Here is a 115,343-nt window from a genome sequence, read left to right on the forward strand (position 1 = left end):
CATAAGGAACAATATTATAAAACCCGGGTTTTACCACTGTGAAAAGTCCTGTTGCTGAGTTATAAGTTAAATAAGCTGTATCAAGCTTATTGCTCACATTGAAGACGTAGGTTTGTGAATAACTTTCATGAATGGTGATTGGAGTAGAGTGTGTTCCTGTATAACTGCCGCTGGATGGGCTGATATCTGTTTTGTTCCCTACATACACAACTTTTAAGAAATTTTCAGATTCAATTGTTTTCCATACCGGAGTATTTCCGGCTCCGTTTGACATTAGGACCTCACCTTTGTTTCCTGAATTACCTTTAGTTCTGTCATCGCCGCCTACATTCAGGTCTTTAACAACCTGTAGTGAACCGTTGACATGTAAAGTATGTTGAGGTGTTGATGTTTTAATCCCTATCTGTGCATTTAAATGTATAAACAGGGTAAATAATGCCATATACAATAGCTTCTTTTTCATCATTTGTTGATTTTTTTATTGCTACAAATATAAAATGTTTTTAAAATGTCTGTTTTTTAAAGAATTGATAAACATATAAAGCTATGTGTGGTGTTGACCTATATAGCTGAAAATATGGCTTTTATTTAAAAGCCATATTTGTTTTATTAATGAAAAATGTAAGCTGAAAATTAGGATTATTAAATTTAATTAAAATTGGATTTTTTTTGAATATTCAACTGTAATTAGTTTTAATAGGTTTTAAAGAATGTTTTGTATCTGTCTTAAAATTGTAATACTGATGATGAAAATTTGATTATTTAAAATTTCATTCCTATCCCTGCGGAAAGTCTTCCACCATCTGAACCATAGAAATAATTCAGTCTTGCAGACATCATTTCTACAATGCTCAGCCATACACCGGCACCGGCAGATTGGTGCCATTTTCTGGAATTTTCACTGTCATTCCATACACGGCCGATATCATATCCGATAAGAATTCCCATATTCGCAGGAATAATATTGTTTCTTACTCTCCCGAAATCCCATCGTATCTCTGAATTATTGGTAAAATATGATCTTCCTGAGAATCTTTCGTTTCTGAAAGCCCTCATCCCATTGTTACCTCCAATTGCAGCCGCCTGATAGAATTCAAAATTGTTATTATTGATCCACATTACGTTACTGGAATTGGCAAAAACAAATTTTCCTTTCTTATCAATTCTATGATCAATGGCAAGCTTTCCTTTTACAGTCAGGAAGTTTTTATTAAAGTCGGAAAGAGTTGCTTTCCAATCGGCATTAAGCATAAATTCCAGTCCAAGAGTAGGGAATGCTGTATTATCTGCATTTTTATAGCCAAATGTATAATTGGCTCCTACAAACTGTTGGCTGTTAAATACACCTGGTCTTACGTCCGGTGACTGGTTGATGAAGCGGTCAGCCTTTCTCTGGACTTTATTATCTTCAAAGGTTAATTGAAACTGATGACTCAGATTCATCCAGCTTTTCTGAGAGATAGAAGGTGCAAAGTTGAATTTTGAAATTCTGGCTCTGTTGTATTCTCTTTCTGTATCTTCCTTATCATATTCACTTTCATTGGAAAGGCCAAAGAAATTTTGAGAAAACCTTGGAGTCGTATAAAATGCATCCAGATTGAAATCCCAACCTGAGATAGCCTTTTTAAATACTCCTTTATAGGTAAGGCTGAATCCTGCAGTAGCAGTATAAAAATTAGCTTTTAAGCTATGTCTTTGGGTATAAGGATCACGGATGAAGTTATTGACTGTATAATTGGCCAGAACGCCTACAATGACACCGTCATCCGGGTTATAGTCCAGGTTTGGATATCCTGCAAAGGAATTGTATTTCGGGTGTTTATAATTATAGCTGTTGATGTCATAATCATCAGTGATGTTTTTGGTTGCATTGCCAGCGTTATAAGTATTCTTCTGAGATTTAAAATCATAAATCTTCACTTTTCTTCCATCAGCAACATTATAAGTATCATGATTATATCCACCAATCAGCCGGATGTTCATTTTAGGGTTTCCGGTTCCTGCCACTTCATAGATATCATCATCTTCAAGTCCGTAGATCCACAATTCTTTTGTTTTTGAATCATGATAGGTCTTTTCAAAAACCAGTTCATTCTGATCTTTGTTCTTGCCCAGTTTATATTGCTGTACAAGTACTGAATGTCCGTTTTTGGTGATGACAAACTTATCAGGATTTACAGTTCCTGCCAGAGATACTTTTTTCTGTAATACATCATAATACTGAGCAGCGTAGCTCTGAAGTTTTGTTTTTCTTACTTTCAGCTTTCTCTGAATTTCAGCAATGGTATTATCCTGTACCTCTTTCGGAAGATTATGGAAAGCATCATCAATATCCGCATCAGTAAGATGTTCCTGAATATATTTTGCCTGAGTCTCCCATTCTGTCTGATCAGCTCCTTTTAAAAAGACCAGATCCATCGGGTAGGGTTCCATAGCAAGCCACTTGACACTGCTGATATCTTCTGTAAAGGTTTTCATATGGCGAATTGCCGGAACATTCATAATAAGCTTAAATGCAGCTCCGTCATATTTGCTGAATGCCTGATCTCTGTCTTTAGGGATAGGCTTATACACTACTTTGTCACCCGCTTCATATTCTGCCCATTTCCACTGATCCGAGTGTCTGTCCCAGTCACCAATAAGCATGTCAAATAATCTGGCTCTGATGTAAGATTCTCGGTCGACAGAATATTTATTGCTTTTGCTGAGGTTCTTCAATACATCATCCGTGGAAACGATATCTTTTGCATTACCGAGATAAGCCAATGTTTTAGGGTCAGAAGAAAAACGTTCTTCAATCATGTACATTTCATCTCCATAATTCTCGTTATATCTCCCTAAAGCTTGTTGTTTAGGAATATAATAGAGTTTTGGATTACTGTGCAAAATATTCAGTTTCTCTGACATATTTCCAATCGTAAACGGAGTAAATGGGTGATTGGTCGTATAAAAATCCAACAAGAATTTTTCAGGGAAAGTATCGGTGAGCTCTTCACCCAATGTACTTTTTGTGAAAGCCATATTGTTGAGAAAACGGATGGCGCTTTTTTTCACTCCACGCATCACAAATTCCTGTCCGTCCGCTGATTTCAGTCGCAAGCTGTTGGACTGGTTTCCTCCACCTTCTCTGAAAGGGATATATCCGCCGTTTAATTCTGAAAGATTGGCAGTTGGAGCTTCAATCGGAATTCCATAATAATATCTGTAATGATCTCCCCAAAGCCAGCGGTAAAATTTTCTTTTTTGAGTAAGCTGTACCGGGTAGATGGTTGAGGAAAATGTCTGCGGAAAAGAATTGGGAAAATTATTGATAAATACATCCGGCTTGGAAATTACTGAAATATGAGTCAGTTTTTGAAGCTGTGCATCTTTTGTAGAAAAATATTCAACATCTGTACTTTCATCTTTTCTGAAATTTAAAACAGCAAAACCACTTCCTCCGTAAGAAAAATCAGTTTTTTCTATAATGGTAGACGGGTCTGTTTTGGAACCTGCTCCACTGATGATTTGTCTAAGGTTTCCGTCTTCGTGGTACTGTAGATTATGATCATGCCCGGAAACGAAAATAATATTTTCCTTATCCTGAACGATGCTTTTCAATCTGTTGGCCAGATCAGCATAATGCTGGTTATTGATATCTTCAGGACTGGCTCCTGAAGAACTTCTTAAAATATTGATTATACTTGCAACACCGGGAACAGGAATCTTACTTTTTAAAGGAAAAAGATGGGATTTTACAGAATTAAAACCTGCATGGGTCCCACTGCTGATAATGGGGTGGTGTAAAGCAACAATGATTTTTTTACCCTGATTTTTAATGATCAGATCTTTAAATTCTGTGAAAAAATCCTCGCGGGTTTTGATATTACAGTTTTTATTGATTCCCGGGTAATTGTCCCAGTTGGCAATAACCCATTCTGTATCAACAGCTATGAGCTTAATGTCTTTAGAAACGTTGATATCATCAATAGGACATCCGTTTTTAGGCAGAAAAGCTTTTTTGTCGTCGAGGTATTTTTTTACCAGTCCTTCCTGAGCGTTCAATCCTTCCAGTCCGTTATACCAATCGTGATTTCCGGGAATTACCAATGTTTTACCTTTGAAATTCTTCGTTATGGCAAGTTGATTTTCCAGTTTATCTTTAGCTGAAGCATATTCTTTATCTGTTTCTTTAGGCATCCCGTTAGGATAGATATTATCTCCCAAAAAGATCAGCATAGAGTTGCTGTCGGCAGAATCCAGTTTGCTTTTCAGTAAACTCAGTGTTTTTTGTGCATGAGGTTCATCTGCGTTTCCTGCATCTCCAATCAGAAAAAGTTTAAAATCATTCTCGGATTTTATCTCAGAATCTTTTACTTCAAATAAGTTTTTGCCCTTTTGTACGTTATATGTAGCACAGGAATAAAGGGCTCCTGCGGACATTACAGTTCGAAGAACAATAGAAGTATTTTTTAGATGAGTTTTAAAGGATAAATTCATAAATTTACATTAACAAAATTTCAGGAATGAGCATTCTACAAAAAGCTAAAAATTATGTTGAAATCTTATTCAAAGATAAGTTATCTTCAGTATATTTTTATCATAATTTTATCCATACTGCCTATACGGTAAATAAGGCTGAGGAAATCATGAAAAATACTCCTGTCTCTCAAGAGGATCAGGAGAAAGTACTCGTAGCATTATGGTTTCATGATACCGGGTATATAGAATGTGCACTGAACCATGAAGAAAGGAGTGTGGAGGTAATGAAAGCTTTTTTACAGGAGGAAAATTATCCAGAAAATTATATCGCGGATGTTGAAAAACTGATTCTGGCTACGAAAATACATTATGAACCTCAGAATTTACTGGAAAAAATTGTAAAAGATGCGGATTTCAGTCATTTTGCAGGTCATGATTATAACGATATTTCTGATGCTTTGAGAAAAGAATGGGAGCTGACGAATGTAAGATGTTTCTCTAATGAAGAATGGAATGCCGGAAATCTGGATATGCTGAAAAATAAGCATACTTTTTATACAGATTATGCAAAAGAAAACTGGGAACCTCTAAAAAAGAAGAACATTAAAAAGATCGAAAAGAAGCTGGAAAAAGAAGAAGAGAAGAAAGAGGAAAAAAAGGAGAAGGAAAATTCAGAAGGTAAAAAGGATAAAGAAAAATCTGACAGAAGTGTAGATACGTTGTTCAGAGTAACGCTTAACAACCATACAAGACTGAGTGATATTGCAGACAGCAAAGCCAATATCCTTTTATCTGTAAATGCCGTGATTATTTCGGTTTGTCTTTCTGTACTGGTTCCCAAGCTGGATACCCCAAAGAATGCCCATCTGATCCTTCCGAGTTTCATTTTGTTGCTATCTAGTGTGCTAACGATTGTTTTTGCGATATTATCTACCAAACCTAATGTTACCAAAACAACCTTCACTGCTAACGATATTATCAATAGAAAAGTAAATCTGCTTTTCTTTGGAAATTTTCACCAAATGCAATTTGATGATTACCACAATGCCATGAAAGATTTGATCAAAGACAGAGATTATATTTATGATTCTATGGTAAAAGACCTGTATTATCTTGGAAAGGTTCTTGATCGGAAATATAAGCTTTTATCTATCACTTATAAGGTCTTTATGGCGGGGATTATTATTTCTGTTCTGTCTTTTGGAGTAGCATTTCTTAGTCTTTAATTAAACAACAAATACACAAATGATAGTAAGACAGCGTACAAATTGGCTGAAAATGTTATTTATATGGAGAGGCTCTGTATTAAAGAAAATTGTTGTTCAGCTAAGCATTATCACGCTGTTTTCTCTGGCTATCTATATTTTCAAAGGAAGAATCTTTGATTATAAAGTACATCTGAATCCTACGATTTTTACATTGATAGGGCTGGCTCTTGCTATATTTATGGGGTTCTGTAATTCTGCGAGCTATGATCGTTTCTGGGAAGGGCGGAAGCTTTGGGGACTTCTTGTTATTGAAACCAGATCTTTGACGAGACAGATTTTATCGTTATTGAACGACTCTTCTCCCGAAGCTAAAGAAGAAAAAGAGAAAATCATTAAGCTTATCTCCGCATTTTCCTGGTCGCTGAATTTTCAACTGAGAGATAAATCCGGAACAGAACATCTTGAAAGGCTTCTTTCTCCTGAGCAACTGGAAGAGGTGAAGGATAAAAAATTTATTCCAAGTATTATTCTGGGATTTATTGCAGACTGGCTGAACGAACAGAATAAAAAAGGAAATATTGATACCATTGTAATGACTGCCATGGATCATCAGTTGAATCAGTTTTCTAATATTTCCGGTGGTTGTGAGAGAATTTACAATACTCCGTTACCCTTTGCTTACAGTGTTCTTCTGCATCGTACTGTATATCTGTACTGCTTCTGGCTTCCTTTCGGACTGGTAGATTCCCTGGGGTGGATGATGCCTATGATTGTTCTGTTAATCAGTTATACCTTTATTGCTCTTGATGCCATTATTCAGGAGATTGGTGAGCCTTTTGGTGAGGAAGAAAATGACCTTGCGCTGAACAGTATCTGCCGTACGATTGAATTTTCTATTTTTGAACAGGCGGGAATTCCTCAAGGTGAATTGAAGAAGCCGGATACTTACTTTATAGATTAAATAACTTCTATTCCTGTGGAAGTGTAAAAGAAACTCTCAGTGCCAGCAATCCTGTAATTCCCTGAAGATCTTCAACCCTTAAGAATTCTATATCATTTTGTAGTACTCCTTTCTTCTGGAGTTTGGAAATGTAGTCGAGGTATTCTTTCTGATTTTCCATTCCGAAATAGACGATGGTGATCTTTCCAGGAGCGGTGATGCGTTCTGAAGAATCTTTTACATGGGCTTTATCCAAGCGTTTTTTGATAATTTCGTAATAGGAATTGTAAGCTCCGTCTACATCAAAACGTTTTTCATCCATTCTGAAACGGATGTCTATTTTTTCATTATAGACAAAGATCAGTGAGGCGATATCCAGCTGTACGGGAAGATATTTTTTGAATGAGTGAAATTCAAGTTCCATTTTACAGATAGTTTTCAGCTGCCAGTATCTCAGTTTGTGAACAACTTTTGAAGTATAATGAAGCTCAGGTGCGATGGTGGTGCCAATGTAAAGGTTATGCTCTACACCATCAGACTTAAATCTTTCATAGTAGTGTGGGAAAATTTCCTGTGCTTTTATCTGAGTTTCGTCCAGCATATCTGCCAGTTTTCGGTTCACCAGAGTGATAGAATCATCCAGATTTTTTCTGTGGTGATAAAAAAGGTCAGTTGGCGTAAAGATGTGTGAAAAATAGTCTTTGATCTTCGCCTTTATTTCCCTTGAGGTTCTTATTTCCAGCTTCCCTTGTAAAAAAGGATGAATTTCTTCCCTTAATAATCGTTGAAAGCGTTGTTCTGTATCAGCTTTGATCTCATTGTTGAGTTCATTTTCAAATACATCCAGTGCCAGCAAAAATTTTTCTGAATCGGAATTGGTGAGTATAAAAATCTCATTCAACCATTCAATCTGCTGATTAAGATCCTGAAGCATCAGGTTATAACGCTTTTCCGAAGAAGAACGGATATCCGAAACACCAAACAGCGGAGTAAGGTTTTTGAAAGCAATCTGCTTTAAGGTATATATTTTCTTACCGAGCGATGCGGTGAAATATTTTTCGGCTTCATTTCTGAATTTCCACACCACACTGTCGTGGATGGTTGTATATTCACGCTGGATAATAGCTTCTATCTGATAGTTTTTCTCAAAGTAGAATCTGTTCAGAGAGAAAAGAACCATATCAGTGAAAAACTCCAGTTTTTTAAGTTTTAAACCATTAAAACTTCCGGCAATAGGAGAGGTAAACTCCATAATCGCAAGGAGTTCACCGTCTTTCATGATAGGAATTACCATGAAACTGTTGACATTATTGTCCTTTAAAATACTGAAGGAAGGGAGTTGTTTTACACTTTCCTCCAGGTTGTTTACATTGGAAACAACTACAGGCTTTGAATTATGATTTAAATTATTAAACGTACTCTTACGGGTATCTTCATCAAAAGCATTAATCCAGAAATCCAGAATATGATTTGTAAGAAGACTCTCATAAATTGGGAGTTTATCCAGTTTCTGTTCTTTTTTATTAAAAGTCATCAGCCCGAAACTCAATTCCGAAACATCAAAATAGGATTTGAAAATTTCAGTCAGATTTTCATTAGGATTCAAATTTTCAGGATCAATCTCTATCATGCTTGATTTCAGATCAGAAAGTGCCACTTCCGAGGTACAGTCTACTAATGAAATGATAGTGAAACCTTTTAATATCCATGATTCTGAAGGGAAATACTTTTTCCACAACTTAAAATCATCCAGGTTTTCCAAAAGCATATCCAGCACATCATCAGATGGGATTTTAGCATCTTCTGTGGGGATAATTTCGGTAAAATCTGAATTTACCGTAATCTTATAATGTTTCATAATTCCCTGTTTATTGGGAATATCATAATAGAACGGAATAGTGCTTTTAATATCTTTTTTGAAGTAGCTCTGAAGAATCAGGCAGCAGCAGAATACATAGAACTCATTGTCTGTAATGTTTCTGAGCTCTATTTCAAAGTCTTGTCCGGCATCTCTAAGAATATCTTTAAACCTTTCGGTATAATTGAATGTGATATTGGAAAGAGGAATACTCGCTGCTTTTATTTCATTTCTGGTAAGACCTGTTGGGAAAAGATCTGCAAGAAGCAGTCTGATGAGGTCTTCATGCTGTTCGAGAAAAGCGGTGTCCTGAAAACCTTCTCTAAGCTCTTTATAATTTCTGGTGCTCTCGATCAATGATTCTGCATAGTTGACTCTATACTCTAATCTGTCATTATACCGGATATGTTCCAGAACATCCAAATATTTTTTGAATGATATATAAACCTGAAAAGGAGAGTCTTTTTTATAGAGATTAGCCAAGAGCTGAAATTTAAAGTAAAGTTATGAAAAAAACACTATTTACAAATGTGTTTTGAATGGGTATAAATGATGATTCCCTTCTTTTTTGTTTAGGTTTCTGTAAATGTTTTTATTTTGAGTCATTTAGAAAGCGCAGATAGATGTTTTTTTAGAATTTGAAAAAAGTTGTCCTAATTATTCAGGACAACTTTAGTATTTAAAAATATATGAATGTTAGAATTTAATATTATATCCCATTATAAACTGTGTTCCAAAAATGCTGAAATGCTGGGCATCATAGCTGGACTGCTGATATCTTCCGTTGAAGGTAACGGTATTATAAACTTCATCATACGCTGTATTTGCCGGTAGATTCCGCAGTTCCCATTTAGGCAGAACATTAAAGACATTCAGAATACCGAAGTTAATGGTATTTTTGCTGTTGATATTGTAGTTGATGGTAATATCCGTAGTAATTCTTGGTCTGAATCCCAGATAGGATTGTGATTCGGCATTAGGATCATTCCAGGCCAGATTAGCTCCCGGCATACCGCTGTTCGCATAAGTAGCTTTTCCAAACAAAGTATTGTTGAGTGATATATTCCATTTTTGAATGGTATAATCTATACCGAGAATAGCTTTTAAAGCTGGTCTGGAAGTGGTGGCTAATGCTTCCTCGGTTCTGTTAAAAGGAGCAGAAAGGTTAAGCCCGTTCAGCTTGTCTGAATTCTCCGTTATTTTAGAATGATTCATATTCAGGGCAAGATTAAAGGCAAGTTTGCCTTTGGCCAGATCTATATTTCTATAATTGGCGACAAGGTCCAGACCTATAGTTCTTGTGTCTACACCATTGATGAAAAAACTTGCGGCGTTCACATTGGTAATTCCTATATTGTTTAAAGGATCTAAAATTGTAGTTTTATCACTCATTCTGGAGCTTAGTAAGATTCTGTCATACACATTGATCAGATATCCGTCGATGGTAATAGAAAAATTTTTATTGGGCTGGATTCCCAGTCCTAAGGTAAAATTAAGGGATTTTTCAGCATCTAAATTGGGGATTCCTACTGCTTTAGCTTCTTTACCTACATTATTAAACAGACCCTCTGTAACGATATTACCGTTAGCAAAAACATTCTGAATAGTAGAAAGATATACCTGTTGAAGAGTAGGAGCGCGGAACCCTGTAGAAACAGATCCTCTGGCGATCAGTTTTTTTCCCATGATGTTTTGTCTTGCACTGAGTTTCCAAACCAATGAGTTTCCAAAATCGCTGTAATTTTCAAAACGTGCAGTGGCATTAAATGTTGTGGCCTCGGAAATATCAAAGGCTGCATCTGCATAGACGCCAATATTATACCTTGAAAAAATTCCGGAATTTTCTGGTGATGATCCCGGAAAAGAAATGGATCCTGTTTGATAATAAGAAGCAGGATCTCCAGTGTAGATTTCATATTCCTCTTTTCTTGCTTCAGAACCGAATGCCAATGCAATATGTTCTGATAATCTTTTGGAAACATCAATATTCCCGATAATATTATTAAATCTGAAACCACCGGGCCTAAAATTAATAGGACTGGATGCTCCTAATGCTGCATTAAAGGTATTTCCTACTGTATATAAAATTTTATTTCCCCCAAAAGTTGCGCTCAGGTCTATATTCCATTCGCTTTCTGTTTTGGTTTTGTATCCCAGTGTGGCTCCGTAATCGGTAAGGTCTCCAATAAATGTAGGCGTAAAGCCGTCGGGTGAATTCAGAACATTGGCGGGATTTACCCAATAAGGTGTTCTGTGATTGGCAAAACTGCTTACCTTTTTGGTGGCAAATGAAGCATTTGCATACAGGCTGGAGCGGTCAGATACCGGTATGGAAGTATTTATCAAAAAACTTATGCTGTTCTTTTTGGGGTATGCATTTTTATTTTGAGCGTCAGGATATTTGGCTAAATAAGCATCCACATCACTTTGACTGGCTCCAAATGTTTGTGCATCCCAGTAAGCATTTACCTTTCCGTTTCTGTAGGCATAATCATTATTCTGGAGATTGGTGGAAAATGTAAGAAAGCCTCCGTTCTTAAATGTAGAGCCAGTGATCAAATTAAAATTTTGAGAAAAGCCGTCTCCTTTTGAGTACAGCCCCAGATTTGCACTGGCTTCTGTAAAGTTTATTTTATCTTTTAATATGATATTGATAACTCCGGCAATTGCGTCAGAACCATATTGGGCAGAAGCTCCGTCTCTCAGGATTTCTATTTTTTTGATGGCAATAGACGGAATAGATGATAAATCAGCTCCCGTTTCTCCTTTTCCAATTGTATTCTGAGTGAAGATGAGAGAAGACTGATTCTTTCTTTTTCCATTAATCAAAACTAATGTTCTTGATGATCCCATATTCCTGATTTCAAAAGGATCCAGCAATGAAGTAGCATCCTGCACTGCGGCGCTGGTAGAATTAAAGGATGGAATCCTGTACTGTAGTGCTTGTCCTACAGAACTATGGCCGGACGATTGAATGATAGCTGCATCTATATTATCAATAGGTAGAGGAGTGGAGATACTCGATCTTGGAGTAGTTCTGGTGCCAACCATCACTACTTCGTCCAGCTTTTTCGCGGTTACTGAATCTTTTTCCTGTGCTTGTGCCAAGCCTATTGAGCATAATAGAAATGCGGCAGCGGCATTGTTGTTGATCTTCATCATTTCAAGTTTTTTAATTGTATTTTGTTGTAAATTCAAAACAAATGTATTGATTGTAGTATTGTTTTTTATGTTTTATTTTAACTTTTTTTAATACAATATTTTTATTGAAATTTAATAATTGTTATTTTATTTTAAATATAAATGAAATAAAAATATATAATTGATAATTTTATATTTTTAGTATTCATTGCTTAATTTTTTTTATAATGCATAGCATAGTAATTTTTTGAAATATATTGAAATAGTTAATGTATTGGATAGTTAAAATGCATGTTTTGCATACAATAAAGATATAGGTACCAAATAAATAAAACCTTCCAGAGTCAGCTGGAAGGTTTTATATTGATTCCTTATAATATTGTTTACAATCCGAACATATTCGCAAAGAAATCAGGGAAGATTTCCAGAATGATAATCAAAGCAATGACAACTACTGTAATGACGTCGTAAGTAAGGGTTACCTCTTCTCATAATTTATATTACCTATTAATAAACGTTATAGCTTTTTGAATAAGAGGATCATCTCCTTTACGGATCGACTGTAAGGTTGGTTTGACCTGAATATCAATAGAAATACCTGTTCTCTGGGTACCTTTTCCATTCGGGTAATATATTCCCAATCCACTTATGGCGGTCATTATTCCGCCTGGAAGAGGTATCTCACAAAGATCTCCGTCTGTGCCGGCTGTTTGTGAACCAATTACAGCAGATTTGAGAGCTGTTCGTAAAACCAACGTAAGAAATTCTGATGCACTTTGTATGGTTTCATCCACTAAAATAGCTATTTTACCTTTGTAATAATTGCTGTTTGCTTTTCCAATTTTTGCGTTTCCGCTCATCTCAAATTTTCCCAGATGCTGCAATGATGTTGCTGTAAATTTTGCAAATTCTTTGGAGGTAGGAAAAAAATAATCAGAAATTATGGAGGTTGAAAATTCTTTAGGATAGCATCGGAGATCAATGATAATTCCTTTTTTATTCATAAATTTTTTCATGACCGTCTGGATCTCATCTTTCGTGATAACAGCAGGATAAATATAACCGATATTCTGATCAAATTCTTTATAAATAGGAAGTTCATCCTTGGTATGGACTAGCTTTGGAATATAGTTTTTTAAAACACTGTCCCAATTCTTTCCTATGATGTCTTTGTAGGGGAAAAAGTAATTGATACTTCTGAACTGTGATACTTCAGATATCCCCAGTTTTTTCCAAGCTGATACAGATTATTGATTTGTTGGTTATTGAGACTGTCTATTCTGAACTGAGAATCCAGAAAGAATTCATCAGGTGATTGGGAGAGATTCTGGGAGGATAAGTCTCAAACATTTTTTCCATCTATATAAAGTTTAAAACTGTCAAACCAGACTTTTCCTTTCCCTTTAAGGAATCCTCCAATTATAATTTTATCTGTGTCTTTAGGAATTACAACGTTGATTGTATATTTTTTCCAATCTGCTGCCCCTTGAATGTTTTCTGTTTTTACGTTTTTAGATTCAAGTTGAATTTCCTGTTGATCTTCAAAAGTTATAAACAAGCCTGCAGAGTTTTCCACATTTTCTGTTTTGATATAGCCTGCCAGCGTTACTTCTTTTCCTCGGTAGCTGTTGACAAGAATGTATGCGATTCCTCCTGTACGTTCTGTCGTGTCAGATTGAACGCTTACAGATTTTTCCCTGAATGAGATAGGATTGATTCTATTTTTACCTTGTTGTTTCCCCTGCTGAACCAGCCGTCGGGTAACGGATTATTTCCTGTTCTTGATTCAAATCCGAAATTATAATCTTTACTATTTTGAGAGTAACCGCTGATTGATAATAGCGCAAAAAATATGATGCAAAAAATGTTTTTCATATTCAATTAAAAGAGGGAGGATAAATTTGACAGAGGTAAAAGTTAAAAGTATGCGGAGTTTCCTGGTTTTGTTTTTTCAAATATAAGCTTTTGTTTTTATCCGGATATGACCACTGTTTTATAATAAAAAAGCACAACTGAATAGCTGTGCTTTTTTATATTGTATAATTCAGATTTTATAATCCGAACATTCTTGCAAATAGATCCGGGAAAACCCCAAGGATAATAATTAAAACAATTATTATTACTGCAATGATATTGTAAGTAAGTGTTACTTTTTCTGATGATTTGAATGTAGATTCTTTAAAGAAGAACATTGCGATGATCAGCCTTAAATAGTAAGCAATAGACAAGGCAGAACCCAATACCGCTACCAATACTAAGAAAGCTGCACCGTTCATAGCCTGGGAGAATAAAGCAAATTTACCCATAAACCCAGCTGTTAACGGAACCCCTGCCATTGAAAGCATAGAGATTGCTGCTGCTGTTGCTAATAAAGGTTCTGTTTTCGCCAATCCTTTAAATGCTCCGAAAGAAGTTTCTCTTTTTAATTTCTCTACCCAGATCAGACACATGAAAACTCCTACTGTAGATAAAGAATAAGCAAATAAATAGAATGCTAAGTTATAAGTAGAAAGGCTTGTCATTCCGAAGAATACCAATCCGATATATCCTGCATGAGATACTGAAGAGTATGCCAGCATTCTTTTTGCATTTGTCTGAGCAAGACCCATAACGTTTGCTAAAAGTAATGTAATGATTAAGAATACTCCTAAAACGTTGATCCACTCATGAGTCACTCCAGTGAAACCAAGCGTCATCAATCTGAATAGGGCAAAGAATCCTGAGATTTTTACCACACTCGCCATGAAAGCTGTGATCAGTGAAGGAGAGCCTGCATATACATCAGGACTCCACATGTGGAAAGGTGCTAAAGCTACCTTGAATGCCAATGCACAAAGAATAAGTAATACTCCTAGGATAAACATTACATTCCCTGAATTAGCTACTCCAAAATCATGAATCTTGTACAGATCAAAACTTCCTGCACTTCCATAGATGAACGCAATCCCGAACAGTAAGAAACCTGTTGCAAATGCACCCATAAGGAAATATTTAATAGAAGCTTCATTGGATCTAAGATCAGTTTTGTTAGCTCCAGCCATTACATATAATGGAATAGAAAGGATCTCAATTCCTAAGAACATCGTTACCAGGTTCTGGTATCCGAAAAGGATGATCCCTCCACATAATGCAAATAGCATCAATGCATATAATTCTGACTGGTGGCTTCTATGGTTGCTGAACGCAAAACCTCCCAGAAAGAATAATAATAATGTTGTTACGATTGATATTTTAGTGAATAATGCGGTATTGCCACTGTACTCATACATATGCTTGTAATGGTCGAAGAACGAACATTCCGGCATAAAACTTACGTACAATGCGATGATTAATCCCAAAATCCCAATGTATCTTGCGAATTTTCCTTGTTCAAAAACTCCTGAAAATAACGCAATAACTGCTGTTAGGAAAACAATAATTAAAACACTCATAATATAGATTTGAGGTGCGAGATCTGAAGTTTAAAGTTTAAGGTTTTGAGTTTAAAGTTCCGGGTTCAAAAGTTCCCATCCCTAATCTCTTCGTCTTTTATCTTTATGCTCTCTAATCTCTTAATTTTTTAATTTTTAAATCTTTTAATTTTTTAGTTAGCCATCGCCATGTAGATAAACTTCACTGAACTACTCACCATGTCGATTACCGGTTGTGGGAAAATACCTAGTAAGATCACAAAAACCGCTAAACTTGCCAATACAGAAAATTCTACTCCTGACAAATCTTTTGCTGTACTTAAAACGGCTTCATCTCCTTCTCCAAACATTGCTTTTCCGTAGAATCTCAATAAATACACCGCACAAAGAATTACCGTAAGACCAGCAATTACTGCTGCTGTCCCATTAAAATCATAAACAGATTTCAACAAAATAAATTCTCCAATGAATCCATTAGTTAATGGAACTCCCATTGAACCTAATATAATGATCAAGAACAATACAGCAAACTTAGGCGCTACTTTAGCTAAACCACCCATTTGTCTGATGTCTCTTGATTTAAATCTCTTGTATAAAATATCACAACAGTAGAATAATCCTACCACGTTGATACCGTGAGCGAAAGTCTGTACCAATGCTCCTTCAGCTCCTTCTACATTGAAAGTTCCTCTTAGCGTAACTACTGCAGAAGCGAAGATTCCTGCCACCATCAATCCTACGTGAGAGAAAGATGAATACGCAATGATTCTCTTCATGTCCGTCTGGATAATAGCAATCAATGCTCCGTGAACAATACCTACAATTGCAAGAATGATCACAATCTGCCCTGAAATTCCTGCTATCGGAAGCGGAGTGATTGGAAGTAAATAACGCAATACACCATATACTGCCATTTTAAGCATGATCCCTGATAACAACATTGATCCTTGAGTAGGAGAGTAGGTATAGGTATCAGGCTGCCATGTATGGAAAGGGAATACCGGTAATTTCACTGCAAATGCAAAGAAAATAAACCAGAATACCACAGTCTGTTGTACTTCGTTCAGTTGTGCATTGTATAGATCTGTTAAAGCGAATGATGCTGAGTGGTTGTACACATATATCAATCCGGCTAACATAAATAATGATCCAACGAATGTATATACGAAGAATTTCGTAGTGAATTCGAACCTCTTATTCTCTTGTCCCCAAAGTCCGGCAATGAACCAAATTGGAATCAAAGTTACTTCCCAGAAAATGTAGAACAGCAATCCGTCTAAAGAAGTGAATACTCCTACAAGCCCGAACTGCATCAGCAGAATCAATCCGTAGAATGTATTTCTGTAGTTTACATTTTCGTTGAAAGATGATAAAATAATAATTGGAGCCAGAATGTTGGTCAATAATAAAAGAAGCATACTCATCCCATCGATACCGAAGTGAAGAGAACTCTTCATAAATTGTGACCAAGGATAATTGATCTCATGCTGCAATACACTATCTACCGTCGGAGTAAAATCGAAATCCGAAAGTATATAAAATGTAAGAAGCATTTGTACCAATGCAATTCCCAGTGCCAAATATTTGCTGGAATTACTCTTCCACGCAAAAACTAATCCCGAACCTACTAGAGGTAATAGTAATAATGTTAATAATAAACAAGACATTATTATTGTAATAAAAAGTTAACAATTAATATAATTCCCACAGCTAAAGACATGATAAGAATATACGTCTCTACATTTCCGTTTTGAACACGCTTCATAGCTTTTCCGCTGTCTTCAGCACCATCACCTACAAAGTTTACAAAACGGTCTAAGATACCCTTATCAAACATCTTTCCTCCGCGTCCTAATCCTTCAACAGTTTTTACAATCAATGCGTTGTAAAGTTCGTCAACGTATAATTTTTTAGCAGAAAGCTTTTCCCATCCGGTATAGCTTTCTTCTGCAACAGCCATTTTTTTCTTCTTCACGTAGGTGTTTCTAACGATAAACCATACAGAGAAGAACATAAGGATTGTTGCTGCTAATAAGATCATTTCAGTATTGAAATCTACTCCTGAAAGAGTAGCTTCCATCTGGCTGTAGCTTTGTTCCGTAAGAACTGGCTTTAACCATTCCATCAGTTTGGCATAATGTCCGTGACCGATGAAGTGTGGCAGATTGATGAAACCTCCGATTACAGAAAGAATAGCCAATACGATCAATGGTAATGTCATATTTGACGGGCTTTCATGTAAGTGGTGTTTCTGCTCTTCAGTACCTCTGAACTCTCCGTGGAATGTCAAATAATACAGTCTGAACATATAGGTTGCAGTCATTGCCGCTAATGCAAATAATATTACCCAGTAAACAGGGTTTTTAGCGAAAGCTGCGACTAAAATTTCGTCTTTAGAGATCATCCCTGATAGTAAAGGGAAACCTGAGATGGCTAATGTTCCGATAAGGAATGTAGCGTGGGTAAGAGGAATATATTTTTTAAGACCTCCCATGAAACGCATATCCTGTTCGTTGCTCATTGCATGGATTACAGAACCTGCACCCAGGAATAATAAAGCCTTAAAGAATGCGTGTGTCATTACGTGGAACATCGCTGTTGTATACGCTCCTAGACCTAAAGCAATGAACATAAATCCAAGCTGTGAAACGGTAGAGTAAGCTAATACTTTTTTGATGTCGTTCTGACGAAGTGCATAGAATCCTGCCAAAGCAGCCGTTAAGAATCCGATGAATAAAATTCCTCCCTGTACTGTAGGTGCCAAAGTAAATAAGAAGTTTGATCTTACTACCAAATAGATCCCTGCCGTTACCATCGTTGCCGCGTGGATCAACGCTGATACAGGAGTAGGCCCGGCCATCGCATCCGGTAACCATGTATATAATGGAACCTGAGCAGATTTACCGGTAGCACCGATAAATAAACTCGCTGTGATAAAGATAATCACTGTTCCGTCCAATTCAAATTTTGAAGCGTTTTCTGCTACAGAAAGATAATCTACAGCATTGGTCTGAGAAGCAATCATGAAAATACCGATCAATAACGCAAGGTCACCAATTCTGTTCATAATGAAAGCTTTTCTTGCTGCTTTACCGTATTCTTCGTTAGTGTACCAGAATCCGATCAACAGGTAAGAACAAAGACCTACACCTTCCCATCCGATGAATAAGATAAGGTAGTTGCTTCCCATTACCAAAAGTAACATAGAAAAGATGAAAAGGTTCAGATAAGTAAAGAACTTATAGAATCCTTTGTCATGACTCATATATCCGATAGAGTATAAGTGGATCAGTGAACCGATACCCGTAATGATCATCACCATCATTAAAGAAAGCTGATCAATCTGGAATCCAAAATTGATTTGAACTCCATTGACTCTAAACCATTCAAAAGCTTTTACGATTACAGGCTGGCTTTCAGAATTGAAATTCATAAAAAGACTTACAGCGATACAGAATGATCCGAAAACCATTGCCGTAGCCAAAGATCCAACCAATATTTTTGGAAGATTTTTCCCGAATAAACCGTTAATAAGAAACCCTAAAAGTGGTAAAAGTACTATTGCATATACTAGATTCTCCATTCTTATCCTCTTAATTTATTAAATATACTCACATCTACAGAACGGGTATTTCTATACAGCATAGCAATAATTGCCAGACCTACTGCTACTTCAGCAGCAGCCACAACCATAATGAAGAAAACTAAAAGCTGTCCGTCGCCGTTGCCTTTATACGCTGAAAAAGCTGCCAATAAAAGGTTTACAGAATTCAGCATAAGCTCTACACAGCCCAGAATCACAATAGCATTTTTTCTAAGCAATACTCCCATTACTCCCAAACAGAACAATACTGATGAAAGAATGATGAAGTAGTCCAAAGGGATGCTTTGTATAAATGTATTTACTTCTCCCATAATTTTATAAATCTTTTTTACCGATTAATACCGCGCCTACAATACCTGCCAAAATTAGGATGGAAGCAAGCTCAAACGGTAAAACATATTCATTAAACAAAAGTCTACCCAGATTTTTTGTAAGACCAATACCTCTGTCTACATTTTCAACAACAATGTGTTTGTCCTGTACACCTCTGAAAACTCCTAGTACACCTACTAAAAGAAGACCTGCTGTAAAAACTCCAACAAACTTTAAAGTATTGTTCTTCTTACTTTCGTCTCCTTTATTAAGATTAAGCATCATCAGGATGTAAAGGAAAAGTACCATGATGGCACCTGCGTACACTATAATCTGGATAATTGCCAGGAACTGTGCATTTAAAAGAATGTACATTCCTGCAATTGAAAACATTGTAACAATCAATGACAAAATAGCATAGAGAGGATTTCTTGCAAATACAAAATAAACTGCACTTGCCACTGCTAAAAACGCCACCAAGAAAAATAAAAACTGATCCATTATTTTACCGCATTTTTTTGTTTCTCGGATTGTCTTGTCGTGATATCAATCCTTTCATTTATTTTTTCAACTAGTTTATCTTTTCCGTAAATGAAAGAACCTCTGTTCGTTTCCACATCTACTAGTCTATCAGTAAGATAGATGGCAGATTTAGGACAGGCTTCTTCACACATTCCGCAGAAAATACATCTTAGCATATTAATTTCATATACTGAAGCGTACTTTTCTTCTCTGTAAAGACCTTTTTCCTCTTTTGTTCTTTCAGCAGCAGTCATCGTAATGGCTTCTGCAGGACAAGCTACCGCACAAAGTCCGCAAGCTGTACATCTTTCTCTGCCTTCTTCGTCTCTTTTCAGAACGTGCTGGCCTCTCCAGATGGTTGTTCTTGGCTTCTGTACTTCCGGATACGAATATACTGCGGGAGCACCCTTTATCACGGTTCTTACAGCATGCTTAAATGTAATCCCCATCCCTGTAAAGATAGCAGGAAGGTAGATTTTTTCAGCAAGGGTCATTTCTTTATTGGAAACAACTTTTGATCTGTTTGTAAGTTTCATTTAATTATAGATATTAGATGTTAGACACCAGATTTTAGACTAATCTTGTCTGTTATCTTAATTATTTAATATTGATTATTGAATATGATAGGCTAAAGATAAAGCTTTGATTTCATAATCAAATTTTCAAATCAGCTCATTTTCAAATTTTCTTAGTTTGCAAATGCTAAAATTACAGCTCCTGTAATTAATAGGTTTACCAATGCCATCGGGATTAATGTTTTCCATCCCAAGTGCATTAACTGGTCGTATCTGAATCTTGGAAGTGTCCATCTGATCCACATGAAGATCAGAATTCCGATTACAGTCTTCGTTAAGAATGCTACGATACTTAAGATTCCTGCAGTGTTCTCACCCCAGTTCTGAGTTACCCATTCAATACCAGGATAGTTGTAACCTCCGAAGAAAAGAACTACCATGAAAGCGTTAGAGATAAACATGTTCACATATTCCCCGAACATATATAAACCTAATTTCATGGAAGAGTATTCTGTAGAGTATCCTGTTACCAATTCAGATTCACACTCAGGTAAATCGAATGGGTGTCTGTTGGTTTCAGCCAATGCTGCTACGAAGAAAACAAGGAAAGCGATCGGCTGGTAGAAAATATTCCAGTTCAACCCGGAAACCCAAGGAATTACACCCCATAATTTCCCAGCAGTCTGGCTTTCTGTGATTTCTTTTAAGTCTAAACTTCCTGTCATCATAATGATAGAAAGAAGTGCTAATCCCATTGCCAATTCGTAAGAAATCATCTGAGAAGAAGCACGGATAGCACCTAGTAATGAATATTTGTTGTTTGAAGCCCAACCTCCGATCATAATTCCGTAAACCCCAATTGAAGCCATTCCGATGATGAAAAGTACACCAACATCAATGTTAGCTACCTGAAGATCAAAAGAAGTACCTGCAATATTTAAACTTTTACCCCAAGGAATAACAGCTCCTGTAATCAATGAAATAAACATTACCAAAGCAGGTCCTAATACGAAAAGGAATCTTTCTGCATTGGCCGGCGTAAAGTCTTCTTTGAAGAAAAACTTTCCACCATCAGCAAGAGGCTGCAGTAATCCGAAAGGTCCGGCTCTGTTGGGACCAATTCTATCCTGCATGATAGAGGCTACTTTTCTTTCTGCCCAGGTAGAGTAGGCTGCAATCGTCAGTGATAGCAGGAAAAGTGCTAGTACAAGTATAAGTTTAAATGTAAGTAAATCCATTTTTTATTTTAAATGTTTGAAGATGGGAGCTGGAAGCTGGAAGTTTATCACCTCGCGGCATCAACTCTTCATCACATTACCAAATTTTTTTATATTTTTTAAAACGATTGAAGTTAAAAGTGGATTGTAGGTTTATTATTAAAACTTCCAGCTTCCGGCTTCTAGCATCCAACTATTTTATTTTTCGTCTTTTTCACTGATTTCTTTAGCCATAGGATTGTCTAAAACTCTTAGCTCATCCTTAGGTTTTTCGTAGTGGTTCAATGAAATTACAGAGTGTCTGTCGATATGTCTAGGACCTTCGATGTTCCAGTCTGATAATGCTTTTCTTTCGAAACGGCATGTATCACAGATGAATTCTTCTACTTCACCCCATTGGTCTTTTCTTGCAGTTACTCTTACGATTTCGTCACCTTTCATCCATACTACAGCTTTTCCTGAACACTTATCACATTTACAAGAAGCGTTCATTGGTTTTGTAAACCATACTCTGCTTGCAAAACGAGCTGTTCTGTCTGTTAATGCTCCTACCGGACAAACGTCGATAACATTTCCGATGAAGTCATTGTCTAAAGCTTTATTTAAATAGGTTGAAATTTCAGCGTGATCTCCTCTGAAAAGAATACCGTGTTCTCTTGTTTCTGTAAGCTGGTTTGCTGTCAATACACATCTTGCACAAAGAATACAACGGTTCATATTCAATTTGATGTTCGGTCCAAGATCATCAGCTTCGTAAGTATTTCTTTCAAATTCTGTTCTTGTACTGTCTACACCATGCTCATATCCTAAGTCCTGAAGATGACATTCTCCTGCCTGGTCACAGATAGGGCAGTCCAGCGGGTGGTTTACCAATAAGAACTCTGTAACCGCTTTTCTTCCCTCCTGAGCTTTCTCAGAAGTAAGGTTTTTTACTTCCATCCCATCCATTACATTCGTTCTGCAGCTTGCTACCAATTTCGGCATAGGACGAGGATCTGCTTCAGACCCTTTAGAAACTTCTACAAGACATGTTCTACATCTCCCTCCACTGGTCTCTAGCTTGCTGTAGTAGCACATAGCGGGAGGTACAGATTTTCCACCGATTTGTCTTGCTGCTTCCAGAATGGAAGTACCAGGCATCACTTCAGTAGTCTGTCCGTCTATAGTTATTTTGAATTTTTTAACTTCTTCGCTCATATGATATGCTTTAAGCTTTATGCGTTAAGCAATAGGCTTTGTTATTTATATTTCTTAGTATTAAATGTATATCCAATTCCTCCTAGAACCTGTCCGAAAACAAAGTCCTGGCGTGCTTTATCAGGTTTGTTATTCAATGTAGTTTTAATATCCCACATATTAATATAACCTGCTTTTCCTTCTAGTCTCAGCATCCAGTTTTTCCAGAAAACTAAGTTAAGACTGGATCTGATATCGGTTCCCATACCTGCAACGTGAAAACGGTCACTTCTTTCATTTCCAAAAAGTTTTACATTACTTTTCGGAAACATAAATCCGATTCCAGCTCCATAAGACCATACTAAATCTATATTCTTCTTATGAACAAGGTTTTTGTATTTCTCAAGACCTAAGTTTTCATAATTAAGTCCATCTGTATGTTCGAAAGTAAGGAACTTCTCATCTGCAAGATTTACCTGTCCGTTTTGAACCATTGCTGCATATTCAGGATCTGAAATATGTCCTTTGAAGCCCACAGTCTGGTTCTGGTCCATTACATATTTCATATGGTCTATCCCAAGTACCAGCGCTAAATTGTCTTTAATAAAATATCCTATTCTGAAATTATACTGTGTTACAGTAAACCAGCTTGGATCAAAATAGACAATTCCAAATTTTGTAGGTCTGTCTTGTGCCCTTACATTATTCAGTTGAAAATCGTATCCGTTTCCGGTAAAATGAATATCAGAATTGCTATAAGCCGCTCTGTTCCATCCATAAAATACGAAAACCTGACCTTTTTTGCTTAATGGTAATGGCTTTTCTTTTTTTTCAGCTTTAATTTGCTGTTTCTCACTCGCTACATATGACAAATCCTCTTCAACGGATCTGTTATAACTTGCAGTATCTGTTTTCTTATTCTGTGCAAATACAAAATTCGACATCATTAAGCCGACAACCAATAATTTTTTCATTTTACCTATGCATTCTTTTCAACAGCCGGAATAGGATCTGCATAATGTGCTAATCCATAATTTTGTGTCTGAGACAATTCTGGGTTTTTCACATGCCACTCAAATTCATCTCTGAAATGACGGATTGCTGCTGCAACCGGCCAAGCTGCTGCATCACCCAATGGGCAAATCGTGTTTCCTTCGATTTTTCTCTGGATATCCCAAAGTAGATCGATATCCTCCATCTTTCCTTCTCCTTTCTCGATTTTCTTTAAAATCTTGTACATCCATCCCGTTCCTTCACGGCAAGGAGTACATTGTCCGCAGCTTTCGTGATTGTAGAATCTTGCTAAAGTCATCGTGTGGTCTACAATACACTGGTCTTCATCCAATACGATGAAACCTCCTGAACCCATCATTGTTCCGGTAGCGAAACCACCATCTGCCAATGATTCATAGTTCATATATCTTGGCTCTCCATTCACTGTTCTCAGCAACAAATTAGCAGGAACGATAGGAACAGAACTTCCGCCGGGAATACAAGCCTTTAATTTTTTTCCGTCTTTAATACCGCCGCAATATTCATCAGAATAGATGAATTCTTCTACGGTAATAGTCATATCGATTTCGTATACCCCCGGTTTGTTGATGTTTCCACAAGCAGAAATTAATTTCGTACCTGTAGATCTTCCCACTCCGATTTTAGCATACTCAGCACCTGTTATATCAATGATTGGAACAATTGCTGCAATAGATTCAACGTTATTTACTACTGTTGGTCTTTCCCAAAGTCCTTTTACAGCCGGGAATGGCGGTTTTAATCTTGGGTTACCTCTTTTTCCTTCAAGGGATTCAAGCAATGCAGTTTCTTCACCACAGATGTATGCTCCACCACCTCTCTGAACATAAATTTCACAATCGAAACCTGTTCCCAGGATGTTTTTACCTAAAAATCCTGCTGCTTTGGCTTCTTCAATAGCTTCTTCAAGGATATCAGGAATCCATGAATATTCTCCACGGATGTAGATATAAGAAACATTAGAACCTAAACAGTAAGAAGAAATTAGCATTCCCTCGATCAATAAATGAGGAAGGAACTCCATCAGATATCTGTCCTTGAATGTTCCAGGCTCAGATTCATCCGCATTGACAACAAGGTGTCTTGGAACGCCTTCAGGCTTTGCCAAAAAGCTCCATTTCATTCCTGTTGGGAATCCAGCTCCACCACGTCCTCTTAATCCTGAAGCTTTTACTTCTTCAAGAATTTCGTCAGGAGTCATCTTCAAGGCTTTTTCAGCTGCTGTATAACCTCCCTGTTTACGGTACGTTTCAAAGTAGCGAATACCTTCTATATGTGCGTCTTTAAGTAAAAGTTTTTTACTCATTGTTTATTATGCTTTTAGCTATTGGTTTGTGGCCGTTAGCTTTTTATAATTATTTTAAAAATTAACTGATTTTAAATCCGGGATTCAAAATCTTTATTAGTCTAAAGCAAGTTGTCCCTGTCTGCAAAGTTCAAGGATTTCGTCTACTTTCTCTATTGTTAAATTTTCATGAAAGAATTTTCCTAACTGCAGCATTGGTGCATATCCGCATGCTCCAAGACATTCAGCAGGCTTTAATGTAAACATGCCGTCTTCAGTAGTTTCTCCATCCTTAATATTCAGTTTTGTTCTGATATGGTCAAGGATTTTTTCACTTCCACAAACCATACAAGGCCCTGTTCTGCAAACTTCCAAAACATATTTACCTACCGGCTTCATATTAAACATGGTATAGAAAGTAGCCACCTCATATACTTCAATCGGCTGGATACTTAATAGTTCGGCAACATAATCCATCACAGGAACATCTAACCATCCTCCGAATTCTTTCTGTGCTAAGTGAAGTACAGGAAGAAGAGCTGATTTTTGTCTTCCTTCAGGATATCTTGCGATAATTTTATGTACCTGTGCTAAACTTTCCGGTTTAAAAGCTATTGTTTCGCTCATTTTTGAAATTTTAGATTTTAGATTTTAAATTCTAAATGAATAACGGTCTAAAATCAATTTATAATTTATAATTCAAAATTTATAATTCCAGTTATGCGTCTAATTCTCCCGCAATAATATTCATACTACACATCGTTACAATGGCATCTGAAATTACAGAACCTGTAATCATTTCAGGATATGCCTGATAGTAGATGAAACATGGTCTTCTGAAGTGAAGTCTGTAAGGGCTTCTTCCTCCATCACTTACAAGATAAAATCCTAATTCTCCGTTTCCACCTTCTACAGCGTGGTAAACTTCTCCTTTCGGTACATCAGTTTCTCCCATTACAATTTTAAAATGGTAGATCAATGCTTCCATTTTCTGATATACATCTGCCTTTTCAGGAAGATAGAAGTCAGGAACATCCGCGTGGAATGGTCCTTCCGGAAGATTTTCGTATGCTTGTTTGATGATTTTTAATGATTCCCAGATTTCCTGTTGACGAACCATGAAACGGTCGTAAGTATCTCCTGAAGTTCCTACAGGAATAATGAAGTCGAAATCTTCATAGGAAGAATAAGGCTGTGCAACTCTTACATCATAATCTACTCCTGCTGCACGTAAATTTGGACCTGTGAAACCATAGCTTAATGCTCTTTCGGCAGAAATAGCTCCTGTACCGATGGTTCTGTCCATAAAAATTCTGTTTCTTTCTAATAAAGTACCGAATTCTTTGAATCTTGCCGGGAAAGTCTTTAAGAAATCCTGTAATAACTCATGAAACTTAGGAGTGAAATCTCTTTCAAAACCTCCGATTCTTCCCATATTGGTTGTCATCCTTGCTCCACAGATCTGCTCGTACATATCATAAATACGCTCTCTTTCGATGAACATGTAAGTAAGCCCTGTAATCGCTCCTGAGTCCATTCCGGTTACTCCGTTACAGATCAGGTGGTCACCGATTCTTGCTAATTCCATTAAGATAACACGCATATAGTCTACACGTTTTGGAACTTCAACGCCAATCAGTTTCTCTACTGTCATGTGCCAACCTAAGTTGTTGATGGGTGCAGAACAGTAATTCATACGGTCAGTAAGGGTAGTGATCTGAGAGTAGTTTCTTCTTTCAGAAATTTTCTCAAATGCTCTGTGGATGTATCCTACCGTTTGCTCAGCGTGAAGAATTCTCTCCCCGTCCATCGTTAAGATATTCTGGAAAATCCCGTGAGTAGCAGGGTGGGTAGGTCCTAAATTGAGGGTATACAATTGTCCGTCAATCTGTTCCTTACTTTCGTACTGGTTTAGTATATTAGATAATGAGTTATCTTTCATAATATATAATTGATAATTGATAAAGGATAATTGATAATGAATCAACCATCAGTAATCATTTATATTTTTTATCTTCCGAACATATTATCGTCCTTATCGGTTCTCGTACCGTCTTCAAGGCGATATTCTTTCAACATTGGGTGGTATCCAAGATCTTCCATATTCAAAATAGGTCTAAGATCCGGGTGTCCTTTAAATTTAATCCCATAGAAATCATACGTTTCTCTTTCCATCCAGTTAGCTCCGGCATAGAGCTCAGTAAGAGAATCTACTTCGATATTTTCTCTGGACATGAATATTTTCAGACGTAATCTGAAATTGGCCATCATATTATGCAAATGGTATACAACGCCTATTTCCTTTTCAGGGAATTCAGGGTAATGAATACCACAGATATCCGTAAGGAAATTAAATTCCAAAGACGAATCTTTAAGGTAGTGAATGATTTTCTTACTATCTTCTTTCTTCACCTCAATCGTCAGCATTCCGTAAGGTTCTGAGCTTGAAATGACAGATTCCGGAAATTCTCTTGTGATTGCTTCTAATACAAATTCGTTCGTCATTTCCGTTTAGTTGCTTATGTTGTAAGAATCTAATAATTTCTGATATTCAGGCATATCTCTTCTTCTGATGCTTTCACTTTCTGCAAGAGCCTGTACCTGCATTACTCCTTCAATGATCTGTTCAGGTCTTGGAGGGCACCCAGGAACATAAACATCCACCGGAATAATCTTATCGATCCCCTGAAGTACAGAATATGTATCAAAAATACCACCGCTGGAAGCACAAGCTCCAACTGCTACTACCCATTTCGGCTCTGCCATCTGGGTATAAACTTCTTTCAGGACTGGTCCTAATTTCTTTGATATAGTTCCACAAACCATCAGCATATCTGCTTGTCTTGGAGAGAAAGAGTTTCTTTCCATACCAAATCTTGACGCATCATACGTTGGGTTTAGGGTAGCCATAAACTCAATACCGCAACAAGAGGTAGCAAAAGGTAACGGCCAAAGTGAAAACTTTCTTGCCATCCCGATTACACTGCTCAGTTTTGTTGCGAAAAACCCTTCTCCTTCATATCCTTCGGGAGCAGGTGCATCTGTTCTTATTACTGGTTTTTTATCTGACATTTTTAGTAAATATTTAAAGATTAAAATATTTAAAGATTAAAAAATAAGACCTTCACAATCTTTAAATTACTTAAATAAATTCAATCTTTTAATGTTAAAATTTATTTATCCCAATCCAGCGCACCGCGTTTCCAAACATAGAAAAACGCTACGAAGAATATCGCAACGAACGTAAGTACAGCAAGGAATCCCTCCATGCCGAATTCTCTAAAGTTTACTGCGTAAGGATAAAAGAATACGATTTCAATATCGAATAGTACGAACAATACCGCGGTCAGGAAGTACTTGATAGAAAACGGTGTTCTAGCATTTCCTTCTGCAGGAACTCCACATTCCCAGCTTTGGTTTTTTACAGAGTTTCCTTTTTTCTGCTGTGGTCCCAAGAAATGTGCCCCAAGCAAAGAAACAGCTACAAATCCTACTGCTACACCAGCCTGGATAAGGATTGGAATATAACTTTCAGGTAAATTCATTTTTGCATTATTATCTCAATTTGCAAATTTAGCGAATAAACAAGAAAGCATGAAATTTATCAGCTTAAATGTCGTATGAAAATGAGTTAAATCGGTAATTTAGAATCAATAAAAATTAGCTTTTGGTGATTGTTTTTCTTAATGTGTTTTTCCCCTTTTTTTGTAGCAGCTCCCCAAAAATATAGCTCATCCTACGTATTGGATATATTTTAACTGAATGAAATGCAGATTTAATAAAAATTGGCTTTATATTTTATTTCTTCATTTTTCTTAGAACAGAATATGCCATAAAAGAGATGTATCCAAAAAGAATACTGGCAAAAAGGATATTGATGACGGTATTCGTCCTATCATCCTGCGATTGAAAAAAGAAGTTATAACTGATAAATCCGGCAATTAAAATAGCGAAAATGATAAGTTGTGGTTTCATAAAGTTCAAAGTTTAGAGTTTAAAGTACTTTTTACATTCTATAAATACAGTATCATTTATTCACTTCCATTGAATAGGTTCTTCTTCTCTTATGGTTTACCGGATTATAATCCTGCCATAGGAGCTGCACACTTTTATTTTCTTCAAGTTCAGGATTAGTTTCTGCGAAATTGATTCCCATACTGGTAAATCGTACAAAAATTTCTTTGAAGATAATTGCCGTTACGCCACGTCTTTGATATTCAGGGTGAATCCCGATAAGGTAAAAATTGGCTCTGTCATTCTTTTTGCCTGCTTGTAGGAAATGCCACCATCCGAAAGGAAATAATTTTCCTTTTGACTTTTGTAAAGCTTTAGAATAAGAAGGCATCGTAATTGCGAAAGAAACCAGCTGCTGATTTTCATCCACTACGCAGATCACATAATTTTTATCAATGAACGGGAAATATTTCTCTTTGTATGTTTTGATCTGTTCCTCAGAAATTGGAGTATAAGTAGAAAGATGCTTATAAGTTTCATCCAGCAGCTTAAACATAGGTTCTACATACGGGAGGATTTCTTCCTTTGATTTGAATTTAAGAACGCTGAGTTTGTATTTCTGAGCAATCAGTCCACTGAATTTTTCTACTTTTTCAGGAAGTATTTTCGGGAAATTCATCTCATATTCTACCCATTCTTTTTCTTTGGTTAATCCAAGATTTTCAAGATGTTTAGGGTAATAGGCATGATTGTAAATTCCAATCATTGTTGCCAGTTTATCAAATCCCATTGTCAGCATACCGGCTTTGTCAAGATTGGTGAATCCCATAGGCCCTTCAATCTTATTGATGTTATGTTCTTTGGCATAATCAATGGCAGTCTGAATCAATGCTTTAGAAACCTCAATGTCATCGATGAAATCTATCCAGCCAAAGCGTACTTTTTTGATGTCTAATTCTTTTTCCTCCTTGTGGTTTATAATTACTGCGATTCTTCCCACTACTTTACTGTCTTTTACTGCCAGAAATTGCTTGGATTCGGAATAGAGGAATGCCGGATTTTCATTTGCATCCCATATTTTTATTTCGTCTTTGATAAAGGATGGAACATAGTACGGATTATTTTTGTACAGATCCATCGGAAATTTTACGAATTGCTTTAGTTGACCGGCTGTTTTTACTTCAATAATTGAAACCTTAGACATAACTTTTGATGGTAATTTAAGGACAAATATAAATAATAATATCTTATACTTTGGCACAGTTTTTACATCATTATGGATAAAAATTAAACACAAAATCTATATAAAATGGCGGGTTATTATATCATTATTGGTATTTCAATGTTGGTGAGCTGGTGGGTTTCTTCCAGGTTGAAATCAAAATTTGAATATTATTCCAATGTGCACCTTCGAAACGGCCTTTCGGGGAAAGAAGTAGCGGAAAAAATGTTGAGGGATAACGGGATCAATGATGTTCAGGTAATATCTGTTCCCGGGCAGTTGACGGACCACTATAATCCGGCAGATAAAACAGTGAACCTTTCTGAAGGGGTTTACATGCAGAGAAACGCAGCCGCAGCCGCAGTAGCAGCGCATGAATGCGGACACGCAGTACAGCATGCCGTAGGATACTCTATGTTGAATTTACGTTCAAAACTGGTTCCTATTGTTAATATAAGTTCCAATCTGATGCAATTTGTCATTATAGCGGGTATCGCGGTAATGGCAGCATCAAGAACGATGGAAAATCCCAATGGAAATACAACAGTTCTTGCCATTGGAGTTGCTATGTTTGCTGTGACAACACTTTTTGCTTTTGTAACACTTCCTGTGGAGTATGATGCAAGTAACAGAGCTATGAAATGGCTTAAAGATACAGGAACTGTAACTGCAGAGGAATTTGTAGGAGTGCAGGACAGCCTGAAATGGGCAGCAAGAACTTATGTGGTAGCAGCCTTAGGATCTCTGGCACAACTTCTTTACTGGGGATCATTACTTCTTGGTGGAAGAAGGGATTAATCATTAAATTCAAATGAAACATATTGCATCTCGGAGAGTTTTTCCGAGATGTTTTCTTTTTGTGCAAGCTTCAGTGAGGCAGTAAGAATACAGTTTTCGTTGGCATCAAAATTCAAAACCTTGGCATCAAATTTTGAAAGCAGAGTGAATATTGTATTCTGCTGATTAAAATTAAACTGAATCTCTATTTCCGTTTCCAGTTCACGGGTAATGATTTTAGCTTCTTCCAATGTAATCTTTGCAGATTCCTTATAAGCTTTTACCAATCCCGAAACCCCTAGTTTGGTTCCTCCATAATAACGGACTACAATTACGAGAATATTGGTGACCTCATTTGCTAGCAGCTGATTGTAAATAGGTAATCCGGCACTTCCGGAAGGCTCGCCATCATCATTGGCACGGTAGTTCTCACCATTTAATCCCATTCTGAAAGCATAACAGTGGTGAGTAGCTTTCGGATGTTCTTCCCTTATTTTTTCCAGCGCATTCTTTAATTCCTTTTCATTGGTTACCGGGAACGCAAATCCTATAAACTTGCTTCCTTTTTCCTTTAAAAGAGTATTTTCTATGGGTTTTTCTATGGTTTTGTATTCAAACGTCATTGTGTATTCCGGCTTTAATTATGCAAAAATATTAAATGCTTTAGTATTCTGCATCATGATCATAAATTAAGCCGTCAGAATTTGACGGCTTATATATTTTTGAATGTAAAATTATACTGTTACATCACATCTCCACAAAGGTCCATTGGAATCAGACACATATAGCTTGTTGGACCGCAAAAATCCTGAGGGCATTTGTCTCTGCATCTTGTAGGTTGTCCATTAGGGAGTATACATGTTACAAAAATCCCTCCTTTAATGGTTTTCATACTGGCTCTGGATACTTTTTTCAGGTTATTCATTATAATAGTTTTGTTGGATTAATTGATATAATTTAACAATATTAGCATTGGAATGTTCCATCTGCCCAAGGCGGTGGGCAGCTCATACTTGAAGGCGTTGCACAGCAATGCTGTAATGAAGGCGGATAGAATGAACAGCATTCAGGAGCGTTTCCTCCGTTTACTTTCTTTAAACTCTGTCTTGAAACTTTCTTTAAATTTTTCATAGTAATTTTTTTGTGTAACTAATGTAAAGAAATTATTTCATTCAGTGGTGATAAAGTGCTTTTATTTTAGTCTGAAGAAAGAAACTGTATTGTCTCTGAAATTTTCAATTGCAGTGGGTGTATGATTGAATTCAGGTGCTTTTGTCCCGTTTTCAAGGTTCAGATTTTCATTTTTGATGACAATGGCTTCGTCCCAAAGACCAGCATTGATGAACTGCTGTAGCGTAAAACGGCCCCCTTCTATAATCACAGACTGTATCTGTTCTTTATACAATGCTTCCATAAGTTCAGGCAGGAAATTATTCCTGTTGATTTTAATAAATTGAATAGATTCTTCGGTGTCTTCTTTTACTGAATTTAAAACCAATGTCCTTGCTTCATTATTATAAATGTTGAAATTGGACGGAACTTTTAAATCAAAATCGATCAGAATTCTTACCGGGTTTGTTCCTTCCACATTCCTTACAGTAAGACTTGGGTTGTCATTTAAGGCAGTTTGGGTGCCTACCAGAATAGCATGTTCGTCAGCTCTTAACTGATGAACAAACTGATTCACCAAGGTGTTGGAAACAGCTGTTGGTTTAAAGTCTTTATCCAAAAAGCCATCACCGGATTCTGCCCATTTTAGGATAATGTAAGGTCTTTTCTTTTCATGGTAAGTGAAAAACCTTTTATTAAGTTCAATACATTCTTGTTCAAGAATTCCTGAAACGGCTTCAATTCCAGCATCCAGGATAATTTTCTTTCCTTTACCATTGACTTTATCATGAGAATCCATCGCACCAATAACCACTTTTTTAAATCCTAATTCTTTAATCTTTAAAGCACAAGGTGGAGTTTTTCCGTAGTGTGCACAGGGCTCCAGGGATACATAGATGGTAGATTCCGCAATAAGATCTTTATTTTTAACAGAGTTGATGGCGTTGATCTCAGCATGGTTTTCTCCAGCTTTATGATGGTAGCCTTCACCAATGATCTCTCCGTTGTGTACGATTACACTTCCTACAAGAGGGTTGGGATAGGTGTTGCCAAGAGCTTTCTGAGCCAGCTCAATACATCTTTTGATATACAGTTCGTCGTTGTTCATATTTATAAAAAGAAAAAGCGAAGACAAATTGCTTTGCTCCGCCTTTATTTATTTTGTTATCTGTTAATCTCCGCTGATGATGCTGTGGAGATTCTGCTTTAATGTTTCCAGATGAGCTTTTTTCTCATCAATGGTGTTGTAAGTATCTCTTAAAAGAGGATTTTCCCTTGATGGTTTGTTGAAGAAAGAAAGGTTGTTTTCCAGTTTTACAATTTCACCTTCAAGATCAGAAATCTGGTTTTTGATCTTTCTTGCTTTGTCAGTAAGCTGGTTTTCAGATAGACCTTCTTCTTTCAGTTCAAGTTCGTTGATTTTGTTTATTTTCAATTTCTCTCTTAATGTCTTGTTGAATTCAGAGTTGATTGAAATTTTATCTCTCGGAACTTTACCGATGTTGTTCCATGATGTTTTGATCTGCTCAATTTTTTCGATACTGCCTTCTTCATTGGAAACCAATTTCAATTCATCAAGAAGCACTTTTTTGTTTTTATAATTTTCTTTCCAGTTGTCGGTGGAAGTATTGCTTTTCTCTCTGTAGTTATTGAAGAACGCATTACATGCATCACGGAATTCATCCCAGATTTTGTTGGTCATGCTCTTTGGAACGTGGCCTACTTTTTTCCAGTCTTCCTGTAGTTTTTTGAATAATGGAACTGAAATATCCCATTCTTCATTGTTCATATTGTCCTGTGCCGTCTGGATCAGTTTTAATTTCTCTTCAAGATTCGCTTGCTGTGAACCTTTCAACGATTTGTAATAGTTATTTTTCGTTGTATTAAAACCTCTCAGCGTTGTTTTGAAATCATTCCAGTTTTGATTGGATAATTTTCTTGGAACGCTTCCGGTTTTTAAGAATTCAGAACGCAGATCTTCAACTCTTTTGATGGCATTTTGCCAGTAGTTGTGATTAGGAGTTTCTGATGGCTCAGACAGTTTCTTGATTTCAGCGATGATTTCGTTTTTCTTTTCAAGATTTACGGTCTGTTCCTTTTCAATAGAAGCAGAAAGCTCAGATTTTCTCTCATGAATTTTGTTGGAAATTTCTTTGAATTCTTCCCATGTTTTTTCACGGAATTCCTCTGCAACAGGCTCAGCTTCTTCCTTCCAAAGCTTATGAAGATACTGAAGTTCATTTAAAGCCTTTTGGATCACCGGTTCATTTTCCAGCTCTTTGGCACGGGCAATAATATGTTCTCTCTTTTCCAGATTGTGGCTGTATTCCTGCTCCAGAAATTCTTTATTCAGATCCAGCATCTGATAAAATTGGTTCAGGTGGTGGAAGTAGTTGTTGTTAAGAATTTTGAATTCAGATTTTGCAACCTGTCCGGCTTTTGACCATTCTTCTTTAATTTCACGGATGGATTTAAAAAGATTGATTCCCGGTTCAGAACTGGTATATAGATTTTTAAGTCTTTCGATAATGCTTTGACGGTGTTCAAGGTTTTTCTTCTGCTCTTCTTCCTGTCCTTTCTGGAAGCTGTCATGTTTTTCCCTGAAAATATTAACCAATGCAGAATATTTATTCTGAGAAGGATGTTCATAGCTGAAATTTTCAGCAGGATTTCCGGCTTCTACATATTCGTGCTTTTTATCTTCCACTTCATCATGGATATAGTGACTTGCTTTTTCTCTCAACAGGTTGAATCTTTTGAAATTCTCACCGGCGTTGGGAGTGTTGATGATTTTTTCCATTTCCTTTAAAGCATCAGTAAGGGAAATTTCTACCTCTTCATGTTCTTCCAGGTGCTCTTCATCCTCTTCATGTCTGTTTGCATCATGAGAAACTGTGTTTTCTGATGTTTCCTGAGATACTTCGTTAGGATTGTTCTTTTCTTCGTTTTCAGAAAGATTGTTTTCTGTAGTCATAGCAAATCTTTTATGTGAGTGGCGTTTATATCCTTTAAATATAGCTTTAAGGCCAATTAAAGCACTAATTTATGTTATTTTTTTTGAAAATTCCAAATTTCCCAAGCTTTTTCTGCTTGCTGTTCAAGCATATAATATCCATTCACTGTCTTTGCTCCTTTTTCAGAGGCATTGATGATGAATTGAGTGTAGTTGGGATTGTAAATCAGATCGATGATCAGGTGTTCAGAAGAAAGCCCGTCAAAAGGAAAATTCAGGCAGTCTGTAACGTTCGGGAAAGTGCCTACCGGGGTACACTGAATGATTATTTTGTGTTTCGCAACGGTTTCTTTATCAAGGTTTTCAAAATTGATTTCCGTCCTTCTGGAAATAGTTACAGAAGGAATATTTTGTTTATCTAAAGCATATTTTACAGCTTTTGCAGCACCGCCGTTTCCTAAGATCAGTGCTTTGTCCTGTGAAGGGGTTTTGTGTAAAAGAAGAGTTTTTTCAAATCCGTAAGCATCCGTATTATAACCTGTTTTTTTGCCATCCTGGATAAGAACGCAGTTTACGGCACCTATTTTCTCCGCTTCATCGCTTAATTCATCAAGATAATCAATGATTTTTTCTTTGTAGGGAATGGTAACATTGAATCCTAAAAGGTCCGGAGAAGCAAAAAGGTTTTCCACTTCATTGATTTCGTTCAGATCAAAAATATCATAGGAGAAGTTCTTTAGCATGAGCTTTTGGAACTTATTTTCGAAGAATTTTTTAGAAAAAGAATAGGAAATATTTTTTCCTATCAATCCTAATTTTTTATTGGAATCCATATATCAAAAATAAAAAAAAGACCGGATAAATCCGGCCTTGGTTTGAAATATTTTTTAAGAATTAATCTACGATAAATTTAGTAGAGAAATTATCTGTTTTCAGGATGTAAGTTCCTTTTACAACACCTTTAAGGTTAATTTTATTTGAATGTTTGAAAGGATTAACGATTGTTTCAATTAATTTTCCGGAAAGGTCATAGATATCGGCTTTTGAAATTTTGCTAAGATTTTCTCCTTTTACAAATAATTCATTGTTTTTTACCGGGTTAGGGTAGATAGTGAATTCTGATTTGCTTTTTTGAGTTTCAGCAGTTCCTAATGTACCGAAACATGCCCAGCTAAGGTCATCCAGAGCAACTCTGTTGGAAGTAGAAGAATTGGTCAGCTTAATGACAACGTTTCCGCTTACGTTGATATTGTTAATGGTAGTTGTAGTGACAACAGTACTGTAAGGAATAGTTCCTACATTAACATCGTTTACAAAAACATTGAAATATCCTGCACTTCCTGAGAATTTTAACTGTGTTGTTAAAGTTAAATTCTGGATTCCGCTTGAAAGTGTTGAACTTGTTAAAGTACCGTTTCTGATGGTAATGGCTTTATTATTAATGGTCTGGTCAACTCTTGCGTCTGTAGCAGTCCATGAAATTCCGTTGTTCGTCCAGTTGGCTGTCAGATAAGTATTCGCTGCACCGGTGATCATTTCAAAATCTTCTGTTCCACAGCTTCCACCTCCTGCAGGCGTGTCAAGAGTAGTTTCTATAGCTGTTGTACTTTGTGGAGATGAGTTTCCGAAAGCATCTTTAGCAATTACATAGAAAGTATATTGAGTAAGTGGAGCTAATCCTGATACGACAGTAGATGTTGTTGTACCGGAAACATTAGCTTTTAATGCACCGTTAGCGTAAACCTGATAAGAAGTTACTCCTACATTATCTGTAGCGGCTGTCCAGCTTACAGCAATAGAGTTTGAAGTTGGATTGTTGGCAACAACGTTAGTTGCTGCTGTAGGTGCTTGGTTATCAATTACCGGAGATCCCCAGATTTGAGTAACATATTCAGGGTGATCAATGAAAGGGTTTCTGTTTCCCTGATAAGTATAAGAAGCATTGTTTCTTGCAATTTCTTCCGCAGATACAGGATCCATTGCATTCCATGCTAAATATTGATTCAATGCCCAAGGCTGTAGCCCCGGGAATGCCGTGTTTCCAAGCATATCACCGGTAGTGAAATTAGAAAGTTTGTCTTCGTATCTTGTCACAAAATAAAGGAACATTCTGGCAATATCTCCTTTGAAAGCATCAATAGGCTCAAATACAGTACCTGAGTATCCTGGTGATACGGATGTACCTAGTTTTGATCCGTTTTTAGAGATGAAAGAAGTAGCACCAACAACTCCGAAAGGGTAGTTGGATCTCATTCCGTTTACTTTTCCATCGGTAGCACGGATAAAATGAATATCAGCGACCATAGGAGAAGCACTGTTGAATAAACTCTGAGGTATTACGTGCTCTCTGTTGTAGCAGTCACCTTCATTAGCATAGCCGTTAGATCCGCATTGATTGGTTCCCAGGATGAAATTATACTGATCCGGTCCATTTGGATTTTCAGAATAAATATCCAGAATAGTTCCGTCATTTTCATAAAAATAATCACGGTCTGTAGTGGCATAGCCTGTCCATAAACCGCCATATCCATGATCAACATGTCCATTGGTGATAATATTTTTAAGAGCTGTTTTAAGAGTTGCACCTGTTAATCCTGCTGGTTGATTATAATATCCTGCGGGAGCTTGTGCAAAACCGCCGATAAATGTTATACTTAACAGTAAAAAAGATAAAATTCGTTTCATTTATTTAAAATTGGGGCGTAAAGGTACAAAAAAATGAAACCGAAGTATATTAACTTAATGTAATATATAAACTTAGTAGATTAGTTTTTAGTAATATATTCTTTGCTGATTTTTGAGAAAAACCATGAAATAGTGATTCCGAACAAGGAAGCTGTAAGGGCTACAATAAGATAATTTTTTCCTACAATTTTTACCGGGAACGGCAGAACTTCATTAGCTCTGAAGAATCCTGTGTAAAGCTGGAAGTAGCAAAGTGCTGTTCCAAGAATCAATCCGGTAATCACCCCCGAAACAACAATCAGGAGACCGGTGTAGAAATAGGTTAATCTCAAATGGCTTAAAGGAAAGCCTAGTGAAATAAGTGATTTTGCCTGTTCCTTTTTATCAAGCTGAAGGATAATGATTGCTCCGGCAAGATTAAAGGTGGTAATGAAGATAACCAGGGCAAAAATCAGGTAGATAAAAAGTTTTTCGGTGTTGATCATTTTCCAGAAAGCAGCATTTTCTTCTTCCTTGGTTTTGATCTCAATATTTTTGCCGAGAGAAGAAAGCAGGCTTTGTTTTACAGCATCTGCATTTTCCGGATTTTTTAGTTTAATGACAATCTGGTATGCTGACTTTTTGGGAAGGTTAAGTAACTCTTCCGCAAGCTCAATAGGAGAGATAATATAATTGTCCAGCTGATCTTTTCCAGGGAAAACACCGGTTACTGAAATATCTCTTTTATTATAGATGTCTTCTTCTTTATTGATAATCCCTGTTCCCGGTTTGGGCATAAAGACTGTCGCATAATGGTTGGAAGAATCCACAGGAATTGAAAGTCTGTTATCCAGACTGTTTTCCATTAATACTTCATTGGAATATTTGAAGCTCGGATAAGTTCCGTAGAAAACATCTTTATTGATCGGGTTTACTTTGACGTAAGCAGAATCAACGCCTCTTAAATAAGCAATATCTCCTTTTCCGTTGAAGCTGATGTATACTTTTTCTTCAATAACACGGGAGAAGCTGCTCACTTCTTTATGGGTGCCTAATACTTTATTGACGGTATCCAGATTCTTAATAGTTTTTCCGGAAACGCTTTTTAAAGTAAGGTCAGCATGAAGATTGGAAATAAGGTCTTTATTCAGATCCTCAAGACCTGAAAAAACAGAAATAATGACGAACATTGCAGTCACAGCAACCGTCATGGCACCCACAGACAGCCACGTAATAAACGTAACCGCGGTACTGCCTTTTTTAGCTAAAAGGTATCTGGATGCTATGTAAAATGCAATATTCTTCAAGATTTATAAAACAGGATTGTCGCCTTCACCTCTTAATTCTCTTTCCAGTTTTTCAACATCATCCAGAGCGGTGTCAAGATAGAAGTTAAGCTGTGGAATGATACGTACCTGTTTTGACATTTTCTGTCCGATGAAGTTTCTGTATTGAGCTTTGTTTTCTTCAATCTCCTTCATCACAGCGGTACGGAATTCCTGTGGGAAAATGCTTAAATAAATCTTAGCAATTCCTAAGTCAGCAGTTACTTTTACATCTGAAACAGATACTAAAATACTCTGTTTGCTTTCTGAAGCCTGTTTGCGGAAAAGCTCTGCGAAGTCTTCCTGAATAATCTGTGCTACTTTTCTTTGTCTGTTACTTTCCATAATTTCTGCAAATTTAGTACTTTTGTTTGAATTGATACTTTGAAATTCAACTGGAGTATCAAATTTACGATTTAATTATATTTATTAGTATTTATGAAGCTAGAACATATTGGTATTGCCGTAAAGTCTTTAGGAGTTTCTGATGAGCTTTTTGCCAAATTATTGGGAAAAGAATCCTATAAAAAAGAATCCGTAGAAAGGGAAGGGGTTGTAACTTCTTTCTATGAAACAGGAGAAAGTAAAATTGAGCTGTTGGAAGCCAGTAATCCTGAAAGTCCGATCTCAAAATTTATCGATAAAAAGGGTGAAGGCATCCATCATCTGGCATTTGGGGTTGAAAATATTCTGGAAGAAGTGAAAAGACTGAAAAAAGAAGGATTTCAGTTTATCTCTGAAGAACCCAAAGAAGGTGCTGATAATAAATTAGTTGTCTTCCTGCATCCAAAGTCTACAAACGGTGTACTGGTAGAACTTTGCCAAGAAAAGTAATAAAAAATTTTGTAGTGAAAGAAATTTTACTATTTTTGCAAACACAAAATTTAACCAAGTTTTGAGGTCCTATAGCTCAGTTGGTTAGAGCACCTGACTCATAATCAGGTGGTCCCTGGTTCGAGCCCAGGTGGGACCACATAAAATCAGCCACTTACAGAAATGTAGGTGGTTTTTTGTGCCTTATTCCCTATTTCAGGTTGTTGTAGTATTGTCTTATATTACTACAATTCAATTTGCTCTATATAATCAGATATATAGAATACTTCTTAAAAGGTGTCCTATTAGGTGTCCCACTTCTACTTTTTGGTGACCCATTTTCTAAAACTTAAATCAATGAATAACAATAAATTATCAATACTTTTTCTATTGCAAAAAGTGAAGCTAAATAAACAGGGTAAGTGCCCTATAAAATGTAGAATTACTTTTCACCAGGATAGAAAAGAGTTTTCTACTGGATTATTTGTGAATCCTAAGCAATGGGATAGTAGGCTACAGAAAGCTAAACCACCCAATGAAGAAAACAGTTTTATTAATACACAATTAGGTCTGATTAAGAATGAAATTAATCAGGCTTTTTTATTTCTACAAGTCAATGAAGAAAATTTTGATGTAGGAGATATTTACTTACAATACAAGGGAGATGTCTCAATCAGAACCAAAACTATTCTTGAGCTTTTTAAAGAGCATAATGACAGACTTGAGAAGCTTGTAGGGAAAGAGTATTCAATTGCTACACTTTGGAAGTTTAAACAGGCAAGGGACTTACTGAAAGGTTTTATTAAGTATTCATTCACTAAAGCAGACTATCAGTTTAAAGATTTGGATTTAAAATTTGTTCAGGATTATGAATTCTACTTGAAAACGGAAAAGTCTTTAGCTATTGCAACAGTAAACAAGATGATTCAAAGGTTTAGGAAAGTTGTTAAAATAGCCATTTCACAAGGAATTATAGATAGAGACCCTTTTGTGGGGTATAAAGTAAAGCGTGTTAAGAAAGAGATAGTTTATTTGACTACAGAAGAATTAAAGAAGCTTGAAGAGTATCAATTTAAATCAGAAAGATTACAAATAGTAACAGATATGTTTATTTTCTGTTGTTATACAGGGCTGGCTTATAATGAAATGGCTAACCTTGAAAAATCTCATATTATAAACGGTTTTGATGGCAATGAATGGATCAATATGAAAAGGCTTAAAACTCAACAAACTTTATCTATTCCTCTATTGACTAAAAGTAAAATCATCATTGAGAAATACAGTAATGCACATGAAGTAAAGGTGCTGCCAAGTTTCAGTAATCAGAAGTTTAATGCTTACCTCAAAGAGATAGCAGATATTGTTGGGATTGAGAAAAGATTAACCCACCATTTAGCAAGAAGAACCTTTGCAACAACGGTATTACTCTTTAATGATGTTCCTATGGAGATAGTTTCTGAGCTGTTAGGTCATTCAAAAATTACTATTACTCAGGAGCATTATGCTAAAGTTGTAAATAAGAAAGTTAGTGAGCAAATGAATAAATTAAATTCAAAATTAAAATAACTTTAACTGTGTTGTAGTATTTTTACAGCACAGTTAATATTGAGTATGAAGACAAGCTTACCAAACACTTATTTCGAGGATATTCCAATTGAGTATAAAGAAATAAATCCAAGTGATTTTAATAAATATTATAGCGTTGATGAAAAAATTATTATTGAGCCTAATGAAGAGGGGTTTATTAGTGATGTACTTCAACCAATATTTGATGAAGGATTTGATACTCAAAATACTGTTGTAATTAATGCAGGGGTAGGACAGGGGAAATCTCATTCAGTTATTAATATGCTAGCTAAATATGCTAATTCAGATGATTATCTTGTTATTGTAGCAGTACCTTACAATAATCTAATCAACCAATATGTTAAGGATATTTCACAGTTAATTAGTCCTAGTAGAATTTTTAATTTCCTTAATATCCAAGATGTTTACTTTGGAGAAAAATCTAAAGAGGAAAATTTCTTTTTAATTGAAGATAGTGACCTTATTAATGAGTTTAAGGTAACAAACTATGATGTTCATGTTTTAACAATAAATGCATTATTAGGAAATCCAGGAGATACAAAGTTATTTCAGGCAATGAAAAAAACTCGTTATTTCAATAAATTGAGGGGGTATTGTGAAAAAGCTAATAAAAAATTAGTTTTAATCCTAGATGAAGTACATGACAGTATTCATAACTTCAGAGAGGAATATCTATATAAACTATGGAATTATCAAGATCTAGTTCATAAGATATTTATTGTAAGTGCCACATTTAATGAAGCTTCAAAAGAAGTAATAAAGTATTTATCAGAGTTTACCAATAGAAAAATACAAATTATAGAAGCTAAAAGAATAAGAATTCTAGAAAAACAAAGCAGATTACACATTAACTTTTTTTCAGGTTATACTGTTGATCAAGATGCAGAATTAATAAAACTTACAGAGAAGCTAATCAAAAATAAGAAACCATTTGATATGATGGTTTATTCAAAGTCATTAACAACAAAATTTCTAGCTAAGCCACTATCTGGTAAGTATAAAACTATATCTATGCTATTGCATCCCTTAAAAGATCAGATAAACAAGTGTTATTCTGATCCTTTTGATCCAAAAGCTAACCAAAAATATAATTCTTCAAAGATAAACATTGGTACAAACTTTTCAACAGGAATTAGTATTAAAAAAGAAAACCATAATTATATTATAATATTCCCTAAAGATATAAGTATTGAATATTTTAATAATAAAGGTGTATTTACAAGTGGTGTTAATGCTGTAATTCAGTCTTTGGCAAGACAGAGGAAAAAAGGAGATATTTATATATTTCTTCCTAGACCATTAGATATATCTAAGAACTCATTACCCTATGATGAATTTCATAATGATGTTATTTATGATGTTTTTCAAGAATGTAAATCTTTCACATCTAACCCTGACACAATAAGTTATACTAATATAAATAATCAGTATAAAGAGCTTCATGAGGTTTATGAAAAACTTTATAATAGGTCTTCATTGGCAAGAAGGAAAATCAATGAAACTAATAGAACTGGAATGAATAGACTTTTATACCCTCCTAAAGAAATATTTATTATGGAAAAGGGGGAAAAGTTTCTCTCTGGAACTTTCTTTGGTGGAGACCTGTCTGCTTACATTCTGTGGGCATCAATTTGTAATCAATTCTTGAATTGTAGATTGGAAAGCATACAATTATTAGATAAGATATACTTGTCTTCAGGTGATTTTGAGGATACTGTTGATAAAATATATCATACTGAATTAAATACTTATATTCTTCCATTTAAGTGGAGGGGGAACTTAGTTGAACTTTCACATCCATACAGAGATTATGAAGTTTATAGCTTTTTTGAGAAATATTTCTTTGATGAACACATTACTTTAATGGATAATAAGAGATTAAATAGCAGTCAAGTAAATAAAATTAAAAGAAGAATATTAGAACTGATTTTAGGTAATGGTATGCTTACCAAACAAGAAGCTTATTACAAATACCTAAAATCTTGCATCTATTTCTCTTCCATATTGAATATTAATGAACTAGAGAAGGGCTTCGTTTCATTTCAAGAAATCGAGATTATTAACTTATTTAAAGATTGGTATCCTTTTGTAGAGCTATTAGAGCAACATAAAGAAATTACTAAGAAATATCAAAGATTGCCAACCAAGGTTCTTCCTGAATTTGAGACATTATTTTATAAGCTTAATATGAAAGACAAAATTGAACAATTAAGAATAAAAGAGTTATTCCTTAGTACAGACATTTTTCAATTTAATGATACTTTCAAAAGATATAAAACGAATCCACATTACCTTAATGGTTTCTATGTACTATTAATTAAGGTTTTGTATAATGGAAATCTAAAACAGTCTACAAAGGACAAAATATCAGTTAGTTATTATAACTTGGAAGATATTGAGTTTGAAAACTCGAATTTGAAGAATTTACTTTATAAACCTATACCTGAGTACATCTTATAAAACAATATATTTTCCCCAGACTTATATATTGATCAGGAAAAAATATAGTTTTTCAAACCAATCTTATGAGAATGAGATTGGTTTTTTGTTTTCTGAAAGTACCAGGAACAGAAATATTATTCATCTTAAATATTAAACAATCAATTAAAAATATTAACAATTAAACCTTATAACTATGCAATTAAAACAATCACAGAGACAACAAGTAAAGCTCAGATTAGGATTATCAGGAGCATCAGGCTTTGGAAAGACCAAATCAGCCTTATTATTAGCCTATGGAATGACACAAGATTGGAGCAAAATAGCTGTTATAGATACAGAAAATTCCTCTGCTTCTCTTTATTCAGACTTAGGAAACTACAATGTACTGGATTTACAAGAACCTTATTCACCTGAAAGATATATTCAAGCAATTGAACTGTGTGAGAAATCAGGAATTGAAGTGATAATCATTGATTCAGTAAGTCATGAATGGAATGGTACTGGTGGATGTCTTGATATTCATGAGAAACTAGGGGGCAGATTTCAAGACTGGGCTAATGTCACACCAAGACATCAGGCATTTATCAATAAAATTCTGCAATCAAGTTGTCATATCATTACCACTACCAGGAGAAAAATAGACTATTCTTTAGATGTTGGAAGTAATGGTAAAACTCAGGTAGTAAAGCATGGAACAAAAGAAATTACCAGAGATGGTTTTGAGTATGAATTAACCATAAATTTTGAGCTAGTCAATGAAAGCCATTTAGCTAAAGCAAGTAAGGACAGAACAGGGCTGTTTATGAATAAGCCTGAATTTATAATTACTTCTAACACAGGTAAATTAATATTGAACTGGTGTAATTCTGGAATTGCAAAAACTGCAACTGTTTCAACTGGTATTGATTCTCCTGCCAGCTATCAAAGCCCTATCACACCTATTACATTTGATCCTGGTGTAGATTGCTTCTCTAAAAATGATATTCTAAAGAGAATCAATACCAGTAATACTATTGCAGAACTTTTGGCCATCTATAAGCAATATTCTGAGTACCAAGAAGAACTAAGACCTCAATATGAAGCCAGAAAATCATTCTTAATCAAATTATCCAATCCTCAAAACTTTTTAACCAATGGACATCATCAATAAAGTCAGACCAGCTACATTAGAAGAAGTATTTGAACTTAGACCAGCACAGGATATTAAAGAAATTTCTTTATGTGAAAGCAGGATGAATAATGATACAGCTCATGATTCAAATCATCATTATCCTATTCCTGGTGCTGTTTCAACTGAAACAGAAAAAGATAAAGTCTATCAAGAGTTTGATAGTTCCCTTCAAAGAATTGAAGTTCACCAGGAAAACAAACCAATGGAGGAGAAACCATATGAATACAAACCTTTCATTGAAGCAAACACTCAAGAAGTCAATCTATATCAACTAAAGAGTGATTGCATTATTCCTGTATTTTCTAAGGACAATGAAAAAACCATTGCTCATCAGGAATTTATTGATATTACACAGGACTGTATTAGTAAGGTGTTTTCTCATCAATCTTTTATGCAACCTGAAATAAGAGTTTCTCATCAAATTAAAGGCAGAACTCCTGATGCTATTTACAAGAATGCAAAAGATTTATTAGATCATGAAAGAACCCAATATTTTGAAAGGATGGCTTTCATTGTTAGGATTCCTGGTATAAATGATTCTATTAATGGTAATGAACTATCATTAACAGTTGGTGGAGTTAGAGCCTATAATCAGGAGAATTTATACAATAAAAAGACTTTTGAAAAATTTAAGTTCTTTATTGGCTTCCAGAACAAAGTATGCTGTAATTTATGTGTTTGGAGTGATGGCTTTGTAGATGATATGAGGGTAAGCTCATATCAGGAATTACAGAGTAAAATAATGAGTACTTTAACAGAGTATGATGCACAGCAACATATATTAGAAATGAAAGAGTTTTCAGACCATTATTTAACTGAACATCAGTTTGCTCAATTATTGGGAAAAACTAGGCTATATCAGCATATATCTAAGGCTGAAAAACAAAGGTTGAATATCCCTCAATTAACTTTCAATGATAGCCAGTTAAATACAATAGCTAAAGATTACTATGATGATGATAGCTTTTGTAAAGCTGATAATGGAGAGATTAACCTCTGGAATATCTATAACCTCTTTACACAAGCTAATAAGAGCAGTTATATAGATACCTTCCTTGACAGGAATTTGAATGCCTTTGAATTTACTAAAGGGGTTCAGAAAACACTCAATGATAATTCTAATTATCATTGGTTTTTGAGTTAGTTATGCCACCCTGCATTTTGTGGGGTGGATTTTGAATACTTTACTTATCTTTATTCTATTACAAGATTCTATAAATGAAAATAATATTAGATACAAATATCTGGTATGGGTTATTTGAAAATGAAAACTTACTAAAAGACTTGAACCAATCACTCATTACAACAACATTTCTAAATTACTATGAGTTAATTAAAAATAGAGGGATTGTTAAGAATGTTGAAAGGTCTAGATGGATATTTAATAAAATGGATGAGTTTCAAACGATATTTGAACCCCCATTTGTACATATTGCTAAGCAACATCAGTTCTATCACTATAAGAATATAGTTGAATTAGAAGATTACATACAGTTTTTAATTAGATATAAGAAAGGAGATTTTATAGCTCCTGAGAGGACTGATGAATTTTTAGATTATATAGATTCTATGAATGCAGATTTTGAGAAGCTTTCAATGTCTTATAATGAGGAAGCTCTAAAAATAAAAGAAAGAATAAAAGAAAATAAAAAGCATTTAATGAAAGACTCCACGGTTTTTATAAAGGAGTATCTAGCATATATAGTTAATCTTGCTACAGGGAAAGATATTATAAATATGGATTTTAGCAAAATAGAACTATTAGTTAAAACTCTTGATCTCTATTTTAAAAGGTTAGAGATTGGCGACTTGAAATCTACTACTAATGATATAATTGACTTCTTTATGCTTAGTTATGTTCAACCTGGAGATTTATATATAACAAAAGATAAGAAGTGGAAAAAATTAATAATTGATTGTGGTTGTGAAAACTATTTATTTAGTATTTAATTCGATCATAAAAACTGTTAGATTAAGTATTGACTAATTGAGCTAATTCAATTGAATCCATTAGAATACTCCGCTATCTTAGTTTTCTTTTGTTTTAGATGTAGTATCAATCTTTGCATTTTCAGTCACGATATTTTTTTTATTTAGAATATTGATAATAGAATCGAGTTTTGCTTTTTGAGAGTTTTGAATTTTTCTAATACTGTCATTTTTCTTTGACTCATCTACAGCAATCTTCTTATTATAATTATCAAATAATAAACGAACAACAGAGAATGCACAACCATATGCAATAAGTATTATAATACTGTTTTTAAATAACCTATAGTTAAATACGGGGTATTTAAGTTCAAATAATGACTTTTTATTTTTATATAATTTGACTGATTTTGAAGCATATGACTCTTTATAATTATTGAGCTTATTATTAGCAAAGTACATAAGCAAAACAAAAATTGAGATAGTTATACCATAACAAACTAAAAATAAAAGAAATTGTTCAAATGACTTTAGAAAATTATATGCTCCCACTGTACCTACAACAAAAGAGATAATTGCTGTGAATATTGTAACAACTTCTATTACTCTCTTATTATCTTTTTTAAAATCCTCATTTAACGTATGTATTGTTTCTATTTCATACTTAAGTGTAAATCTCAATTGTAAATCTCTGTATAAATTATCTACTTCCTCAAATCTACTTTCTACATCATCATTCACTTTTGCTAGAGTAAATGAGGATGCATAATAAACATTAAGATTACTATGGTTTTTAATTGAGCTCCTATAATCTAACTTAAAAATATAATTATTATTCAATAAAGACCATTTTTTCTTTTTTTTATAATTGTTTAATATTGAGCTAATTTTAGAGTTTACGTCATTATTAAATGTTTCTATAAATAGAAATTTATCTATGCATATTTCATAAGCTTCATTTAGAATTCTAATGCAGAAATATGCAATCTTGTAATCCAAAAAGAAATTGTTGGTTTTACCTTTCGTATCACTTAAAACATTTTCATATGTATCAATCAAATCATCAACTATAGCTTTACTTTTTTCAATTATCTTATTATGATTCGATTCTCTTAAAAATTTGAACTTTTGATATTGCTTATCACAGAAACATGAAAAATAATTATTAATAGAATAGTTAAACAACAAGTGATATGATAACTTTTCTAATTCTGATAAATTGTTTAATTGATTAATGCGAGAATTAAGATCAACTACAATTCTGTATAACTCAGTGTCATTTTTAACAACATCTTTTAAGTATTTTATTTTATCATGAGTTTGTAAGAAAGTTAAGTTATTATTAGTGACATTAATTAAGTTTTGATATTGCTGATGAAAATAATTTTTCCAAGATTCTTCAAGAATTTCATAATGATTAAGCATCTTTACTATCCAATCATCAAATAAGTTGTTTGGCAGAGTTCTTTTGTAAGAATCAACAATACTATTATATTCAATATTGTTTTCTTTTTGAGCGGTTCTTAAATACCATTTATATAATAAAAAATTGACCTTTACTTCTAAAGCATTATGTATTTCAGAAAGATTACCGTAAATGTTTAGGTTTGCAAGATCATTCTTAATAACAAATAGTTTTTTTAATATAGTCGCATTAGATGCAAAATTATTATCTATAATATTGAGCCTAATATTTAAATCCAATATTTTTAGCTCACTATTATAGCGCTGTCTTAGCCTTTCATTATTTGTAAAGTCAATTAATTGAAAGCCATAAATGTTTTTAATCATCTCGTAAAAACTCAGATATTTACTTAAACATTTCCTAGTAATATCTAAACGATCTTTTATATTTAGGAGATGTGGATAATCAAATTCTAGTTGGTCAATCTCAGAAGTTATTAGTGAGTATGCACTTTTTATATCTTCTATAATATATTTTCCTTCTATTATAGATAGGTTTATACTATATATTGATTCTTTTACAAAGTCTTCTATTGGTACATATGAAAAAGTGTGATGATTAAATGATATATCACTAGGAAGAGTTCTTCTTAAGGCTCCTATTCCTACTATAATTGTGTTGACCATACTTATAGAGAGTAATGAAGAAGATCTTCTTGTATATCTATTTTAGGTATATCATGTGAATATTTACTTACAGAAGTTGCAAGCTTATAATTCTTTTTCCAAGAAGTAAACTTATGAGTTAAATCAACCAAATATGAGGCAGATTTTGATATTAGATAATAATTATAAGATTTCAATATACCTAAATTATTATCAATTAAATCCTTATCTTTTTGTTGAAGAGCCTTATTATTTACGATTTCTTGAAGATTATGAATTTTTAATCCATTCTTATCAATGATATCATTTAATAATCCTTCCTTATATGAGTCATATATTTCTTTTTCAACAGGACCATATGGCATAGCTGTAAACTCAAACCCCATATCTAATAAGTTCTCATTTTGCTTTTTAGAATTAATTGTAGCAAGTAGAAATACCAATTTTAATGATTTTAAAATACTTAAATCATTATTTTCACTTTCTCCATAGGCTTCTTTATACCATATGGAAAACTTATATAGTATGTATTTAGTTATCAGAAGTTTATTAGTATCCATCAATACAAAAATACAATTTATTTAATAATGTAAACAATATTAATGATATTTAACTATTTACTGTGTTTTCTAAAAGCAGCAATAGTCTGATATACACCATAACCTATAAATATTTTAAAAAAGAAAAAGATAAATAACAATACTCCATGAGATTCATAGTTTTTATAACTCCTCAAATCAAAAGAAAATGTAAATTTTAACCACTCTCTTAATACCTCCTGAAAAGAAGCATTAGGCAATTTAGAGTTAAAACTTATTAGATAACTGTAACCACTATTACTTAAAAAGCCATTCCAAATTAAAAGAATTATAAATCCATAAATACTCATTCTTAAAGTAAACCAAACACCCTTTACCCAATTATTACCAAAGTAGTTTGATTTTCTATTAAGCTTTAATAATATCTTATCATTTACACTAGTTCTTTTATCTTTAAGCAAAAGCTCCTGCTCTAAAGCATTGTATTGTAGATAATCAATCTTGTTATCAGTTTTAGAAAGTTGATTTTTTATTATTCTAATTGTTCCAAGGTCTGTTAAGGTCTTTAATTGGATCTTAAAGTCATTAAAAAATGCTACCTTATCAAAATGAACACTTCTAAATTTGATAGTACTTACAGTGGTTGAGTTAAATGATACAATATCTTTAAAGAATGTACCTCTAATTGATAGCATGTAGAAGTGACTATCATCAAAGTAAGCACTTTTATCAAAGGTACATTCTTTAAAACTTAATGAACTAATAGGCTTTTCAGGAACAAGTTCTAAACGGCATATATTTTTAAATGTAACCTGTTCAAACTTTAATTCTGCTCCATAAGTGGACTTCTTGCCTATGAATTCATCAAATGATGATTTTTTTACATTGGAAGATTCTTTTAATGTGTTTTTCCAAAATTGGAAGTATGAACTGCAGTCTATTTCTTCAAAGTTTAGCTTGTTAATTTCATTTCCATTCATAATAACTTTATTAAAAGAACAGTCATTTATGTGAAGTTCACCAACATTATTTAATCTGAAATCAAGATTGAGAGTAGTATCTTTTAAATTATTAAGTACTAGGGAACTAATTTGATTAGCCTTATTTGAGCTTCCAGTAATGGATATAGATTCTATTTCAGATGTTGTTATGTGAAAATGTCTAGATGTAATCTCTACATCTCTAAATTCAACTGTATGAAATTTACAATCTTTTATAAATAAGTCATTTGAGATTGTACAATTTATAAATTGTATGGATTGATAAGGATTCTCCTTTGTTTTTAAGATACAAAAGTCTATTCTTTGTCCGGTAAATACACACTTGTCAAAATAGAAGGATTGCCATTCCATATCAATAGTTAGTATTTCATCAAGATGTATATGTGTATTTTCTATTCTAATAGTTTCTGACTTAGAGTCCTGAATAAGCTTTAGAAATTCTTTTTTTTTAACTAATCTCATAATGTATGTTAGAGAAGATTAAACAAAGGATATAATCAAGTTAGTGATTCAAAGTTAGATTGTAGATTTTAACTTTGATTATTGATCTGTTGGGGAATTTGATTTAAAGTCATAGTAGAATTGGAAGTATCTTTTGTCTTTAACCAGTCTGTATTGGAATTCACCAAAGTCCCATATTCTACCACACCAATGATTGTTCATGTCAATCTCAGATTCATCAAAGTATCCCCTATCATTACTATCAGTTCCAAAATGATCAACTATTGTTTTAATCATGTATTTAATTTCCTTATAAAATACTCCTAGACAGTTAGTTGGTAATTCTTTACCAAACATAAAACTAAACATCTCTTTATCTTCATCAGAATTAAAGAGATGTATTCTATTAAAATAGCCAAAATAATTAAAATTGGAGAAGTGAACTTGGTTTAGATCATTAGGATTATTTTTATCAGAAATGTCGTAGAATTCACCTGTTTTTACAACTTGATTAAACTTGTTCCAACTAGTCATAAAATCTGATTTTTCAAGATTTTCATAATAAAAATCAACAAACTCCTTAGGTTTTAGTACATATGTATTGATGTTCTTTTGACTATAGACAGCCTGGGCTTTTTGATAATTCTTTTTATCATTAGTTATATAGACATCACATGTTGAAGCAAAGGCAGTGTGAAATGCGTCTTGAGTGGTATTTTTAAAAGTGTTCTTCTCTTTATCAGTAACTTTAACTTTATCTGAATGAAATCCATGCATATCAAGATTAATATATGCAGTAGTTATATCATTAAACCATTTAGGGGCATGTTTATCATCCATATGATCTTTTTCTAATGGGCTATCAACACCTAATTTATTATAGGTCTCCTTTAAAATTTCAAAAGGGTTGTTGTCAGGACTATTTAGTTTACCTTGATTAATATTTAAGTGCTTAAATGGATTTTTTAAATCTTTATAACCTTCTTTTTCATTGATGTTCTCCAACATCTTTCCCATTGAATTAAAAAGCCCTTCTATTGTAGGATTATCCTTTAAACCAGGAAACATCGTATCCATCATCTCTGCACTTTGTGGATTTTCAAATGCGTCTTTAAAAATATTATTGATAGGAAGAGATTGTAATAATGTCTTTAAGGGAGCAACTAGCTCTGGATTTTTTCCATCATCATCAATTGTATCTATCATTTTATCAAATGAAAAGTCATCTAGCAAATTCCTGCTTTCAATTTCACTTTCAAATAAATGGAATGGTTCATTATGTTGAATGACTATATCATGACCATTGTTAAATACACATATATCATTTGTAATTTCAGATATAAATTCTAGATCAGATTGGATTTCTGGATTCTCTTTCTCTTCTGAATAACTTGATGCTATATCAGAAATGTGAGATGTGGAGTATACAATTATAAAGTTTTCAGTTTGTTTGATAATTTCTTCTAGCTCTTTGAAATTCCCATTTTTAATACCATTTAAAACATTCCAGTCTATATAAAGTTTCATACAAATTGTTTATCTAGTTCTATACTATTGTTCATGACTTTGTATTGAAAATACCTTAACGGAATCTTTTCAAAGGTTGTAGTAGCAAAAATTTTGATTACCGGATCTGTAGTTTCACTATCAAAATAAAAATTATAAATACCTTTAATATTCGGAAGGTCTAAAATGCTTTTTATTATTTTATTTATTTCTATTTTTAAGTAAGTATATTCACTAGGGATATTGATATCTTTTATGATTGATCTTTTAGATGGACGTTTGTAATCCTTAAACTTATCTTCAATTGAAATTTTTGTTAACTTATAACTACCTTCCATTTTTTTCATCTTTAAATATTTTATTCCTCGACCTCTTAACATCTTCATTGTTTTATCAATGTTTTCATCAGTTGTTCTTAAGCCAAATATTATTGATGTTACAGAGTTAAGATTAATATTAATTAAGCCATTCATTTCAAAAACTAATCTAAACTCATTTTCAATTTTCCAGGGTAATGATTTAGTGCCAATAAGGGGTATAAGGTCTAATTGGTTTTTCAAGGATGATAACAATAAATTGCTTTTTGCGGGTGCTGCTTTATAGTCAACATTTACCTTATGGACCAAAGGTATATTTGTGTTGAAATTAAAATCAGTTACAAATGTCTCTATGTCATATTCAATAGTAAATCCTTTATGAGAATCAGCATAAAGAGCCCATAAAATTTCATTGTCAAAATCTTTTGAAAGTGAATATATTCCTAATTTAAATAGTTGTTCTACAACATTATTATAGCTTTGTTCAACATTATGACTGTATGGTTTGAAGATCTCAATTACATTTGTATCTTCATCTCTATTAAAAATACATTCAAAAGGATCATTTAAATTATCATATGTTGGCGCATAAATTTGTCCTTTAGATAATGTTTTTAAATCTCTTTTAAAATTACCTCGATATTTATATAATTTCATCTGGAGTTAATAGCTATTTATCAATTAGAAATTTTAGAAACTCAATAGTATTGTATAATTTTTCTTTTAAGGTTGGAATATCTTCCCATTTATTATGTCTTTTAAAGTTTTCTTCTGTATGTATACTTGAATTTTTAAAAGATTCCTCATTTACCCCTTGTCTTAGTCTGAAGGCTAGTTCTTCTGAATTATGAGCTTTAAAAGGAACAGTATAATTGATACATTTCTCTAATATATTATCATCGATTTCAACCTTATCAAAAACAGATTTATCTAAGAACATCCCTGCCCATTGTTGTGATTCTGCTTTATCATGTGCATGAATTAAACCTTTACCATAAAATGTATTTATATGATAGCCTCCTTCTGTACCTGTGTAATTCATATCAAATAATTCATCATATATTAAGACTCCTCTTACTGGAAAATGAAAACCATTCATTCTCCAATTACATTCATATGTTGCATTTAGAATTGAATTAAATTCTTCTTGTGAATCACCTTCAGTCCAAAGTATGATGGTATCTGAATAATTTGCAAAAGACACAGTTTTATTTGTTAAATCATTTACAAAATTCCCATTAGGAAGTTGTTTATATTTTCCTGTTTCATTTAATGCACTATCAATATGTGTGTACATTTGAGTTATCACTCTATGATGCAATTCCGAATTATTATTCATTAAAAAATTTCTATATCCTAATAAATCAAAATATGTTATAAATCTTTTCATAGTTATTATTTAAGTTTTTGTTTTATTATTTAATTATGCTTTCTTCAGTTATTTCTGTTCTCTTAATTTCTCCTAGTTTACTAGCTGTTTCACTGTCATACATGTCAATTACAATGAAATAATATACCTTGTTATTAAATATTAATTTAGGTGGGAAGATGTTATTACTTTCATTAAACTTGAAATCATATCTGATTTTATCAAAGTTGTATAATACTAAATAGCCTACATCTTTACTATAATCTTCTGTATATTTAACAATCTGATGAAATCCAGACTTTATTCTGTTTAATCCATACCCCTTTTCCTTATCTAGTATTTTGATTTCAATTATCAAAGGATCTTCTGTATCTAAAGCACCAACTATATCAGTCCTTCCAGAAGCAGACTTGGGTGTGGAAAAAGGATAATCTATTCCTTGGTCAAATAAAAACAGTCTCAAATCTTCTTCCAGAATATCCTCAAATTCCTTTTGAGCATTCTTATACTTGTTTGTAAGATTTGATTTTGTGAACCATTCAATTCGTCTCTTATACTTTTCAAGTAAATAGATTATTGAATTAGACTTATCTAATTTATCATGAAAATAATAGATAATGGGACTAACAATATTCTCTACTATTGCCTCCCTTCTATCTTTAGGATTAGAAGAAAAGTAAGCATATTTGTGCAGACTAAAACCTTTAATTTCTTTAAAAAAATACTTTCCTAATTGGTAAGAGTATGCAGCTTGGTGTCCAGAATTTTCAAATTCTAGATCAAAGTATTTACGAGTATCATGTAAGCTTTTAAAATATTCATCTGTAAATCTGTATAGAGTGTTTATCTCATACAGTAATGCTTTTAGTACTTTATTGCTTTCAATACTATCAAAAAAATATTTTAACTGATTACTAAATTGGTTGAAATCTGCTCTAATAAGTCTATTTTTCCATTCCTGTAAATCAGTTCTTAAATTATGGTTGTAATACATTATTTACCTAAGTTTTTTAGGGTTTTATTTAATTTATTTAAAGCATTATTAATATCACTTATTCCTTTATGAGAAGAAGCATCATTATCTTTTAAGTGAATGGAGGATTTACAATTATGACAATAAATAACAGATTCATTTTTAATATCAACCAATTGAATTTGAATGCCATATTTACACTTGGGACAGTTTATATCTACCCAGATGAAGTTAAAATCAATCATCAAGAATGCTTTTAATTCAAATTTACATAAAAAAAATCTGAAAAATTTTTACCTCTGAAAATTTATTCACACCTGAATCCCCCTGTAAAGACCCCCACCCATCCTCAGGGAATGGGATCATCCCCCCACCAGTAAGAATAGAGAAAAAAATTCGCAGGCAGTAATACAATCAAGGTGATAGCTGATGTACTATTGCTTACAGTTCATTTGTTCCTGGTGCTTTATCTAACTCAAAAATCAAAAACAATGGTAACAATTATCAATTACAAACAAAGACAAAAAGAAGATGGTTCTACATTCTACGTACTAGAAGTTCAGGGAGGTATTGAAATGGTTATGAGCCAAACTACAAATCAGTTCTATGCTACATCCAAAAAGGCTTCAATCACATCAACATTTGATGAACTTACCTGTCAGGCTTTGATAGGAACTCAAATGCAGGGAAGTATCATTAAGAAGGAATGTGAACCCTATGAGTATACTGTTAAGGATACAGGAGAAGTGATTGTTCTTAATCACAAATTTGTATACTCTCTACAGGAACCAGGAAAAGAAAACACAGTGAAGCAACAGATAAGCGATAGTTTTGCCACTGATATTGAATCCTTTTCAAGAAATGGAAAACATATAGAGTTTGCTTAGTCCTAACAATTTAATATCCAAATTTTACTATAGAATCATATATGGTTTTTAGTAAGATTTGGATTTTTTAATGTTTTCCTGCTCTTAATTAAAAACAATATTATTTCCTAAATAATATATAGATCTAGGGAAAATCTATTGTTTTTTTTGCTTAGCTAAATAGTAATACAAGAGAATTGTAGAATACCAGGAAAGGATTATAGTGATTTTCAATTTAGTTTAAATTACCTTCATCTAATTTTAAAAGAATAAAATGGAAATATCAGTCAGTTATAACACTAATAATCAGGAGAGAATAAGAATAACAAATCATAAAGAAGCCTATGAATTAATTATTAAGAATTGGAACCTTAATATCATTGAATTTCAAGAAGAATGTAAGGTGATTTTAATGAATAAGGGAAACTATGTTTTAGGAATTTATGATGTTTCAAAAGGAGGCATAGATAGTTCAGTAGTTGATATAAGAATTATTTTAGCTGTAGCTCTTAAATGCAATGCTACTCAGTTGATCCTGGTACACAATCATCCAGGTGGAAACCTTAATCCAAGCAGTTCAGATATAAATATTACAGAAAAATTAAAGAAGGCATGTGAACTATTGAACTTGTCTTTATTAGATCATTTGATTATTACAAAACATCATTACTATAGTCTCAATGATGAAAACAAGTTTTTATAATAATTATATGTGTACTGTCTTACCAAGTTACTTATAAATTTCTATTTAATTTTTGATTTGAAAATAGCAATAGATAGGTATTAATAGCTAATTTATACTTCAAAATTAAGAAGTTCAGAAACTTCAACTTCTAACTTTTGAGCAATAATATAGAGTGTATAAGCCGTTGGATTAGTATTTCCAGCTTCAAGTCTGCTCATATTAGACTTCTCAAAGTTACAGAATGCAGCAAGTTCAACTTGTGATATTTTCTTTTCTTCACGAAGCTGTCTTATTCTCTTACCAATAGCAATCTGAAACTCTTTCTTATCCACTCTTTTATATTAATAGCCAAAAGTGGTCAATAATGATAATTTTTGGTTATCATTATTGATAACTTTAATATATTTGCTAAACTTTAAAAACTTACATTTTATGAGAAAATCAATTTTATTACTTATTGTCCTACTAACACTAACAGTATCTTGTGGCAGTAATGATGACAATAATAATTCTACCTTATTAAAGCTTGATAATACTTCATGGTCTGGAGTGTTCTCTTTCATGGAAATTAAAATCATGACCAATAACACTATGAATTGGGATAATGAGAAAGTACAAGTCCAGTTTAAAGAAAACAATACTTTTAAGTTATATGGATATGGAAAGAACCAACAAAATCAATGGGTTATTAATAGTGGACCATATAATGGTACTTACACGTATTCATCTACTGGTACAATAAAGTTTACCTATGAATCTGGAGCTACTTTTAGCTCTCTAAATAGTGGTACAATTTCAGGTTCTGTAATGACATTGAAAGTAGGAGATAACCAGTATAAATTTAACCAGGAATAATGGCTACTTTATTATTTATTATTTCAGCTGTTTTATTTCAGTTACCATTTGCAACTTATCAAGACACAATTAGAAGATTTAAAAGAATGCAGAAGTATAATCCAGATAAGGCTTTTAACTATGAGCTTGAAAATGGCAAACTAAATGAAAACACATTACTTCTTTTCCTGGTATTCATCAATGGATTTATTATTTCATTATTCCCTTTATATAAGGGTGTTAATCTACATTGGTTGTTACTTATTATAATCAATATTATCTGCCTGTATTTAGTAACCCCTTTTATTGCTTTTAGACTATATCCTTCTGAATTAATTTATGATAGAAAGATATTGCTCACTAAAACAGTTATGTACATTGTTTTTGGAGCTATTTTTTATGTTGTAGGAAATAGTCTTAAATAGATTAATAACTAGAGGATTCATTCATGAGTTAAGAGTAATATAAAACTAATATTTAGCCACCATAAATAAGGTGGTTTTTTTATACCTGTAAACCAAATGAAAAATGAGATACATAAGCATGTAAAATTTAGGATTGGTGAAGAACAATGTAAACATGAGTTTAAGCTTTTTTATAAAGGGGAATACTGCTGTAAAAAGTATTGCTATGATGTATATGAATTTGATAAGGCAGATAATGAGCAATTATTTAACTTGAAAGTGGAAAGAATACTGCTGTACTATAATGCTGATGTATTAACCAAGATAGACTACTATTTCAAACCTCATTTATATACAAAATTAAAAGTGTGGATACAGCAATTTATAGGCATTGCTTATGAGCAAAGGCTCATTAACAATACTTACATTTGTTCCTGGTATGTTGGAAGATACTTTATAATACTGAAAAGAATAAGTAACCATGACCAAATAAGTTTATCATACCAAAAAAGGAAATATATTTAATAAAAGGCACGTTTTAAGGTGTTCCAAGTGATGACCAATGATTATACTAAAGCTATAAAACCTATGTTCCCAGTTGGTTAGAGACAGGGATTGATAATCCCAGTGTCCCTGGTTCGAGCCCAGGTGGGACCACAGAAAATCAACCGCTTACGTCATGTGAGCGGTTTTTTTATTCTTAAAATGTTTATTTAATAATCAAAACCGGGAGATTATACCTGTCAAATTGACTTATAATATTTAGAAATTTATTATGATCAACAGGAGTTGCCCAGCCTGTGACTTTATTTTGAAGTCCTGGGTTTTTATCGAGGGAAATCTCACTTTCAAAAACTAATGTATTGTTTGAGTAGACATACATCTTACTTTGTATTGTTGAAACATCCGCACTGTTATATTTGAATTCACAATTAAACAGATTTTCTATTAATGATGAATTACTAGATTGTAAAACTCTCCATTTCGGGATTGTGGAATCTATATTTTTTCTGTCTTCATGGGCTAAGACAATATATACAACTACATTTTGAGAATTTTTTAATTCAGGAATATCCTTTAATTTAAATATTTGATCGGGTTTAAAATTAATAGATTCTGGATCTTTTATAGCTGCTAAGGATATTATCATTGGGGTATAGAAAAAATATCCTATGACTAGAAGAAATAGTGAAAGAACAATTTTTTTTGTCATGCAATTTTATCATAGTTATTAGTATCGTGAATGTAATAAAAAGCAGAACAGCTTTAGAAAATATTTGAACAAATTCTATTTTTCTTTTCTGAAAAGAGATATTTTACAGCTTTAAATTTCCTATGCATAACATTAAACATTTGTTTAAAAAACGATAAAGGATAGTTAAAACTCAGTTAACAGCCTTCTTCTACAGATACCGTTGCTTTGCAAAAAAAGTAATGATGGAAAACAACAACCAATTCAACAGAAGAAGATTTCTTAAAAATTCACTATTAGCAGCCGGAGGAATTTTTATTGCTCCTTTGATTGAAAGCTGCAGCGACGATTTTACTGAAAATGGAAATGCTCCTGACGATCTTAAAAACGGAGGCTTTGAATCCGGAGTAGCAAGCTTTGATCCAAGTGCAACAGGTATTATCATTTGGACAAGGTATTCTAAGGGAACTGATGCGGAAATTACATGGGAGATCAGTAAAAATAGCAACTTTTCAGAAGTGGTAAGAAGAGGTCAGGCCAATGCAACAGTAGTCAATGACTTTACGGTAGCGGTGGATGTACAGAATATCTCTTCCAATACCAAATATTACTACAGATTCTATAATATCAAAACGAAAGAAGTGAGTGTAACAGGGGAAACCCTTACTCTACCTTCGAAATCAGATGCTGTAAAAGAAGTGAAAATGGCAGTGGTATCCTGTTCAAACTTTCCTGCAGGACTTTTCAATGTATATGGAGCGATTGCAAAGTCTGAAGCTGACGTAGTGGTACACCTTGGAGATTACATCTACGAATATGCCCCGGGGCAATATGGAACAAATCCTTATACCAATCAGCTAGGAAGGGTTCATCAGCCGGCTAAGGAAATTCTTAACCTCAGTGATTACAGAGAACGATACAGGCAGTACAGAGGTGATAAAAATCTTCAGCTTCTTCACCAGAAGAAACCATTCATCTGTGTTTGGGACGATCACGAGTTTGCCAATGATACCTATAAAACAGGGGCAGAAAATCATCAGCCTAATGAAGGAGATTTTCAAGCAAGAAAAATGGCTGCTTTTCAGGCGTACAGCGAATATATTCCTCTTAAAACCGGGAAAGATATGAGAATTTACAGAAGCTTCAATTTCGGAAATATCGTTTCCCTTTATATGATGGATACAAGGGTAATCGCAAGGGATAAGCAGATGGAATATTCCGATTATCTTGATAGTACGGGGAATTTTAATCAGGTACAGTTTAAAACAGATTTCCTGAGTACCAGTAGAAAACTGATCGGAAGCGAACAGATGTCATGGCTGAGTTCCCAGATCAATGGAGATACTGCAAAATGGAAAGTACTTGGACAGCAGATTTTAATGACTAAAATGATGGTTCCGGCAGAACTTCTGATGTTACTGAATCAGATTTTGGCAGAAATAGCACAACACGGAAGCGCACAGCCGGCTACCATGCAGGCACTTCAGAATACGATCACTCAATTAATTATTCTTAAGACAAGATACCAACAGCAGGATCCGACATTGACTCCTCAGGATATTGCCAGAATCACAACTACTTTACCCTATAATTTAGATGCCTGGGATGGATATTTCATGGAAAGAGAACAGCTGTATTCCGTTCTTGCAGGAAAAAATGTAGTGGTATTGGCAGGAGATACCCATAATGCATGGTTAGGAAAATTAACCGATGCTCAGGGAAAATTTATCGGAACCGAACTGGCTTGCAGCTCTGTTTCTTCTCCGGGATTAGAAGGATATCTGGGAATCACATCTGATCCTGCAAAAGCAATAGAACTGGCTCAGGCATTTTCATTACTGATTGATGATCTTGATTATGCCAATCTCTATAAAAGAGGGTATCTGCATGTGAAATTTACTACCGGAAGTTCCGTGGCAGAATGGAGATTTGTAGATAACGTCATTTCCGATACGTACAATACAACGACAGAAAAAACATATACAATCTCATAGTTTCAATTTAATTATATCTTATTTTCAATTTGGTAGAAAGAGTCACGGTGTGCCACCGTGGCTCTTTTATATTATTAACTTTTTTCGTATCTTGAACAGATGCAAGAGGATGTAAGAAAAGATTTTTTGCCGTTAGTCTCTAAGCCATGGTGGTTCATGACCTGGTTAACCAGAACATTGGCTGTACTTTTATTATTGGTGATGTTTTTAGTGTTATTAGTATTACCGGTTATTATTTGTAAAAATATTGTAATGCTTGTTATAGTATCAATATTGTACTATCCGGCCTTAGGTTTTGGTTTATATCGTTTTATTCTTTATCAGAAGACGGTCACAAAAAGAGTAGTTAAAAGGATTGTGGTTGATGATAAAGGAGTTCATTATGAAAGAAAAAATGGAACGACAGATCATATTCTTTACCATAATCTGGAAAAATATCACCTTGCCGATGAATATGATGTAGATCTTAGCCCCCGAAATAAAATCTATGTATTAAAAGTAAAACACAATGGCTCTGTAACAGAGGTAGATTTTGATGGAGTGGATGCAGGTTACAGCTGCTATATTGTAAATCTCAGAGCTTTGCGGAGAAGATATATTCAGGGAATCATTTATTTCAGACCAGACCTGCGCATCAATCCTTCTGTTTATACTGCATATAATATCAATCCAGTAGATTTTACATTCGATAAAAAAAAGTATGGGACAGCGTTTGCGAAGACTTTAGCTGTATTGATCCTGTTAGGTTCAATATTGGGATGTATTATGCTGGGACTGGTTAAATGGCTTTCTAAAGATCAGATTTATTTACACTAAGAATCATCCGGTAAGAATTTTACAGCCGATTAAATTTATTTTCACTTCTCAAAATCTTATGCTTATATTTATTTTTCTTTTAAATTTTGTTATTCGATAACAGAGACTTGATTTAAAATTAATTGAAAAAGCAATGGTGGAAAATTTTATTTATTATTTAGGATTGGTCCTTGTCATTATCGGGGCCATTATGCTGGCCAATCGATTGAAAGTAGCCTATCCTATCATACTGGTTATTGCCGGACTTCTTATTAGTTTTATCCCTGGATTGCCGGTGTTAAAAATAGATCCTGAACTGATTTTTATTATTTTCCTGCCTCCGCTTTTATACGAAGCAGCCTTTGCCGTATCCTGGAAGGAAATATGGAAAATGAGGCGGATCATTACCAGTTTTGCATTCATTGTAGTTTTCCTTACAGCAATCACTGTTGCTTTTGTAGCGAACTCATATATTCCCGGCTTTTCACTGGCATTAGGTTTTGTGTTGGGTGGAATAGTATCACCACCGGATGCGGTAAGTGCCGGAGCCATTTTAAAATTTGTAAAAGTTCCTAAAAATCTATCTACTGTTCTCGAGGGTGAAAGTTTGTTCAATGATGCCTCCTCACTAATCATCTTCAGGTTTGCAATGTTGGCGGTGGCTACAGGGCAGTTTATATGGCAGGATGCAGCCATTAGCTTTGGATGGATGGTTTTCGGAGGGTTGGGAATAGGAGTTGTATTGGCTTTTGTATTTCTTGAAATTGAAAAGATATTCCCTACTGATGTCAATATGGATGCTATACTAAGTCTGGTTGCTCCCTATGTGATGTACATTGCTGCAGAAGAAGTTCACTCTTCAGGAGTACTTGCAGTAGTAAGTGGTGGATTATTTCTTTCCGTAAGAAGACATGAGATTTTCAGAACTTCACAATCCAGATTAAGAGGTTCCAATGTCTGGGAAAGTTTTGTATTTCTGATCAACGGAATTGTATTCTTACTCATAGGACTGGATCTGCCGGAAATTATGGTAGGTTTAAGCAAAGAAGGAATAAGTCTGTCTGATGCTGTCGGTTACGGATTGTTGATTACAGCGGTACTGATTATTGTGCGTTTGCTTTCTTCTTTTGGTGCCGTTTTCGTAACATTGATTATGAGGAATTTTATTAATGTAGCCGATAGAAACCCCGGAATGAAAGCTCCATTATTGATGGGCTGGACGGGAATGCGCGGGGTAGTTTCTCTTGCAGCAGCGTTATCTATTCCTGTAGTGATGGAAAACGGACAGCCTTTCCCACATCGTGATCTTATTCTCTTCATTACTTTCATTGTAATTCTTGCCACTTTGATTATCCAGGGACTTACCTTACCTGCTTTAATCAAAAAACTCAATTTATCTGATGCCGGAGGAGGATATTTGTCTGAGGAAGAATCTGAACATTTCTTAAGAAGAGAAATGCGCAAGGTAGCCTTCAGGTATCTGGATGAAAATTATAAAGAAAGAAGAAGCGAAAATGAATATTTTAGCAAACTGATGGACCGCTGGGAACAGGAAGATAAAGAAGACTCTATTCATAAGCTATCTGAAGAAGCGAAAGCCATTTATTTTGAAACCCTTGAACAGCAAAGAATCTGGCTTCGGGAAGAAAACAGACGCAACCCGAATATTGACGAAGAATATATAAGACATTATCTAACAAGACTGGACCTTGAAGAAGAAAGGCTCAGAATGTAAAAAATAAGGGAATGAATTTAAAAAAGCAGCTCGGGCAGTTTCCCGATGAAAAAAGAAAAGAATATTTCAATACACTTCCCAATTATCTTAATGGGAGGTTTCAGAATATATTGACAACACCTTCCTTATTAGAAGGAGAAAGCATGACCAAAGTACTTTTCCACACCCTATGTAAAGTGGAAAATACTTCACCCAAAACTGCACTTCCATTTGTAGTAACGGATCTAGAGAACCTTCAACCCGAAGAAAATGTTTTGATATGGTTCGGGCACAGTTCCTATTTCATACAGGTAGATGGTAAAAAATTTCTGATAGATCCCGTTTTCAGTGGAAATGCTTCCCCAATGCCGGGTTCCATAAAAGCTTTTCAGGGAGCTGATTATTACAAGCCGGAACATATGCCGGATATTGACTTTCTGCTTATTTCCCATGACCATTGGGATCATCTCGATTATACAACCGTTCAGGATTTAAAGAATAAAGTAGGAAAAGTCATTTGTGGTTTGGGTACGGGTCAGCATTTTGAATACTGGGGCTGGAGTTTTGACAAAATCATCGAAAAAAACTGGTGGGAAAGCATAGACATTGCAGAAGGTTTCAGAATCACGCTCACTCCGGCAAGACACTTTTCCGGAAGATTGCTAAACCGTAATATTTCACTCTGGACTTCTTTTGTTTTAAAGACACCTACGAAAAAATTGTTTTTGGGTGGTGACAGCGGTTATGGAAATCATTTTACAGAAATTGGAGACAAATACGGACCGTTTGATCTGGCCATCATGGAAAACGGACAGTACAACGAAAAGTGGCCGTATATTCACACGTTGCCGGATCAGCTTATCACAGAAATTAAAGAATTGAAAGCTAAAAACTTCATTCCTGTCCATAATTCCAAATTTAAGCTGGCACAGCACATTTGGTATGAACCTTTGGAACTGGCCACAAAACATGCAGAAGAAAACAATATACCGATTACACTTCCTATGATCGGAGAAAAAGTAAATTTAGATCAGTTGGGAACAATCTCCTGGAAAAAATGGTGGGAAGATTATATGTAATATTCTTTCTCATTTTAAAATAAGAAACCTGCCCATTACTGAGCAGGTTTCTTCCTTCTTATCAAAAAAATAATCACTACAAAGGCTCCTTATGGTTGACCTTAGTATGAATAATATCGTAAAATACAGATGGATTAGCTACATCTGGGGTAATTCTGTACGTAAATGTAGTTTCATTCAGAAGCAGAATATCCACAACACGTGTAAAAGTAGGCGTGGTAAGCGTTCTCTTCTTCCCATCCGGAGAAATAGACCATGTACCTTCAGATCTCAATACATCATTTAATCCGAAAATTTTAAAAGTTCCGTTAGCTTTGAAGTAAGAATATCCTACATATCCGGCAACACTGGCATCATTTAATGCAACATTATTTCCGCTCTTATCCTTAGCACCAGTCGTTTCCCATGGCGTGGAAGCTAATGTAAGCTGTCCATTAGTTGGTTCTGCATGAGAAGTTCTCGTATGGATGATGTCATAATATACAGACGGATCGCTGGAGTTAGGACGGATTCTGTACGTAAATTCATTTCTGTTTAAAATAAGAATTTCAACATCACGGGTGAAAATAGTCGTCCCATCCGGGTTCAATGCGGTAATAGTTCTTGTTTTTCCCTGTGCATCTACAGACCATGTTCCCATTGATCTCAGCACATCCGTAAGATTGTAAATAGCAAACTTTCCGTCTGCTTTGAAATAAGCAAAACCTACATATCCGGCAACACTGGCGTCTGTAAGTGCTACACTATTTCCACTTTTATCCTTAGCTCCGGTAGTTTCCCATGGAGTAGATGATAGTACCTGTGAGGGAGTCTGCTGTTCAATAATAATCTCATTATCATCACTTGAACATGCAGTGAAAGATGCTGATAACAGCACAGCTGCAGACAGATAACATAATTTTTTCAGTGTATTCATAAGGGTATTTTTTAAGTCTTTGCAAACTTATTCCTAATAAATATCAAAACTTTGTACAAAATATCTCTTTTGTTGTAGAAAACATAACAGATCAGGAAATAGAATGAAAGAAAGTGGTATTCACATGTATTTCTATTTAATAATCTCCATATTGATGTCAAAATAGGACTTTTGAATCGGCATAATTCCCCTCTTTTGGAGGGGTGGCGAAAATTCAAAGAATTTTGACGGGGTGGTTTTAATATCCCGAATAAAAATATATTTCTTACCATAAAAATTCATCAAAAATTCTATTTTTGAGTATGAGTAACAGAAACCGCGGAAAAAATACGGGTGATGATCCCCTGTTCGGTTCAGAGAAGCAGATCAGTAAACTGAAATTGGCTGTTGAGGATATGCGGTATCTTCTCACCAGAGAGTACCCGGAAAAAGCAGCTTCTGAACTGGTTGGAAACAGATATAGATTGAAAACCCGTCAGATACAAGCTTTGCGGGGAGCTTCAGCATCAGATTTACAACTTTACAACAGAAGGTTGAAACACGTGGAAGCTTTAGATTTAAAAGGAAAAACGGTTTACCTTGACGGTTTTAATGTCCTGATCCTGCTGGAAAGTCTGCTTTCCGAAGCTTATATTTTCGAAGGACTGGATGGCTGCATCCGTGATCTTTCCGGTGTTCATGGAACCTATAAAAGAGTTAATCAAACCCAGAGAGCAGTGGAATTGGTGGCTGCTTTTCACCAAAAAAATAAGATTCAGAAACTGGTATGGATTTTTGACAAACCGGTTTCTAACAGCGGAAGAATAAAACAGATTATTCTTGAATTTGCAGAACAGCATCAGCTCAATTGGGAAGGTGATCTGCAGTACAATCCCGATAAATTCCTGGCGGAAAGTTCAGAAATCGTTATTTCTTCAGATGCCTGGATTCTGGATCACTGTAAAGAATGGTTTAATTTGATTGGATATTTGATCACAGAAGAAAGCCTTTCTGTTAATCTCATCAAAACGAAGTAAATATGAATCTGTTTCAACCTTATATTTCTCTGTTTTCAGAAACATGGAAAAGCAAGTATAAAGCTATTTTAGCAGAAGAACATCTGGAAACTCTGGAGAAAAATATTCATAAGTTTAAGGAAAATATTTTAGAACTTCACCTGCCTTATTTTAATGAAGAAATAATCATTAACAGAAAAGAAAGCTTTGAAAAATTCATTGATATTCTTGAAAGTAATGATGCAGATGAGGTGAAAACAAAACTTCTGGAAGCAATTTCGTTTGAACATTGGCTGAATATTTTAGGCCAAAGATTAACCTCCGCAAGCATCCGCGATGAAAGTGCGATCCCATCTTTAAATACAATACTGATCAATGCTTGTCAGGAACCTTTCAATAGTGAAATTACCATTGCACAGAGAGCCTGGGAAAAACATATCGGAAGAATGGATGATGATTTCTGGGGCGAAATCAAAGGAAGCAATCAGCAGAAACAGGAGAAAGTAATGACGAAAATTCATGATATCCTTGACAACAGAACCTGGTGGAATGTTTTTTTTCATTACAAACATAAACTGGTTTTTGAAATCAGGGAAAAAGAAGGCCACGGCATCCGTTGGAGTCATGGAGGAACAAAATTAATTGGGTTTCTCGAAAAATTTATCAACGAATAAATACAGCATAAACATCTGTGTCATCTGCGAAATCTGTGGAAAAATAAAAACTATTTTTCATCCTCTTTTAACTGCGTAAAAACATTGCGCATTATACTTCTAGTTTTGCAGATATAAAACGGAAGCTATGAACAAATCAGATCAACAATTTTCAGCCGAAGAATGGGAAACATGTCTCAAGGTTTTGAATGCTCTGAAGGAAGATCCTTTCCTGAACCCTGATAACAAAATATTTTCAGGACTGATTACTAAGATTCATAAGAACGCCAAAAAACAAAGCCGTTATGAAAACTACTCTGAGATGAAGTTTCATGATCTGGCTGTAAATTCCAACTCTGTATTGATGCAGAAGGCTTTGGCGGGAATTTCTGCTTATTATGATAATGAAAAAGAAGAAGTACGGCTCACAAAACTTCAGATTCCGAAAAACTGCTACTGCTGTAACCAGAGCTATCAGTATGCACACTCTTTTTATTCCAGATTATGCCCTGTTTGTGCCACAGAAAACTATGAAAAACGTTTTGAAACGGCAGATCTTACAGGAAGAAACGTAATTCTGACAGGAGGAAGAGTGAAGGTAGGTTTTGCCACCGCATTGAAGATGTTGAGAAATGGGGCCAATTTGGTTTTGACAACCCGTTTTCCGGCACTGGTACTGGAATTGATGCAGCAGGAGGCAGATTATGATAACTGGAAAGACAGACTATGGATCTATGGTCTGGATTTAAGAAATCTGAAGGCGATTCAGGATTTTATAGACTTCTATAAATTTAATTTTGATACACTGGATATTCTGATCAATAATGCAGCTCAAACCATAAAATATCCTGATGAATACTATCTTCCGATTATAAAACGTGAGAAAGAAAAACTGATAGAATTTAAAGATATTCAAACCCTGATTCCTAATCAGACGGAAATTTCAAGTGAAACAGCAAAACTGGAATATGCCCATAATGAAGAAACTCAGATTGCGCTTACCCGTTTTGGACAACCGGTGGATAACAGAGAAAAAACTAGCTGGAATTCTACTTTGGAGGAAGTTTCTATGTATGAACTGGTAGAGGTAAACCTCATCAATCATATAGCTCCTTATTTTCTGATCAAAGAACTGAAGCCAATGATGAAAAACTCTGCGTTTAAAGAGAAATTTATCATTAATGTTACTTCATCAGAAGGAATTTTCAGCTACGAGAATAAAACGGTTTTTCACCCGCATACCAATATGACAAAAGCAGCTTTGAATATGATGACACTGACGTCTGCAAAAGAATTTGAAAACGATCAGATCTATATGAGTGCCGTAGACGTAGGATGGATTTCTACAGGAGCTAAAGAAAGTCTTAGAAAGAAACAGTTTGAGATGGGATACATTCCGCCGCTGGATTCAGTGGATGGTGCAGCGAGAATTCTGCATCCTGTCATAGAAGGAATAAAAGGGAATTACCTGAGTGGAGTTTTATTGAAAAATTATAAAGTTAATCCCTGGTAAAATCCATACGGAGATAATAGTAATAATGGAAAAATACATTTTGCTAAAATGAGTTGCAGGTTCGATTCCTGCTTATCTCCCAACTATTGAAACGGTAGCTCAACGGAGGAGCGCTGAACTGCCACATCGGAGGTTGCGTGTTCGATTCCCGTCCGTTTCACAAGAGTACACAGTTTACAATGAGAAGCTGTACTCCCAAAGTAAATTGGAGATAATAGTTTAAATGGAAAAATAATTCCTGCACAGAATGGTTGCGTGTTCGAATCACGCTTATCTCCCTAAGAAAATAGTGTATAATAAAAATTAAAAACAATGAACACATACATTGATATTGGCATTAATCTGACCAATAAACAGTTCTATAATGAACACGAAGAAATTATCAACCGCGCGTTGGACGATGGTGTAGAACATATGATTCTTACAGGAACCAGCGTAAGAGGAAGCAAAGAATCTGCTGAGATTGTAGAAGAATATCCGGAAATTCTATTTTCGACAGCGGGAATTCATCCTCACGATGCCCAATCGTTTAACGGCGAAAGTATCGGGGAACTCAGGAAATTATTAAAACAAGATCATGTGATTTCAGTAGGAGAGTGCGGATTGGATTTTGACCGTGATTTTTCTCCGAGACCCATTCAGGAAAAATGTTACAAAGCCCAGCTGGAACTTGCTATAGATGTGAATAAACCCCTTTTTCTTCATGAAAGATCAGCGTTTAAAAGGTTTAATGAGATCACAGATGAATATCTTTCCCAATTACCTGAAGCTGTTGTACATTGCTTTACGGGGACATTGGATGAAGCGAAGCTCTATCTGGAAAAAGGATTTTATTTAGGATTCACAGGCGCAGTCAGTGATGAAAAAAGATTTAAACACCTGGAAGACGTCATCAAATATGTACCTCTTGACAGAATGATGATTGAAACGGATGCTCCTTTTATGTTGCCGAAAAATATGCCCAGAATGCAGAACAGGCGCAATGAACCCTCTTTTTTACCTTATGTAGCACAAACGATTGCCCATCTGAAGAAGATAAGCATTTCCGAAGTCGCAGACGAGACCACAGAAACGGCCAGAAATTTTTTCAGACTATAAAAAAGAGCTCTACTGATAAAGTAAAGCTCTTTTTTTATAAGCAAAATTGTCTTTTCTTACAAATTCTTTATTGCTGATTCCAAAGCCAGTTCCATCATTGGATTCAAAGCTTTTTCTCTTTCGTCAGCAGAGATTTTTTCGTGTGTCGGAATGATATCCGTTACTGTAAGAATAGTTGCTGCATTTTTTCCTAAGTGTTGAGCATTGGCAAATAAACCGAAGGCTTCCATTTCTACTGCAGGACAGTTATATTTTGTAGCAATTTCCGGAGTCGCAGGATCTTTTCTGTAGAAAATATCACTACTGTGGATATTGATTGCTTTAGCATTTAAAGATAAATCTTTAGCTGTTTCATTGATGGTAGTAAAGATATTCCCCTGGTGAGAAAGGATTTCATCTTCAATTCCCCATGCATATTTGGCATAAGTACTTTCGCTGGCTGCTTTATCAATATTTAAAATATCAAAAAGTTTAAGATCTGTATTGTAAGCACCACAAGTCCCGATTCTGATGATCGTATCTACTTCATATTCTGTATACAGCTCAAAAGAATAGATTCCGATACTTGGGAAACCCATTCCACTGGCTCCTACAGTGATCTCTTTGCCTTTATAAAGACCTGTATAATAAAAAATTCCTCTGGTTTTGCTTACCAGTTTAGCATTTTCTAAATAATTTTCAGCAATATACTGTGCACGAAGCGGATCCCCCGGCTGCAATACTACTTTAGCAATTTCTCCTTTTTTTGCACTGATGTGAATACTCATAATGTTATTTTGAATGAGCAAAGATAATAACTTTTAGATTGTCTCCATGATTACGATAATGGAAACAATGAAGCCATCTTATATCAACAGAATATATAAGATGTTATCAATAAATACCTTAAATAATATTATATATGGAGTCTTTTATATAATTCAAAACGTAATCTGGTAAATACAAAGCAATAAAAGAATAATACGGAGCAGGTGTGGTGAAATCAGTCAGGCTAGTTTTGCAGTGATAAAACAATAAAATTTTTAGAAATGAAAATAGAGCATATTGCCATTTGGGTTAAAGATCTTGAAAAATCCAGAGCATTTTACCAGAAATATTTCGGAGCAGTTTCCAATGAAAAATACCATAATCCTGTCAAAAATTTTCAGTCTTACTTTTTAAGCTTTGAGAATGGCTGCCGTCTTGAAATCATGACCAGACCGGATATTAAAGAAAGCGAAAAATCTTATGAAGCTCAACAGTATGGAATCATTCATCTTGCATTCTCTGTGGATAGTAAACAAAAAGTAGATGAACTTACAGAAACATTGAGAAAAGATGGATGTGAAGTAGCCGGAGAACCTCGTACCACTGGAGATGGATATTATGAAAGCGTAATCCTTGACCCGGAAAAAAATATCATTGAAATCATAGCCTAATCCGTCATTGCGAGGAGCTTCAGCGACGAAGCAATCTCATATAGGTTGGAAAACGCAAAGGCAAAAGATTTTATTTCCGATAAAATTCAATACGAAGAATTGTAATTCTAATAAAGCAAATCACTGCGAAGTATCTATGCTGAAAATCTCAGATTTTCTTGCGCATTAAAACAGCATAACATTTATCATCTTTTGCGCCTTTGCGTTTTCCCACCCTTTAATTCCATATTTAACACGAATCTTCTCCTCAAAAATTTTATTCTCAACGAAATAATTTTATTTTTGTTAGATCATGGAAACCAAGTCACCGTTTTTAAACACGATCTTTTTGCTTCGTAAGGAAGAATGTATTACGCTTTTCTCAAGCTTACAGCAAATTTCCCCTCAGGAAGAGGTGGAAGCAGGAGATTATTTTGAAACAGAATTTGAAAAAGAAAGACAGGAGTTTCTATCCGACCAACTTACTTGTAACAAGGAAACTGCCGTCTGGGCCGCAAAAATTCTCTATCACAGCGCACAGCTTTATCTGATCAGAGAAAATACAGAGAAAAATATTGTAAATCTTATTCCCGCATTTAAAGGAAGCCGGGACGTTTCTTCTATCTTATCCGCAGACTTATCACTGAGGTTTCTACCACAGGTCATTGTTGCTTTAAACTCTGTAGATCCGGAAGATCCTTTGATTGCCATGCTGGAAGATATTCTGACACAGTTTCACTATTCAGGAATAGGGTACGATCTCGATCTTAAAAATGTAAATTGGAAGGAAGAATTGAAGGACAAAACTTACAGAAAATTATATCTGGAAAGAATTGTTGAGAAAAAAGATTATAAACTGGCGGAAATTCCGTTCATTAATAAACTAATAACTGCCGAATTCGGAATATACAAAGATGCATTCTGGCGGGAACTAAAAACGATAACCGAAGACCACAATGAAAACGTATGAGAAAGTATTTGAATTTTTAACTGACCCCACAAAAGAAACCTTCCTGAAATGCCGTGAACTGGTGATCAATGATCCTGAATATGATCCTTATTCCGAAGATATTGAAAACATCCAGAATTTACTCAATGAAGGAAAATTTGAAGAGGTTATACCATATGTAAATGTCAATATTCTATTAAGTCCGAGAGCACATATTTATAAATGTTTTGCGTACAAGGAACTGGGCGATGAAAAAGGAAAGAATATTGAAATGACAATCGCTCAGATTATTTTTGAATGTCTTGAAAAAACAGGAGACGGAACTAAAGATCCTCCCTATATTATTACAAGAATTTCGGATGAAAGAGATTTGATCAGACATCATCTCAATAAACAGGATGTATCACAAAATCTGGTCAAGGATGGAGATAAGATCATGGATGCGCTAACACTCGATGATGGAACTCTATTATACTTTGACATCAAAGATCCTTATCAGAGACTTGCTTTTTCATTCAGTAAAAGAAATGAACAGGCGGAAAGTAAAGATGAAGAGAAACCTCAAAAGAAAAAATGGTGGAAATTTTAATTTTTTAAATCAATGAATCAGAATATAAATCAGCTCAATACAGTTCTTAACTACGTAAAAGAAACTTTTGTAGGCAAAAATGATGTCGTAGATCTGTTGGGAATATGCCTTTTGGCAAGAGAAAATGCCTTTTTGTACGGTCCTCCGGGAACAGCAAAATCAGCTATTGTCAGAACATTGGCAAAAACAGTGAAAGACGGGAAAAACTTTGAATATTTATTAACCCGCTTTACAGAACCAAACGAAATCTTCGGCCCTTTTGATATCAGAAAACTGAAAGAAGGAGAACTTCTAACCAATACAGAAGGAATGATGCCAGAAGCTTCCATGGTCTTCCTGGATGAGATTTTTAATGCGAACTCTGCTATTCTGAATTCCCTTTTGATGGCACTTAACGAGAAGATTTTTAAAAGAGGAAAAGAAACAAAACACTTACCTGCACTGATGTTTGTAGGAGCAAGTAACGTTCTTCCGGAAGATGAAGCATTGAATGCATTATTTGACCGTTTTCTGGTAAGAATTAATGTAGATTATGTAAATCCTGAACTATTACAACAGGTACTTTTAGCCGGAAGAAAACTGGAAAACCAAGAAGAAACTGAAGTTCCCGAGATTTATGCCGATGAGATCAGGCAGCTCCAGAGCCTATGCCGGACAATAGACCTTAAACCCATTTATGAAGTATATCTGAATACCATTATGAGTCTTAGAAATACAGGAATTGCTATTTCAGACCGTAGAGCCGTAAAGCTTCAGAACCTGATTGCCGCAAGTGCCCTGATCTGCGGAAGAAAAGAAGCGGTGCTTTCTGACCTTTGGGTGTTGAAGCATATCTGGGATACAGAAGAACAGATTGAAATTCTGGAAGGAATTATCAACAGAACCATAGAAAAAGACGAGCACCCAGATTCCCATCCACAGGCTATGCACAACAAAACACCCAATCCTGAGGAAGTCATGAAAGATGTGACAATTCTTGTAGAAAAATGGAATGGCGGAATGCTGAGCTTTGAAGAACAGAATGTAATAAAAGATAAACTGAGATATCTGCAGACCCGTTGCGACTGGATCAGAAATCCGGAACAGAAACAGTATATCCAGCAAGAAATTGAAAGCTTATGGCAGAAAATCCTTCAAAGCGTTTAAAAGAATTCTGGGCAGAACTTCCCCGTGCTGATGAAGACTTTCTGGGCTCTATCAGAGACTGGAAAAATGTTCAGATCGCAGTGGATGAAGAAACAATCTGGCTGAAAGGCTTTACTGACGAACAGGTAGAAGCTCCGGAAATACAACAGTTACCGGACTTTATCCTGTATGAACTTCGGGAGGGTCTTTTATTCAGGAAAGAGGCTTTGGTTCCAAGTAAAAAAATGAGGACAGCATTGCTTTGGATACCTATAGACAAGGCATTGCAGCTTACTTTTCCGCCTTCCAATCAAAACTATTTTGGAATTCATGAACAGGTTCAGGTAAGAGTAAAAGAAAGCAATGAAGAGCAGCCGGTGATTGCTTTACTGAGTAATATTACTGATATTAAAGAAAGTATCGCTGCATTACCTAGGTTTAAACTAGAAAAAATAAAATGGACTATTTTAGGAGATAAAGCCCTGTTTATAGGGATTCCATTATTAAGCTTTCCCGGAAAAACATATTGGACAAAAGACAGGCATTTATTGCCGGCCGGGTTGGATTTTGAATTTAAAAACCTAAGCACACTTTTACAGCAGAAATATAATAAAGATCTGGAAGGATGGTTACTTTGGGATGAAAATGGAAATTACCTTTTAATAAAAGAAATAGATTTCCGCCCATTGTCCGTAAGCTCATTCCGTCTTACAGAAAAATCAAAAGAATGGAATTAAAGGCCTATTTCCAGTCCTACGAAAATTACTTTTGGGAATGGAAAACTGATGAAGATGTTCCTGGTGATTCCGGGTATCATGACAACAATCTCCTCTCGGTACCGGGAGTGGGAGCGATAGCGTACAGGCCCTATGTGATGGAGATTCTCAAAGAACTTCAACCACAGGGATGGCCTCCGTTTGGAGCCCTGCTTATGGTTTTATATGCGATGCAGGATGGTTATATTGATTTTGCCGGCCCTTTGAGACGCACCGCTGAGTTTTACAGCATTGGAAATTTTGATTTCAATGCAGAAAAAGAAATTCAATTTCTTGAAAAAATACAATCACTTCCTAATGTTTATAAGCAGAAGCAAAACAGAATTGTATTGCTGCAGACTTTATTCAGCAATGGCCACAACAGAATATCTTCAGTAAATGCTGAAGCAAATATAAGAATCTATTATAAGCGGCCGCATGAGCTTGTTTCCAGTGCAGAAAAACAACATGCTGGTCCCTCTGTTTTAAACAAAGATTTAAGCGCATTGAATCTGAACGAAAAGTTTCCTACAGTACAATCCATCATTGATGCGATGAAGGGACTGGTTGAAGAACCTGAACTGGATGATGAGGTCATAAAAGAAGAAACAACGACGGATACTGATAAAGATTTTATCAAAGAATTAATTGAAGAACCAAAGACATTTCAGGTAGGAAGTCTCATCAAAAGAATATGGAGTGGTCTGAAAATTCCGATGCGCCACCTTTCTCCCGGAGAACAGCCTATCGGAGGAATTTCTGATATGACCAACAAAGGTGATTTTCACAGGATGCTTCTTTCTGAGTTTGCCAATGAAGATGATATATTCATGAATCGGGTAGCCAATAATGAAGCTCTTTACATTCAAAGAGAGATTCCGCCTGAAGAAAATATTTTTGAAAGAATTATCCTGATAGATACTTCCCTCAGAAACTGGGGAACTCCAAAAGTTTTGGCTTTTGCCTCTGCAATTGCTGTTATCAAACATCCGAAAGCCCATTCTGAATGTAAAGTTTTTGCTTTAGGACAGGCAGGAGTTCCGATTGCGCTTAACAAAGTGGAAGAAGTGGTGGAAAACCTCAATCAGGTAAGTCCGGTTTTGGAAGTGTCAGAAGCATTGGAAAGTTTTTTTAACCAGGAACATACTGAAAAAGATATTGAAGTTTTCTTCATTACCCATCAGGAGAATATGGAGGATGAAAAAGTTCAGCGAGTAGTTCTTCAGAATAGAGACAGACTAAAGTTTCTGGTGACTACAACATCAGATGGGGAAATTAATTTTTATAAACATCATAAAGGAGCCAGAAAACATATTCAGAAAATAAAACTTCCATTGCAGGAACTATGGGCCAATCCGCCACAGCAAAAACGGTCTGTTCAGAACTTCAATGGAAAGAAAACCGATCTTCCACAAAATTATCCGATTTTATTCCCAACCCCTGTTAATAAGATCGCTAAGTTTTTATATGAAGGAGAATTTTTTATTTTGAGTTCAAAAAAGCAATTATTGAAGACTTATCTTTCTGATAATTATTACGACAAACATTCCTATGATTACTATAAAACACATCATGGCTGTGAAGTGTTGTTTGATAATATTTCCATAAAACCAAAAGGACAGTTTGCCCTTGCAAAAGACAAACAGCAGCACTTTATTCTGTGCCAGTATCAGTCTGATCAAAAATTAATATCAAAGCTTAATCTGAATACAAGAGAATATTCTGAGCAGAATCTTACAGGAATGAATATTCCGGAGTCCTACAAACTGATTTATTTTGGGCGGAGTTTTTATCTGCATCACCCGGACAATTCTACCCACTATAAAATAAACAGAGATGGAAATATTTCTGTGGAACCTATTACCGGAAAAGATAAAGAATTTGAAAAAAATAATATAAAGGCCGAAGCGGAAGTTGCCAAACTGAAGGGAAGCGGATTGAAGATTATCAATAATTTCAACAAAATAGGAATCAATCAATATGAAAATCTGGTTATTTCCGGACATGAATTGTACAGTGCTTCAGAAAACACACTGGATTTTTCCAAAAATAAGTACGAGATTAAAATTTTTGCTGAGCAGAATAAAAATAAATTTACATTCCCCGACGGAAGCGAAATTATTACAGATTCACGGGGAATGCTGACTTTCCGGAGCAGCAATAAGAGTATTGAAGAATTTTTCCTTCCTTCCACATCTCATGGATTCCTCTCTTTGGCAACCTATACTGAATTTGGCGGATCAGAATATTATCTTCCGGAACATGCCCTGTTGAAAGTAAGAACAATGGACGATATGTGCGACAGGTTTTTGAAACCGTTTATAGAACAGATTTTGGATTATGGAGCTTAGAATAAAACCTTTCCCGAAAAATAATTATCCCAAAACGGGGCTTTTGATCAGAGGCTCTTCACCTGTGGTATGGCTTCAGGAAATGGAAATGCTTGGAATTAATGTAAACCAGATAAGATCTTATGCAATTCCTGCAGACAATCCCAATGTACTGTATGGTTGTTTCCTTGTTTTTACTGACAATGCTCCGCAGGAAATAGGCAGAAATGCTTACTTTCAGTGTGTAGATAACAGGCTTTTCATTCCTGAAAATACTACTTTTTATCCCAAAATAAATCCGGAAGACTGGGCGCAGCTTGATTCCCGTTTTCTGATTATGCATCCCGAATTCGGCCTGGTAAAACTATCTGAGGAAATCGACTGGATTTCATTAATTCAACAGCCCGGTATTATAGACGAAAGCATCAGAAAACCACTGAACGGAGTTTCAATTCCTCAAAAAATAGAAAGCTATACCGTTGAAATTGATGACGAAAAAGTGATGGAAGCATTACAGCCAAAGCAAACCGAAGAAGAATGGATGAATAACCTTCCGTTTGACCTTAAAAAAGTAATGGCCGGGAATAAAAAAGAAATAGAAAAGTACTTACAATACATTGAAAAATATCCTGAAAGAGCAGTAGATCTAGGCGTTTCTCTGGATGTTATGGGAACTTCCAGAGGAGATGGCTTTGGCAAATTTACCTGGCTGGAAGGATTATTTGGCGGAGGTTCCGGAGGTAAAACCGACAGTGCAAGAACAAGAAATTTACGCAGAGTTTTCTGGGCAGTAATTATCGTGGCTATCGTCTTAAAGATTGCGTTGCCTTCGGATAAAAATAATCCCGATCAGGAAGAAAATACAGCCTCTTCCGGGAAAATTGCAAACAACGCTGTAAAAGCACCTTCTGATATGATTGCTTTCCAGTCCGGAATTTCTGAAATTGATCTGAAGATAGATTCTATATATCATCAGGAGAGAAAAGAATTGTCCAAAGAACTTATTCATGCCGGGATCATAGAATCCAAAACAAAAGAAGACAAGGAGAATTATAAAAAAGCTGGCGGAAGAGAGGTCAGTGAAATAGGAAGAGACATTGGAAAGCTTGTGAATAAAGAAAAACAAAGCAGAGATTCTCTTAAAACCATTTATACCCAAAAGATTACAAAACATCTTGAACAAAATACAGAAAAACTGAAACGTAAAATTTCAGATTCTCTAAAGCAGTATACCAAAGGAAAACCTGTAAACGGAGAAGTCGTAAAATTCCTTCTGAAAAAGAGAAAAGCTTTAATGGCTGATTCCTTGGGAAAACTTTACGGTACATTTGATATTGTAGACCCTTCTTCTGCCTCCATTGACAAATCAAAAGTGAAAGCAGTGGGAACGGAAGGAACTCCATTGGAGAATAAAGCTCCGGTTTCAGATATTATGTATATGGTGATCCTGATGATTGCAGGAGTAGGATTGTATTTGTTTTTATTTAAAAATAAATCATTAAATCTTGGTGGTGATAACGTACCTGTATGGGTAAAATTTATTTTAATAGCAATCCTTGTGGTGATGCTGGTGTACTTATTTTATCCATTAGTAAAAATGTTTGGCTACAATTGGTTTGTATGGGTTCTCGTAATCTGTGTGATGCTGCTCCTTTATCGATTGTTCAGAGATGATAAAACCATTTTAAAATCCGATGATGATGAATAAACAGAAATTTATAGACAAATTTATGGCAGCATTCCTATTGCTGGCTATATTTAAGGTCATCGGAATCGTTGCCCAGTTATTTCATGAAAGCTTTTGGAGTGTAGTAGGAACATTGGCTATTTTCTTAATTGTAGCCGTTATTATCCTTCTCGTGATCACTTCTTTAAAAGATAAAGAACAAAACAACAGAAATTCAGCAGGAAGAAAAGGTGGAGGAAGCAGCAGTTTCTATCTGGAAAATTCACTTTTTGACAGAATACGAAGCAAATACGAAGAACTCGCTGAAAAATATATTGCTGAAAACGATTATAAAAAAGCAGCCAGAGTCTATATGAATTTGCTGCAGGATAATTACAGAGGTGCAAAAACACTGGAAAATGGTGGATTCTACAATGAAGCAGCCGTAGTCTATCTTAAAAAGCTGAACAACAAATCCGATGCTGCAACCTGCTATGAAAAAGCAAAGCAATACAAAAAAGCCATTGACCTCTATAAAGAAATGGAGCAGAAAGAAAAAGTAGGCGATCTCTATAAAGAGATCAACGATCTTAAAAATGCCCACAACTATTATCAGATGGTTGCAGATGACTATACCGTCAATAATCAAATGGTGAAAGCTTCTTTGGTATACCGCAAAAAAATGGAGAAAACGGAAGAAGCACAAAAAGTACTGCTGAAAGGTTGGGAAGAAGATAAAGATGCATTCAATTGTTTGAATAACTACTTTGCCAATATTTTTGATGTTAAAAAACTGGAATCTGAAATTCAGCATTTATATCAGAAAACTCCGGCTCACAAAAAGATCACTTATCTGGAGGCTCTGAAATATGAATTCAAAAAAGATCCCAAATTGCATACAGCAACCAGAAACATAGCCTATGAAATAATTGCAGAGAAAGTAGCCACCCGTTCAGAAATTGTCAATGAACTGAAATTCTTTAATCCCAATGATGAAGTGATTCTGAAAGATATTTCAAGATTCAAGACAGGAAGAAATAAAATGTTCAGGAATTAAATATTTAAAGATTGAAGAATTTAAAAATTAAAGAAAAGTTTCTCTTTGAAAAAAAGAAACATTCTCCGCTTCATCAAATCAATTGTAATTGATCCCTAAAAATAAGAAACTCTTGAAATAAAAGATGACATAGCAATTCTGTTTTTGTTGGAAAATCGCAAAGACGCAAATATTTTATAAATTTAATATATGATTTTTAAGGCGCGAGAAAATTGAAAATTTTCAGCAAGGGTGGCTTATTAATTAGTTGTATTATATGGAACAATATTATTAGCAGTATTAAATTTTATCGGAGATAAAATCCTCGCGCCTTAAAGCACAATTTTTTGATATTATTTTGCGCCTTTGCGTATATAAAACCTTCCAGAAATTGTGAATATTATAAAAATGATACCAAAAAGATTTATCTTTGCCCCAGAAAATTATGACAATACAAAGAGCACATATCAATGCAGAACTATGCGAAAGTCCTTCTATAAAAGGATTATTCGGGTATGATGAGATGATATGGAATGAGGCGAAATGTGCTGACTTTGGAAATTATTTACTGTAAACTTGTAAAAAATTAATCAAAATACAACAGAAACGCCTCGGAAAACCGAGGCGTTTTTTGTTTTTTAGGTCAGAAATTATTTAGAATGAAAAAAAATAACTATAAACATGAAAAATTTTTAATAAACAATGAAACTTTAATACGATAAAATAGAGTGATAAGCAACCCGGTGAGAGACAGTCATTTAGGTAATTAAGATATCTGCAAAATATTGCGGACAGAAATTCTCTATTCTGAAAATAGAGTATAACTAATTGATTATCAATAGTTTAAATCAGAAATTTATTTGCAGATTCCAAAAAATCATATTTACTTTGCAACCGAAAATTGAAAGCAACAGGTTTTCAGGATTCAATTAAAAATAATTTAAAACAAACAAAATAAAATGAAACAGTTACACAGCATATTCAATCAATATTCAAGACTATTCGGACAGGATCCGGCAGGTGTTGCATGTATTCTTGAAAGTGGAATTGTGGATAAAAGGTGCTTATATACGTGGGTCAGCTAATGATCTCTTACGTTAAAATATATGAAGTGCCTCCCGAAAAGAGGCGCTTTTTTTTATGGTTTCTTTAGCTTATTTGGTAAAGCGCCGGTCTGTGGAACCGGAGAACAGGGTTCGATTCCCGGAGATACCCAAAATATAAAATCCCATGGCTCAAATGGTTAGAGCACCGGTCTTTTAAACCGGGGGTTGAAAGTTCAAATCTTTCTGGGATTACTATAACGGTTCCGTAGCTCAACCGGATAGAGCATGGGTTTTCTAAACCCAGGGTTAGAGGTTCGAAATACAAAGTATTCGTGAATGCCATAAAGTAAAGTATGAAATTCATGAACAATCCTCTCGGAATCACAAAAAGGTCTATTGAGGTAATGGCTAACCTGCCCGACTGTCTCTTGGGCACTGCGAGTTCGATTCTCGCATAGACCGCAAAGATTCATAAAAGATTTCGGTTCCGACTGTCTCTCGGAAAAGAATTTTAAAGTGAATCTGCAAAACTGGAAAGATAACGGTGGTTGTTTACCCGTCTTGGACGCGGGAGGTCGCAAGTTCGAATCTTGCTTTCCAGACAATTTGTTCCATTAGCATAGTGGTAAGTGCATTCGGCTTTCTACCGAACGACAAGGGTTCGATCCCCTTATGGAATACAAATGATTTCGTAGCTCAAGTGGTTAGAGTATCGGTCTGATACACCGAAGGTTGAAGGTTCGAGTCCTTCCGGAATTACAATGATTTTGTAGCTCAATGGTAGAGCACCGGCCTGTTAAACCGGAAGTTGAAAGTTCGAATCTTTCCAAAATCGCAGGTAACTAATTGTTAATTGTTTCAGGAGAAAAAGTAAAAGTTTGTCGAGAGCAGAAGATCTTTACGCCAAACACAGAAAATACTGACAAACTTTTTCTGATCTCTCCAAAGACAGTTAGAATTGAAGATATCATTTATAAATTTTTAGGTAAAAATAAAGTTTGTCGAGCGCAGAAGTTCTTATATCAAACAAATTAAGACAGACTTTATTTTTTAATCTGATGGTTCGCCGAAGTGGAAGAGTCGGGGCGGTCTGCAAAACCGTTGTGTAAACTGAGTGGGTTTGAATCCCATAACCATCTCAATAAACTAAAATGAGATTAGTTCAGGAGAAAAAATAAAAGTTTGTCGAGCATAGACGATCTTATATCAAACAAAAAAATAATGACAAACTTTATTTACTCCACAAAGAATTAATTACTCATGAAATCCGGAAGTACGCCGAAGTTGGAGAGTCGGGGCAGACTGTAAATCTGTTGCTTCATTGCTGAGTAGGTTCGAATCCTACTACTTCCACCAGCCACTGATAATGTAATGGCAGCATGCAGGAAATGTACTCTTGTTGTTTAGGTTCGATTCCTGGTCAGTGGGGTTAAGCTCTATTCGTCTAACGGTGAGGACGCCTGCCTTTCGAGCAGAAAATAAGGGTTCGATTCCCTTATAGAGTACTGGATGTGAATAGCTGGTCAATATTGAATCGATATAATACCATGAAAGTTCAGATTTTTTTAAAAATTGGCCAGTTACCATTCACAAAAAAAATGAAGAAAAGAGAAAAGGTCTGTCAAGAGCAGAAGATCTTTAGTCAATAAAAATAGACAGCCTTTTACTTTTTAAAAAAACAAAATACATTAGGAAATGAGAAAGGTTTGTCAGGCGCAGAAGATCTTTACAAATACTAGCAGGCATAATTTATGAACAGACAGAGCTTTCTCAAACCTAAACACAATATGATAAGCAATGAATAGTGAGCAATAAGTAATAAGCTGTACAAAAATTACTCATTATATATAAATGCCGCGGGAATGGTGGAATGGCAGACACTCTTGACTTAGGATCAAGCTTTTGGGGGTTCGAATCCCTCTTCCCGTACCAAACATAAATACTAAATAATGCTATAATCTGAAAATTACTCATTATTTATTAAATCCGGAAGAGTGGTGTAGAAGGTCTGCACGTTAGTCTGAAAAACTAGAGGTACAGGTTCAATTCCTGTCTGTTCCACAAAAACATGAATGATAAGTAATGAGCAATGAGTAATCATTGATACCTGACTGGTTTCTGGCATTACTCATTACCAATTACTTATTACTCATTAATTTAAATACTGATTCATAGTGTAATAGGCAGCACACAAGATTTTGATTCTTGGAGTTTAGGTTCGAGTCCTGATGAATTAACAACGTTTACTCTGATAGTGTAATGGCAGCATCTCAGTCTCCAAAACTGATGGTATCGGTTCGAGTCCGGTTCGGAGTGCAAAAAATAGAAATTAGAAACTAGAAGTTAGAAATTATGACAGCTAGTGATCATTTATCAATTATCAACAATCATTTATGAATTAAAACATGTAGAAAAAATGGAAACGCAACAACAAACATGGCAGAATATGAACGGAAAATTTTTCCACAACTCTATCACACAGCTGGTAGAAGAAGCCATCATCCGCGAACAGGCAAACGGACACCGTCTGAAAGTATGTGTAGGATCAGACTCTCATGTGTACGGAGATGCCATCAGTTATGCTACGGCAGTAGTATTTATTCGTGAAGGAAAAGGAGCGTTTACCTTTATCAGAAAAGAAAGAGAAATACAGAATATCAGTATCAAGGAGCGAATGCTGAATGAGGTCAACAAATCCGTTGAAATTGCATACGCGATCTGTTCTGTGTTGGATACTTATGGTGTGGAAATGGAGGTACACGCAGACATTAATACCGACCCCGATTTTAAATCCAATGTCGCATTAAAAGATGCAATGGGATACATTCTGGGAATGGGATATGTGTTTAAAGCGAAACCTTTTGCCTTCGCAAGTTCCAATTGTGCTGATATGATGGTTTAAACAGATAAGAAGTCAGAAGCTGGAAGTTTTTAGCATTATAATATTTAAGTATCAAGCTTCTAATAAATTAACGAAACAATGGAAATGACAAAAAGATTATTATTTCTGGATGATATAAGATATCCGGTTGAGGCATATCATTATACCAAACAGGAGATTTTCCTCAGAAGTGACTGGCATATCGTTCGGAATTACGAACAGTTTGTCAACAGGATTTTGGAAAAAGGACTTCCGGAAATGATTTCTTTTGACCATGACTTGGCAGATGAACACTATTTGGAGCCGGATTCTCAGGAATTTGTCGAAAAAACAGGATATGACTGCACCAAATGGCTGATAGAATATTGTATGGATAATTATCTTGATCTTCCAAAATTCTATTGTCATTCTATGAATCCTGTAGGAAAGGAAAATATTCTTAGCCTTTTAAAAAACTTTAAAAAACTGTAATGGACATTTTTAGATATATTCAAGATATAAAAACTCATCTGAAACTCACATTTGATGACGTGGACAGATGGTTTAAAAAAGATAAAAAAACGTTGAATTATCAACCTTCAAACGGAGGTTGGACGATTCAACAGATTTTAGAACATATTTATCTTACGAATTTTTACTTGCTAATCCTTATTGAAAAAGGTTTCAAGAAAGCAATGAAAAATTCTTTGAATCTTGACCTTGAATCTGAAATTAAAAACTACAGTTTCAATAAGGAAAACTTTGACACGGTAGGTGAACATGGCGCTTTTGAATGGATAAGACCGGAACATATGGAACCGAAAGGAGAAATGAATCTGGATGAAATCAGAAGTCTGATTACTCAGCAATATCTTCAGTGTTTACAATATCTGGAAGTAATGGAAAATGGTGAAGGTTTCTTGTATAAAACAACAATGACGGTGAATGAACTGGGGAAAATTAATGTATATGAATATATTTATTTTCTGTCACTTCATGCCCAAAGGCATATTACCCAGATGAAAAAAAACGAATCAGAAACGATTAAAAACTAAAACAAAATGATTTTCAAAACATATAACTCTATAGAAAATGCTTACCAGGCCCGCGTGATCGAACAGATCAGAATGCAGGGTTTTGGGGATGAGGTTTTCATAGTACAGGAAAAAGTTCACGGAGCTAATTTCTCTTTCTTTACCGATGGAAAGGAAATTAAAATTGCGAAGAGAACTGCTTTCATCGAAAAAGATGAGAAATTTTTCAATGCACATCAGATGTTGGAACGCTATAAAAAAAATGTAATAGAAGTGTTTCAAAAAGTGAAAACGATTTACCCGGATGTAGAAACTGTAGTGATCTACGGTGAATTGTTCGGTGGCGGCTACAAACATAATGAAGTGGAACCCGTAAAAGATACTGTGAAGGTACAGAAAGGTATTGAATATGCCCCTCACAACGAATTTTACGCTTTCGATATCAAGTTGAATGGAATTACCTATTTGGATACAGACGTTGTCAATCAGATTTTTGAGGAGACAGGATTTTTCTATGCTAAAATCTTGTTCCAGGGAACTCTTGAGGACGCTTTGAAATTCCCCAATGTTTTCAATTCAAAAATTCCAGCTTGGCTGGGACTTCCTGAATTGGAGAACAATATGTGTGAAGGTACCATTGTAAAAACTTTGAAAACCAAATACTTTGGAAACGGTGCAAGAATTATTCTGAAAAATAAGAATGAAAAGTGGGTCGAAAAGTCCAAAATGGTTAAAAAAGAAGGTAAAACTGTTCAGAAACAGGTTCATTTCAGTGATAAAGCTCAGGAGATCTGGGAAGAAATCCAAAAATATGCTACAGCCAACAGATTAAATAATGTGGTAAGCAAAATCGGCGAATTCCAACCTAAAATGATAGGAAAGGTAATTGGTCTTTTTTCACAGGATATTTTAGAGGATTTCCAAAAAGACTTTCCGGCAGCTTTCACAGCTATTGAAAAAGACGAGCAGAAAAGGATCAATAAAAAATTGAATTCTTTAGCAATTGATTTTATAAAAGAAGAGTTGATGACTCTTAAAGTGTAGTTTCGGTAATTTTTTACCGAAACTTTTTTATGTGTAAACTTAACCATCAAAATAAGATAAGTATCAAAAATCTTTGATTTTTACTAAGCAGCTAGTTTGTCATTCCGATAGGAATCTCGATAGATAAAAATAGAGGTTAGATTCTTTCAGAATGACAGGCGTTATGGATATTTTTTATGGTTCAAAAAAAGAAAAAACTATGTTACAGGCAGAAATAAAAAGTCTTTTAAAAGAAGACATCAGTATATTGATCAAAGTCCCTAACTCAGGAAAGTACTATTTGTGTGATTGTGGAGAAGCGAGTTTATTGACTGTGAAAGAGGTACAGTCTACATCAGCCATCTTCATCAGTCATACCCATATTGATCATTTTTCAAATTTCGATGGAATTTTCAGGTATCAGATCGGAAGTGGAGAAAAAGTGGTGATCTGTGGACCAAAAAATATTCATCAGCAGGTTGAAGCAAGGTTAAAATCTTACACCTGGAATTTGATCGATGAAAAGGCAATTGCATATGAAATTCGTGAGATTGTTTCAAAAGATGAAATTAATATCTACGCCCTTCATCCGCCACATTGGAATGTGGAACTAATTAATACCCAAGATTTCCTTTTTGAAGACGAATATGTAAACGTTGATTTTGCTATTCTGGATCACAAAACAGATTCCATCGCTTATCTGTTTAAAGAAAAAGATTCGGTAAGATTTAATGAAAATATTTCCGGCTTTAGAAAGGGAAAGTGGATCAGCGAGTTGAAGACCGCTTTTGGAAATAATGATGGAGACAAAGAAATTGAAATTGAAGGAACTGTTTATAACGCAGCAGATCTCTTTCATTTGTTAACCCGAAATACCGGATACAAGCTTGGTGTCATCATGGATCATGCGGCAGAAGAAAACAATTACGAAAAAATAAGAACTGTATTTGGAGGAGCAGATCTCGTGTATATTGAAAGCTTTTATAAAGATACAGATCAGGAATTTGCAAAGATCAATTACCATAGTTTTGCTTCTGCATCAGGAAAAATAATGAATGAATGCCAGGTGAAAGATGCAGCCCCGATTCACTTTTCAAGAAGATATACGGAGCGTGATCAGGAAGAAATTGAAACTGCTTTTTATAAAGCATTTCGTAAGAATTAATTAAAAATATTTATTAAACAAAAACTATAAAATCCACAGATTGCATATACGTGTAGTTGGCATTCTGACGAAGGAAGAATCTCTTTCAAAATGAAGATAGATTATTCACTTTTCCACAGACTCTCAGACTGTATTTGGAATGACAGTGGGAATGTTGTAGTTAAAAACAATTAAAAAAAAAATGAAACCCAATATATTTTTTACAGCTGACCATCATTTTGGTCATGAAAATATTATAAAATTTTCAGAAAGACCTTTTGAATCTCTGGATCATATGAATGAAGAACTCATTAAAAGATGGAACAAAAAAATTCAACCCGGTGATACAGTCTACCATTTAGGAGATATGAGCCTTGGGAAACCAGATTTTACAAAAGAGATTTTAGATAGATTGAATGGTAATATCCATCTCATCAAAGGTAATCACGAAGGTGCTGCTCTCACATATCCCAAGCGGTTTGCTTCCATCAGAGATTATCACGAACTGAAAATTGATGAAGCAGATAACAGCAACGGAAAACAGAAAATTATTCTTTTCCACTATGCTATGCGTACCTGGAATGGCTCGCACCGCGGTGTCTGGCAGTTATACGGCCATTCACACGGGACATTGCCGGATGATGAGATGGCACTCAGCTTTGACGTAGGAGTAGACTGCCACGATTTTTACCCGGTTTCCTACGAAGAAGTCAAAGAATTGATGAAAAGGAAAAAGTGGACACCACCATTTGCTCCAAGAAATTAATTACAAGTAATAAGTAATGATTTGATGGAAGGAAAAATGAAAATAATATTTCATTGCGTATTGAACAGCCTTCATCATACATTTTACTTTTTGCATTGTATATTTTACAATAACATGAAAACAACCAATGAGATCATAATTATTGATCTGGAAGCTACGTGCTGGGAAAACGACAGAATTCCCATCGGGCAGAAAGTCGATATTATAGAAATAGGGATTTGCAAATTAAACTTAACATCAAAAGCAATTTCCCAAAAACAAAGCATTTATGTAATTCCTGAAAGATCAGAAATCAACAGATTCTGTACAAAACTGACCGGAATTACTCCTCAATTGATAGAAGAAAAAGGAATTTATTTTGAAGAAGCCTGCGAAATGATCAGAGATCAATACCGTTCTGCGCCACTTACATGGGCAGGATACGGAAACTTTGATGGAGAACAGATCATAGAACAGTGTGACTGGCTTGGAATAACAAACCCTTTTTCAGAAAACTATATGAATGTGATGCATGAATTCAGAAGACATTTCAGACTGCACAAACAAATAGGGCTTAAAAGAGCCTTGAGCTATCTGAATATGGACTTTGAAGGCACCCATCACAGTGGAGCAGATGATGCTTACAATACAGCCAGAATTTTAAGTAAGATTCTGTAAATAATTAGGATGGATGACTGAAGCTGGGAGCTGGAAGTAAATCACATGCTGTAAAACTTCCCTCTTCCATCCTTTAACAATTAAATTTTAAACAAGTGAAAACAACAGAAAACATATTAATAGTAGACCTTGAAGCAACATGTTGGGAAAACTACCCGCCAAGAGGTCAGGAAAGCGAGATCATCGAAATCGGGGTATGCATCATGAATGCAAAGACCGGTAAGATCTCCAAAAATGAAGGGATTTTAATAAAGCCCCAATACTCAAAAGTAAGTCCGTTCTGTACGGAACTTACTACTCTTACCCAAAATATGCTGGATGATGAAGGAATCATGCTGGATGATGCATTCGATATTCTGAGAGCAGAATATGATTCAGAAGAACTTACATGGGCGAGCTACGGAAACTACGATCTGAATATGCTTCAGAACCAGGCAAGAAGGTTCTATACAGATTATCCTATGAGTGATGACCATATCAATGTGAAAACATTATTCGGACAAACTCATCCTACCATCAGGAAAAGTGTTGGGATGAACAGGGCTTTGGGTGAATTGGGTATGACTTTAGAAGGTACACACCACAGAGGAGTGGATGATGCCAAAAACATTGCAAAGATTCTGCATTGGTGTCTGAAGAATTATTAAATAATCTGAAGTTACAACAGATCAATTTAAAAATGAAGACTGTCTCAAAGCATGAGATAGTCTTTTTTTATTTTGTAAGTGTATAAAATTTAATGAATTATCATCCTGATTTTGATATTTTAAATAAAATTAACGTATCTGTGCAATATAATGGTTTCATCACAAGGTATTATAAATTCTAAAATTAAGACACTAAACAATGTGTAAATATCAAAGTAGAGAGTCTTTAGACACTTTTTTATTAATATATCTTTAAACAGGGAATTGTTTTTATGTTGTCAAAGTGATGGTATCAGTTGTTTTATTAACTTAATATTTTGTTAAAAAATTCACTTTAATGGGATAATTTACTGTCTGCCAGTCATTTTTTTATATTTTAGCTGATAAGAATGAATTTATGCTTATTGATGGTGTTTTTGAGATAAAAAAATTAAACTATAAAATAAAGGAAATTACTCCTTTTCTTAAAAAGCTTACACCAAAAGGTAAAAAAGAAGTTGCTGTTCTTTTAAAAAAATATAATAATAAAAAACTGAGCCGCAATACAATTTGTGTATTGGCTTCTTTGATTTGCTGCAAAGCGGGAAATGAGTACAATGACAAATCCGGATATGTTGTAATACCGGCTTATTTTGTCGACGAATTCTTTGAAAATCACCTTCTTGAAAATACCTCTTTTTTGAACAATTTATTCAATTCTTATCGTTGTGTTTATCATAATGGCCTGTTTAAAATTTTATATAAGAGACTTTGTTTTTCAGATTCTTTTTTTTCAATGAAAAGCAATGAAATTTTATCAAGTGCTGTATATCAATATAATACCAAGGAAGGAATGGCGTTTCCGGATGTTTGGATGAAGCTGAATTCATCTTCTCTGCAGATGCATTATTTATTCCTCTCTTTGGGACTGTTTAATAAATACGAAACACTCTCTGGTACGGCTTTTGAAGCCTTATTAAACAATACAGTTTCGGATGATTTTAAGAAACAGAGATTAGAAATATCAATCGGTAAAAAGGTCAGTTTTGAATGGACAATAGTAAAGATACTTACAGAAAAGTTTTTAAAACTTATCAACCTGATTACCAATCGAAATATAGCTTTCAGAAAACTGCTGATCCCCATTCTTTCAGCTGTTGAGAAATCAATTTTTAATGTTAAAAGCTCTCCAATTTTTGTTATGAACTGGTAAAGCAGAACCAGACCAAGACAATTATCGGACTGCTGGAAGAATGGAAAAAATGAATAACCTGAAACAAATTTATACATCAAATTAGAAGCGCATGAAAGAAAGACTTTATGAGATCCTTAATGAGGAAAAGATACATGAGATTATCCCTTTTCTAAAAGAACTTAGTATTGAAGAAAGGAAAACCCTGGTGCCCTCTATAAAGAAAATGGACAGGGAAATCAGTAAAATTGTAATGACTAAAAACTCCTACCACACGGCAGGATCTGTAAGCCAACATTCCATTATTGATATTGCTTCATTTGTCTGTATGGATAAAAAGAATTTCGGTAAAAACTACTGGAGTCTTTTCCGTAATGCAGAACAGACCGAACAGATTCTGGAGTGGGGCTGCCCAGAATGGTTTTCAGACTTTATCAATGAATCCGTAGAAGCTGAATTTACAGCGTTTAACTATAAAGATATTTTAGGATGGACAGAAAAAGGCTATGTACAGCCCAAACCGGAATTGCTGGGACATCATCTGAGTAATTATCCGGCTGAACTGGACCGTCATCCCGAAACCCTTAATACCCACTTTTGGTACTTATGTGAATATCCTTCCAAATCTTTACCTTTCCGTAAAGAATGGTTTCCTATCGTTCAGAAACTGATCACAGAAAAAAAGATTGAAAGAAAAAGATTTTTAAAAGAATGCCTTCTGGCTTCCAACAGAAATTTTAATAAAAATGTCACGGGCTGGTTTATGGATGCATTTACATCATTAAAACCAACTGAAGAAGAACTTTCTGAGCTGCAGGATGAATTGCTTGCAGGGTTGGCCTCCTCACAGTCAAAAGCTGTGAATACCATATTATCACATTTGAAAAAAATTGTGGGAGTTCCTGATTTTAAGAATGATGAGTTTTCCCATTACCTTCCGAATCTGCTGAGCTCGGAAGTAAAAACAGTGGTTGTTTCCAGTCTGGTACTGACCGAAAAAATATTTCAGAGAAAGAAAATAGATCCTGAAATGCTGGGAATGGCTCTAAGTACAGCATTTGTCAGCAAAGATGATGGCGTACAGTCAAAAGCTGCGAAAATTATCCTTAAATATATTCCGGCTTCAGAAAATATGATAGAAGCTCTTTCACACTATTCGGATAATATACTGACTAATGTACGTCCTCTTCTTATAAAATATATTGAAGAAACACAACCGGAGCTGGAGGCAATAGCTTCAGAAAAACTATCCCTGACTCCAGAAGAAAATGCGGTGAAAGTACTTGAGAACTTTGAAGACCTGATGTTTTATCTTCCTGTGGCCATGGATGATCCGTACAGTCATCATTGTGATATTGCTTTGGCTGGATTTATCCGTTTTGCCGGTGATGTAAATGCTGAGTCTGTGAAATTAATAGAACCCGTATTTTTGAAAGCCTGTAAAACAATTGCGAAATGGGAAGTTCCCTATCTGAATGTTTTACTATGCAATGCTATTATCAACTATGGTTTGGATTTACTGGAAAAATATCCGATTCAGCTTAAAAACCTGGAAAAAATTTACCATAAAACCAAAGATGAGGAAGCTGAAAGAGAATCTTACTCCAATTATCAAAAAAAATTGGGACCGATTGAAAATGTAGGAGCAGATTGCCCTGCCAGAATCGCGTTTAAAGAGCTTGCTATTTATGCGTATGAAAAAATAAAGTCAGGAGATAAAATCCCGCTATTGTTCCCGGTTACCCATGCTCCATGCTGGATTTCCCCTGTTACACTGGTGGAAAGATTAGAGAGCTATCAGAATAATAATATCGTACCTCATCATCTTGATATTCAGCTGGCATTGCAGCGTTGTGCTTTAGACAATACTTCAGAAGCTGCGATAGAAGCTGAAAAAAGATTAAAGGGAGAATATAAAGAACTGTTACTTTTCTTCTTTGGCAAAAATGCTAGACCGGAAGGAAAATTTGAACACCCTTCATGGTGGATGACTGCGGGAATTACCCGTTCACCGGAAACAGTGTTTGAAGAATTCAGCAGTTTCGGATATGATGATATTCCTGTAGAATTCTTTTCAGGGACTTACAAATGGAAAACCATTGATAATAAGAAAAACTCATACTATCCTGTAGAGCTGAAAATTGTTCTTCCCAAATATCATCTTGTAAAAAGGAAAGACCCTTTATTCGTGGAATATTTCATTGCCGAACAGAAAGAACTTACCGAAATCCCTGCATTGATGCTGTGCTTTCCGAATACTCCGGCAAATGCTTTGGCAAAAGTAATCAAGCACTGCCTTTTCTTTTCAGGAATTGCCGAAGTTTATGAAAGAAGCCTGGTTTTGAATACTGCGAATGCGCTTTATCAGATCAAAAAACCTTTGGATGAAATCGGGTATTTGTTCTTAGGAACTATTTTCCTGGACAGCGATAAAACGATCCGTGGTACAGCAGCTGAAATTTGGCTGGAACACGTTTCTTCCCAAACGATGGATAATGCATGGTTAGGAAGAGTAATCGGTCTCCATGAAAAGCTGGAATGGGCTCCTGTTAAAAGATTGACAGATCTTATACAGCATCATATGCTGAATGTAAGTAAGAACCATAATATTGCTCTGGAAGAATTGATTTCCAATATATTGCTTCAAATGGAAACGCCGGTTACCAATCTGAAAAAGATTCTGGAAATCTACCATGAAGTATTGGCTTTGAATCACTCAGAAGCCCATAAAGAGATAATCGGGAAACTGGATAGCTGGAAAGAAAATTCAAGTCTGAAAAAAATCTGCAGTCTTCTTCTGAAAAAATAGATTATGGAGGGTACGCTTATTTACAACTACTCAGGAACATCCTCTTTAGTAAGGAAAGATGTGCTTGAAGAACTTTTTCTCGCTAAATACAGTGAGGTCCATAAAAATACCGATGTCCCATGTTTTTTCTGGGGGAATGTCAGGCAGCCTTTTATTTTAGCACGCTGCCTGATTGCACTTTCCAATATTGTGAAATCCAGTTTTAATCTGTCTCCGTTTCAGATGGGACTTCTCAAAGATCCAATAGTAACAGCCGGAAATCAAAAATTACGCTTTGAAGGTTTTTCTCACTGTGCCGGAGTCTACGCAAGAGTTGATATACTGCCTGATGGTTTGGAAGGAGAATTTCTGGAAAACGGAACTACAAATGTAGATTTTAACCAGCCTATGATAACAGCCCTGGGAAGTATCCGCCCGAATGAAAAAATTATGCTTTCCGTAGGTGAAAAAGAAGTGGCTCTGTATAAAGAAGAAGAAAAAGTAATAGAAAGAAAAGTCCCTTTGCCATCAAAATGGATTAAAGGACTGGGAACGGTTCAGGTTTATTTATCAGAATCTGAAAAACGATATGCTTTTAATAAAATCCAGACACAGCAGCTGTTCCGGGGAATGCCGAAAGGAACTATAAAGTCCGATTATTATCTGATTGTGAGAGGAAATAAACCCTTTTTTTCTCCGGTAAAATCTGCAGATGCTGTTTGTATAGGCGGGCTTCACAGGCTTCGTCTTTTAGAGCCTCTGCTTCCTTATATTGATTCTATGCAGGTTTTTCCACATTCTAATATGCAGTCTACAACATGGCAGCTTTATATGGGACATATCAGATTCTGCTTTTCTTTGTCAAGAGAGTGCTGGAGAGGTTTCTCAGGAGAAGGTGCTGTATTGGAAAGCCTGATTTCTGAAGTCTCTGATGAGTGGATTGATGCTTTGGATAAGTATGCCTATGCCAATCAATCTTTTAATCCCTCCATGTTTGCTCTGAAGGAAAATCTGAGTTTCAGTAAAGCTGATAATGTTACAGGAAGACTTGCTGCAATGGGATTACTGGGCTATGACCTTGATGATCATGAATTTTTCTACCGCAGACTTCCTTTTAAATTGAGCCGTATTATTGGCCTCAACCCCCGTATAAAAAATGCCGAAAAGTTGATAGAATGCGGAAAAGTAGAAATTTTAAATAACAACAAAGAAAGAACAGAAGCCAGAGTAGAAGGAACCGGTGTGCACCATACAGTAATCATTGAAGAAGAAAAAGAACGCTGTACCTGCGAATGGTTTAGTAAGTATCAAGGAGAAAGAGGTCCCTGTAAACACGTGTTGGCAGTGAAGAAACTGGTAAACAGTTAAAAAGTTCTCCTATCTGATTTTATTATCTTGTTGACAGTAGCAAGGACACAAAAATTTTGTATCCCCTCATAACTTTGATTTCTTGTGCCTGTGCGTTATTTCAGTAGCTGACAGGTATTTTCATCTCAATCTTTTACCTGTCTCATCCATTCCTCATAGCTAAGTACCCCCAATTCCGGTTTACTTTCTCCTTCAAGAATAGAGATAAACTCAAGCTGGTTTCCATCCGGATCATTGAAATAAATAGCCAGTGCCGGCATCCATGCAAATACCATTGGTTCAACACTTCCATTTTTTAAGAAATTGTAGGGCTTTAAATCTTTATTTTCTAAAAACTCCACTGAATAGTTTAAAATATCTTCCTTACTGCTGGAAAAGGCAAAATGTCTGGTCTGAAGATTCTCCTTCTGCTCCCACAATCCCAACATAAATTCTTTCTCTTCTCCAACCCATAAAAAAGCAATAGGTCTTGTTTCATCTCTATGAGCCAGTTTCAATCCTAATACTTTCGTATAAAACTGTATTGCATTTTCCAGATTGCTCACCTGGACATGAGTTTCATATATTCCCTTAATCATAGCTTAATTTTAATGACAAAGCTAGAAAACCCTTTCTGAAAAACAGATCAGAGATGATTTCTTTAATGAAAATGAATGATAGAAGGATTTTATAATTAGGGATTAGAGATTAGGTTGTTGGTAAATATCACTATCTGTTTTCAAAATCAATTCAATAGAGGTGGGCTTTAACCCGCCTTACAAGCAACTCATTCATCCGGCTTCAGCCAAAATTTAAAAATCTGCATGAATTTTTTAAAAATATTCAATGTATTAGATCTAATCCCCAATTAAAGAAAAAAAACAAAGAAAAATTTTCTACGCAAAAAGGTTGCGCAATACTGTTTTTACTTTGCATCAGAAATCAGAGAGGAAGTACCAATCTTTCCAATGTTTAACCAAAAACAGTAACCATGAAATTTAATTTTTTTAAAAAAGAAACTAAAGTAGTATTGAACTACGAAGGTGAAAAAGCATATGCGATGACACCTGCCGAAGAATTGTATAGTGCTGTTGTTACAACAGGACTTTCAGATACCAACTATGAAAAAGGAAATGACAGATTGAAAAGAATCCAGTCTCTGATCAAAAAAAATGATCCCGAATTTGTAGCTAAACTGGCGGTGTATGCAAGAAAAGATATGTATTTGCGTTCCATTCCATTGGTATTGACTACCGAACTGGCGAAGCAGGCTTCCGGTACGGATCTGGTAAGTAAAACGGTAGATAAAGTAGTACAGAGAGCAGATGAAATTACAGAATTACTGGCGTACTACCAGCTTGCAAATAAAAGAACAGATACCAAAAAACTGAACAGACTGTCAAAGCAGATTCAGAAAGGTTTGGTAAAATCATTTAATAAATTCGATGAATATCAGTTTGCAAAATACAATAGGAAAGCAGAAGTAACTCTGAAAGACGCACTCTTTCTGGTTCATCCGAAAGCTAAAGATGAAAATCAACAATCTGTTTTCAATAAAATTGCCAATAATACATTGGAAACCCCTTATACATGGGAAGTTGAACTTTCTGTTTTGGGGCAGACGAAATTTGCAGATGATACAGAAAGAAAACTGGCTTTCAAAAACAAATGGGAAGAACTGATCTTCAGCAACAAATTGGGCTATATGGCAACCATGAGAAACCTGAGGAATATCCTGGAAGCCGGAGTATCATCTGATGCCATGAATAAAGTCTGCAGATATCTTTCTGATGAAAGAGCAGTATCCAATTCAAAGCAGCTCCCATTCCGATTTCTGGCGGCCTACAGAGAATTAAAGACTATAGATTCTCCTTATTTGGCTTCAGTATTGGAGGCATTGGAAGATGCTGTGGTAGTAAGTGCTAAAAATATCAAAGGCTTTGGTTTTGATACTTCGGTAGTTATCGCTGCGGATGTATCCGGTTCTATGCAGAAAGCAGTTTCCAATAAAAGTAAAATTTTGCTGTATGATATCGGTTTGCTGATGTCTATGAACTTGCAGTCACAATGTAAAAATGTGGTAACAGGTATCTTTGGTGACCGTTGGTTAAGAATTCCAATGCCTAAAAACGGTATTTTAAGAAATGTAGACGCATTTTATAAACGAGAAGGTGAAGTAGGCTATTCTACCAATGGTTATCTGGTCATCGAAGATCTGATCAAAAGAAAAGAACAGGTAGATAAAGTAATGCTTTTTACCGATACTCAGATGTGGAACAGCATTGGAAGCAGAAACTCTTTTGAAGACCTTTGGAATAGATATAAAGCCATCGCTCCTCATGCAAAACTGTATATTTTTGACCTGGCAGGTTATGGCCAACAGCCACTTGATGTCAGAAAGAATGATGTATACCTTATTGCAGGTTGGTCAGACAAAATTTTCGATGTGCTGAATGCTTTGGAAGACAAGAAATCTGCAGTGAAAATGATTCAAAAAGTAGTGCTGTAGTTGGCACTGCTTTTAAAAAATAACATAATAAATCAGTTGTAAATCCGTACGAGTTTAGAATTTTTATAGAGTTGAGGTTATTTTTAGCAAAAGTTTCCAAGTCTTGAATTTTTGGTTCTTTTGCTTCAAGGCGAAACGAACAAATGTTTAAATAAAAATAAACTACGTAAAAAGATTGCGTACATACAATATAATTTTGCAGTGTTAATACTATCGGTGCCGTTAGAAAGACATCCTTCGATTCCAAAAACAGACAGAGTCTTTCATATGATTGCCCGCTAGCTAACCAATGCCGTTGATAAGAGTTTCATCGTCAACTTCCAATTGAATATCAATTATTCTTATTATTAACTTGCTTGGTTTTTAATAAAAACATAACTACGTAAAAAGAATGCGCAGTAGCTATCTAAATTTGCAAAAGAAAAAAATAATAACCATGATTCATCATAAACCAAATCTGAAAGAAGCACTGTATTGAGGTTAATACTCAATACTTATGAAAAAAATTAAAGTGGTAAGACAAAAATTCGGATTCAATGAATATGGATTGATTGACTTTCCGAAGAAAATTTCCGGTGTACAGATTTCAAGAATTATGCACGGAGATGATATGGGTTGTTCATACTGTTTCCCACACGGTTATGAGGTGGTGAATGCAAAGTATACAAAATTCCAGCGAAACTGGAAGAAATATAGAAAAACTCAATGGAAAAATTAAAATCAGGTGCCGTTTTGGAATCATACTTCGAGTTAAGTCTTCAGATGTAGGTTCAATTCCTGCCATACCTGTTGTAAACGGAATGTAGCTCAAAAGATAGAGTAGAAGAAAAAGAAAAGATTCCGCCGTTTTGCCCTGATTATATAAAAGAGTGCCGTAGAGAATACTTACTTCGGTATAAGTTGGTTCGACTCCAGAATGTAAATGATCTTATATCAGTCTTTTTTGAACCTGGCTTCTTTTATTTAAATCACACTCATGAAAAAATAATAATAAAAAGGGCGAAATTTCCAGCGATGACAGCTATGGAAATGTGACATAGGAAACGGAGGCGTTAAAAAAATAAACTTTGCGAACGTTAAGAAAATTCTATTGTTTGAAGCGCGACACAGTAAAGGAAACGAAGAACTAATGGTAAATTCGCGCAAGTTTAGAATTTTTAGAGAGTAGAGATTATTTTTAGCCGGAGTTTCCAGGTCTTGAACTTTTAGTTCTTTTGCTTCAAGGCAAAACGAACAAAATTTAAATAAAAATAAGTGCGTAAATGGAATGCGCAGTGACAATATAATTTTGTAAAAAGAAAACGAATAACTATGAATAAACATAGAAAGCAAGTGTCGTAAAACAGAGTTACTTCTTTAGGGGTGGTAATACAGGTTCGAATCCTGTTCTGCAATCGCAGATAGTAGAAATGGTAACACCCCGTATAAGGCTCTGTTTGATTTAATTACCTTACTAAAATAAAAATCAAGTGTCGTCTTAGAATCATACTTCGAGATTGAATAAACATTGGGTCGCAGGTTCGAATCCTGCCTTTTCCCTCGAAAAGGAGAGGTAGCTCAGCAGGTAGAGCAAATGCACGGAAGATTCTGAAAAACATTACCTTGATTTGCATAAAAGAGTGCCGTAGAAAAGGCCTACTTCGGTTTAATTTGGTTCGACTCCAGAAGGTCATGAAAGTGATCTTGTACAAGTCTTTTCGAATCTTGCCTCTTTTTATTTTAAAATTAATAACAATGGATATACCAAGTAATCTGACCGAATTTTTATACTGGGTCAAAGAAAGTACTGAAAAACTATGGTTGGTAGATGATGAAAATTGTCCCAAAGGATTTTACGGAGCCAGATGGCAAGGGCTTTCTGAGGAACAGATTGACGATATTGAGAGAAAATATGAGGTCAGTTTTACTTCTGAACATAGAGAATTTCTAAAGATTCTTCATGCCATCGACAAAAAAGAAATTGTTGAATACGAAGATGAAGGAGAGCTGATTACAGAAGAATGTACCTTCTTTTATAATTGGCTTGAAAATGAAGAGGAAATTATCAGTCAAATAAAATGTTTTTACAAATGGGTGTGGGATGATATTATTAGTGTGAATTATGTTTGGCTGAAATCGTGGGGAGTAAAGCCTAATTCTTTAGAAAGAAAAAAAGAAATATTTGACGAGTGGTTTTCGAAACTTCCGCAGTTATTACCTGTTAGGAATTCAGCATGTGTTGTAAACAATGAGAACTTAAAATGGAATCCTGTAGTAAGCGTTAGTGGTTCGGATGTTAACATTCTGGGCTGGGATTTCAGAACTTATTTGCTATATGAGTTAAGAGAGCATCTTAATATTTATACAGATGTATATGATGAAGAAGATCAAATGTTCTACCCTGAAATTATTGATGAGGTACAACAAATATTTAATGAAAATTATAAATATGATGAAACTAAAGACATTCCTTATTTAAAGGAAATGATTCTTTACTGGTCTTCCGGATGGAGAGGGTTTGGGTTAAGTTATCACCCTGAAAATGCCAGAGTTCATCCTATCGTTAAATAAAACATATATAGCTGAGGAAGAAAAATAAAAACAAACAAGTGCCGTAGAAAAATGCTACTTCGCTCATCACGACGGGGTCACGGGTTCGAGTCCCGTCTCTTCCACAGAAAAAAATACGATGTACATAGGAAGAGTAGCTCAGTTGGTTAGAGCACGACTGCATTATTCGGTTGTTGCCTTGTTTTCATAAATCAGAAGCCGGAAGTGGGACGTTGAAAGATCTCTTTGTACATAATTTTCTATAAAGTCAGATCGATTTTCAGACTTTATCCTCTTTCTTCTCCCCACTTCCAGCTTCTTTATAGTACGATTATAAAGTATCGTTAGGAAAAAATTCATCGTAACGCAATTAAGGGAGGAATAACGAAGCCGGTCACTCCGGCAAGGTTATCCGGTTCGACTCCGGCAAACGAAAGCCCGGTTTTTTCCTTATCATTACCTTTAAAAAATGCCGGTAAATTATTTACCGGCACTTTTCATTGTATCAAGCTCTTCTTCAAACATGAGTTTCCATTTTGAAAGAGTAGTTCTGCTTATCTTATATTTTCTCGACATATAGCTTGTTGAATGACCATGCTTTTTCTGATACTGAAGCAGTTTTAACATAGTATGCCTGTCATAGGTTTTAAGTTTTTGATTTTCTCTGGACTGTTTGAACAGTTTTTCATTGAACTTCAGAACATCCTCACTGGTATTCAGTTTTTCAAGAAGTTCTTTGATTTTTGGGTCTTTCAGCTTTTCAGGATATTCCATCCTAAGCATATCCTGATAAATTTTTTTGTAATTGGGGCGCATGTCTTATCTGTTTATCCGTTTACATTATCGCTCTTCTGAAGCCATCTGTGAAGAGTGCTTTTCGGAATAGAATATTCTTTAATGACTTCATTTTGGGTCATTTCACCGGAAAGAATTCTTTTCATAATAAAATCTTTGATTTCCTGAGTGTAAATGTTTTTCCTGAAATAAGGCGTTTTTTCGGACTTCTGCTGGTTTTTGTTGATGGCAGAAGGAGGTGCATATAAAATTAAATGTGAGCTGTAAAGTCTGAAAAAATCATATTCCAATAATTTGCTCCATCTTAGAAGAAGATCCGTATCCATCGATTTGCTGTCATACATTACCTCGATTGCTCCTTCATCTTTACCTAAAAATTTACATATCCTTTCTATTGTTATTTCATTTTCATCTACCCTTTCCTTAATAAACTTTCCAATATGGATTTCTTTATATAACATTTTATTGAATATTATTCTTTTGTTTAAACTTATGTATCAAAAAAACGAAAATAGGTTTTATATATTATCTTATGTGTTGGGAAATGATTCACTTCAGTTTGAAATTGTTAAGAAATAGAAATTATGATGTAAGAATGTTAAATTGCGTTTAATAAGATGATGAGTCTTAAAAAACGGATATGTAACTTACCAAATAACTTAAAAACAGGTGGGTAGGAGTCACCTTAATGTACTTGGGATATATTCTTTATTTTCAATGGGTTTTCTCTTCTTCTCCTTCAAACTTCTCTTCCTGCCATTTGTGTAAATAATATATGACCTATTAAGGTTTTTATACAATTCTATGAGTTGAAGCTGTAGATAAATTGATATACAGCTTTTTACGCGTTGAATTCTTTAATTAGTACCAAATAATTGCTTATTCGGTTTCAAATGTAAACAAAAATAAGATGTAAAAAGAGATAGAAATGTAAAAATCATACTTTATATGCTTATTTTAATTAAAATTAACATATTATAAGAACTAATGTGTGAATTGCTTACATGTCATAGGTTTCACCATAGAAAAATGATAAAAAGAAAAATTGTATACCATAGGGACAGTCCATACCTTTGCAAATCAATGAAAAATACTATAGGCTTATTCGACTTTTCGAAGAAAATAAATTATAAAAATGAACTGCTGGCCGGTTTTACGGTAGCGATGACGATGATTCCCGAATCTCTTTCATTTGCTATCCTTGCCGGTTTGTCCCCGCTTACAGGGCTTTACGCCGCTTTTATGATGGGACTGGTAACAGCTGTTTTGGGAGGAAGACCGGGAATGGTTTCCGGAGGAGCTGGTGCAACCATTGTTGTATTGATTGCTCTCATAAAGTCTCATGGCATAGAATATCTTTTTGCTACTGTAGCACTGGCCGGAATACTTCAAATGCTCGTAGGTGTATTTAAATTGGGGAAATTTGTGAGACTGATTCCACAACCGGTTATGTATGGATTCCTGAACGGATTGGCCATTATTATCTTTATGGCGCAGGTGGAACAGTTCAAAACTACAGACAGCAGTGGAGCTGTAAACTGGCTGCAGGGAATGTCTTTGTATATAATGGCTGGTTTAACTGTCTTGACGATCGCCGTAGTCTACTTTTTTCCAAAGATAACGAAAGCAGTTCCTGCCTCTCTTGTAGCCATTATTATTGTCTTTGCTGTAGTTCTTGGATTTGATATTCCAACCAAAACAGTAGCAGATATTGCTCATATCAGTGGAAACCTTCCTGGTTTTCACATTCCGCAGATTCCTTTTTCTCTGGAAACTTTACAAATTATTTTTCCATATGCTTTAATTATGGCCGGAGTAGGTCTTATCGAATCTCTTCTGACATTATCCATGGTGGATGAAATCACAAATACAAAAGGAAGTGCAAATAAAGAATCCGTAGCACAGGGATTAGCCAATATTACCAACGGTTTCTTTGGTGGAATGGGTGGTTGTGCAATGGTAGCGCAGACTTTGGTCAATCTTAATGCAGGTTCAAGAGCGAGATTGTCAGGAATAATAGCATCGCTTCTTATTTTAATAATCATTTTGTGTGGAGCACCTGTCATTGAAAAAATTCCCATGGCTGCTTTGGTAGGAGTCATGATGATGGTAGCAATCAGTACTTTTCAATGGGTATCGATCAGGATTGTTAATAAAATGCCGAAATCAGATATTTTTGTTGGGGTTACTGTAGCTTTAATTACTGTGATTTTACATAACCTGGCTTTAGCTGTTTTAATTGGTGTTATCATCTCAGCATTGGTTTTTGCCTGGGATAATGCCAAAAGAATCAGGGCAAGAAAGCATGTAGATGAAAACGGAGTTAAATACTACGAAATATATGGACCTTTGTTTTTTGGTTCAGTGACAGCATTTACAGATAAATTTGATCCAATGAATGATCCAGAGCAAGTGATTGTTGATTTTAAAGAAAGCCGTATTGTGGATATGAGTGCGATAGAAGCGTTAGGTAAGCTATCTAACCGTTATAAAGAACAAAATAAAACATTACACTTAAGGCATCTCAGTGAAGACTGCCGGAAAATATTGAAAAATGCCGAAGCAGTAGTGGAAGTGAATATTCAGGAAGATCCAACTTATAAAGTGATGCCGGAAAAATAGGGCAGGAATCAATAGTGAATTGTTGTAGCATTTAGAAATTGACAAGCACAGCGAATTGACGATTGACCATTCACAATGTCACAGTCAATAGTGAATTGTTGTAGTATAAAAAATTGACAAGCGCAGCGGATTGACAATTGATCATTCACAAACAAGACAAGGACTGTAAGAAAAATCTACAGTCCTTGCTTGTTTAGGTGATTAATGTATTCGCGATAAAATCAGGCACTAAAGCATAGTGCGATAATCTCATGCTGATGGAAGCTCTTCCGCTCGTCAATGTTCTCAGATCAGAAATATATCCGAAAGTTGAAGCTAACGGAACTTCTGCTGCAAAAATCTTTCTTCCTGATTTTTCATCAATAGAAGTGATAATTCCTCTTCTTCTGTTGATATCCGCAGTAACAGCACCCGTGTATTCCTCAATACTTTGAATCTCTACCTGCATGATAGGTTCCATCAGTTTGGGATTACATCCTTTTGCTGCCGCTTTGAATCCTTCTCTTGCGGCAATTTCAAAATCAAATGCAGCAGAATCCTGAGCGTGGAAAGAACCATCCAGAAGAGTGACCTTCATGTTTTCCAGAGGATATCCCTTTAAAGGTCCGTTTTCCATAGCTTCTCTGAATCCTTTTTCAACAGAAGGAATAAATTCAGTGGGAATAACTCCTCCTTTGATCATATTGATAAATTCCAATCCATGTTCATGATCATTTCCTGGTCCAATTTCAAAGCTGATGTCAGCAAACTGACCACTTCCTCCGTTTTGTTTGGAAAGCTTTTCTCTGTGAACTTTGGTTTCCGTTAAGATCTCACGGTAAGAAACTTTAGGTTTTCCCCGATTAATTTCAATACCATGATTCAGACGGATCTTTTCCAAAGTGACCTCAAGGTGAAGCTCTCCTAATCCACTTAATAAAGTTTCTCCGGTTTGAGCGTCTCTTTCAACCACCAAAGAAGGATCTTCCTCCTGGATTTTTGCCAGTACCAAGCCAAAAGATTTCTCGTCGCCATTGGTTTTCGGTTCAATAGCTATCCTGATAACAGGAGTTGGAATTGTAATCGCTTCCAATAATATCGGTTTATCCGAAGAAGATAAAGAATCTCCGGTTTTGGCATCCTTTATTCCGGTTAAAGCAACAATATCTCCTGCTTTAGCTTCTTCCAACGATAACGTTTTATCCGACTGCATTTGTAAGATTCTTGAAATCCTGAAGGTTTCACCCGTTCTTACATTCAATAAAGTATCCCCTGATTTTATCGTTCCGGAATATACACGAAGCATAGCCAGCCTGCCCATATGTTTATCAATCAATACTTTGAAAACAAGCCCTGAAAAAGCAGCAGCTTCATTTCTTTCCAATGTTATCATTTCCTGTGTGTGAGGGTCTTTTCCCTGCAGGTCAGCAAGCTGATCAGGAGCCGGAAGATAAGTTACGACAGCATCAAGTAGAGGCTGGATTCCTTTATTTTTAAAAGCAGAACCACATAAAACGAGAACAGCCGATCCGGATCTGCAGACTCTTTGTATAGCTTCCGAAATCATTTCAACGGTGATGTTTTGTTCATTATCCATAAAGATTTCAAAGAAAGTCTCATCGTATTCTGCAAGCGTTTCCAGTAAGGTTGTTCTGTATTCATCTGCCTCAGCAATAGAATTGTCAGGGATTTCTTTTTCCACAATGGTTTCTCCGTTTTCATCGGCCCAGTATAAAGCTTTCATTTTGATAAGATCAATAACGCCTTCAAAATGTACTTCAGCTCCAATCGGAATCTGAAGAGCCATAGGAACAGCATTCAGTTTGTTTCTTATATCATTGAGAACCGCAAAAAAGTTTGCCCCAACTCTGTCCATTTTATTGATGAAACAAACTTTGGAGATTCCGTGTTTTTCTGCCTGAAACCAAACATTCTCAGTTTGTGGCTGAACACCGGAAGAGGCACAGAAAACGGCAACAACGCTATCCAGAACCCTTAGAGAACGTTCCACTTCCACCGCAAAATCAATGTGTCCCGGAGTGTCAATAAGGTTGATATTGTACACATTATTATCTTTTTTCCATTGGGTAGAAATTGCAGCAGAAGAAATCGTAATCCCTCTGTTTCTTTCCTGAATATCTTTATCCATGGTGGTATTTCCATCATCTACATTACCGATTTTATGAATGAGTCCTGTGTAATAAAGAATTCGTTCCGATAAAGTTGTTTTTCCCGCATCTACATGTGCTATGATCCCTATATTTCGTGTATTGTATTTCATTTTGTTTGATTTAAGTTGTTGATTTTTAGATCTGTATTTTGAAAAGGGTCTGAAAAAAATGAGCACAAAATACACTCCGGTCTCATAAAGCCGGTAAAACATTTTTTGTATTTTGTATCAAAGAGAAATTTTCAGAGATCTTAACAAATAACAGAAGTTTTTTGAATTGTTAAAGTCTGAAAATAGGGCAGCAAAAAAGACCTATCCGAATAGATAGGTCTTCAATATATTTTTGGGTATAAAAGATCTATAGACTATTCAGATAAATATTCAGTGCTGCCAAAGAACACAGCTCTGACAGGATTGCTTAACGTTATAATATTTATCATTTTTGTTGACATTGTTGATTGTTAATCGGTTGCGAAATTATAATTTTTTTTTGATTTCCAAAGAATTTTTGAAAATATTTTTTTGTGGATTGATATTAAACACTTCGTCAATCATCTTCTGTGAATCTGTCAAAATTGTGAAATTTCATAAAAATATCTTAAAACAGATATCGAAGGTAATGCTTTTATGATAAATATTTTATCTTTGGGAAGAATAGTATTATAAACACTTGTTGATGATTAAAAAAATTTAAATCTTTTTCAAGAAGCTAATAAAAACTTTTAACTTAAAACCTATTGAAAACAGATATCGACATCCATAAACACTGTCATTTTTCCTTTGACCTGTGGCTCACTTTAATAAAATCTCATCCTGAATTTAAAACAAAAAGAGTTGAGCTGTTCTCCTCATTTTTCAATGTAGAAAAACCGATGAATGAAGTTGCGAAAACCGTAAAATATTATGATGATCTTTGCAATACCATTAATGAAGTGACAGGAGGGAATATAGACACTTTTGAGATTTATCTGATGATTCTTGGTTCTCTGGATGTAGATGTAAAACTTTTGAATAAAGAAAAGCTTAATGAGTTTTATAGTAAAAGTGAAGAATTGTTTCTGGAATACAGGCCGGTTGTGATTTTTGAAAATATTCACAATTTTTTTGAGAATATCAAAAATCAGGGAAAGACTATTAATATTCTGAGCAACACAGGGTTCATCAAGGGAAAAACCATGAGGAAATTTCTGATCCATGAAAAGCTGGATCAGTACATAGATTTTCATATCTATTCTGATGAAATTAACTGTTCCAAACCGAATCCGCTCATTTTCCAGGAAGTGAAAAATAACATCAAGGATCAGGATTTGCCGCTGCATCAGATCCTGCATATCGGAGACAATCTGGTAGCAGATTATCAGGGAGCAAAAGACTTCGGTTTCAGTGCACACTTACTTAAACACTAAAAATAAACATGAATAAAAGATACAGCTTACACCACATTCATTCGGCGGATGAGTTTACTTTCTCACCTGCGGAATACAGCTATTTCAAGTATGGCGATAAGTCGTATGCTGAAAAATTTGCAAGAGAATTATTCGACGGATTTATTTCTGAAAATGAGGAGCTTTTTAATACTGATAAAGAGATTGTAGTGCTGCCAAGCCCATATATGGCGATTCCTACAGCTTCCAACTTTTTATGCTTTTACTTTAAGAAACATCTGGATTTTTATCTGTTTCAGAAAGGAAAGAAGTCGAGTATTTTATCTAAGATCAATCGTAATCACACTTATATTACAGATTATGGGAATCTGAATTTTGAAGATCGGAAAAATCTGATCGCAAATGATACTTATTATATTGATAAGGATTTTTTGAGAGGAAAACTTTGTATTTTTATAGACGATATAAAAATCACGGGAAGCCATGAATATACAGTCAACAGAATTCTGAATGAATATAGTGTAGAAGCAGACTTTATATTCATGTATTACGCTGAACTGATGAATTTTGACCTTGATCCTAAAATTGAAAACTTTTTCAATTACTATGCCGTGAAAAATGTAAAACATGTTGCAGAAGTGATGAACAAAGAAAGTTTTCAGTTCAATACAAGGATTGTAAAATATATTTTAGGCCTGGATTCAAGTAATTTTGATTATCTTACGTCTAAAGTAAAAAAAGAACAGATGGATCTGCTTTTGGAGCTGGCTATCAGCAACAATTATCATTTAATAAAAGAATACGAAAATAACATCAATACTTTAACACAAACGGAATTATATTATGGCTATTAACTTACAAAAAGGACAAAGAGAAAATATTAACGCACCTAAATTTACTGTAGGTTTAGGATGGGATATCAATAATACTTCTACAGGAACAGGATTCGACCTTGATGCATCTTTATTTTTGCTGGGGGACGACAAAAAATTAGTTTCAGATAACCACTTTATTTTCTATAACAACCTTGAGTCTCCGGACAAATCTGTAATTCACACAGGAGATAATCTTACAGGAGAAGGGTCAGGTGATGATGAGCAGATCAAAATTGATCTTACAAAAATTGATGATGCGATCAAAGAAATTACAGTAGTGGTAACCATTCACGAAGCAGATTCAAGGAAACAAAATTTTGGACAGGTAAGAAATTCTTTCATCAGAATTTTCAATACAGATACGAATGAAGAGATCTTAAAATATGAATTAGACGAAGATTTCTCAATCGAAACCGCTGTAGAATTCGGAAGAATCTACAACAGAAACGGAGAATGGAAATTTGAGGCTGTAGGTGCAGGACAAAGAGATGGCCTTGACAAATTTGTATCAATTTATCAGAAGTAATCATGGACAATAAGGAAAATCAACCCATAGATCCACTAGGATCAATAGAACCTCTTAAAACCTTTGAACCTACTCCAATGGTTCCGCCAACACCGGCTCAGCCTGTCCAAAACGCAGCGCCGGCGGTTCTTGTAGACAGAGAAGGAAATGTAAATCTGACGCAGCTGCAGTCAGAAGAACGTCAGAAATATGAAGTTCTGGCGAACTCTATTGATGAAGCTAATCCTGGTTCCATCGTGAATTTTGGGGCGGAACTTCAGAAAACATTAACCAACCAGAGTGACAGCTTCTTAGGAAACGTAAGAAGATCCAATTCAGGTGAAGTAGGAGGGCTTATCAATGATCTTTTGGTAGAGCTTAATTATGTGGATGTTGAAGAGCTTAATGGAAATAAAGTGAAAAGTTTCCTAAGTAAATTACCATTCATGAAAAAGGTAATAACTCAGGTAGAGAACTTGTTTACAAAATATGATAAGATCATCAATAATATTGAGCAGATCTCTTATAAAGTAAACGCAGGAATCATTACTTCCACAAAAGATAATGCTGTACTTCAGACTATCTTTGAAAGCAATGTGAATTCTATCAAGCAGATTGAAGATCTTGTGATTGCAGGAAATCTAAGAATGGAAAGAGCTGCAGTAGAACTTGCTCAGATGGAAACTGCCCCTCAGAATTTTCAGGATTATCAGATTGCAGATAAAAGAGATTTTATCGCACGATTAGACAGAAGAATGGCTGATCTTAAGGTGGTGCGTGTGATCATGATGCAGTCGCTTCCACAGATCAGGCTCGTACAGAATAACAACGTTTCTATTGCTGAAAAAGCACAGACTATTCTTACCACTACACTTCCTGTATGGAAAAACCAGCTTTCACTTGCTGTGGCGATGTACAGACAGCAGCAGAATATTGAGATCCAGCAGAAAGTGTCTTCTACTACAGAAGAGATCTTAAGAAAGAATGCGGAACGTCTTGGACAGAATTCTGTGAATGTTGCCAGAGCGAACGAGCAGACTATCGTATCTGTGGAAACATTAAAAGAAACAACATCAATGCTTATCAATACATTGAATGAAGTGAAACAAATCCAGAAACAGGGAGCAGATAACAGAAGAAAACTGGATCAGGATCTTCAGACATTGGAGCATGAACTTAAAGCGAATGTCAGAGGTTAATTTATAGAATACTAAGGTGGGGGATGATGCAGCAACCATATTGTCGCAAAGCAAAAGAAGATTAACAAAGCTTAAGCTTCTTGCTAATTTTTTTGAACATATTGATATCATATCAATCTATATCAAAACAGATATTATCCACAATCTGTTTCAGGAAAATACAGCTTTAGATTACAATAAACTGGAACTTTTTCACCTGCAGTATACAGATAGTCTCATAGAGCTTCTGACTAAAATTAAAAAGCAGAAGGAAAATGATATGCTGGCGGTCATCAATGAAATTAACATCAACAGTAAATATATTTCAGGTTTTGAAGAAAGACGGGTAGATAGCTTTCAGACCGACAGGAAAATGTACAGCGGTGTATTTTCCCAGCATCTGAAAACTTTGTATAAAGATCTTACGGAAGATAGTTTTACGGCCAATTGGGATAATGTATTATACTTTCATAAAAAATATGCTCAGGAATTTTATAGAGCGGAAGCAGATGAAACACTGCTGAAATCCGATTCATTTCCCGCATATCAGTATAAAGATTACTCCATTGAAAGAAAACTGTTGGGAAGGCTTAATATACAAGTGTTTAAAGTCCGTTTTGTATGTGGTTACCTCATAGGAACCCATGATTATGAACTTTTCAAAATCTTTCAGTCTGATGATCATTTTATTTTCAGTGTTGACGAAAAGAAATTGTATCTTTTTGACAAAGAACTGGACAAGCTGGATATTTCTGAAAATCAATCTAATCAGAGTTCCATTATTGATCAGTTGAGAAGCAAAAATGAACAGCTGGAACATAGTATGAGCGAAAGAAAACGTACTTTACCGGCAGAAGTGGAAGGTGTTTTGAAAGATTATATCAAAAACCTGGAAAATATAGATATTATGAGCAAAATATTTGATTTTGACGAAGAAACAAATATTCTGCGGGCAATGCTTAATTTGAATTTAAATAATAACTAAGACGAAATTTGAAAAGCAAAGAAGATTCGCTTTTTTGCAAAATGTAAATAACAACTAAACATAAAAAGATGGCTATCAACTTACAAAAAGGTCAGAGAATTAACCTTAAAAAAGAAAATGGAGCTGAGCTTTCCCAAGCTTGTGTAGGAATCAACTGGGGAGCAATTGAAAAGAAAGGATTTTTTGGAACTAAAAAAGAAGCAGTAGACTTAGACGGAAGCTGTATTTTATATGATTCAAACAAAAACGTTACTGAAGTAATCTATTTTGGAAATCTTAAATCCAGAAACGGATCTGTAAAACACAGCGGAGATGATCTTACCGGTGACGTAAACGGAGATGACGGATTGGATAACGAGGTGATCACAGTAGATTTCAGCCAGCTGGAGCCGAATGTAGAGCACGTAGCACTGGTACTGAACAGCTATAGAGGCCAGGACTTCGGAACAATTCCTTTTGCTTCTATCCGTATTTATGAAGGAACACCTACCAATGTGAGAGAAGTGTTTGCAAAATATGATATTGCAAATGATGCTTCTTTCAACGGACATGTTGCCATGGTAATGGGTGTTTTCTATAAGAGAAACGGAGAATGGAAATTCAACGCTATCGGAGATCCTACAGCAGACAAAAAGCTGGAGCAGACGATCCAGACGGTACAGATGAATTATCTATAATCAATTGTAAATCAAAAGATAAATAAAATAGCAATATTTGTACTCTGTACATCTATTGCTTTTATCATATAATAACATAACTCACGTGGAACATCAAAGTATTTTAGAACTGCACCCAGGTCTGGTGTGGGGATTTGCAATAACAGTCGTTATCATGCTGCTCCTGGACTTAGGGGTATTTAATAAAAAAAGTCATGAAGTCTCTTCCAAAGAAGCTACCATATGGTCTATCGTGTGGATTTCGCTTTCAATGGTTTTTTCAGGAGTGGTGTATTGGGTATTCAATACCGATGGAAGCCCTGAAAGCCATGCTTTGGCAATAGAAAAATTTACACAGTATCAGGCCGCCTATTGGATTGAAAAAGCCTTGTCTGTAGATAATTTATTTGTATTTATCCTTGTTTTCGGTTTCTTCAAAGTTCCGAAATACCTTCATCACAAGGTTCTTTTCTGGGGAATCATCGGTGCATTGATCTTCAGGGCTATATTCATCTTTGCAGGAGTAGGATTGATCAATCTGACTTATCTTCCTGAAATGAATATTTTTGGTAAAGCTGTACAAATCAATATCGTTATGGCACTGTTCGGATTATTTCTTGTGTATGCGGGTATCAAATCATGGGGCGACGGTGGCGACGATGACGACGAAGATTACAGCAATACAGCAGGAGCAAGACTGATCAAGAGTTTCTGGAAAGTTTCTGACAACTATGACGGAGATAAATTCTTCACCATTCAGAACGGAATCAAAATGGCAACTCCTCTTTTAGTGGTAGTAGGGGTTATCGAATTTACTGACGTTCTTTTCGCGGTAGACTCTATTCCGGCTATTTTTGCGATTTCTAATGACCCTTTCATCCTTTATACATCGAATATCTTTGCGATTTTAGGATTAAGATCATTATATTTCCTGTTAGCGAACTTTATCCACATGTTCAGCAAACTTCCTTATGGATTGGCGATTATCCTTTCCTTCATTGGAGTTAAAATGCTTATTGCACCATGGATTCATATTACGTCTCCGGTTTCTTTAGGAATTGTAGGAGGAGTATTAGTGATCTCTGTTCTTTTATCCATCATCTTCCCTGAAAAAGAAGAAGAGAAGAAAGAAGAATTAGAAGAAAAATAATTTTATTTAAAAATATATATAAAAGCCTCCGGAATTCAATTCTGGAGGCTTTTTTGTTGGAAGAACGCAAAGGCGCAAAGAAGATAAAAATTATGCTGCTTTTAAGACGCAAGAAAATCAAAGATTTTCAGCAAGGATAATTACTTATATTAATTATTCGCATTATTCAAAGCCATATTATTAGCGGTATTCAATTTTATCGAAGATAAAATCTTTGCGCCTTGACACATTCTTATAAAAACTTTAGCGCCTTTGCGTTTCCAACAAAATAAAAGAAATATTTAAAAAATAAAAATAGACAGACTGGTCTGTATATTGTTTTTTTTCATACATTTGTTCCAGAAAAGAAAAGCATATGAAATCCCCAAGAGAAAGAATTATAGAAACCACATTTCAATTGTTCGCAAGACAAGGCTATAATTCTACCGGAATCAATCAGATTATTTCAGAAGCAGAAGTTGCCAAGGCAAGCTTTTATCAGTATTTTAAATCCAAAGAAGACCTGTGTGTAGAATTTCTGAAGGTAAGACATGAATATTGGTTCAATGAACTCCATAACTTCTTAGCAAAAGAACAAGATTCAAAATCTAAAACTACCAAAGCTTTCGATTTTCTGGTCTATATGAATAAAAAGGAAAACTTTCGGGGATGCAGTTTCCTGAATATTTTATCAGAAATCCCAATGGATAATATTAAAATTCTGAGTGTCATTCAGTCCCATAAAGTTGATCTCAGAAACTATTTTTCAGAATTGATAGATGATGATGAACTATCCGACCATGTTTATATGCTTTTTGAGAGCAGTATTATAGAAAGCCAGCTTTTCAAATCCAATGAATTAATTGAAAAATCAAAAAAAATAGTCACCAATTTAATACAATAAATCATGGAACAAAAACACCCGCTTCCGCCTTTCACTCTTGAAACGGCATTGGAAAAAATTCAATTGGCTGAAGATGCCTGGAACAGTCAGAACCCTGAAAAAGTTTCCAAAGCATATACTATCAACAGCGAATGGAGAAACAGAGATACCTTTGTGAATGGTAGAGAAGAGATTGTAGCATTTCTTCAAAAGAAATGGGATAAAGAACTTCATTATAAGCTTAAAAAAGAATATTGGGCACACACGGATAATCGCATTGCGGTTCGCTTTGAATATGAATATCAGACCAAAGATGGAAACTGGTTCAGGGCGTATGGAAACGAGAACTGGGAGTTTGATGAAAATGGGCTGATGGCGAAAAGATATGCAAGTATCAATGATTTAGCTATCAACGAAGAAGATCGAAAGTTCAGATAAAATAATAAGAAATTATCTCAAAACTCAAATTATTTGGTTTTTGTCATTCTGACGAAGGAAGAATCTTAATGATAAACAATGATGTGAGATTCTTCACTACATTTCATTTCGTTCAGAATGACACTTCCAAGAAATGCTCTTTTTTAGATAAAATCTTTGTTTTGCATTCAAAAATTTATAACTCATCATTTATAATTCATCATTATTTTAACTGTTTTTCCCATGCAGCAGTTTGTTAATCTTTCTTCGCGTTTGCAAAGAAATTTTATAAGCCTCATCACGCAGTTTCTGTATTTTCCCTACGGGCTGGAAGAACATTTTACTTTCAAAAGGATTGAATGAAAGAAGCTCATTCGTGCAATTGCGTGAATCCAATAAGGAATCTTTGTTGATTCTGACTTCACCAATTTTAATAAATGGAGAATTTTTCCATTCAACATTCAGTTTGTTGACCGGTTGATCTTTTAAATCATAACAAATCTGTATCATAACATCTGCAGTGAAATCATGAGTTTGAAGATAGTTTGTCAAAGAATCTTTGATCTTCTGCTTCCTGCCTGTATTTTTATCAACAGATTGAGGACTTAACTTTATTTTAATGATCTGATCTCCCAGTCGGTAAGCTCCTACAGAATAATAATCAAAGGACAGGATAAAATCATTTCTTTTCCCAATAAGCATAAGCATATTACGAAGCATATCGCCTGTCAATAAAGAGGGTAGTGTTTTGATCAGCTGAACAAACATAGAAAATAAACTGCTCCATTGCTTCATATAAACCCGATTAATTGCTGTAAACAATTTCAGAAAAGTAGAAACAGAACTGACAGGGAACAAAGGAAAATTCACCAATGGATAATTGGCAAGTAATCCACTGTTCTCATCCTTGATTTGTACAGCAAAGCCATACGCCGGAATATCTTTTTTTGAATTCTTAATTTTCAACTGAGCATTGGAAAATCGTATAGTCAGATCGAATTTTTCCTTATCAAAAAAAGGATGCAGTGATTCCGGGATATCAGGTTCAATCCAGAACGTTCCCTTTGCTACGGCATATGTTTTAGCATGGGCGTTTCGGGTTGCATAATTGACGTCACTGATGGAAGAGGACTGCTCAACAAAATCAGCAATTGTTTTTTTATTGATTTCAAGAAGCTTTTTTTCCTCCTCATTCAGTTCATCAAACTTCTTATTATATTTTAATGGATTTGGCATTTAGTTTTTAAAATCCAATTATAACGCCAAGTTTCGAAATCTGTGTTAAGTAAGTATTACAATTATTTGAACTTTGTTGAAAAGATGCTTTTAAATAAAGAAATGTAAGGCAATATGATTGCTGAATTTCGATCAATATACTATTTAACTTGTTGATTATTAGTGTAAAATTGTTTTAAATAAGAATAAATTAAAACGTATTGTTTGATGTGGAAATACTCAGGATTTTTAATCTTCCATCCTCATGCTTCCCTCTTCCAAGCCTAAAAAAGCCTTATCTTTGTAAAAAATTATAATATGGGAGTAGCAGATATGTTATTTAAACGTAAAAAAGAATTGGCAGAAAAGAACCTGAAAGAGGGTAAAGAATATATGGAAGAGTATGGTAAGAGAGAAAGCGTTGTGCAATTACCAAGCGGCTTACAGTATGAGATCATTACAGAAGGAGACGGTCCAAAACCAGGTCCTAAATCTACTGTAAAATGTCACTATCACGGAACCACTATTTCCGGTAAAGTATTCGATAGCTCAGTAAAAAGAGGTACACCTGCATCTTTCCCTTTAAACAGAGTGATTTCAGGGTGGACAGAGGCACTTCAGCTGATGCCGGTTGGAAGCAAATGGAGATTGATCATTCCACCGCATTTAGCTTATGGAGATCAGGAGATCAGCAAAGAAATCGGACCAAACAGTACGCTTGTTTTTGAAGTTGAATTACTGGATATTAAATAATCCTTCTTAAAAATAAATTAAAAATTTACCTGATTTCAGGTAAATTTTTTTATTTGTGTTATATTCGTATAGATGAATTGTGAAAATGAAGAAATTTATTTTACAATACGTCAGGCAACACAAAAATATGACTGAATGAAAAAACTCTTCTACCTTATTGCTATGGTTAGCCTACTGGTGTCGTGTGTTTCCAAAAAGAACCAGGCAATCCAGCAGAATATTCTTACCCTTAAGGACAGCTACTGTAAGGCACCTTTTAAATACAATTACAATAATAAGCTTCCGTCTTATAATTCGGATTCTATTCTAACTGCCAATAAAGAACTCAGCGGAATGTTTACCGATCAGAGTGTGTTAATTTTAAATGCATTGGGAAACCTTGATGATGTACACAAAATCATCGAACTTAAAAAAGATTCTTCCCTCACCTCACAGGTGAAAATATTGCAGCTTAAAACCAAAATCAACAGCAGAATTACCATTGCTTTAACAGAGCTGGATGCTGTAGCTGCAGAATTTGACTGTGAAGGAGAAAGAGTGGCTCAGATTGGAAGCTATGTAGATAATCTGAATGCCTCCAGAAATAACAAACTGATTTTATATTCTATCATTGCCGGAGCAGCTTCATCCATTGCGGGTGGAATTGTAAAAAGTGACGGCTGGGATAATGCAATTGGTATCGGAGGAGGTATTTTAGGAGCAGGGTTTGGTTTGGCAACCCTTAATCCCAAGGGAAAAAAAGTAGAATTTATCCACCAGAGAAATCTTTTGAGGGATATCTGGAAAGAAAAACTGGAATCCCCAAACTTCCCACCTTTCATTTGGTATATGTATACTGAGAAAAAA

Annotated in this window: 107 protein-coding genes and 17 tRNA genes (2 of these 124 running past the window's edge); 75 read left to right on the forward strand and 49 right to left on the reverse strand. The window is 34.9% G+C overall.

From position 1 onward, the window contains the following. Together ACTJIP_RS20230 and ACTJIP_RS20235 are read right to left on the reverse strand one after the other, a co-directional pair. Positions 1 to 466, reverse strand: partial view of a hypothetical protein gene (locus ACTJIP_RS20230; protein WP_440705008.1) — the 5' portion only. It extends 257 nt beyond the left edge of the window; the window shows 466 of its 723 coding nt (coding positions 1-466); the start codon lies at positions 464 to 466; its stop codon lies beyond the left edge, outside the window. Positions 467 to 762: 296 nt separating this feature from the next. Next, the gene (locus ACTJIP_RS20235) at positions 763 to 4,479 is read right to left on the reverse strand and encodes a metallophosphoesterase (RefSeq protein ID WP_440705009.1); all 3,717 of its coding nucleotides are present in this window, start codon (positions 4,477 to 4,479) and stop codon (positions 763 to 765) included. Positions 4,480 to 4,505: 26 nt separating this feature from the next. Here ACTJIP_RS20235 and ACTJIP_RS20240 point away from each other — a divergent pair, with 26 nt between their 5' ends. Both ACTJIP_RS20240 and ACTJIP_RS20245 read left to right on the forward strand, forming a co-directional pair. Continuing rightward, positions 4,506 to 5,687, forward strand: a complete 1,182-nt coding sequence (locus ACTJIP_RS20240; protein ID WP_047382145.1) for a Pycsar system effector family protein — start codon at positions 4,506 to 4,508, stop codon at positions 5,685 to 5,687. Between the two features lie 19 nt (positions 5,688 to 5,706). Continuing rightward, positions 5,707 to 6,630: a bestrophin family protein gene (locus ACTJIP_RS20245; RefSeq protein WP_219072188.1), complete on the forward strand. Its 924-nt coding sequence runs from the start codon at positions 5,707 to 5,709 to the stop codon at positions 6,628 to 6,630. A gap of 7 nt (positions 6,631 to 6,637) precedes the next feature. Here ACTJIP_RS20245 and ACTJIP_RS20250 read toward each other — a convergent pair whose 3' ends face one another. The 21 genes from ACTJIP_RS20250 to ACTJIP_RS20350 all read right to left on the reverse strand — a co-directional run bounded on the left by ACTJIP_RS20250 (position 6,638) and on the right by ACTJIP_RS20350 (position 29,839). Then, entirely contained in the window at positions 6,638 to 8,950 is a 2,313-nt protein-coding gene (locus ACTJIP_RS20250; RefSeq protein WP_440705010.1) for a GAF domain-containing protein, read from the reverse strand. Between the two features lie 213 nt (positions 8,951 to 9,163). Beyond that, positions 9,164 to 11,629, reverse strand: coding sequence for a TonB-dependent receptor plug domain-containing protein (locus ACTJIP_RS20255; protein WP_077413854.1), 2,466 nt, complete (start codon positions 11,627 to 11,629; stop codon positions 9,164 to 9,166). 479 nt (positions 11,630 to 12,108) lie between these two features. Continuing rightward, a complete protein-coding gene (locus tag ACTJIP_RS20260; protein WP_180565797.1) occupies positions 12,109 to 12,834 on the reverse strand; it encodes a S41 family peptidase in 726 nt (241 codons plus the stop codon). A gap of 116 nt (positions 12,835 to 12,950) precedes the next feature. Further along, the gene (locus tag ACTJIP_RS20265; RefSeq protein ID WP_440705011.1) at positions 12,951 to 13,184 is read right to left on the reverse strand and encodes a hypothetical protein; all 234 of its coding nucleotides are present in this window, start codon (positions 13,182 to 13,184) and stop codon (positions 12,951 to 12,953) included. Positions 13,185 to 13,659: 475 nt separating this feature from the next. Beyond that, on the reverse strand, positions 13,660 to 15,048 hold the full coding sequence (locus tag ACTJIP_RS20270; RefSeq protein WP_262484609.1) for an NADH-quinone oxidoreductase subunit N: 1,389 nt from the start codon (positions 15,046 to 15,048) through the stop codon (positions 13,660 to 13,662). Between the two features lie 143 nt (positions 15,049 to 15,191). After that, positions 15,192 to 16,685 (reverse strand): complex I subunit 4 family protein, encoded by a 1,494-nt coding sequence (locus ACTJIP_RS20275; RefSeq protein WP_077413859.1) that lies wholly within the window; start codon positions 16,683 to 16,685, stop codon positions 15,192 to 15,194. A 2-nt stretch (positions 16,686 to 16,687) separates the two neighbouring features. Continuing rightward, the gene (gene nuoL, locus ACTJIP_RS20280; RefSeq protein WP_077413860.1) at positions 16,688 to 18,601 is read right to left on the reverse strand and encodes an NADH-quinone oxidoreductase subunit L; all 1,914 of its coding nucleotides are present in this window, start codon (positions 18,599 to 18,601) and stop codon (positions 16,688 to 16,690) included. Between the two features lie 2 nt (positions 18,602 to 18,603). Then, on the reverse strand, positions 18,604 to 18,933 hold the full coding sequence (nuoK, locus tag ACTJIP_RS20285) for an NADH-quinone oxidoreductase subunit NuoK (protein WP_002983557.1): 330 nt from the start codon (positions 18,931 to 18,933) through the stop codon (positions 18,604 to 18,606). A 4-nt stretch (positions 18,934 to 18,937) separates the two neighbouring features. Beyond that, positions 18,938 to 19,435, reverse strand: coding sequence for an NADH-quinone oxidoreductase subunit J family protein (locus ACTJIP_RS20290; protein ID WP_047377753.1), 498 nt, complete (start codon positions 19,433 to 19,435; stop codon positions 18,938 to 18,940). Beyond that, positions 19,435 to 19,992, reverse strand: coding sequence for a NuoI/complex I 23 kDa subunit family protein (locus ACTJIP_RS20295; RefSeq protein WP_040996950.1), 558 nt, complete (start codon positions 19,990 to 19,992; stop codon positions 19,435 to 19,437). The genes ACTJIP_RS20290 and ACTJIP_RS20295 overlap by 1 nt, the downstream gene beginning before the upstream one ends. Positions 19,993 to 20,144: 152 nt before the next feature. After that, entirely contained in the window at positions 20,145 to 21,209 is a 1,065-nt protein-coding gene (nuoH, locus tag ACTJIP_RS20300; RefSeq protein WP_180565153.1) for an NADH-quinone oxidoreductase subunit NuoH, read from the reverse strand. Between the two features lie 177 nt (positions 21,210 to 21,386). Next, on the reverse strand, positions 21,387 to 22,385 hold the full coding sequence (locus tag ACTJIP_RS20305) for a 2Fe-2S iron-sulfur cluster-binding protein (RefSeq protein ID WP_047382170.1): 999 nt from the start codon (positions 22,383 to 22,385) through the stop codon (positions 21,387 to 21,389). Positions 22,386 to 22,426: 41 nt separating this feature from the next. After that, positions 22,427 to 23,338: a hypothetical protein gene (locus tag ACTJIP_RS20310; protein WP_180565154.1), complete on the reverse strand. Its 912-nt coding sequence runs from the start codon at positions 23,336 to 23,338 to the stop codon at positions 22,427 to 22,429. A gap of 5 nt (positions 23,339 to 23,343) precedes the next feature. Beyond that, on the reverse strand, positions 23,344 to 24,702 hold the full coding sequence (nuoF, locus tag ACTJIP_RS20315) for an NADH-quinone oxidoreductase subunit NuoF (protein WP_047382176.1): 1,359 nt from the start codon (positions 24,700 to 24,702) through the stop codon (positions 23,344 to 23,346). Between the two features lie 96 nt (positions 24,703 to 24,798). Then, positions 24,799 to 25,308 carry an NADH-quinone oxidoreductase subunit NuoE family protein gene (locus tag ACTJIP_RS20320; protein ID WP_047377758.1) on the reverse strand — a complete coding sequence of 170 codons (510 nt, stop codon included), beginning with the start codon at positions 25,306 to 25,308 and terminating at the stop codon, positions 24,799 to 24,801. Positions 25,309 to 25,399: 91 nt separating this feature from the next. After that, complete coding sequence (nuoD, locus tag ACTJIP_RS20325; protein ID WP_047494369.1) at positions 25,400 to 26,623, reverse strand: NADH dehydrogenase (quinone) subunit D; 1,224 nt, start codon at positions 26,621 to 26,623, stop codon at positions 25,400 to 25,402. 68 nt (positions 26,624 to 26,691) lie between these two features. Further along, entirely contained in the window at positions 26,692 to 27,186 is a 495-nt protein-coding gene (locus ACTJIP_RS20330; protein ID WP_077413862.1) for an NADH-quinone oxidoreductase subunit C, read from the reverse strand. Between the two features lie 6 nt (positions 27,187 to 27,192). Next, positions 27,193 to 27,753: an NADH-quinone oxidoreductase subunit B gene (locus ACTJIP_RS20335; protein WP_002983540.1), complete on the reverse strand. Its 561-nt coding sequence runs from the start codon at positions 27,751 to 27,753 to the stop codon at positions 27,193 to 27,195. A 101-nt stretch (positions 27,754 to 27,854) separates the two neighbouring features. Then, the gene (locus tag ACTJIP_RS20340) at positions 27,855 to 28,226 is read right to left on the reverse strand and encodes an NADH-quinone oxidoreductase subunit A (RefSeq protein ID WP_047382179.1); all 372 of its coding nucleotides are present in this window, start codon (positions 28,224 to 28,226) and stop codon (positions 27,855 to 27,857) included. A gap of 253 nt (positions 28,227 to 28,479) precedes the next feature. Continuing rightward, positions 28,480 to 28,656 carry a hypothetical protein gene (locus ACTJIP_RS20345; RefSeq protein ID WP_167510753.1) on the reverse strand — a complete coding sequence of 59 codons (177 nt, stop codon included), beginning with the start codon at positions 28,654 to 28,656 and terminating at the stop codon, positions 28,480 to 28,482. 52 nt (positions 28,657 to 28,708) lie between these two features. Then, a complete protein-coding gene (locus ACTJIP_RS20350) occupies positions 28,709 to 29,839 on the reverse strand; it encodes a GNAT family N-acetyltransferase (RefSeq protein WP_219072194.1) in 1,131 nt (376 codons plus the stop codon). 105 nt (positions 29,840 to 29,944) lie between these two features. Here ACTJIP_RS20350 and ACTJIP_RS20355 point away from each other — a divergent pair, with 105 nt between their 5' ends. Next, positions 29,945 to 30,655 carry a zinc metallopeptidase gene (locus tag ACTJIP_RS20355; protein ID WP_219072195.1) on the forward strand — a complete coding sequence of 237 codons (711 nt, stop codon included), beginning with the start codon at positions 29,945 to 29,947 and terminating at the stop codon, positions 30,653 to 30,655. On the opposite strand, the gene ACTJIP_RS20360 is transcribed toward ACTJIP_RS20355, so the two are convergent. The 9 genes from ACTJIP_RS20360 to rbfA all read right to left on the reverse strand — a co-directional run bounded on the left by ACTJIP_RS20360 (position 30,652) and on the right by rbfA (position 39,031). Further along, positions 30,652 to 31,257 carry an IMPACT family protein gene (locus ACTJIP_RS20360; protein ID WP_077413865.1) on the reverse strand — a complete coding sequence of 202 codons (606 nt, stop codon included), beginning with the start codon at positions 31,255 to 31,257 and terminating at the stop codon, positions 30,652 to 30,654. The two genes, ACTJIP_RS20355 and ACTJIP_RS20360, sit on opposite strands and share 4 nt — an antisense overlap. Before the next feature lie 119 nt (positions 31,258 to 31,376). Beyond that, entirely contained in the window at positions 31,377 to 31,559 is a 183-nt protein-coding gene (locus ACTJIP_RS20365) for a bacteriocin-like protein (RefSeq protein WP_077413866.1), read from the reverse strand. Positions 31,560 to 31,600: 41 nt separating this feature from the next. Beyond that, positions 31,601 to 31,765 carry a bacteriocin-like protein gene (locus ACTJIP_RS20370; protein ID WP_172625753.1) on the reverse strand — a complete coding sequence of 55 codons (165 nt, stop codon included), beginning with the start codon at positions 31,763 to 31,765 and terminating at the stop codon, positions 31,601 to 31,603. A gap of 61 nt (positions 31,766 to 31,826) precedes the next feature. Further along, positions 31,827 to 32,852, reverse strand: a complete 1,026-nt coding sequence (gene ribD / locus ACTJIP_RS20375) for a bifunctional diaminohydroxyphosphoribosylaminopyrimidine deaminase/5-amino-6-(5-phosphoribosylamino)uracil reductase RibD (RefSeq protein WP_440705012.1) — start codon at positions 32,850 to 32,852, stop codon at positions 31,827 to 31,829. 63 nt (positions 32,853 to 32,915) lie between these two features. Further along, positions 32,916 to 34,718 carry a DUF349 domain-containing protein gene (locus ACTJIP_RS20380; protein WP_440705013.1) on the reverse strand — a complete coding sequence of 601 codons (1,803 nt, stop codon included), beginning with the start codon at positions 34,716 to 34,718 and terminating at the stop codon, positions 32,916 to 32,918. Positions 34,719 to 34,792: 74 nt separating this feature from the next. Continuing rightward, positions 34,793 to 35,530, reverse strand: coding sequence for a shikimate dehydrogenase family protein (locus ACTJIP_RS20385; RefSeq protein ID WP_077413869.1), 738 nt, complete (start codon positions 35,528 to 35,530; stop codon positions 34,793 to 34,795). A gap of 61 nt (positions 35,531 to 35,591) precedes the next feature. Continuing rightward, positions 35,592 to 37,382, reverse strand: a complete 1,791-nt coding sequence (locus tag ACTJIP_RS20390) for an endonuclease (RefSeq protein WP_440705014.1) — start codon at positions 37,380 to 37,382, stop codon at positions 35,592 to 35,594. An 80-nt stretch (positions 37,383 to 37,462) separates the two neighbouring features. Then, the gene (locus ACTJIP_RS20395) at positions 37,463 to 38,668 is read right to left on the reverse strand and encodes an ABC transporter permease (protein WP_077413871.1); all 1,206 of its coding nucleotides are present in this window, start codon (positions 38,666 to 38,668) and stop codon (positions 37,463 to 37,465) included. 3 nt (positions 38,669 to 38,671) lie between these two features. Beyond that, positions 38,672 to 39,031 (reverse strand): 30S ribosome-binding factor RbfA, encoded by a 360-nt coding sequence (gene rbfA / locus ACTJIP_RS20400; protein ID WP_077413872.1) that lies wholly within the window; start codon positions 39,029 to 39,031, stop codon positions 38,672 to 38,674. Between the two features lie 93 nt (positions 39,032 to 39,124). Here rbfA and mce point away from each other — a divergent pair, with 93 nt between their 5' ends. From mce to ACTJIP_RS20435, 7 genes are all read left to right on the forward strand, one after another. Further along, positions 39,125 to 39,520 carry a methylmalonyl-CoA epimerase gene (mce, locus tag ACTJIP_RS20405; RefSeq protein WP_440705015.1) on the forward strand — a complete coding sequence of 132 codons (396 nt, stop codon included), beginning with the start codon at positions 39,125 to 39,127 and terminating at the stop codon, positions 39,518 to 39,520. Positions 39,521 to 39,585: 65 nt separating this feature from the next. Next, positions 39,586 to 39,659 (forward strand) — tRNA-Ile (locus tag ACTJIP_RS20410). A 197-nt stretch (positions 39,660 to 39,856) separates the two neighbouring features. After that, positions 39,857 to 41,065: a site-specific integrase gene (locus ACTJIP_RS20415; protein ID WP_440705016.1), complete on the forward strand. Its 1,209-nt coding sequence runs from the start codon at positions 39,857 to 39,859 to the stop codon at positions 41,063 to 41,065. Between the two features lie 45 nt (positions 41,066 to 41,110). After that, on the forward strand, positions 41,111 to 43,546 hold the full coding sequence (locus tag ACTJIP_RS20420; RefSeq protein WP_440705017.1) for a DEAD/DEAH box helicase: 2,436 nt from the start codon (positions 41,111 to 41,113) through the stop codon (positions 43,544 to 43,546). 175 nt (positions 43,547 to 43,721) lie between these two features. Continuing rightward, positions 43,722 to 44,678 (forward strand): AAA family ATPase, encoded by a 957-nt coding sequence (locus tag ACTJIP_RS20425; RefSeq protein ID WP_440705018.1) that lies wholly within the window; start codon positions 43,722 to 43,724, stop codon positions 44,676 to 44,678. Further along, a complete protein-coding gene (locus ACTJIP_RS20430) occupies positions 44,662 to 45,843 on the forward strand; it encodes a DUF3871 family protein (RefSeq protein WP_440705019.1) in 1,182 nt (393 codons plus the stop codon). The genes ACTJIP_RS20425 and ACTJIP_RS20430 overlap by 17 nt, the downstream gene beginning before the upstream one ends. Positions 45,844 to 45,917: 74 nt before the next feature. Beyond that, positions 45,918 to 46,649 carry a hypothetical protein gene (locus tag ACTJIP_RS20435; RefSeq protein ID WP_440705020.1) on the forward strand — a complete coding sequence of 244 codons (732 nt, stop codon included), beginning with the start codon at positions 45,918 to 45,920 and terminating at the stop codon, positions 46,647 to 46,649. A 78-nt stretch (positions 46,650 to 46,727) separates the two neighbouring features. On the opposite strand, the gene ACTJIP_RS20440 is transcribed toward ACTJIP_RS20435, so the two are convergent. The 8 genes from ACTJIP_RS20440 to ACTJIP_RS20475 form a co-directional block, all read right to left on the reverse strand. Then, on the reverse strand, positions 46,728 to 48,719 hold the full coding sequence (locus tag ACTJIP_RS20440; protein WP_440705021.1) for a hypothetical protein: 1,992 nt from the start codon (positions 48,717 to 48,719) through the stop codon (positions 46,728 to 46,730). A gap of 2 nt (positions 48,720 to 48,721) precedes the next feature. Next, entirely contained in the window at positions 48,722 to 49,258 is a 537-nt protein-coding gene (locus tag ACTJIP_RS20445; RefSeq protein ID WP_440705022.1) for a type II toxin-antitoxin system antitoxin SocA domain-containing protein, read from the reverse strand. Between the two features lie 53 nt (positions 49,259 to 49,311). After that, entirely contained in the window at positions 49,312 to 50,700 is a 1,389-nt protein-coding gene (locus ACTJIP_RS20450; protein WP_440705023.1) for a pentapeptide repeat-containing protein, read from the reverse strand. A 78-nt stretch (positions 50,701 to 50,778) separates the two neighbouring features. Then, positions 50,779 to 52,206 (reverse strand): hypothetical protein, encoded by a 1,428-nt coding sequence (locus ACTJIP_RS20455; RefSeq protein WP_440705024.1) that lies wholly within the window; start codon positions 52,204 to 52,206, stop codon positions 50,779 to 50,781. Further along, a complete protein-coding gene (locus ACTJIP_RS20460) occupies positions 52,203 to 53,159 on the reverse strand; it encodes a DUF2971 domain-containing protein (RefSeq protein ID WP_440705025.1) in 957 nt (318 codons plus the stop codon). Before ACTJIP_RS20460 ends, ACTJIP_RS20455 begins: the two co-directional genes overlap by 4 nt. Positions 53,160 to 53,172: 13 nt before the next feature. Further along, entirely contained in the window at positions 53,173 to 53,892 is a 720-nt protein-coding gene (locus ACTJIP_RS20465) for a hypothetical protein (RefSeq protein WP_440705026.1), read from the reverse strand. A 25-nt stretch (positions 53,893 to 53,917) separates the two neighbouring features. Next, the gene (locus tag ACTJIP_RS20470) at positions 53,918 to 54,865 is read right to left on the reverse strand and encodes a hypothetical protein (protein ID WP_440705027.1); all 948 of its coding nucleotides are present in this window, start codon (positions 54,863 to 54,865) and stop codon (positions 53,918 to 53,920) included. After that, positions 54,865 to 55,089: a hypothetical protein gene (locus ACTJIP_RS20475; protein WP_440705028.1), complete on the reverse strand. Its 225-nt coding sequence runs from the start codon at positions 55,087 to 55,089 to the stop codon at positions 54,865 to 54,867. The genes ACTJIP_RS20470 and ACTJIP_RS20475 overlap by 1 nt, the downstream gene beginning before the upstream one ends. A gap of 246 nt (positions 55,090 to 55,335) precedes the next feature. Here ACTJIP_RS20475 and ACTJIP_RS20480 point away from each other — a divergent pair, with 246 nt between their 5' ends. Together ACTJIP_RS20480 and ACTJIP_RS20485 are read left to right on the forward strand one after the other, a co-directional pair. After that, complete coding sequence (locus tag ACTJIP_RS20480) at positions 55,336 to 55,731, forward strand: hypothetical protein (protein WP_440705029.1); 396 nt, start codon at positions 55,336 to 55,338, stop codon at positions 55,729 to 55,731. A 253-nt stretch (positions 55,732 to 55,984) separates the two neighbouring features. After that, complete coding sequence (locus ACTJIP_RS20485) at positions 55,985 to 56,413, forward strand: JAB domain-containing protein (protein WP_273650715.1); 429 nt, start codon at positions 55,985 to 55,987, stop codon at positions 56,411 to 56,413. 92 nt (positions 56,414 to 56,505) lie between these two features. Here ACTJIP_RS20485 and ACTJIP_RS20490 read toward each other — a convergent pair whose 3' ends face one another. Further along, positions 56,506 to 56,727 carry a helix-turn-helix domain-containing protein gene (locus ACTJIP_RS20490; protein WP_440705030.1) on the reverse strand — a complete coding sequence of 74 codons (222 nt, stop codon included), beginning with the start codon at positions 56,725 to 56,727 and terminating at the stop codon, positions 56,506 to 56,508. Between the two features lie 100 nt (positions 56,728 to 56,827). Between ACTJIP_RS20490 and ACTJIP_RS20495 the strand changes: the two genes are divergently transcribed. The 4 genes from ACTJIP_RS20495 to ACTJIP_RS20510 all read left to right on the forward strand — a co-directional run bounded on the left by ACTJIP_RS20495 (position 56,828) and on the right by ACTJIP_RS20510 (position 58,290). Beyond that, positions 56,828 to 57,250, forward strand: coding sequence for a hypothetical protein (locus tag ACTJIP_RS20495; protein WP_440705031.1), 423 nt, complete (start codon positions 56,828 to 56,830; stop codon positions 57,248 to 57,250). Next, positions 57,250 to 57,654 (forward strand): hypothetical protein, encoded by a 405-nt coding sequence (locus ACTJIP_RS20500; RefSeq protein ID WP_440705032.1) that lies wholly within the window; start codon positions 57,250 to 57,252, stop codon positions 57,652 to 57,654. The genes ACTJIP_RS20495 and ACTJIP_RS20500 overlap by 1 nt, the downstream gene beginning before the upstream one ends. A 96-nt stretch (positions 57,655 to 57,750) precedes the next feature. Beyond that, positions 57,751 to 58,158: a hypothetical protein gene (locus ACTJIP_RS20505; protein ID WP_440705033.1), complete on the forward strand. Its 408-nt coding sequence runs from the start codon at positions 57,751 to 57,753 to the stop codon at positions 58,156 to 58,158. 65 nt (positions 58,159 to 58,223) lie between these two features. Then, positions 58,224 to 58,290 (forward strand) — tRNA-Ile (locus ACTJIP_RS20510). 52 nt (positions 58,291 to 58,342) lie between these two features. Here ACTJIP_RS20510 and ACTJIP_RS20515 read toward each other — a convergent pair. After that, positions 58,343 to 58,846, reverse strand: coding sequence for a hypothetical protein (locus tag ACTJIP_RS20515; RefSeq protein ID WP_077413899.1), 504 nt, complete (start codon positions 58,844 to 58,846; stop codon positions 58,343 to 58,345). A 221-nt stretch (positions 58,847 to 59,067) separates the two neighbouring features. On the opposite strand from ACTJIP_RS20515, the gene ACTJIP_RS20520 reads away from it, so the two are divergent. From ACTJIP_RS20520 to ACTJIP_RS20535, 4 genes are all read left to right on the forward strand, one after another. Then, positions 59,068 to 60,819, forward strand: a complete 1,752-nt coding sequence (locus ACTJIP_RS20520; RefSeq protein ID WP_077413900.1) for an alkaline phosphatase D family protein — start codon at positions 59,068 to 59,070, stop codon at positions 60,817 to 60,819. A 252-nt stretch (positions 60,820 to 61,071) separates the two neighbouring features. Then, complete coding sequence (locus tag ACTJIP_RS20525; protein ID WP_180565163.1) at positions 61,072 to 61,635, forward strand: hypothetical protein; 564 nt, start codon at positions 61,072 to 61,074, stop codon at positions 61,633 to 61,635. Between the two features lie 133 nt (positions 61,636 to 61,768). Then, positions 61,769 to 63,349 carry a Na+/H+ antiporter gene (locus ACTJIP_RS20530; RefSeq protein ID WP_219072215.1) on the forward strand — a complete coding sequence of 527 codons (1,581 nt, stop codon included), beginning with the start codon at positions 61,769 to 61,771 and terminating at the stop codon, positions 63,347 to 63,349. Positions 63,350 to 63,360: 11 nt separating this feature from the next. Then, a complete protein-coding gene (locus ACTJIP_RS20535) occupies positions 63,361 to 64,407 on the forward strand; it encodes an MBL fold metallo-hydrolase (RefSeq protein ID WP_077413903.1) in 1,047 nt (348 codons plus the stop codon). Between the two features lie 76 nt (positions 64,408 to 64,483). Here ACTJIP_RS20535 and ACTJIP_RS20540 read toward each other — a convergent pair whose 3' ends face one another. Next, positions 64,484 to 65,323 (reverse strand): DUF4822 domain-containing protein, encoded by an 840-nt coding sequence (locus ACTJIP_RS20540; protein WP_440705034.1) that lies wholly within the window; start codon positions 65,321 to 65,323, stop codon positions 64,484 to 64,486. Positions 65,324 to 65,625: 302 nt separating this feature from the next. Here ACTJIP_RS20540 and ACTJIP_RS20545 point away from each other — a divergent pair, with 302 nt between their 5' ends. The 4 genes from ACTJIP_RS20545 (at position 65,626) to ACTJIP_RS20560 (ending at position 69,582) form a co-directional block, all read left to right on the forward strand. Then, the gene (locus ACTJIP_RS20545; RefSeq protein WP_175627193.1) at positions 65,626 to 66,339 is read left to right on the forward strand and encodes a DUF434 domain-containing protein; all 714 of its coding nucleotides are present in this window, start codon (positions 65,626 to 65,628) and stop codon (positions 66,337 to 66,339) included. A 2-nt stretch (positions 66,340 to 66,341) separates the two neighbouring features. Next, on the forward strand, positions 66,342 to 66,992 hold the full coding sequence (locus ACTJIP_RS20550) for a hypothetical protein (protein WP_077413906.1): 651 nt from the start codon (positions 66,342 to 66,344) through the stop codon (positions 66,990 to 66,992). Positions 66,993 to 67,119: 127 nt separating this feature from the next. Next, complete coding sequence (locus tag ACTJIP_RS20555; RefSeq protein WP_440705035.1) at positions 67,120 to 68,484, forward strand: SDR family oxidoreductase; 1,365 nt, start codon at positions 67,120 to 67,122, stop codon at positions 68,482 to 68,484. A 312-nt stretch (positions 68,485 to 68,796) separates the two neighbouring features. Next, complete coding sequence (locus ACTJIP_RS20560) at positions 68,797 to 69,582, forward strand: TatD family hydrolase (RefSeq protein WP_180565166.1); 786 nt, start codon at positions 68,797 to 68,799, stop codon at positions 69,580 to 69,582. Positions 69,583 to 69,638: 56 nt separating this feature from the next. Here the strand turns inward: ACTJIP_RS20560 and deoD are convergent, their stop codons facing one another. Next, entirely contained in the window at positions 69,639 to 70,349 is a 711-nt protein-coding gene (gene deoD, locus ACTJIP_RS20565; protein WP_077413909.1) for a purine-nucleoside phosphorylase, read from the reverse strand. A 261-nt stretch (positions 70,350 to 70,610) separates the two neighbouring features. Between deoD and ACTJIP_RS20570 the strand changes: the two genes are divergently transcribed. From ACTJIP_RS20570 to ACTJIP_RS20745, 36 genes are all read left to right on the forward strand, one after another. After that, entirely contained in the window at positions 70,611 to 71,000 is a 390-nt protein-coding gene (locus ACTJIP_RS20570; RefSeq protein WP_440705036.1) for a VOC family protein, read from the forward strand. Between the two features lie 292 nt (positions 71,001 to 71,292). Beyond that, complete coding sequence (locus ACTJIP_RS20575) at positions 71,293 to 71,949, forward strand: hypothetical protein (protein ID WP_440705037.1); 657 nt, start codon at positions 71,293 to 71,295, stop codon at positions 71,947 to 71,949. Then, positions 71,936 to 72,517: a hypothetical protein gene (locus tag ACTJIP_RS20580; protein ID WP_440705038.1), complete on the forward strand. Its 582-nt coding sequence runs from the start codon at positions 71,936 to 71,938 to the stop codon at positions 72,515 to 72,517. The genes ACTJIP_RS20575 and ACTJIP_RS20580 overlap by 14 nt, the downstream gene beginning before the upstream one ends. A 12-nt stretch (positions 72,518 to 72,529) precedes the next feature. Further along, positions 72,530 to 73,663, forward strand: coding sequence for an AAA family ATPase (locus ACTJIP_RS20585; RefSeq protein WP_180565170.1), 1,134 nt, complete (start codon positions 72,530 to 72,532; stop codon positions 73,661 to 73,663). Next, positions 73,636 to 74,379, forward strand: coding sequence for a hypothetical protein (locus tag ACTJIP_RS20590; RefSeq protein ID WP_219072224.1), 744 nt, complete (start codon positions 73,636 to 73,638; stop codon positions 74,377 to 74,379). The genes ACTJIP_RS20585 and ACTJIP_RS20590 overlap by 28 nt, the downstream gene beginning before the upstream one ends. Next, positions 74,370 to 76,748 carry a hypothetical protein gene (locus ACTJIP_RS20595; protein ID WP_180565172.1) on the forward strand — a complete coding sequence of 793 codons (2,379 nt, stop codon included), beginning with the start codon at positions 74,370 to 74,372 and terminating at the stop codon, positions 76,746 to 76,748. The genes ACTJIP_RS20590 and ACTJIP_RS20595 overlap by 10 nt, the downstream gene beginning before the upstream one ends. Beyond that, on the forward strand, positions 76,738 to 78,435 hold the full coding sequence (locus ACTJIP_RS20600; protein WP_440705039.1) for an APC family permease: 1,698 nt from the start codon (positions 76,738 to 76,740) through the stop codon (positions 78,433 to 78,435). Before ACTJIP_RS20595 ends, ACTJIP_RS20600 begins: the two co-directional genes overlap by 11 nt. Beyond that, positions 78,428 to 79,450 carry a hypothetical protein gene (locus ACTJIP_RS20605; RefSeq protein WP_428168996.1) on the forward strand — a complete coding sequence of 341 codons (1,023 nt, stop codon included), beginning with the start codon at positions 78,428 to 78,430 and terminating at the stop codon, positions 79,448 to 79,450. The genes ACTJIP_RS20600 and ACTJIP_RS20605 overlap by 8 nt, the downstream gene beginning before the upstream one ends. Before the next feature lie 424 nt (positions 79,451 to 79,874). Further along, entirely contained in the window at positions 79,875 to 80,003 is a 129-nt protein-coding gene (locus tag ACTJIP_RS20610) for a penicillin-binding protein (RefSeq protein WP_077413916.1), read from the forward strand. Positions 80,004 to 80,388: 385 nt separating this feature from the next. Continuing rightward, positions 80,389 to 80,514 (forward strand): hypothetical protein, encoded by a 126-nt coding sequence (locus tag ACTJIP_RS20615; protein WP_262484606.1) that lies wholly within the window; start codon positions 80,389 to 80,391, stop codon positions 80,512 to 80,514. Between the two features lie 63 nt (positions 80,515 to 80,577). Further along, positions 80,578 to 80,645 (forward strand) — tRNA-His (locus ACTJIP_RS20620). Between the two features lie 8 nt (positions 80,646 to 80,653). Then, a tRNA-Lys gene (locus tag ACTJIP_RS20625) sits at positions 80,654 to 80,727 on the forward strand. 7 nt (positions 80,728 to 80,734) lie between these two features. Then, positions 80,735 to 80,859, forward strand: a tRNA-Arg gene (locus tag ACTJIP_RS20630). A 6-nt stretch (positions 80,860 to 80,865) separates the two neighbouring features. Next, a tRNA-Asp gene (locus ACTJIP_RS20635) sits at positions 80,866 to 80,937 on the forward strand. Between the two features lie 68 nt (positions 80,938 to 81,005). Then, positions 81,006 to 81,077, forward strand: a tRNA-Pro gene (locus tag ACTJIP_RS20640). A gap of 6 nt (positions 81,078 to 81,083) precedes the next feature. Further along, positions 81,084 to 81,155, forward strand: a tRNA-Glu gene (locus ACTJIP_RS20645). Positions 81,156 to 81,160: 5 nt separating this feature from the next. Then, a tRNA-Ile gene (locus ACTJIP_RS20650) sits at positions 81,161 to 81,234 on the forward strand. A gap of 4 nt (positions 81,235 to 81,238) precedes the next feature. Further along, positions 81,239 to 81,310: transfer RNA gene (locus ACTJIP_RS20655), tRNA-Asn, on the forward strand. Between the two features lie 222 nt (positions 81,311 to 81,532). Continuing rightward, positions 81,533 to 81,614, forward strand: a tRNA-Cys gene (locus tag ACTJIP_RS20660). A gap of 130 nt (positions 81,615 to 81,744) precedes the next feature. Then, positions 81,745 to 81,831 (forward strand) — tRNA-Tyr (locus tag ACTJIP_RS20665). A 77-nt stretch (positions 81,832 to 81,908) separates the two neighbouring features. Further along, positions 81,909 to 81,980, forward strand: a tRNA-Glu gene (locus tag ACTJIP_RS20670). A 351-nt stretch (positions 81,981 to 82,331) separates the two neighbouring features. Next, a tRNA-Leu gene (locus ACTJIP_RS20675) sits at positions 82,332 to 82,407 on the forward strand. Positions 82,408 to 82,463: 56 nt separating this feature from the next. After that, positions 82,464 to 82,536: transfer RNA gene (locus tag ACTJIP_RS20680), tRNA-Phe, on the forward strand. Positions 82,537 to 82,640: 104 nt separating this feature from the next. Then, a tRNA-Gln gene (locus ACTJIP_RS20685) sits at positions 82,641 to 82,712 on the forward strand. A gap of 8 nt (positions 82,713 to 82,720) precedes the next feature. Beyond that, positions 82,721 to 82,791 (forward strand) — tRNA-Trp (locus ACTJIP_RS20690). Between the two features lie 100 nt (positions 82,792 to 82,891). Continuing rightward, a complete protein-coding gene (locus ACTJIP_RS20695; protein WP_077413917.1) occupies positions 82,892 to 83,377 on the forward strand; it encodes a ribonuclease H-like YkuK family protein in 486 nt (161 codons plus the stop codon). A gap of 78 nt (positions 83,378 to 83,455) precedes the next feature. Next, positions 83,456 to 83,827: a cyclic-phosphate processing receiver domain-containing protein gene (locus ACTJIP_RS20700; protein WP_440705040.1), complete on the forward strand. Its 372-nt coding sequence runs from the start codon at positions 83,456 to 83,458 to the stop codon at positions 83,825 to 83,827. Then, positions 83,827 to 84,390 (forward strand): DinB family protein, encoded by a 564-nt coding sequence (locus tag ACTJIP_RS20705; RefSeq protein ID WP_077413919.1) that lies wholly within the window; start codon positions 83,827 to 83,829, stop codon positions 84,388 to 84,390. The genes ACTJIP_RS20700 and ACTJIP_RS20705 overlap by 1 nt, the downstream gene beginning before the upstream one ends. A 6-nt stretch (positions 84,391 to 84,396) precedes the next feature. Next, positions 84,397 to 85,413: an RNA ligase, Rnl2 family gene (locus ACTJIP_RS20710; RefSeq protein WP_180565175.1), complete on the forward strand. Its 1,017-nt coding sequence runs from the start codon at positions 84,397 to 84,399 to the stop codon at positions 85,411 to 85,413. Positions 85,414 to 85,612: 199 nt separating this feature from the next. After that, the gene (locus tag ACTJIP_RS20715; protein WP_440705041.1) at positions 85,613 to 86,557 is read left to right on the forward strand and encodes a peptidase; all 945 of its coding nucleotides are present in this window, start codon (positions 85,613 to 85,615) and stop codon (positions 86,555 to 86,557) included. A gap of 181 nt (positions 86,558 to 86,738) precedes the next feature. Further along, the gene (locus tag ACTJIP_RS20720) at positions 86,739 to 87,302 is read left to right on the forward strand and encodes a metallophosphoesterase family protein (RefSeq protein WP_077413922.1); all 564 of its coding nucleotides are present in this window, start codon (positions 86,739 to 86,741) and stop codon (positions 87,300 to 87,302) included. A gap of 114 nt (positions 87,303 to 87,416) precedes the next feature. Then, entirely contained in the window at positions 87,417 to 87,959 is a 543-nt protein-coding gene (locus ACTJIP_RS20725) for a 3'-5' exonuclease (protein WP_175627195.1), read from the forward strand. A 95-nt stretch (positions 87,960 to 88,054) separates the two neighbouring features. Further along, on the forward strand, positions 88,055 to 88,606 hold the full coding sequence (locus tag ACTJIP_RS20730) for a 3'-5' exonuclease (protein WP_180565177.1): 552 nt from the start codon (positions 88,055 to 88,057) through the stop codon (positions 88,604 to 88,606). Between the two features lie 397 nt (positions 88,607 to 89,003). Further along, on the forward strand, positions 89,004 to 89,798 hold the full coding sequence (locus tag ACTJIP_RS20735) for a hypothetical protein (protein WP_180565178.1): 795 nt from the start codon (positions 89,004 to 89,006) through the stop codon (positions 89,796 to 89,798). 91 nt (positions 89,799 to 89,889) lie between these two features. Further along, entirely contained in the window at positions 89,890 to 92,586 is a 2,697-nt protein-coding gene (locus ACTJIP_RS20740) for a DUF6493 family protein (protein ID WP_077413926.1), read from the forward strand. Between the two features lie 3 nt (positions 92,587 to 92,589). Beyond that, positions 92,590 to 93,933: an SWIM zinc finger family protein gene (locus ACTJIP_RS20745; RefSeq protein WP_077413927.1), complete on the forward strand. Its 1,344-nt coding sequence runs from the start codon at positions 92,590 to 92,592 to the stop codon at positions 93,931 to 93,933. A gap of 125 nt (positions 93,934 to 94,058) precedes the next feature. Here ACTJIP_RS20745 and ACTJIP_RS20750 read toward each other — a convergent pair whose 3' ends face one another. Continuing rightward, the gene (locus tag ACTJIP_RS20750; RefSeq protein ID WP_077413928.1) at positions 94,059 to 94,511 is read right to left on the reverse strand and encodes a VOC family protein; all 453 of its coding nucleotides are present in this window, start codon (positions 94,509 to 94,511) and stop codon (positions 94,059 to 94,061) included. A 392-nt stretch (positions 94,512 to 94,903) separates the two neighbouring features. Here ACTJIP_RS20750 and ACTJIP_RS20755 point away from each other — a divergent pair, with 392 nt between their 5' ends. The 3 genes from ACTJIP_RS20755 to ACTJIP_RS20765 all read left to right on the forward strand — a co-directional run bounded on the left by ACTJIP_RS20755 (position 94,904) and on the right by ACTJIP_RS20765 (position 98,971). After that, positions 94,904 to 96,421: a TROVE domain-containing protein gene (locus tag ACTJIP_RS20755; RefSeq protein WP_077413929.1), complete on the forward strand. Its 1,518-nt coding sequence runs from the start codon at positions 94,904 to 94,906 to the stop codon at positions 96,419 to 96,421. A 496-nt stretch (positions 96,422 to 96,917) separates the two neighbouring features. Next, a complete protein-coding gene (locus ACTJIP_RS20760; RefSeq protein ID WP_077413930.1) occupies positions 96,918 to 97,139 on the forward strand; it encodes a phosphate ABC transporter substrate-binding protein in 222 nt (73 codons plus the stop codon). A 1,016-nt stretch (positions 97,140 to 98,155) separates the two neighbouring features. Beyond that, the gene (locus tag ACTJIP_RS20765; protein WP_077413931.1) at positions 98,156 to 98,971 is read left to right on the forward strand and encodes a hypothetical protein; all 816 of its coding nucleotides are present in this window, start codon (positions 98,156 to 98,158) and stop codon (positions 98,969 to 98,971) included. A 459-nt stretch (positions 98,972 to 99,430) separates the two neighbouring features. Here ACTJIP_RS20765 and ACTJIP_RS20770 read toward each other — a convergent pair whose 3' ends face one another. Both ACTJIP_RS20770 and ACTJIP_RS20775 read right to left on the reverse strand, forming a co-directional pair. After that, positions 99,431 to 99,766 (reverse strand): helix-turn-helix domain-containing protein, encoded by a 336-nt coding sequence (locus ACTJIP_RS20770; RefSeq protein WP_428169183.1) that lies wholly within the window; start codon positions 99,764 to 99,766, stop codon positions 99,431 to 99,433. An 11-nt stretch (positions 99,767 to 99,777) separates the two neighbouring features. Then, positions 99,778 to 100,206: a helix-turn-helix domain-containing protein gene (locus ACTJIP_RS20775; protein WP_077413933.1), complete on the reverse strand. Its 429-nt coding sequence runs from the start codon at positions 100,204 to 100,206 to the stop codon at positions 99,778 to 99,780. Between the two features lie 622 nt (positions 100,207 to 100,828). Between ACTJIP_RS20775 and ACTJIP_RS20780 the strand changes: the two genes are divergently transcribed. Beyond that, positions 100,829 to 102,367 (forward strand): SulP family inorganic anion transporter, encoded by a 1,539-nt coding sequence (locus ACTJIP_RS20780; protein ID WP_180565183.1) that lies wholly within the window; start codon positions 100,829 to 100,831, stop codon positions 102,365 to 102,367. A 193-nt stretch (positions 102,368 to 102,560) separates the two neighbouring features. Here the strand turns inward: ACTJIP_RS20780 and fusA are convergent, their stop codons facing one another. Next, positions 102,561 to 104,627, reverse strand: a complete 2,067-nt coding sequence (fusA, locus tag ACTJIP_RS20785) for an elongation factor G (protein ID WP_440705042.1) — start codon at positions 104,625 to 104,627, stop codon at positions 102,561 to 102,563. Positions 104,628 to 105,253: 626 nt separating this feature from the next. On the opposite strand from fusA, the gene ACTJIP_RS20790 reads away from it, so the two are divergent. The 9 genes from ACTJIP_RS20790 (at position 105,254) to ACTJIP_RS20830 (ending at position 112,550) form a co-directional block, all read left to right on the forward strand. After that, a complete protein-coding gene (locus tag ACTJIP_RS20790) occupies positions 105,254 to 105,922 on the forward strand; it encodes an HAD family hydrolase (protein ID WP_440705043.1) in 669 nt (222 codons plus the stop codon). An 8-nt stretch (positions 105,923 to 105,930) separates the two neighbouring features. Next, on the forward strand, positions 105,931 to 106,755 hold the full coding sequence (locus tag ACTJIP_RS20795) for a phosphoribosyltransferase family protein (protein WP_077413936.1): 825 nt from the start codon (positions 105,931 to 105,933) through the stop codon (positions 106,753 to 106,755). Next, positions 106,745 to 107,302, forward strand: coding sequence for a TerD family protein (locus ACTJIP_RS20800; protein ID WP_077413937.1), 558 nt, complete (start codon positions 106,745 to 106,747; stop codon positions 107,300 to 107,302). The genes ACTJIP_RS20795 and ACTJIP_RS20800 overlap by 11 nt, the downstream gene beginning before the upstream one ends. A 2-nt stretch (positions 107,303 to 107,304) precedes the next feature. Then, positions 107,305 to 108,480, forward strand: coding sequence for a toxic anion resistance protein (locus tag ACTJIP_RS20805; protein WP_180565185.1), 1,176 nt, complete (start codon positions 107,305 to 107,307; stop codon positions 108,478 to 108,480). 16 nt (positions 108,481 to 108,496) lie between these two features. Beyond that, entirely contained in the window at positions 108,497 to 109,444 is a 948-nt protein-coding gene (locus tag ACTJIP_RS20810; RefSeq protein ID WP_428169179.1) for a hypothetical protein, read from the forward strand. 68 nt (positions 109,445 to 109,512) lie between these two features. Beyond that, positions 109,513 to 110,121, forward strand: coding sequence for a TerD family protein (locus ACTJIP_RS20815; RefSeq protein WP_077413939.1), 609 nt, complete (start codon positions 109,513 to 109,515; stop codon positions 110,119 to 110,121). An 85-nt stretch (positions 110,122 to 110,206) separates the two neighbouring features. Continuing rightward, positions 110,207 to 111,250 (forward strand): TerC/Alx family metal homeostasis membrane protein, encoded by a 1,044-nt coding sequence (locus ACTJIP_RS20820; RefSeq protein WP_047382297.1) that lies wholly within the window; start codon positions 110,207 to 110,209, stop codon positions 111,248 to 111,250. Positions 111,251 to 111,605: 355 nt separating this feature from the next. Next, the gene (locus tag ACTJIP_RS20825) at positions 111,606 to 112,133 is read left to right on the forward strand and encodes a TetR/AcrR family transcriptional regulator (protein ID WP_219072239.1); all 528 of its coding nucleotides are present in this window, start codon (positions 111,606 to 111,608) and stop codon (positions 112,131 to 112,133) included. Positions 112,134 to 112,136: 3 nt separating this feature from the next. Next, positions 112,137 to 112,550 (forward strand): nuclear transport factor 2 family protein, encoded by a 414-nt coding sequence (locus ACTJIP_RS20830; RefSeq protein ID WP_077413941.1) that lies wholly within the window; start codon positions 112,137 to 112,139, stop codon positions 112,548 to 112,550. Positions 112,551 to 112,757: 207 nt separating this feature from the next. On the opposite strand, the gene ACTJIP_RS20835 is transcribed toward ACTJIP_RS20830, so the two are convergent. Then, a complete protein-coding gene (locus tag ACTJIP_RS20835; protein WP_180565189.1) occupies positions 112,758 to 113,765 on the reverse strand; it encodes a catalase in 1,008 nt (335 codons plus the stop codon). 297 nt (positions 113,766 to 114,062) lie between these two features. Here ACTJIP_RS20835 and ACTJIP_RS20840 point away from each other — a divergent pair, with 297 nt between their 5' ends. Both ACTJIP_RS20840 and ACTJIP_RS20845 read left to right on the forward strand, forming a co-directional pair. Beyond that, the gene (locus ACTJIP_RS20840; protein ID WP_077413943.1) at positions 114,063 to 114,497 is read left to right on the forward strand and encodes an FKBP-type peptidyl-prolyl cis-trans isomerase; all 435 of its coding nucleotides are present in this window, start codon (positions 114,063 to 114,065) and stop codon (positions 114,495 to 114,497) included. A 135-nt stretch (positions 114,498 to 114,632) separates the two neighbouring features. Continuing rightward, positions 114,633 to 115,343, forward strand: the 5' portion of a protein-coding gene (locus ACTJIP_RS20845) for a hypothetical protein (protein ID WP_426480734.1). It continues 240 nt past the right edge of the window; only the first 711 of its 951 coding nucleotides appear in the window; its start codon is at positions 114,633 to 114,635; its stop codon lies off the right edge, out of view.

The sequence above is a fragment of the Chryseobacterium sp. 22543 genome (assembly GCF_052044565.1).
GTDB lineage: Bacteria > Bacteroidota > Bacteroidia > Flavobacteriales > Weeksellaceae > Chryseobacterium.

What these genes read in the sequence shown, in the direction of transcription:
- ACTJIP_RS20765 (WP_077413931.1), top strand. Translation starts at nt 98,156, where the DNA reads ATGGATATACCAAGTAATCTGACCGAATTTTTATACTGGGTCAAAGAA.
- ACTJIP_RS20555 (WP_440705035.1), top strand. Translation starts at nt 67,120, where the DNA reads ATGAACAAATCAGATCAACAATTTTCAGCCGAAGAATGGGAAACATGT.
- ACTJIP_RS20505 (WP_440705033.1), top strand. Translation starts at nt 57,751, where the DNA reads ATGAAAAATGAGATACATAAGCATGTAAAATTTAGGATTGGTGAAGAA.
- ACTJIP_RS20575 (WP_440705037.1), top strand. Translation starts at nt 71,293, where the DNA reads ATGGAAACCAAGTCACCGTTTTTAAACACGATCTTTTTGCTTCGTAAG.
- ACTJIP_RS20455 (WP_440705024.1), bottom strand. Translation starts at nt 52,206, where the DNA reads ATGAAACTTTATATAGACTGGAATGTTTTAAATGGTATTAAAAATGGG.
- ACTJIP_RS20415 (WP_440705016.1), top strand. Translation starts at nt 39,857, where the DNA reads ATGAATAACAATAAATTATCAATACTTTTTCTATTGCAAAAAGTGAAG.
- ACTJIP_RS20345 (WP_167510753.1), bottom strand. Translation starts at nt 28,656, where the DNA reads ATGAAACCACAACTTATCATTTTCGCTATTTTAATTGCCGGATTTATC.
- ACTJIP_RS20740 (WP_077413926.1), top strand. Translation starts at nt 89,890, where the DNA reads ATGAAAGAAAGACTTTATGAGATCCTTAATGAGGAAAAGATACATGAG.
- ACTJIP_RS20420 (WP_440705017.1), top strand. Translation starts at nt 41,111, where the DNA reads ATGAAGACAAGCTTACCAAACACTTATTTCGAGGATATTCCAATTGAG.
- ACTJIP_RS20725 (WP_175627195.1), top strand. Translation starts at nt 87,417, where the DNA reads ATGAAAACAACCAATGAGATCATAATTATTGATCTGGAAGCTACGTGC.
- ACTJIP_RS20425 (WP_440705018.1), top strand. Translation starts at nt 43,722, where the DNA reads ATGCAATTAAAACAATCACAGAGACAACAAGTAAAGCTCAGATTAGGA.
- nuoF (WP_047382176.1), bottom strand. Translation starts at nt 24,702, where the DNA reads ATGAGTAAAAAACTTTTACTTAAAGACGCACATATAGAAGGTATTCGC.
- ACTJIP_RS20385 (WP_077413869.1), bottom strand. Translation starts at nt 35,530, where the DNA reads ATGGATTCCAATAAAAAATTAGGATTGATAGGAAAAAATATTTCCTAT.
- ACTJIP_RS20540 (WP_440705034.1), bottom strand. Translation starts at nt 65,323, where the DNA reads ATGAATACACTGAAAAAATTATGTTATCTGTCTGCAGCTGTGCTGTTA.
- ACTJIP_RS20745 (WP_077413927.1), top strand. Translation starts at nt 92,590, where the DNA reads ATGGAGGGTACGCTTATTTACAACTACTCAGGAACATCCTCTTTAGTA.
- ACTJIP_RS20710 (WP_180565175.1), top strand. Translation starts at nt 84,397, where the DNA reads ATGATTTTCAAAACATATAACTCTATAGAAAATGCTTACCAGGCCCGC.
- ACTJIP_RS20530 (WP_219072215.1), top strand. Translation starts at nt 61,769, where the DNA reads ATGGTGGAAAATTTTATTTATTATTTAGGATTGGTCCTTGTCATTATC.
- deoD (WP_077413909.1), bottom strand. Translation starts at nt 70,349, where the DNA reads ATGAGTATTCACATCAGTGCAAAAAAAGGAGAAATTGCTAAAGTAGTA.
- ACTJIP_RS20580 (WP_440705038.1), top strand. Translation starts at nt 71,936, where the DNA reads ATGAAAACGTATGAGAAAGTATTTGAATTTTTAACTGACCCCACAAAA.
- nuoL (WP_077413860.1), bottom strand. Translation starts at nt 18,601, where the DNA reads ATGGAGAATCTAGTATATGCAATAGTACTTTTACCACTTTTAGGGTTT.
- ACTJIP_RS20775 (WP_077413933.1), bottom strand. Translation starts at nt 100,206, where the DNA reads ATGTTATATAAAGAAATCCATATTGGAAAGTTTATTAAGGAAAGGGTA.
- ACTJIP_RS20590 (WP_219072224.1), top strand. Translation starts at nt 73,636, where the DNA reads ATGGCAGAAAATCCTTCAAAGCGTTTAAAAGAATTCTGGGCAGAACTT.
- ACTJIP_RS20475 (WP_440705028.1), bottom strand. Translation starts at nt 55,089, where the DNA reads ATGATTGATTTTAACTTCATCTGGGTAGATATAAACTGTCCCAAGTGT.
- ACTJIP_RS20615 (WP_262484606.1), top strand. Translation starts at nt 80,389, where the DNA reads ATGAAACAGTTACACAGCATATTCAATCAATATTCAAGACTATTCGGA.
- ACTJIP_RS20245 (WP_219072188.1), top strand. Translation starts at nt 5,707, where the DNA reads ATGATAGTAAGACAGCGTACAAATTGGCTGAAAATGTTATTTATATGG.
- ACTJIP_RS20700 (WP_440705040.1), top strand. Translation starts at nt 83,456, where the DNA reads ATGGAAATGACAAAAAGATTATTATTTCTGGATGATATAAGATATCCG.
- ACTJIP_RS20440 (WP_440705021.1), bottom strand. Translation starts at nt 48,719, where the DNA reads ATGGTCAACACAATTATAGTAGGAATAGGAGCCTTAAGAAGAACTCTT.
- ACTJIP_RS20450 (WP_440705023.1), bottom strand. Translation starts at nt 50,700, where the DNA reads ATGAGATTAGTTAAAAAAAAAGAATTTCTAAAGCTTATTCAGGACTCT.
- ACTJIP_RS20720 (WP_077413922.1), top strand. Translation starts at nt 86,739, where the DNA reads ATGAAACCCAATATATTTTTTACAGCTGACCATCATTTTGGTCATGAA.
- ACTJIP_RS20235 (WP_440705009.1), bottom strand. Translation starts at nt 4,479, where the DNA reads ATGAATTTATCCTTTAAAACTCATCTAAAAAATACTTCTATTGTTCTT.
- ACTJIP_RS20330 (WP_077413862.1), bottom strand. Translation starts at nt 27,186, where the DNA reads ATGACGAACGAATTTGTATTAGAAGCAATCACAAGAGAATTTCCGGAA.
- ACTJIP_RS20305 (WP_047382170.1), bottom strand. Translation starts at nt 22,385, where the DNA reads ATGAGCGAAGAAGTTAAAAAATTCAAAATAACTATAGACGGACAGACT.
- ACTJIP_RS20240 (WP_047382145.1), top strand. Translation starts at nt 4,506, where the DNA reads ATGAGCATTCTACAAAAAGCTAAAAATTATGTTGAAATCTTATTCAAA.
- ACTJIP_RS20770 (WP_428169183.1), bottom strand. Translation starts at nt 99,766, where the DNA reads ATGCGCCCCAATTACAAAAAAATTTATCAGGATATGCTTAGGATGGAA.
- ACTJIP_RS20570 (WP_440705036.1), top strand. Translation starts at nt 70,611, where the DNA reads ATGAAAATAGAGCATATTGCCATTTGGGTTAAAGATCTTGAAAAATCC.
- ACTJIP_RS20340 (WP_047382179.1), bottom strand. Translation starts at nt 28,226, where the DNA reads ATGAATTTACCTGAAAGTTATATTCCAATCCTTATCCAGGCTGGTGTA.
- ACTJIP_RS20515 (WP_077413899.1), bottom strand. Translation starts at nt 58,846, where the DNA reads ATGACAAAAAAAATTGTTCTTTCACTATTTCTTCTAGTCATAGGATAT.
- ACTJIP_RS20495 (WP_440705031.1), top strand. Translation starts at nt 56,828, where the DNA reads ATGAGAAAATCAATTTTATTACTTATTGTCCTACTAACACTAACAGTA.
- ACTJIP_RS20520 (WP_077413900.1), top strand. Translation starts at nt 59,068, where the DNA reads ATGATGGAAAACAACAACCAATTCAACAGAAGAAGATTTCTTAAAAAT.
- ACTJIP_RS20445 (WP_440705022.1), bottom strand. Translation starts at nt 49,258, where the DNA reads ATGGATACTAATAAACTTCTGATAACTAAATACATACTATATAAGTTT.
- ACTJIP_RS20255 (WP_077413854.1), bottom strand. Translation starts at nt 11,629, where the DNA reads ATGATGAAGATCAACAACAATGCCGCTGCCGCATTTCTATTATGCTCA.
- ACTJIP_RS20480 (WP_440705029.1), top strand. Translation starts at nt 55,336, where the DNA reads ATGGTAACAATTATCAATTACAAACAAAGACAAAAAGAAGATGGTTCT.
- ACTJIP_RS20755 (WP_077413929.1), top strand. Translation starts at nt 94,904, where the DNA reads ATGAAATTTAATTTTTTTAAAAAAGAAACTAAAGTAGTATTGAACTAC.
- ACTJIP_RS20800 (WP_077413937.1), top strand. Translation starts at nt 106,745, where the DNA reads ATGGCTATTAACTTACAAAAAGGACAAAGAGAAAATATTAACGCACCT.
- ACTJIP_RS20355 (WP_219072195.1), top strand. Translation starts at nt 29,945, where the DNA reads ATGGCGGGTTATTATATCATTATTGGTATTTCAATGTTGGTGAGCTGG.
- mce (WP_440705015.1), top strand. Translation starts at nt 39,125, where the DNA reads ATGAAGCTAGAACATATTGGTATTGCCGTAAAGTCTTTAGGAGTTTCT.
- ACTJIP_RS20835 (WP_180565189.1), bottom strand. Translation starts at nt 113,765, where the DNA reads ATGCCAAATCCATTAAAATATAATAAGAAGTTTGATGAACTGAATGAG.
- ACTJIP_RS20545 (WP_175627193.1), top strand. Translation starts at nt 65,626, where the DNA reads ATGAGTAACAGAAACCGCGGAAAAAATACGGGTGATGATCCCCTGTTC.
- ACTJIP_RS20390 (WP_440705014.1), bottom strand. Translation starts at nt 37,382, where the DNA reads ATGAAACGAATTTTATCTTTTTTACTGTTAAGTATAACATTTATCGGC.
- ACTJIP_RS20815 (WP_077413939.1), top strand. Translation starts at nt 109,513, where the DNA reads ATGGCTATCAACTTACAAAAAGGTCAGAGAATTAACCTTAAAAAAGAA.
- ACTJIP_RS20610 (WP_077413916.1), top strand. Translation starts at nt 79,875, where the DNA reads ATGACAATACAAAGAGCACATATCAATGCAGAACTATGCGAAAGTCCT.
- ACTJIP_RS20550 (WP_077413906.1), top strand. Translation starts at nt 66,342, where the DNA reads ATGAATCTGTTTCAACCTTATATTTCTCTGTTTTCAGAAACATGGAAA.
- nuoH (WP_180565153.1), bottom strand. Translation starts at nt 21,209, where the DNA reads ATGGATTTACTTACATTTAAACTTATACTTGTACTAGCACTTTTCCTG.
- ACTJIP_RS20430 (WP_440705019.1), top strand. Translation starts at nt 44,662, where the DNA reads ATGGACATCATCAATAAAGTCAGACCAGCTACATTAGAAGAAGTATTT.
- ACTJIP_RS20370 (WP_172625753.1), bottom strand. Translation starts at nt 31,765, where the DNA reads ATGAAAAATTTAAAGAAAGTTTCAAGACAGAGTTTAAAGAAAGTAAAC.
- ACTJIP_RS20780 (WP_180565183.1), top strand. Translation starts at nt 100,829, where the DNA reads ATGAAAAATACTATAGGCTTATTCGACTTTTCGAAGAAAATAAATTAT.
- ACTJIP_RS20290 (WP_047377753.1), bottom strand. Translation starts at nt 19,435, where the DNA reads ATGGATCAGTTTTTATTTTTCTTGGTGGCGTTTTTAGCAGTGGCAAGT.
- ACTJIP_RS20840 (WP_077413943.1), top strand. Translation starts at nt 114,063, where the DNA reads ATGGGAGTAGCAGATATGTTATTTAAACGTAAAAAAGAATTGGCAGAA.
- ACTJIP_RS20585 (WP_180565170.1), top strand. Translation starts at nt 72,530, where the DNA reads ATGAATCAGAATATAAATCAGCTCAATACAGTTCTTAACTACGTAAAA.
- ACTJIP_RS20500 (WP_440705032.1), top strand. Translation starts at nt 57,250, where the DNA reads ATGGCTACTTTATTATTTATTATTTCAGCTGTTTTATTTCAGTTACCA.
- ribD (WP_440705012.1), bottom strand. Translation starts at nt 32,852, where the DNA reads ATGAACAACGACGAACTGTATATCAAAAGATGTATTGAGCTGGCTCAG.
- ACTJIP_RS20715 (WP_440705041.1), top strand. Translation starts at nt 85,613, where the DNA reads ATGTTACAGGCAGAAATAAAAAGTCTTTTAAAAGAAGACATCAGTATA.
- ACTJIP_RS20805 (WP_180565185.1), top strand. Translation starts at nt 107,305, where the DNA reads ATGGACAATAAGGAAAATCAACCCATAGATCCACTAGGATCAATAGAA.
- ACTJIP_RS20350 (WP_219072194.1), bottom strand. Translation starts at nt 29,839, where the DNA reads ATGTCTAAGGTTTCAATTATTGAAGTAAAAACAGCCGGTCAACTAAAG.
- ACTJIP_RS20825 (WP_219072239.1), top strand. Translation starts at nt 111,606, where the DNA reads ATGAAATCCCCAAGAGAAAGAATTATAGAAACCACATTTCAATTGTTC.
- ACTJIP_RS20465 (WP_440705026.1), bottom strand. Translation starts at nt 53,892, where the DNA reads ATGAAAAGATTTATAACATATTTTGATTTATTAGGATATAGAAATTTT.
- fusA (WP_440705042.1), bottom strand. Translation starts at nt 104,627, where the DNA reads ATGAAATACAATACACGAAATATAGGGATCATAGCACATGTAGATGCG.
- ACTJIP_RS20360 (WP_077413865.1), bottom strand. Translation starts at nt 31,257, where the DNA reads ATGACGTTTGAATACAAAACCATAGAAAAACCCATAGAAAATACTCTT.
- ACTJIP_RS20320 (WP_047377758.1), bottom strand. Translation starts at nt 25,308, where the DNA reads ATGAGCGAAACAATAGCTTTTAAACCGGAAAGTTTAGCACAGGTACAT.
- ACTJIP_RS20470 (WP_440705027.1), bottom strand. Translation starts at nt 54,865, where the DNA reads ATGTATTACAACCATAATTTAAGAACTGATTTACAGGAATGGAAAAAT.
- ACTJIP_RS20485 (WP_273650715.1), top strand. Translation starts at nt 55,985, where the DNA reads ATGGAAATATCAGTCAGTTATAACACTAATAATCAGGAGAGAATAAGA.
- ACTJIP_RS20830 (WP_077413941.1), top strand. Translation starts at nt 112,137, where the DNA reads ATGGAACAAAAACACCCGCTTCCGCCTTTCACTCTTGAAACGGCATTG.
- ACTJIP_RS20595 (WP_180565172.1), top strand. Translation starts at nt 74,370, where the DNA reads ATGGAATTAAAGGCCTATTTCCAGTCCTACGAAAATTACTTTTGGGAA.
- ACTJIP_RS20380 (WP_440705013.1), bottom strand. Translation starts at nt 34,718, where the DNA reads ATGACTACAGAAAACAATCTTTCTGAAAACGAAGAAAAGAACAATCCT.
- ACTJIP_RS20435 (WP_440705020.1), top strand. Translation starts at nt 45,918, where the DNA reads ATGAAAATAATATTAGATACAAATATCTGGTATGGGTTATTTGAAAAT.
- ACTJIP_RS20535 (WP_077413903.1), top strand. Translation starts at nt 63,361, where the DNA reads ATGAATTTAAAAAAGCAGCTCGGGCAGTTTCCCGATGAAAAAAGAAAA.
- ACTJIP_RS20600 (WP_440705039.1), top strand. Translation starts at nt 76,738, where the DNA reads ATGGAGCTTAGAATAAAACCTTTCCCGAAAAATAATTATCCCAAAACG.
- ACTJIP_RS20275 (WP_077413859.1), bottom strand. Translation starts at nt 16,685, where the DNA reads ATGTCTTGTTTATTATTAACATTATTACTATTACCTCTAGTAGGTTCG.
- ACTJIP_RS20560 (WP_180565166.1), top strand. Translation starts at nt 68,797, where the DNA reads ATGAACACATACATTGATATTGGCATTAATCTGACCAATAAACAGTTC.
- ACTJIP_RS20525 (WP_180565163.1), top strand. Translation starts at nt 61,072, where the DNA reads ATGCTTGTTATAGTATCAATATTGTACTATCCGGCCTTAGGTTTTGGT.
- nuoK (WP_002983557.1), bottom strand. Translation starts at nt 18,933, where the DNA reads ATGGGAGAAGTAAATACATTTATACAAAGCATCCCTTTGGACTACTTC.
- ACTJIP_RS20795 (WP_077413936.1), top strand. Translation starts at nt 105,931, where the DNA reads ATGAATAAAAGATACAGCTTACACCACATTCATTCGGCGGATGAGTTT.
- ACTJIP_RS20310 (WP_180565154.1), bottom strand. Translation starts at nt 23,338, where the DNA reads ATGAAAAAATTATTGGTTGTCGGCTTAATGATGTCGAATTTTGTATTT.
- ACTJIP_RS20750 (WP_077413928.1), bottom strand. Translation starts at nt 94,511, where the DNA reads ATGATTAAGGGAATATATGAAACTCATGTCCAGGTGAGCAATCTGGAA.
- ACTJIP_RS20705 (WP_077413919.1), top strand. Translation starts at nt 83,827, where the DNA reads ATGGACATTTTTAGATATATTCAAGATATAAAAACTCATCTGAAACTC.
- ACTJIP_RS20335 (WP_002983540.1), bottom strand. Translation starts at nt 27,753, where the DNA reads ATGTCAGATAAAAAACCAGTAATAAGAACAGATGCACCTGCTCCCGAA.
- ACTJIP_RS20735 (WP_180565178.1), top strand. Translation starts at nt 89,004, where the DNA reads ATGCTTATTGATGGTGTTTTTGAGATAAAAAAATTAAACTATAAAATA.
- ACTJIP_RS20295 (WP_040996950.1), bottom strand. Translation starts at nt 19,992, where the DNA reads ATGAAACTTACAAACAGATCAAAAGTTGTTTCCAATAAAGAAATGACC.
- ACTJIP_RS20760 (WP_077413930.1), top strand. Translation starts at nt 96,918, where the DNA reads ATGAAAAAAATTAAAGTGGTAAGACAAAAATTCGGATTCAATGAATAT.
- ACTJIP_RS20460 (WP_440705025.1), bottom strand. Translation starts at nt 53,159, where the DNA reads ATGAAATTATATAAATATCGAGGTAATTTTAAAAGAGATTTAAAAACA.
- ACTJIP_RS20605 (WP_428168996.1), top strand. Translation starts at nt 78,428, where the DNA reads ATGAATAAACAGAAATTTATAGACAAATTTATGGCAGCATTCCTATTG.
- ACTJIP_RS20695 (WP_077413917.1), top strand. Translation starts at nt 82,892, where the DNA reads ATGGAAACGCAACAACAAACATGGCAGAATATGAACGGAAAATTTTTC.
- ACTJIP_RS20365 (WP_077413866.1), bottom strand. Translation starts at nt 31,559, where the DNA reads ATGAATAACCTGAAAAAAGTATCCAGAGCCAGTATGAAAACCATTAAA.
- rbfA (WP_077413872.1), bottom strand. Translation starts at nt 39,031, where the DNA reads ATGGAAAGTAACAGACAAAGAAAAGTAGCACAGATTATTCAGGAAGAC.
- nuoD (WP_047494369.1), bottom strand. Translation starts at nt 26,623, where the DNA reads ATGAAAGATAACTCATTATCTAATATACTAAACCAGTACGAAAGTAAG.